Below are 115,343 nucleotides of genomic sequence, written 5' to 3'. Positions count from 1 at the left end.
ACTTTGCTACGGCTGTTCCACGGAACCTGCAACATCCAATCGATATAACCGCGCACTACGGTAGCTTCCGCAGACATCGGCGACATCATTTTCAGTTTTTGCAGCTCAGCTTCGGTTTTTTCACGCGCGTCTTTCGGCATTTTTGCCGCTTCGATTTTGCGTTTCAGCGCTTCGTGTTCATCCGGCGCATCGTCCATTTCGCCCAGTTCTTTCTGAATGGCTTTCATTTGCTCATTCAGATAGTACTCACGCTGGCTCTTTTCCATCTGCTTTTTAACGCGATTACGGATACGTTTCTCAACCTGCAACAGATCGATTTCCGACTCCATCATTGCCATCAGATATTCAAGACGCTCGGTAATGTCGAACATTTCCAATACAGCTTGTTTATCATTTAATTTCAATGGCATATGCGCAGCAATGGTATCCGCCAGACGTGCAGCGTCTTCAATGCTATGCAGAGATGTCAGGACTTCGGGTGGGATTTTTTTATTCAGTTTGATATAGCCTTCAAACTGATTAATCGCCGTGCGCACCAGCACTTCCTGCTCACGCTCATCGATTGCAGGTGATTCTAGGTATTCGGCCTGGGCAGCGAAATGCTCCCCGCTGTCAGACAGAGTAGTAATGCGCACACGCTGTAACCCTTCGACCAGTACTTTGACTGTGCCATCAGGTAATTTCAGCATTTGCAAAATAGAGGCAACGGTGCCAACAGAAAACAGATCGTTGATACCAGGCTCATCCGTCGACGCTTCTTTCTGTGCAACCAACATGATTTTTTTATCATGTTCCATTGCAGCTTCCAGGCACCGAATCGACTTCTCCCGGCCAACAAACAGTGGGATCACCATATGCGGGTAAACCACTACATCGCGCAGAGGCAATACAGGGATTTCTATGCGTTCGGAACGCTCAGGGTTCATAGAGCTCTCTCTTATGTTTAGCTTCCGCCAGATTTCAGGAAATCTCGTGAAACACGGGTGGTCACGAGTTTCACTAAATAGGTTATTGAGTATATGGGGACGAATGTCTTACATTCAACGATAACAATGCGAGGAAAAAGAAATGGGGGATAAAATCCCCCATTATCTTACTAACTGTCTGGATTATTTGGCTAATTATTCGCCAGAAGCTTGCGCTTCAGGCTGGCCGTAAATCAGCAGCGGTGCAGATTGACCGGCGATAACTGATTCATCAACAACCACTTTATCCACACTTTCCAAAGATGGCAGGTCGTACATGGTGTCCAGTAAAGCCGCTTCTACGATAGAACGCAGGCCACGAGCACCGGTTTTACGCGCCATTGCCTTTTTAGCAATCGCCGTCAGAGCTTCATCGCGGAATTCCAGCTCAACGCCTTCCAGATTGAACAACGCCTGATATTGCTTGGTCAGGGCGTTTTTCGGCTCTTTCAGAATCTGAATCAGGGCGTCTTCGCTCAATTCACTCAAGGTAGCAACAACTGGCAGACGACCAATGAACTCAGGAATTAACCCGAACTTGATCAAATCTTCCGGCTCAGCCTGTCTTAGCAATTCACCTTCGGTTGCTTTCTCGGATTTTCCTTTTACCGTTGCGCCAAAACCAATACCGGTACCGGTATTCAGACGCTGCCCGATAACTTTATCCAGACCAGCAAATGCGCCGCCACAGATAAACAGAATCTTCGAGGTATCAACCTGCAGGAACTCCTGCTGCGGATGTTTGCGTCCACCCTGTGGCGGTACGGCAGCAATAGTACCTTCGATCAGTTTCAGCAAGGCTTGCTGTACGCCTTCACCTGATACGTCACGGGTAATTGACGGGTTGTCCGATTTACGAGAAATTTTATCAATTTCATCGATATAGACAATGCCGCGCTGCGCTTTCTGCACATCGTAATCGCATTTCTGCAACAGTTTCTGGATAATGTTTTCGACGTCTTCACCCACGTAACCGGCTTCGGTTAGCGTCGTCGCATCGGCCATAGTGAATGGCACATCCAGGAAACGAGCCAGCGTTTCCGCCAACAGTGTTTTACCGCTACCCGTTGGACCGATTAGCAAAATATTACTTTTGCCCAGCTCAATACCGTTGCTGGTATCACCGTTACGCAGACGTTTGTAATGGTTATAAACCGCAACCGCCAACACTTTTTTCGCTGGTTCCTGCCCGATGACATAATCATCCAGATGGCGACGGATTTCATGCGGTGTTGGCAATAAGCTACGCTCCCGATGCGGGGCGACCTCTTTAATCTCTTCGCGAATAATGTCGTTACACAAATCGACACATTCATCGCAGATATACACTGACGGCCCGGCAATCAGCTTACGCACTTCATGCTGGCTTTTGCCGCAGAAAGAGCAATACAGCAGCTTTCCTGAACCGTCTTTGCGCTTATCTGTCATCAGTAAACCTCTTCTTTAGTATCTGCCGTCACTAACAGCAGGGCGGCAGGGAGACTATTCTCGTTACTTCTGGACGTCACGTCTTCATCAAACGGACTGCCGGCACCCTAGCGTGCTAAAAGACTAAACTTTTCCAATTATAGTCTATCGGCGCACAGAAATACGCTGTTAGTCACGGCGGTTGAATATCTCATCGACTAATCCATATTCTACAGCCTCGGCCGCAGACAGGAAACGGTCACGCTCCGTGTCTCTCTCTATTTCTTCGAGAGGTTTGCCCGTATGTTTCGCCATCAGTTCGTTCATGCGGGATTTCACTTTCAGGATTTCTTTCGCATGAATCTCGATGTCGGTCGCTTGCCCCTGGAATCCGCCCAGCGGCTGGTGAATCATCACCCGCGAGTTTGGCAGGCAGAAACGCTTCCCTTTCGCACCGGCAGTCAGCAAGAATGCGCCCATGGAACATGCCTGGCCCATACAAATGGTGCTGACATCAGGTTTGATGAACTGCATGGTGTCATAGATAGACATACCCGCAGTGATCACCCCGCCCGGTGAGTTAATATAAAGGAAAATATCTTTTTCCGGGTTCTCGGCTTCCAAAAACAGCATTTGTGCCGTAATCAGGTTGGCCATGTGATCTTCAACCTGGCCGGTTAGGAAGATAATGCGCTCTTTCAGCAGACGGGAGAAGATATCGTAAGAACGTTCCCCACGTGAAGTCTGCTCAATCACCATCGGCACCAGAGCCATGTTAGGTGCAAATTGATCTCGTTCGCCACTGTATGACATTACCATCTCCTAATAGAATTTACTTTGGCGCCATTAATAACCGATTCTACTTGAGATAAGCAATGATGACCATGATAAGCAGCGGTCGTCCCAGACATATCCAGCGGTGATAATCAGCCAACGCAAGGAAAGATTGAACATAAAGCCTGTAATAGTAATTGGGGGAAGGATACTGTTTTTCAAGCCCCATACCTTTTATTGTCTCAACGCCCCGTTCTCACCTCACGCGTTTTTTAGACGCTCGCTACGGATTTAATTCAGCACTTTCTTTTATTTTTCTAATATAGCCCAGTTTGACGGGAACCATAGCCGAGAATGTGTTGTTTTTATCGTGTAAATCAAGAAGAAAAAAGCCCGTTGCCAAAGGCGACGGGCTTGAGAAGTCAAAACGCTAAGTCAAAGATACTTAACGTGATGCGCTAAAAAACATTACGCAGCAGTGGTCTGATTCATCAGCTCGCTGAAGGTAGTTGGTTTTTCAGTTACTTTGGCTTTAGCCAGCAGTGTTTCTACCGCTTGTTCTTCCAGAGCAACGTTACGCATGTTGTTCATCAGCTCTTTGTTTTTGCTGTAGAACTCGATAACTTCTTGCGGATCTTCGTAGGCAGAAGCCATTTCTTCGATCAGCGCTTTAACGCGGTCTTCGTCAGCTTTCAGTTCGTGCTGGCTGATCACTTCGCCCAGCAGTAGGCCAACAACAACGCGACGTTTAGCTTGTTCTTCGAACAGTTCACGTGGCAGTTCAGCAGCTTGTTTCTCGTTGCCACCGAAACGCTGTGCAGCTTGGCGACGCAGAACGTCGATTTCACTGTCGATCAGAGCAACTGGAACGTCGATTTCGTTAGCGCTAACTAAACCGTCGATTGCCTGAGTTTTAACACGGTTACGCACTGCGCCTTTCAGCTCGCGTTCCATGTTTTTACGTACTTCAGCGCGCAAACCTTCGATAGAACCATCAGCCACGCCGAAACGTTTGATGAATTCTTCAGTCAGTTCTGGCAGTTCACGCTCTTCAACTTTCTTCAGAACGATAGCGAACTTGGCTGATTTACCTTTCAGGTTTTCAGCGTGGTAATCTTCTGGGAAGTTTACGTCGATAGTGAATTCTTCGCCCGCTTTATGGCCCACAACGCCTTCTTCAAAGCCTGGGATCATGCGGTTCTGGCCCATAGCCAGTACGAAATCAGTTGCTTTGCCACCTTCAAACTCTTCACCGTCGATAGAACCGGTGAAGTCCAGAGTCACGCGATCTTCTGCTGTAGCAGCGCCATCGGTGTCTTTCCAGGTAGCTTGTTGCTTACGCAGGGTATCCAGCATTGCATCCACATCGGCGTCATTAACTTCAACAACCGGTTTCTCTACTTCGATTTTTTCCAGATCTTTCAGTTCAACTTCTGGATAAACTTCGAATTCAACAGAGAAAGTGAAATCTTCGCCTTCTTTGTATTCGCCCGGTGCGTAGCTTGGTGCGCCAGCCGGGTTGATTTTTTCTTTGATGATCGCGTCAACAAAGTTGCGTTGCATCAGGTCGCCCAGAACATCCTGACGAACGGACGCGCCGTAACGCTGTTCAACGATGTTCATCGGCACGTGGCCTTTACGGAAACCGTCAATGCGAACATTTTTAGCAGCTTTCAACAGCTCGCTTTTTACTGCTTTCTCAATGCTATCAGCAGCAACAGTGATAGTTACACGGCGGCCAAGGCCTTGGGTGGTTTCAACAGAAACTTGCATCTTGTTACCTCAAAAAAATCACAGTGCTCGGTCAACTCCAGAAGCCGCTATCAAAACCTTGCCATTGCGGGAATGACATTGGCCCTGAAAACACCCTCTAAGAACCGGGACGGCCGCATTACAGAACCGAGTATCCCAGATGTCAGAAGCGTCCCGAAACCATTCCGGAAAAATAAGACGCGACATTATAGCGGTGCATAGGTTTCGAGTCGAGGAAAGCGAGTGAATGTCAGCGCGCGAAAATTTACGCGGACGTCGATCCCTCGACAAAAACGCTGGCAGCGCTGTGCTAAAAATAGTGTTGTCGCCAGTTAAAAAACAAACGGCCCAAAGGCCGCCTGTGGATTTCGCTATTACTAATACCCTAAATCAGCAGAAAAGTTCCACTGAAATCAGGGAAATACCTTATTTATGCCAAGGTTCCGGCACCGCGGCATGATGGAGAGTCAGGCAAGGTGTCTTGCAGACTCTCCCATTCTTTGACCGTGTAGGTATGTAATGCCAGCGCGTGAACTTCACCGGCTAATTCTTCGGACAATACGCCATAAATGGCACGATGGCGGTTTAAAAAGCGTTCACCGGCAAATTTATCGCTAACAATCACAACTTTAAAGTGGCTCTCGGAGCCAGCGGGCACATTGTGCCGGTAGCTTTCGTTTATCACTTCCAGGTGAACAGGTTCAAATGCCGCCCTGAGTTTTTCTTCTATCTTTTCGCGAATCAGAATCATAAAGATCTCCTTACTGCACCGGCAGAGAACTGCACACCCTCTACAGCAATATTAGTCGGTTTTGGCTGTTTTATAACATTCCTTTGACAATAATTCTCGGTTAAATACGCCTAACGCCGACGAAACGCCCAGAGGTTGAGGATAATCCGATTGTCACGGCAAATGGTTATTTGTATGGTTCCAACATGAAAAACCGTGTTTGTGGCGAATTTGTCACCATTGGGATCTTCCCCCTATCTGCGGCAGTGCTATGATGTCGCAATAATATTGCAGCTATCCCGCTCAGTTTATTAAAAATTCCATAACTCTCGAGAAAGTGAACATGCTAAAGAAAATTCTTTTCCCGCTGCTGGCCGCGTTAATGCTGGCGGGTTGCGCCACCAGCAGTAATACGCTTGAAGTCACGCCGAAAATCGTCTTGCCGCCGCAAGATCCAACCTTGATGGGGATTACCATCAGTATCAACGGTGCCGATCAGCGTCAGGATTCCGCACTGGCCAAAGTCAACCGAGATGGCAAATTGGTGGTATTAACTCCATCTCGCGACCTACGTTTCCTGCTACAGGAAGTGCTGGAAAAACAAATGACTGCCCGTGGCTATATGATTGGTACCGGCGGCCCGGTTGATCTGCAAATCGTAGTTAACCAACTGTTCGCTAACGTGCAAGAAGGCAATCTGCGCTACAACATCACGACCAAGGCTGATATCTCCATCACGGCTCAGGCGCAAAACGGCAACAAACAGGTTAAGAACTACCGTTCTACCTATAACGTCCAGGGGGCATTTACCGCAACCAATGCCAAAATCACCGAAGCGGTGAATACCGTACTCAGTGACGTTATTGCGGATATGGCCCAAGACACCAGCGTTAATAGCTTTATCAAACAAAACGCGCGTTAATCTGTTGTTTGCTTAACTTAGCTCTGCCCTGAATGGGGCAGAGCACGTAGGTTTCTTATGTCCAGTCGCTATTCAAACCTGTTTACACAGCGTAATTCGCTCATTCTTTTATTACTGGGGTTTGCCTCCGGTCTTCCTTTGGCTCTGACGTCCGGCACGTTACAAGCTTGGATGACGGTGGAGCAGGTTGATCTGAAAACCATCGGTATTTTCTCTCTGGTCGGTCAGGCTTACGTCTTCAAGTTCTTGTGGTCCCCATTGATGGACCGCTACACCCCCTCTTTCCTTGGTCGTCGCCGCGGTTGGTTACTGGTGAGCCAGTTATTATTAATAGTGGCTATCATCGCAATGGGCTTTATGGAGCCAGCGAAGCATTTATGGTGGCTGGCAGCTATTGCGGTATTGGTCGCCTTTTGCTCGGCGTCTCAAGACATTGTGTTTGATGCCTATAAGACCGATTTGCTCAGTGCAGAAGAACGAGGAACCGGCGCCGCAGTTTCGGTTTTGGGTTATCGGCTGGCCATGTTGGTTTCCGGCGGTTTGGCGCTATGGATTGCTGACCGTTATCTCGGCTGGCAGTCAACTTATTGGTTAATGGCTGGTTTGATGGTGATTGGGGTGGTTGCTACTCTGATGGCTCCGGAACCGGATGCTCCCGCCGCCGCGCCTAAAACGTTGGAACAGGCAATTGTTGCCCCGCTGCGCGATTTCTTTGGTCGTAATAACGCTTGGCTGATTTTACTGCTGATCGTGCTTTATAAAATGGGCGATGCTTTCGCCGCTAGCCTGAGTACACCGTTTCTGATTCGTGGGCTCGGTTTCAACGCCGGTGACGTCGGTCTGGTCAACAAGACCTTGGGCCTGTTAGCGACGATTATCGGTGCTTTGTACGGCGGCTTGCTTATGCAACGCCTCAGTTTATTCCGCGCCCTGATGATTTTTGGCATCTTGCAGGCGGTTTCCAATCTGGGCTATTGGATTCTGTCGGTGACAGACAAGAATATCTTCACCATGGGGAGCGCTATTTTTCTGGAGAACCTCTGTGGCGGCATGGGTACCGCAGCCTTTGTGGCGCTTTTGATGACGCTGTGCAATAAGTCGTTTTCCGCCACTCAGTTTGCCTTATTGTCCGCACTGTCTGCGGTGGGTCGCGTTTATGTCGGCCCGGTTGCAGGCTGGTTTGTAGAAACTAACGGTTGGTCGATATTTTACCTGTTCTCCATTGTCGCCGCCGTTCCGGGCCTGATATTGCTTTACATCTGCCGTCATACCCTTGAATTTACCCAAAAAACCGATGAATTCATGCCTCGAACCGAATTTAAAAACGGCTATCGCTGGGCCTTACGCTTTTTGACCATCGGTTGTTTATTATTGGTCGCGTGGCTGGTGTTATTAATCAGCAATGCCTGGGGATGGACAGCAGCGCCAGAAGTGGCCGATGTCCTGCTATTACGAGGGATTCAACTCAGCATCGTTGGGATGATGCTCGGTGGCGCGCTGGATTACCTGGCATTACGTCGCGCTCGTTTGACTTAAGACGATACGTTTCCTCACTCGCAGCCGGTATTCTATTACCGGCTTTTTTATACGTAAAAGTTAGTCAAATGGATAAACATGCGATAAAACCACCATCCCGATCACATTATTGAGCAACCAATCAGAAATATTATTCTCAATAATGAGATGCAAATCACCCTCAGGTCTTTAACCTTTTGTGCTGTCAGACTATGATGTGCGCACTTTTTATTAAGGGCATGTGTCCTTTTGTTTCCCCTGACACCTTTCAACAATAATTGAGGCTTTTATGCGTAAAATTCTCGTTGGCGCTATCGCGCTAACTGCGATCACTCTGGCTCCGTCTGCGCAAGCTGAATATCAATGGGGTTTCGGCAATATCAGCATGAACTACCTCGATTGGACGAAGAGCACTACGCATAAATCCGGTGGTTCATCTCATAAAGATGACTTTGCCTATATTGAATTAGAGGGCGGCGCAGGCTTTAGCTGGGGTGAAGTTTACGGCTTCTTCGATTTAGAAAACCCGTTCAACTCCAAAACCGCTCAGCCGGGCGATAACCAACGTTACACCTTTAAAACTACTGGCCGCTACTATTTAGGCGACACCGGTTTTAACCTATATGGCCATGTTTATGGTACCTACTCTCTGCCAGCCGCTGAAGGCAATAATTACAGCAACTTCCACGAAGTGAATACCCTATACGGTATCGGCTATAACACCACCATTGCTGGCGTATGGATGAAGCCTTTCGTTGCGCTGCACTACGTTGACCAAACTTATTACTCAGGCAATAACGGTTATGTTGTTGGTTGGGTTGCTGGCTACGATTTCACCGCTTTCGATGAGAAATTCAGCATTACTAACTGGAACGAGCTGGAATTTAACCGTGCAGAACGCTATGCGGCAGGTAACGGCGGTCGTAACGGGGTGAACGGCGCTATTGCTCTGTGGTGGACACCAATTAAACAATTCACCACGGGTATTCAGTATCGTTATGCTTATAACAAGCTGGGCGAAGATTTTTTACAAGACGGTATCGTTTACTCAATTAAATATAATTTCTAACTAAATGATTCCGGGGAAACCATTTCGGTCACCCCGGAATATATTTTAATTTACCTTTAATACACATATTATTTACATAAAATCGTAAATAAACCCCTCCCAAATCTGTATTTCCCGACAATAAAAACCTGCTTGGCATTGTTTTTCCTTAATATAGTTAGCTTTTAGTTACGCTTGTTAATTAAATCTTGCGCCAACATATTGTTGCAATTAGAAAATTGTCAAAGAGAGCAACATCTGTGACCCCCTTAACATAAAGTGTCAACAAGCCGCTGACACAATCTTAAGCATGTTTACAGTCCTGCAACCTTCCCGTAAAATGCCCGCACACATGAAACGACAATAGAGCCCTTTGTAATTGAGGTCGTTAGATGAGACTTAAGAAATACATTAAAAATATTGGGATGTTGTCTTTATTTGCAGCCACGGTAACACTCGCTGGTTGCGATATGGTATTGATGAACCCTAAAGGCGCAATCGGACTCGAACAAAAAACGCTGATACTCACCGCTATCGGTTTAATGTTGATCGTAGTAGTTCCGGTTATTTTGATGGCGTTTGCCTTTGCGTGGAAGTTCCGTGCTTCCAACAAAAATGCAACCTATACCCCGAACTGGTCCCACTCCAACAAAATTGAGCTTGTTGTATGGGCTGTTCCAATCATTATCATTGCTATTCTGGCAACGATAACCTGGAAAACTTCTCACGAACTTGATCCGTTCAAACCTTTGGTTGTTGAAGGTAAAGAACCGATCACTATTGAAGTGGTTTCTTTGGACTGGAAGTGGCTGTTTATCTATCCAGAACAAGGTATTGCCACCGTCAATGAAATCGCCTTCCCTACTGATGTTCCCGTGAACTTTAAGATCACATCCAACTCAGTGATGAATTCGTTCTTTATTCCTCAGTTAGGCGGACAGATTTACGCGATGGCAGGGATGCAAACCAAACTGCATCTGATTGCCAATGAAGCAGGTAAATACAACGGTATTTCCAGTAGCTTCAGCGGTAAAGGCTTCTCTGGTATGAAATTCACTGCGATCGCTACGCCGACTCAGGGTGATTTCGATCAGTGGGTCGCGCAGGTGAAAAAATCGCCAAACACCCTGAATACTACTGCTGATTTCGATAAATTGGCTGAGCCGAGCGAAAATAACCCGGTTGAGTATTTCTCCAGCGTTAAGCCGGAGCTGTTTAAAGAAACTATTGGCAAATTTATGGGCGATATGAACATGCACAAGAGCGATGACATGCATAAAGGCATGGACATGAGCAAAGGCATGGAAATGGGCGACCACTCTCACGCCGGAGCCGAGGAATAAACGATGTTGGGAAAATTAACACTTGATGCGGTTCCGTTACACGAACCAATCATAATGGTTACCGTTGCTGCAATTATTCTAGGCGGTCTGGCACTAGTTGCCGCCCTGACTTATTTCGGCAAATGGAAATGGTTGTGGAGCGAATGGTTGACCTCCGTTGACCATAAGAAAATCGGTATCATGTATATTCTGGTAGCGATGATCATGCTGTTGCGTGGCTTTGCCGATGCCATCATGATGCGTAGCCAGCAAGCGCTTGCTTCGGCTGGCGAGGCAGGATTCCTGCCACCTCATCACTATGACCAGATATTTACGGCCCACGGTGTCATCATGATCTTCTTCATGGCGATGCCTTTCGTGGTGGGTCTGATGAACATCGTCGTACCATTGCAAATTGGTGCTCGCGACGTTGCCTTCCCGTTCCTGAACTCACTGAGCTTCTGGTTCTTCGTCGTCGGGGTGGTGTTGATCAACATCTCTCTGGGGGTCGGTGAATTTGCTCAGACTGGCTGGTTGGCGTATCCGCCACTGTCAGGCATTGAGTACAATCCGGGCGTTGGCGTCGATTACTGGATATGGAGTCTACAGATTTCAGGTCTGGGTACCTTGCTGACCGGTGTTAACTTCTTCGCGACTATTCTTAAGATGCGTGCTCCGGGCATGTCCATGATGAAGATGCCTGTCTTCACTTGGGCCGCTTTCTGTACCAACATCTTGATTATCGTTTCTTTCCCGATTTTGACCGTAACCGTTGCGTTACTGACTCTTGATCGTTACATGGGCACCCATTTCTTTACCAATGATATGGGCGGCAACATGATGATGTACATCAACCTGATTTGGGCCTGGGGCCATCCGGAAGTGTATATCTTGGTTCTGCCGGTATTCGGAGTGTTCTCCGAAGTCACGGCAACCTTCTCGAAGAAACGTCTGTTCGGTTATACCTCATTAGTTTGGGCAACCATTGCCATTACCGTTCTGTCGTTTATCGTTTGGCTGCACCACTTCTTTACCATGGGTTCAGGTGCCAACGTAAACGCCTTCTTCGGTATTGCTACCATGATTATCTCCATCCCTACCGGGGTGAAAATCTTCAACTGGCTGTTCACCATGTATCAAGGCCGTATCCAGTTCAACTCTGCGATGCTGTGGACCGTTGGCTTTATCATCACCTTCTCCATCGGTGGGATGACCGGCGTTCTGTTAGCCGTACCGGGTGCGAACTTCGTACTGCATAACAGTCTGTTCTTGATTGCTCACTTCCATAACGTGATCATCGGCGGCGTAGTCTTTGGTTGCTTCGCAGGTCTGACTTACTGGTTCCCGAAATCTTTCGGCTTCACGCTGAATGAAACCTGGGGAAAACGTGCGTTCTGGTTCTGGATTATCGGTTTCTTCGTAGCCTTTATGCCGCTGTACGTTCTGGGCTTTATGGGCATGACCCGTCGTTTAAGCCAGGATATTAACCCTGAATTCCACCCGATGTTGATGGTGGCAGCAGGCGGTGCGGTACTGATTGCCTGCGGTATTCTGTGTCAGGTTATTCAGGTCTTCGTCAGTGTGCGTGACCGTGAACAGAACCGCGATCTGACCGGTGACCCGTGGGATGCCCGTACGCTGGAATGGTCTACCTCTTCCCCACCTCCGTTCTATAACTTCGCCGTAGTGCCTGAAGTTGTTGACCGCGATGAGTTCTGGGACATGAAAGAGAAAGGCGAAGCTTACAAGCGTCCGGCTAAATATGAAGAGATCCACATGCCGAAGAATACCGGCGCGGGTGTCATCATTGCAGCTTTCAGTCTGATCTTTGGCTTCGCCATGGTCTGGCACATCTGGTGGATGGCTATCGCTGGCTTCGTTGGCATGATCGTCACTTGGATTGTGAAAAGCTTCGACGAAGATGTGGATTACTATGTGCCGGCAGAAGAAGTTGAGCGCATTGAAAATCTTCACCATGAACAAATCAGAAAAGCAGGCGTGAATCATGTCAACTGAAACTCTGACTAACCACAACGTAGCCCATGCAGAGCATGGGCACCACGATGCGGGAGCCACCAAGGTCTTTGGCTTCTGGGTCTACCTGATGAGCGACTGTATTCTGTTTGCGACGTTGTTCGCAACCTATGCAGTGTTGGTAAACGGGACCGCTGGCGGTCCTACAGGTAAGGACATTTTTGACCTGAACTTCGTTTTGGTCGAAACCTTCCTGCTCCTGTTTAGTAGTATTACCTATGGCATGGCCATGCTGGGTATGAACAAAGGCAACAAAAATCAGGTTAATCTCTGGTTGGGTATGACCTTCCTGTTCGGCCTAGGCTTCGTGGCGATGGAAATCTATGAATTCCATCACCTGATCGCTGAAGGCTACGGCCCGGATCGCAGTGCGTTCCTGTCTAGCTTCTTTGCGTTGGTTGCCACTCACGGTATTCACGTAACAACTGGTTTGGTTTGGATCATCATTATGATGATTCAGGTAGCGAAACGCGGCCTGAACCCTACCAACCAAACGCGCCTGATGTGTCTGAGTCTGTTCTGGCACTTCTTGGACGTGGTGTGGATCTGCGTATTCACCGTTGTTTATCTGTTAGGAGCCATGTAAATGAGTCATTCAACTACTGGTCACGGTGGAGCAAGCCACGGTAGCCTGAAGTCCTATATTATCGGCTTCGTTCTGTCAGTCATTCTGACTGTCATCCCATTTGTCATGGTTATGCAGGGCACTGCTTCTCATACCATGATTCTGGCAACGGTTGTTACCCTTGCCGTAGTGCAGATTATCGTACACCTGGTGTACTTCCTGCATATGAATGGTAAGTCAGAAGAGCGCTGGAACTTGGTGGCGTTCCTGTTCACCGTAATGATTATCGCGATCGTTGTTGTGGGCTCGCTGTGGATTATGTACAACCTCAACATCAATATGATGGTTGACTAAAGAGCTGCATGTGATGATTAAGCAATACCTGCAAGTAACTAAACCAGGAATTATTTTCGGCAATTTAATTTCTGTCGTTGGGGGATTCCTCCTCGCCTCTAAAGGCGATATTGATTACCCCCTTTTTCTCGCCACGCTGATCGGTGTTTCGTTAGTTGTTGCCTCCGGGTGTGTATTTAACAACTATATCGACCGTGATATCGACTGCATCATGGAGAGAACGAAGAACCGGGCCTTGGTAAAAGGCCTTATCGAACCGAAGATAACCTTGATTTATGCATCGGTACTGGGTATTGCGGGCATGCTGTTGCTTTATGTGGCGGCCAATGCGTTAGCAATGGCACTGGCCGTCATAGGTTTCATTATCTATGTCGGGGTTTATAGCCTCTACATGAAGCGTAAGTCGGTATACGGCACGTTGATCGGCAGCTTGTCCGGTGCCGCTCCGCCAGTTATCGGCTACTGTGCGGTGACGGGTCAGTTTGATACAGGCGCATTGATCCTGCTGTTGATCTTCAGCATCTGGCAGATGCCGCATTCCTACGCGATCGCCATATTCCGCTTTAAAGATTACCAAGCGGCAAATATTCCGGTATTGCCGGTTATAAAAGGGATATCGGTCACCAAAAACCATATCACCCTGTATATTCTGGCATTTATGGTAGCAACACTGATGCTGACTCTCAGCGGTTACGCCGGATATAAATATCTGGTGGTCGCCGCGGCGGTCAGCGTCTGGTGGTTGGGAATGGCTCTACGTGGCTACAAAGCAACGAATGATAGCGTATGGGCGAGAAAACTCTTCGTATTCTCAATCATTGCGATTACGTCATTGAGCGTAATGATGTCTGTAGACTTCAACGTTCCATCATCTGCTGCATTACTGACTTACGTCGGGTAAGCACACCGAAAGTTCTATGAAGCGGCCTCGCTGGTTTCCAGCCGGTCGCTTCATCTTTTCTACCCTATCCTGTTTTATCCATACCTGATTTTGCCGCCAGACTGTATAGTCCTCTCGTTTTGAATACACCTATCAACCGTCTGATAAACGTTACTTTTCCGGAAGATACTCACTCTGGCTGTAATATATTCTAAACATCAATAGATTTACCGGTTGGCATTAAGATCATTACAATAGTGCAATAAGTTTTTTTGAGGTGGTAATGAACGATAACAAAATGACTCCGTTAGAGCTCCGGGCAACCTGGGGGCTGGGAACGGTTTTTTCACTGCGCATGCTCGGGATGTTCATGGTGCTGCCGGTGATCACCACCTATGGCATGGCTTTGGCCGGAGCCAGTGAAGCACTGATCGGTATTGCTATCGGTATCTACGGTCTGGCTCAGGCAATATTCCAGATTCCTTTCGGATTAATATCCGACCGTATTGGCCGTAAGCCTTTGATTATCGGCGGGTTACTGATTTTTGCGCTGGGTAGCGTGATTGCTGCCATGAGCGATTCTATTTGGGGCATTATCCTCGGCAGGGCATTACAAGGTTCTGGTGCTATTGCCGCCGCAGTGATGGCATTGCTTTCGGATCTGACACGCGAACAAAATCGAACTAAAGCCATGGCATTTATTGGCGTTAGCTTCGGTATTACTTTCGCTATTGCGATGGTCCTTGGCCCAATCGTCACCCACGCTTATGGCCTGAATGCACTATTTTGGGGCATAGCGATCCTGGCGTTACTCGGCATCGTTATCACGCTGGCAGTCGTGCCTTCCGCGGATACCCATGTATTAAATCGCGAATCCAGCATAGTAAAAGGCAGCGTCAATAAAGTATTGAAAAACAGCCGGTTACTAAAACTTAATTTCGGCATTATGTGCCTGCATATTCTGTTGATGTCGAGCTTTGTCGCCCTGCCTCAGGCCATGGCCAAAGCGGGCTTACTACCCGAACAGCATTGGAAGGTTTATCTGGTGACAATGCTGGTTTCCTTCGCTGCGGTAGTACCATTTATTATTTACGCCGAAGTCAAACGCCGGATGAAACAAGTCTTTATGGGCTGCGTGGCCGTGTTGCTGATTGCCGAAATAGTGATGTGGGCATCCGGTGAACACCTTTGGGGCATTATCGCTGGCGTGCAACTCTTCTTTATTGCCTTCAATGTCATGGAGGCAATTTTGCCTTCGTTGATTAGCAAAGAGTCTCCCGCTGGCTATAAAGGTACGGCGATGGGAATTTACTCCACCAGCCAGTTTATCGGCGTAGCCATCGGCGGCAGTTTGGGCGGTTGGTTATTCGGGCTGGACGGCGCGGGAATGGTATTTATCGCCGGTGCAGTCATTGCTTTGGTCTGGTTTGCCGTGAGCACAACGATGCAGGAACCGCCTTATGTCAGCAGCTTACGCATCACGCTGTCCGAATTAGCGGCTAAAGATTCGGCGTTGGAACATAAAATTAAAGCGCAGCCGGGCGTGACCGAAGCGATAGTCGTAGCAGCAGAACGCAGCGCTTATGTGAAAGTAGATACCAAGAAAACGAATCGAAATCAGTTAGAACAACTGGTTAACGCTGTGTAAGAAGCATCAACGATGGGATGAGGAACAAAGCCTCAAATGGGCATTTGTTCCTCTTTATCAGCGGTCTTTATCACTGTTATCCGCTATCAGGCTTTGAGCTTAGTCACGGAAGTTATTGAACTGGAACGGTTGCCCCAAATCTGCACCACGAACCAATGCCATTACGCTTTGCAGATCGTCACGCGCTTTACCGGTTACACGGACTTGTTCACCCTGAATCTGCGCCTGCACTTTCAGCTTGCTGTCTTTGATCAACTTAACCAGCTTCTTGGCCTGCACACTTTCAATGCCCTGCTTCAGTTTGGCATCCACACTATAGGTTTTGCCGCTGCGATCCATTTCTTCCGGAATCTCCAGCGCCGCACCTTCGATGCCACGTTTGCTCAACTGCGCACGTAAAATATCGAGCAGTTGCTCCACCTGAAAATCAGATTCGCTGGCAACTTTAATACTTTCATTTTTTTCATTTAACTCAAAACTAGCTGGGACGTTACGAAAATCCCAACGGTTTGCCAGATCGCGGGTGGCGTTTTCAACTGCGTTACGCACTTCCTGCATATCAATTTCAGAAACGATGTCGAAAGATGGCATATTCCCTCCTCCTTATAAGATGATTGGCAAGCATAATAACCGCTTTATCGTCGTAGACAAAATCAAGCCGCTGGCTGTTCGCATTTTCGCCGTAGAACACAGCTAACCCAGCGTTTAATGTAGAAAAAGTCTATAATCCAAGCATAACACTTATAAATATTTAGCGCGTTTTCCGTTTACACCAGGGAGAGAGTTATGAAGATTACGGTTCTTGGTTGCGGTGCGCTCGGGCAGCTTTGGTTATCGGCTCTGTATCAACAAGGCCATGATGTTCAGGGTTGGCTACGAGTGCCTCAACCCTATTGTTCGGTGAATGTCATCAGCCTTGAAGGTGACGAATTCAATCAAAATCTGCCAACCAACGATCCGCAACATTTAGCAGAAAGCGAGTTACTGCTGGTATGTTTGAAAGCCTGGCAAGTTTCCAGCGCGGTAAGCACCCTACTGCCTAAACTCAATCCAGATTGCACGGTTTTGCTCTTGCATAACGGAATGGGTACGCAGGAAGAGTTACCGAGCGCGGTAAATACTTTCCTGCACGGCGTAACAACTCATGCAGCGCGACATGATGGCAACACTATTATCCACGTTGCCAGCGGCATTACTCATATTGGCCCTGCGATTACCCCCAGCAAAGATGTCAGTTATCTGGCGGATATACTGCACCACGCCCTGCCGGACGTCGCATGGCACAATGATATTTCATCCGCCTGCTGGCATAAGTTGGCGGTTAACTGCGTTATCAATCCTCTTACTGGTCTGTATGAGTGCCGAAACGGTGACCTACAGCGTTATCCCGAGTTGGTAACCCGATTATGCGCAGAAATTGCCGATGTGATGGAAATGGAAGGTTTTCATACTTCCACTGAAAGCCTGCTTTATTATGTGCAGGAGGTGATTCAACGTACGGCTGATAACGTCTCTTCCATGCTTCAGGATTTACGAGCCCAGAGACATACTGAGATCGACTATATCACCGGCTATTTACTCCGTCGGGCGCGCAATCACGGCATGACGTTGCCGGAGAATTCACGCCTGTACGATTCGATTAAACGAAAGGAAAATGTGTATGAGCGTATCGGCGCTGGTTTGCCTAGCACCTGGGAGTGAAGAAACCGAAGCGGTGACCACCATTGATGTGCTGGTACGCGGCGGCTTTGAAGTGACGACGGCAAGCGTAGCCGGTGGCGGAGAGTTAGTGATTACTTGCTCTCGCGGTGTAAAACTGGTGGCAGATGCGCGTCTAGTCGATGTGGTTGATCAACAATTTGACGTAGTGGTATTACCCGGCGGAATAAAAGGGGCAGAATGTTTCCGTGATAGTCCGCTGCTGGTCGAAAAAGTACGCCAAACTCATAATGAAGGCCATCTGGTCGCGGCCATTTGTGCGGCACCGGCTCTGGTTTTAGAACACCATAACCTATTCCCCATCGGGAATATGACCGGTTATCCCGGCCTAAAAGATAAAATCTCACCGAATAAATGGATGGATCAGCGGGTGGTCTACGATAGTAGGGTCAATCTGGTTACGAGCCAAGGGCCGGCAACCTCTATCGACTTTGCTTTAAAAATTATCTTCTTATTATTGGGAAGGGAAAAAGCTGAGGAAGTCGCCCGCCAGCTTATTCTGCCGCCGGGCATCTTTAATTACCGTCACTGATTCATATCGCAGCCGTTCGACTCTGAACGGCTGTTTCAACCCTAAGATTAAGCTAATGCTTCTTTATCTAAACGTACCTGCTGTTCTTTGCGTTCCCGCTCCAATTCCAGCACGCCGCGATGGGACAGATAGCAGAAAATAATGCAGCAAATAATCCCCCCCATCAGCAAGTAGAACCCGCCGTGCCAACCCACTCTATCGACCATTACGCCAAACAGGCTGGTACCCAGACTTGCACCAAGGATATAGCTCATAAAGCCGCGTAAGCCCACCGCGGACCCGACAGCGAAGCTCGGTACGATTTCCATAGTCTGCACTGAAGCCAGGAACTGAGGTACATAAATCAGACAACCGACGATAGCCGCAAAGAAAGTCACCATCAGTAGCGAATCACACTGCCAGTAACCGATCAGGCAGATAAAGATCATCACCATACAAATCATCGCCAACGGCATTCTGCGGCCGCGGAAGAATTTATCCGATAACCAACCAGCCAATAACGTAGAAGGGATTGCCGCCCATTCAAAGAACAGGAAAGCCACGCTCATTTCGCCCTTGGTGAAGTGTTTTTCAGTCAACAGATAAATCGGTAGCCAACTGATCATACCGAAACGCACCATATAAACGAAAACATCGACAAAAGACACGTACCAGGCATGTTTATTTTTCAGTACATAAGTACAGAAAATCTGGAATGCGGACATATTTTCCGGTGCTTTCTGCCCAGCTTTAACTGGCTCAATCACCAGATCTTCCGGCATAATTTCCTGCAACGGAGGTAAGCCCTCACTAACCGGAGAACCTTTGCCCAACAGCAATACCAATGACCCTAAAATCACCGCAATAATGGCAGGCACGATATAGCTAGCGGTTTGCCAGTGCTCACTGCCTAAAATTGCGAATGCGCCGCCGACGATAGGTGCGACCACCCCGCCGCCTACGTTATGGGAAATATTCCAGATAGCCCCCACCCGACCACGCTCACGACGCGGGAACCAGTTGGCGATAGTAATAAAGGAAGGCCCTACGCCCATTCCCTGGAAGAAACCGTTAAAGATGACTAATACGGCAAACAGCCAAAATGCACCGCTAAATCCCAATCCTACATTGACCAAGGCGCACAGTAGCAAACCCATTGCCATATAGACTTTGGGATTGGCCTTATCTGCCAGACTACTCATGATGCCTTTACTGATACCGTAGGCAATTAACATACAGCTACTTAACATGCCAATTTCCGTGGCGCTTAAGTGCAATTGTTCTTTTAAATAAGGTGTAGAAAGCGTGAAGTTATTCCGCACAATATAGTAGGAAAGGTAACCAATAAATATACTGAACAACGCCTGAACCCGATAACGATTATATGTAGCCATTACTTTATCGTCGGGAACTTTATGGGTTGCTATCTTGGGTTTCATAAATGAGAGCATAGTTCACCTTAAAAATTTATTATTAAATTGTTATTTAGAAAAATGGATTTCCCTGGCGTTGAAGCCAATAAATCTGTTATCGCAGACATTGTCTGAATAAAATAAAGTGTCTGATGCCACAAAGCGGTTGATAAGCCCAGCGCCACTGCGTCATTATGTTTCGCAGTCAGCATGCAGCGGCTAACAAATTGATGCAACCAAAGGGATATGTTTCAAAATTGACACAACAACCCCAAAATTATGAGTCAAAATTAACTCATTTTTGCCTGTCTTTATTTTTACGCGATAAAAAAGACAAAAATGGGACAAATCGGAACAATCCGGGCATCGCTATAAATATATTTATTTGTTATTTATTTGATATTAATCACACATTAACCGGGGCGAATAAATAGATGCAAAGTTTACGCAACATTCTCTTGAACCTAATTATTGCCCTAAGTTTAGCTCCCGTGAGTTACGCCAATGAATTGGTTATAGCCACCACGTTCTCCCCCGAAGCTACCGCGCATATCATTGCGCAATGGCATAAACAACCGCAGGCAGTTTCTATTCGAACGCTAAATCGCACCAGTTCCTCCCTAGAGCGTTTACTGGCTACGCCAATGGGGGAAAATATCGATTTAGTGCTTACCTCATCCCCGATGTTGATGCAGCATTTGCAGGATCACCAGCGTTTGGCTACCTTGCCTGCGCTAGCAATACATAATCAGCAACGGGTTCCAGAATCTATCCGCAACTCCACGGCGGCGGTGGCTATTTCTGGTTATGGCATTCTGGCAAATAGCGCGCGCTTAAAAGAAAAGCATTTACCCACGCCGGTCACCTGGGACGGGTTAAAAGACGCCCGTTATCAGGGGATGATTTTAATGAGCAGCCCTTCTCGCTCCGACACTAACCATTTGATGATAGAAACATTGCTACAACAACGGGGCTGGGAGCAAGGCTGGGAAACCCTGCTGGAAATTTCCGGTAATCTAGCCACCATTTCTTCCCGCAGTTTTGGCGTTTCCAATAAAATCAAAACCGGACTCGGCCTCGCCGGCCCCATTATCGATAATTACGCCACTCTGTTGCTAAAAGACCCACAGCTAAGTTTCAGTTACTTTCCTGAAAGCGGCGCTTCACCGACTTTTATCGCCATGACGAAAGGCAGCTTGCGCCAAACCGATGCCGCCCGTTTCATCAATTTTCTACTCAGTGACAGCGGGCAAAAAGCACTATCAGATACTGATACCGGCAAGTATCCAGTATCTCCGTTACCCGTTGACGATCCACGCGCCAAACAGCAACAGCGCTTATTACAGCAAACGCCGCTGGATTATCGCCAGATCCTGCAACGCCAGAAGCTGGTGCAGCAATTGTTTGATACCGCAATCACTTTCCGCTTGCACCAGTTGCAGGATGCGTGGAAAGCCTTGCACAGCGCCGAAGCTCGTCTAAAACGCCCTCTTCCGGAAATTCGGGCATTGCTAACCGCCGTACCTGTCTCCGCGCAACAGGCGGTGGATATGGATTATCTGCAACGCTTTAACCAAGGGCCGGATAACGCAACGGAGTCAGAGCTGATGATTTGGCAACAGTTCTTCCAAAAACAGCAGCATTTGGCGATCCAACAGTTGGAATCGCTAAAATGAACCCGCTTTTCTATCGCATCACTATCAGCTCTATTTTGCGCTGGGCATTTGCCTTTGGTGCAATACTGACGCTGTTTGTCAGCGCCGTCAGTTTGTATTCATGGCACGCCCAAAGCAGCCAGATTCGCTATGCGCTGGATGATTACTTTCCTAAAATTCAGGCGTCCTTTCAGTTGGAGGAAAATCTGAATGCGCTCATTCAGGAGTTGAATGAATTCCAGCACGCCCCCAATACAACGGCGCGTATTCAAATGCGCGATCAGATTGCTCATCGGCTGGATACCATTGAAATGGCCAGCCGACGCCTGACGCCGGACAATCAGCGCCAGTTGGCAACGACGTTGACCCGAAGCCGTGAACTGCTTTCTCGATTGGATAGTGCGCTATACAGTAACTTCCTCGCCAGAGAAAAGATCACCGAGATCGCGGCACGGATTAACTGGCTTCACGATGATTTCAATACCGAGCTAACATCACTGTCTCAGGATATCAGCTGGCAACAAGGCTCGCTCATCGATCAATTAACGCAGAAAACCGGTCTGGAAAAAAATCACCAACTGCAAAGTACGCTGCGCAATGTTCAGGATGAATTACAGCTGGTTTACGCCCTTGCACACATTGAAACTCAGGTGGTTGACGATCTTCGCGAACAACTGGCCAATCCGAATATTGATAGCCTGAATAATCACATTCGTTACCTGAGCTACCTGAAGCAAACTGCGGAATCCAACATGCAATCGTTGGCAAAGCATCCCAGCACCATCACTCTGCGCCAAACTATCGATGAATTGCTCAATTTAGGTACGGCTGAACAAAAAATGCCGGCTATTTTGCAAGAACGGGCAACGGCGCTGGCATTACTGGAGGAAACCGTGAATGCGAAAGAGCAAACCCTCACTCGCTTTCGCAGTCAGATTGAAAACCAGTTGGGCAACAGCCACCAGCAGTTACAAACCTTCAATCAACGCCTTGGCGATATTATGGGCATCAGCGGTCTGCTGATTATTGTCGCAACCCTTCTGGCTCTGCTGTTTGCCTTCACGCTCAATCATTTCTATATTCGCTCACGCTTGATCAAACGCTTTACCCTGTTAAATCAATCGGTAGCACGTTTAGGCTGCGGCGAACTGGATACGACTATTCCGGTCTACGGGGGGGATGAGCTGGGGCGAATTGCTGGATTACTACGCCGCACCATCGGCCAGATTAATCAGCAAAAAAATCAACTTAAACAAGAGATTGATGAAAGACGGCTCATTGAGAGGGATTTACGTACTGCGCAAGATGAACTGATTCAGGCGGCTAAATTGGCGGTAGTCGGGCAGACTATGACGACCCTTGCTCACGAGGTAAATCAGCCTCTCAATGCCCTGTCGCTGTATTTATTCAGTAGTGAAAAAGCGCTTAAAAACAGCGATAACGGCATGCTGGAGGCCAATCTGGACAAAATGCGCGGTTTGGTTCTGCGTATTGTGAATATTATTAAGCAGCTACGACAATTCTCCCGTCGCAGTGATGCGCATCAACAGTTACATCCTATCGATCTACGAGCCAATCTGGATGCGGCTTGGGATCTTTTGTCCTTGCGTCATCGTCCACTCAAGGCGCAGCTTATCCAGCCAGAAAGTTTCCCTTTAGTATACAGCGACGATATTCGTATTCAGCAAGTGTTGGTCAACTTATTGACCAACGCGCTAGAAGCCACCGCTCAGCATCCGCCAATCATTGAGGTTTCTTTTGAACAACAGGCAGAAAATCTATTGCTGACTCTGCGAGATAACGGTCAGGGCTGGCCGCTAGCACTGGCGGATCGATTGCTCAAACCTTTTACAACCAGCAAAGAAGTGGGGCTGGGTATCGGCCTATCGATTAGCCAGTCCATTATGGAGCAGTGCGGAGGAGAGCTGCGGTTGGCGTCAACATTAGACCACCACGGAATGGTGATATTGCAATTCAGGAGTCTGGGCCATGTTAACTAATGAACAGCAAATTTTACTGATTGATGACGATATTGATGTGCTGGATGCTTATTGCCAGATACTGACGCAAGAAGGTTATCAGGTAGCGGCATACAGCTCACCCCAAGCAGCAGCGGAACTAATTACCACTGATTGGCAAGGCATGGTCATCAGCGATGTTTGTATGCCAAACCTTTCCGGCATGGCTCTGCTGGAAATTCTGCTCGCCAAAGATCGTCATCTGCCGATATTGCTGATCTCCGGGCACGGAGATGTTCCCATGGCGGTGGAGGCGGTGAAAAAAGGTGCCTATAACTTTCTGGAAAAACCAGTCAATCCGGAAAAATTGCTGCAATGCGTTCAGCAGGCGCTGGCAGACAGACAGGCTCTGATTGCTCGTCGTCACTGGCAGCGGGAGCAGCTTAGTGAACATCTGCTGGGTAACAGCGGTTGGGTTCGGCAACTAAGAGAACGCCTGCAAATGCTGGCAGATATTGACGTGCCGGTATTCTTCTACGGAGAGCTGGGAACCGGCCGCTCTCTGGCGGCACGCTATCTACATCAACTGAGCCAACGCCGCAATCATCCGTTGATCATCATCGATCCTACTAGCGATGAGCATCTCGACCTCAATAGCTACATCAATCAGGTACAGAACGGTACATTGGTGGTAAAAAACATTGAGCGACTCGCCAGCCAGCAACAGCGCGCTCTGGCGCAACTGCAAAATCCTGAAGAATGTCATTTCCGTTTAATTGCTTTGAGCAACGCCTTACCCGCGCAGTTGGCCGCCCAGCAATTGCTGGTTCCCGAACTCTACTATCGATTTTCACTTAGCCATATTGAGTGTTTACCGCTGGCAAAGCGCCCTGGCGATATTGAAGTATTATTCCGCCATTATCTGGAAAATGCCTGTAAACGTCTGAATCGCCAGCAGCCACTGCTGAGTGAGGCTTTCGTAAAAAGTTTGTGTCGCCGACCGTGGCCGGGAAATATTCGTGAGTTATTAAACGCAGCGGAATTATTTGCCGTTGGCGTGATGCCATTGACCGAAAATAGCATGGAAAGGGTAACTGAAACTGACTGTGGCCCGTTGGATGAACGAATTGAACAGTATGAGCTAAAGATAATTAATGAGGCGCTAAATATCCATCAGGGAAGAATTAACGACGTAGCGGAGTATTTGCAAGTACCGCGCAAAAAACTCTATCTACGAATGAAGAAATACGGCATCGATAAAAAAGACTATCGTTATTAGCTTTCGGAAATGACAAAGGGCGCATTAGCGCCCTTTCGGAATAAGATACGTCTCGGTTATGGACGATAAACTTTAACGTTGTTGTAGCCCTGTTCACGCAGATACAGCGCCTGCAAACGGCTCATCACGCCACGCTCACAGTACAGCAAATAGGTTTTGCTCTGATCCAGATCGCCAAACTGAGTGCTCAGCTTATAGAAAGGCAAGGTACGTACTTCTACCGGTGCCAGAACCAACGGCTTCTCTTCCTGCTCATCCGGAGCGCGAATATCCAGCACCACATCGGTATCAGCCAGTTCAGCTACGGTTTCTACTTCAGCCACCTGCTCGCGGCTTTGCTCGGCGATAGTGCGGATATCCACGTTTTTCGCTTCGCTCACTACGCGATCGAGGATTGAGAAATCAAAGTGCGACTCTTCTTCCTCAATTTTGGCTTTTACCGCTTTAACCGTTGGGCTTTTAGAAATCACACCACAGTATTCCGGCATGGTTTTGGCAAAGTCTTCGGTACCGATCGCGCGTGCCAGATTGATAATATGTTCTTTATCATGGGAAATCAGCGGACGCAGAATCAGCGTGTCAGATGCGTTATCGATCAACCGCAGGTTGGTCAACGTCTGGCTGGAAACCTGCCCTAGCGCTTCACCGGTTACCAACGCCTGCACACCATAACGCTCTGCGACCTGAGAAGCCGCTCGCACCATCATGCGTTTCAGCACTACGCCCATCTGACCGTCTTCGACTTTCTCTAGGATTTCCCCAACCACCGGTTCAAAATCGATCGCAACAAAACGAACTTTGTGAGAGCTACCGAAGCGGTTCCACAGGTAATGAGCCACCTGTTTTACACCAATTTCATGAGCTGAACCGCCAAGATTGAAGAAGCAGTAATGTACCCGACAACCCCGGCGCATCAACATATAGCTGGAAACGCCGGAATCAAAACCGCCAGAAATCAGTGATAAGACATCTTCTTGCGTACCAATAGGGAAACCGCCCAAGCCTTCGTGACGAGCTTTGATCAGCACCAGTTTATCTTGGTCGATTTCCAGATTGACCGTGACCTGAGGCGCGGTCAGTTTCACTTTCGCCGTCTCAATATGCTGGTTCAGACCGCCGCCGACGTAGCGCTCTGCTTCGCCGGAACTGAACTCATGCTTACCACGACGTTTTACCCGCACGCAGAAGGTCTTACCCACCAGCGTGTCACGATACGCTTCCAGCGTTTGCTCGAAAATATCGTGCAGATCGGTGTAACTACGGTCTTCCACTTCCAGGATATGGTGAATACCGGGAATTCGGGTTAGCGCGTCACAGATCGCGGGACCAAGATTTTCATCTTTGGTACGCACTTCAATATGATCCCAGTGACGAACCACCGCCAGCGAGTCATCAAGGTGTTTCAACACGTTGCGAATATTGGTAGTAAGAATCTTAATGAAGCGCAAACGCACAGTTTGACTCTTGATGGTGATTTCTGGGAACAATTTAATGATAAACTTCATGGCGGTCTTTAGTTGTCTAGTATGATGAGTGAATTAGGTTGCTATCGAATGAACAATACTGTTGAGTCGAAATGACCGGACGACGCAGCGGTAAATAGCGAGTCACTGAGTAAATGGACGATGTTATCGTTAAGGCTAACTCCGGGCTGTTTGCCTTACCAATAATATTCAAGGGGCGGAGTATATCACCATATAGTGGATCTCTGCTTAATAAAACCCGAAGCAAACGCCACGATTTGCTCGGCATAATTCGTTACAATAGCCCAAAACCGGGAGTGGCCCACCGGCCCCATGACGCCAACTTAACGTTGAAAATAAAATATGCCTAGAAAAGTCGCATCACCAGAAGCTACGGATAAGCCAGAGGCTACCGTAAAGAGTAGCGCCAGTTTCGAGACTTCACTCAGCGAGCTGGAGCAAATTGTGACCCGCCTGGAGTCAGGTGAATTGCCGTTGGAAGATGCGCTTAACGAATTCGAACGCGGCATACAGTTGGCTCGTCAAGGCCAGCAAACGCTGTTGCAGGCAGAACAGCGGGTTCAGATTTTGCTCAGTGATGACGCCGATGCGCCACTGACGCCTTTTACGCCGGATACCGAATAAACATGTCCCATCAGAACGATATGAACCAACCCGTTGTTTTTACAGAGCAACTGGCGCTTTATCAACAACGAGCCAATGATGCATTACTGAGTTTTATTGCACCGCTGCCGTTTAGCGACAGCGAACTAGTGCAGGCCATGCGTTACGGCGCGTTGTTGGGCGGTAAACGACTGCGCCCTTATCTGGTGTACGCCACCGGTCAGATGTTCGGTTTGTCGCTCTCAACGCTGGATGCGCCAGCGGCAGCAGTAGAATGTATACACGCCTATTCTTTGATACACGACGATTTGCCGGCGATGGACAATGACGATCTGCGCCGTGGTCAGCCGACTTGTCATATCAAATTTGGCGAAGCCAGCGCTATTTTAGCTGGCGATGCCCTGCAAACACTGGCGTTTAGCATTTTAGCCGATGCGTCAATGCCGGACGTCGCCGTGCAGGATCGCGTCAGCATGCTGTCCGAACTGGCAAAATCCAGCGGCGTAGCCGGAATGTGTGGCGGACAGGCATTAGATCTGGCAGCGGAAGAACGCCATATTTCACTGGCGGAGCTGGAGCAAATTCATCGCCATAAAACCGGCGCGCTGATCCGTACCGCGGTGCGCATGGGCGCATTGGCCGCGGGAAAACCCGGCCATCAGGCTTTGGAACAGCTAGACCGCTACGCCAATGCCATTGGCCTCGCCTTCCAAGTACAGGACGATATTTTAGACGTTATCGGTGATACCGCGACAATAGGCAAACGCCAGGGTTCAGACCAACAGTTAGGCAAAAGCACTTATCCGGCTCTGCTGGGGTTGGAAGCGGCCCAAACCAAAGCCAGAGATCTTTATCTCGATGCGCTGGCGGCGTTGGACGTTTTGGCTGAACAGTCGTATGACACCGCATCACTGCGGGCGCTAGCCAGTTTTATAATTGAACGCGATAATTAGAAACAATTAATCCAGTAGGCGTTACTCGTGCAGAATAATAATCTGCCGCCAGCGCACCGGTGTTCAGACGATTTCTGATCCCGGCACTGCCCAGCCGGGAATGGCAATGCAGCAGCCTACGTAAACACCTCTGATATGAGCATCGAATGAGTCTTGATATAGCCAAATACCCGACACTGGCACTTGCGGAGAACCCCGAGGAACTGCGTTTACTGCCAAAAGAAAGTCTGCCCAAGCTATGCGATGAGCTGCGACAGTATTTACTCGACTCTGTTAGCCGTTCTAGCGGCCACTTTGCGTCAGGGTTGGGAACGGTTGAACTGACCGTGGCCTTGCACTATGTCTATAACACGCCGTTCGACCATCTGGTGTGGGACGTCGGCCATCAGGCGTATCCTCATAAAATTCTTACCGGTCGCCGCGATCGTATTGCCACCATTCGTCAAAAAGATGGTTTACATCCTTTCCCTTGGCGTGATGAAAGCGAATATGACGTGTTATCCGTCGGGCATTCATCCACATCGATCAGCGCCGGTTTAGGTATGGCCGTGGCCGCCGAACGTGAGGGCAAAGGCCGGCGTACCGTCTGTGTGATTGGTGATGGCGCTATCACTGCAGGTATGGCATTTGAAGCCATGAACCATGCCGGTGATATCAATCCAGATATGCTGGTCGTGCTCAACGACAATGAGATGTCGATCTCTGAAAACGTCGGCGCGCTGAACAATCATTTAGCCCAATTATTATCCGGAAAACTGTATTCCACGCTGCGTGAAGGAGGCAAAAGAGCCTTCTCCGGCCTGCCGCCTATTAAAGAACTACTCAAACGTACTGAAGAACACCTGAAAGGTATGGTGGTTCCGGGCACCCTGTTTGAAGAGCTCGGCTTTAATTATATCGGCCCAGTTGATGGTCACGACGTACAAGCTTTAACTCAAACGCTGAAAAATATGCGCAGCCTCAAAGGGCCACAACTGCTGCATATTATGACCAAAAAGGGCAAAGGCTACGCACCCGCGGAAAAAGATCCCATCGGCTGGCATGCGGTACCTAAGTTCGATCCTGCGCTAGGTACTTTGCCAAAAAGTAAAAGCGATCTACCCACCTATTCGAAAATATTCGGCGATTGGCTGTGTGAAACGGCTGAAAAAGACAGCCAACTGATGGCCGTGACCCCCGCGATGCGCGAAGGCTCAGGGATGGTGCGGTTCTCCCGTGAATACCCGCAACAGTACTTCGATGTGGCTATAGCGGAACAGCACGCAGTGACTTTCGCTGCCGGTCTGGCGATTGGTGGTTATAAACCGGTTGTAGCGATCTACTCGACTTTCTTACAGCGAGCTTACGATCAGCTGATTCACGATGTGGCTATTCCCAATCTGCCGGTACTATTCGCGATCGATCGCGGCGGTATCGTCGGCGCTGATGGACAAACCCATCAGGGCGCTTTCGATCTATCATTTATGCGCTGCATTCCTAATATGGTCATCATGGCGCCAAGCAATGAAAATGAATGCCGCCAGATGTTATTTACCGGCTACCACTACGACGGTCCGGCGGCGGTACGCTACCCTCGCGGGAACGGCACTGGCGCAATGTTAGAGCCATTACAGGCTCTTCCTATCGGCAAAGGTATTATGCGTCGTCAGGGGGGAAAAGTAGCCATTCTGAGCTTCGGTACATTACTTTCTGAAGCACAGCAGGTGGCCGAAAATCTGAATGCTACATTAGTGGATATGCGCTTTATTAAGCCGTTAGATGAAGAACTGGTATTAGACATGGCAGCCCGCCACGATTTACTGGTTACGCTGGAAGAGAATGCCATCATGGGTGGCGCTGGCAGCGGTATTAACGAGCTGTTAATGGCAAAACGCCAGCAAGTTTCAGTACTCAATATCGGTTTACCCGATCGCTTTATTCCGCAAGGTGAGCAGGACGAAATGCGCGCCGAATTTGGTTTAAGCGCGGCGGGTATTCAGAAGAAAATTGAAGATTGGTTAGCTTAATCGGCCATTACCCATAATGGGGGCTGATATCACGCAAAAGGGCACAGCTGAAAAGCTATGCCCTTTTTTATTTAGCGCATTCTCACCAGATAAACCTAATCCCAACCACGGCAAGAAAGCTAAACTTTTTAGTGGCCTGCCATGCTACGAATTGCTCTGGTATTAGCCGAACAGCGCCACAGGCCATTGATGCCCAATAAAATAAATCACTGCCGCCGCACCCACGCCAGCAATGATATCGTCGACCATAATACCCATACCACCATGAACATTTCGATCAAACCAACGGATTGGCCAAGGTTTCCAGATATCCAGAATACGGAAAACGACAAACCCCGCCAGCACCCACTGCCAATCATTCACCGGTAATGCCATCAGCGTGATCCACATCCCGACAAACTCATCCCAAACGATACTGCCGTGATCGTGAACTTTCATATCTTTAGCGGCTCGATGACAAATATACACACCGATGCAAATGCTAAACATCACGACCAGAGAGTAAAGCTGCCAAGGCAGTTGGATCAACAGCAACCACAATGGAATGGCAGCGATTGACCCCACCGTGCCCGGTGCCCACGGCGATAAACCGCTACCAAAGCCGGTCGCCAGCAGATGCCAGGGATTGGTTAATCGCAGACGTTTCTTCGCCTCATCCATGGTTAGCCTTGGCTGGTAAAGTGATCGAAACCGCGCAAACCGACATCAACGGGTTTGCCATCGCTAAAGAACTTCACTCCTTCGGATAAAGGAGCTATCTGACCAATACAAGTATAGCCCGCTCCGGCGTGGCTGAGCGCCACATCTAACGCCCCACGATTGATTTCAGGGACGGTAAAGCACAGTTCGTAATCTTCACCGCCGCTGAGTGCCCAAATCTGCGCTTGCTCAGGATCAACCTGATTTTTCATCGCATCCGAATAAGGTAAGGCGTCCAGCTCGATACGCGCGCCGCAGTTGCTGGCTTTCAAAATATGCTGTAGATCGGAAACCAAGCCATCGGAAATATCGATGGCTGAATTAGCCAAATCCCGCAATGCTTGCCCTTGCAAAACCCGTGGCTGTGGCCGCAGATGACGATTGATCAGTTCAGCCCGATCTTTCGCATCTTCAACTCGCAGCTGATTTTGCAGAATGGCTAAGCCAGCCGCGCTATCACCCAAGGTGCCACTGACATAAATCCAGTCGCCAATTCTGGCTCCGGATCGGGTCAATGCCCTACCCGCAGGAATAAGCCCATGTATAGTCAGCGTCATACTTAACGGCCCACTGGTGGTATCACCGCCGATAAGCTGCATGCCATAGTAATTGAGTTGGTCAAACAGACTGTCACTGAATGCCTGTAGCCAGGATTCGTTCACATCAGGAAGGGTAAGTGCTAAAGAAAGCCAGGCTGGATCCGCGCCCATCGCGGCCAAATCACTGAGGTTTACCGCTAAAGCTTTGTAGCCCAAGTCTGCCGGGTCAATATCCGGTAAGAAATGGACGCCTGACACTAAGGTGTCTGTGCTAACCGCTAACAGTTGTCGTTCACCTACTGTTAGTAGCGCACAGTCATCGCCAATGCCCAACTCCACGTCCCGGCGGTTACTCCTGAACCGGTCAAAGTAGCGAGCAATGAGGTCAAATTCGCCACATGCCATAATACAATTCCAGAAAGGTTAGCCGATATATAAATTAAGGCCGGAAACCGGCCTTAATTTATATCGTTGATGTAATGCGATTACTTTCGTTTACGCACGACTGGAGCAACTTTGTCCAGCACGCCGTTAACGAATTTATGGCTATCTTCAGCGCCGAAAATTTTGGCCAGTTCGATCGCTTCATTGATTGCCACTTTATAAGGGACATCATCACGTTTGCTCAGTTCAAAAATTGCAAGACGCAGAATCGCTTTTTCAACCTGACCTAATTCTTCGAGTTGGCGTGACAGATACGGCGCCATTGCAGCATCCAGCGCAGTTACATTAACCGCAACGCCGGACAGCAACTCGCGAAAATAGGAGATGTCTACATCTTTGACATCCTGCTCCGACAGGAACTGTAATTCAACATCAGCGATGTCGTTTTTAGACAACTGCCATGAGTAGATCGCTTGAACAGCGCACTCACGAGCGCGGCGACGAGCAGCAGGTTTCACAGAATTCCCCTTAACTTAACTAAATTCAGCCTTTAATAGCTTTGATTACATTAATCATTTCAAGTGCGGTCAGGGCAGCTTCTGCACCCTTATTACCCGCTTTAGTACCAGCGCGCTCAATAGCCTGCTCAATGCTCTCAGTGGTTAAAACACCGAAAGCCACAGGGATATCGCTGTTCATGGCAACGCTTGCCAAGCCAGAACTTGCTTCACCAGCAACAAACTCAAAGTGCGCAGTGCCCCCACGGATCACAGTACCCAGAGCGATAACCGCGTCATAACGATTGGTTTTTGCCAACACATTAACAGTCAACGGCAACTCATAGGCACCCGGTACCCAAACAACGGTAATGTTGTCGTCGGAGACCTGACCAATGCGCTTCAGGGCATCAATTGCACCTTCCAGCAGACTGTCATTGATAAAGTTGTTAAAACGCGCAATCGCAATCGCCACGCGGGCAGTAGGAGTAGCAACAACACCTTCGATAACGTTCATAGCTTTCCTCAATATCGGTTCATACCCCGCAGGGGGGCGGATTCTATCATATTCTTTCGCTGCCTGCGCCTGCGCATTTGTAAAACGCCCGACAAGACGGCCACCGGCAGGGAAATCTCCTGCCATAAATTGGGATTAATACTTCGGTTTTAAGCGTAACCGTAAATCAGGGCCTATCTGCCGTACTTCACTAAAGCTGAATTCGGGGGCTTGGGAAAGTCGCTCCATTCCGGGTAAATGGCATAAACCGCGGGCGCTATCACCGAGTAATTTAGGCGCGACATAGAGGATCAGTTCATCGACCAAGCCAGCCTGCAATAATGCACCGGCCAGCTGTGGCCCGGCTTCCACCCATACTGAGTTAATTTGGCGTTTACCAAGCTGCATCATCAGCAAGACCAAGTCGATGCCGTTACCGTGACGCGGGAGCAATACCTGTTCGACGCTATCCGGCCACGACTGCTGATCGGCCTTGACTCTTGCCAGCCAGCAGTTGCCCTCCTGCTGCACTACCTGATGAGTTGGAGCAACACGATTCTGGCTATCCAAAATAATACGAGTTGGCTGTCGTAGCGCCGATTGCGGGTAAACTCGTTGGGTTTCTGTATCCAGCTCTGACCAACGTACGGTCAATGAAGGATCGTCAGCCAGCACCGTAGCGCTGGTGCTAAGAATCGCCGAACTTTGGGCTCGAAAACGCTGAACGTCTTGTCTGGCCTGTGGCGAAGTAATCCACTGGCTTTCCCCAGATGCCATAGCGGTTTTACCGTCCAGCGATGCGCCCATTTTCAACTGAACATAAGGAAGTCCGGTACGCATGCGCTTCAGGAAACCGAGGTTAACCGCCTCGGCTTCGACCAGCATCACCCCATCCACGACTTCGATACCAGCCTGCTTGAGTCTATACAGTCCGCGCCCTGCGACCTGAGGATTCGGATCTTGCATCGCGGTAACAACCCGCCGAATCCCCGCAGCAATTAGCGCATCAGCACAGGGCGGTGTGCGCCCGTGATGGCTGCAAGGTTCTAGCGTAACATAAGCGGTAGCCCCTTTAGCTGCGTCTCCTGCCATGCGTAACGCATGTACTTCCGCATGAGGCTCACCGGCACGTAAATGGTAGCCTTCTCCGACGATCTGACCATCCCGAACGATCACACAGCCAACGTTAGGGTTTGGCGAAGTCGTAAATCGCCCTAAACGCGCCAGTTCAAAAGCTCGGGCCATATAAATCTGGTCGGAATGCATGCTAATCCTTAAATTCTACGGAAAGAACACTCACTCTGAAAGAATCAGTCCTGCAATCTGGCAATTTCTTCGCCAAACTCACGAATATCTTCAAAGCTACGATAAACCGATGCGAAGCGGATATAGGCGACTTTATCCAGTTTTTTCAACGCTTCCATGACCAGATTACCCACCATTTTGGTTGGCACTTCCCGTTCGCCAGTGGCGCGCAGCTGGGATTTAATATGGCTAATGGCCATTTCAACGTCATCCGAGCTAACGGGGCGTTTTTCCAACGCTTTCAGCATCCCGCGTCGCAGCTTATCTTCGTTGAAAGGTTCGCGAACATCATCACTTTTGATCACGCGAGGCAAGACCAACTCAGCGACCTCAAAAGTGGTAAAGCGCTCATTACAGTCCAGACACTGGCGGCGACGGCGAACCTGTGAGCCATCCCCCACCAGACGGGAGTCAATCACTTTGGTATCAACGGCGGCACAAAATGGGCAATGCATAGCAGTTCCTGATAATTGTCCCCAAATTTGCCTACAGTTTACCGCGAAGTGCGACGACAACAAAGGCTCAAGCCCATTTGTTGCGTAGCGTTGCTCAGTTATTGGTGAAATTATGTGTAAGAGCTCGACCTAGCAATGACTTTCCCATTTATCGGGGCTAAGCTAGATGGAAGATATGCTGAAAAGGAAATCATTATGATGACAACCAGTTATCCTCGAATTTGTTTATTGGCCACGGTGATAATGCTGGCCGGTTGTGCGCAGGATCCAGAGATTCCCGCGCTGAAAAATCAGGTTGGCCAGCTAAGCCAAAAACTGCAAACCTTGACCAATCAAGCATTAGCCGCAGAGCAGCAGAACACACTGAACCGCCGCTCGCTTAACGGCGTTTACCTACTGCCTGCCGCCAATACGCCTGCCGTGTTGAACAGCAGCGTTGGCAAACTTGGGGTTTCACTGACCGATATCTCCAGTGAAGCGAATGGCTCTCAGGCATTGCTGCATATCCGTAGCCTGACGGACAAACCGCTCCCAGCGATGAGTGCCAACGTTGAGTGGGGACAATTGGATCCAACGACAGGCCAGCCATTAACTGCGGACGTTTTGTCACAGCCCGTTGCTATTCGTGCTTCTCTGTTGCCAAAAACCGAGCACACCATTGAGTTGCGTCTGAGCGGTCTCACACCGGAACAGCTGGGGTTTATCCGTTTTCATCAGGTGGTTAACACCGCTGATGCCGAAAGGGACGCCGTAAGCGAATCTTTACTTCCTGCCCAATAAATGTTTCTAGCTACTAAAACGCCAGTGCTCAGACCCACCCCCACTCAGCTTCAATCTGGCCAGCCTCACCAATTCCGGATGCAAGAAATGAGCGCTACCGTCTTTAGCTAGCTGCATTGTGCTGCGGTTTAAAAGCAAAAAGCCCCGATATTTTGGACTGTCGTCCACAATTCGGGGCTTTTTATTACGCCTGAGTTAACCCAAAAATTAACTCTAACGCCTTGGTTAAGGAAGAATAGAAGGCTGGTCAGCCCCTTCTTTCTCAACTTTCTGCTGTAGCATATGCTCGCGTTTCATACCTAATTTCAGCGCCAATGCAGAGGCGACATAAATGGATGAAACTGTACCGATAGATACACCGATCAACATGGTCAGCGAGAAGCCTTGCAGCATCGCACCACCGAAGATGAACAGCATTAATACCACCATCAGGGTAGTTGCCGAGGTCATAATGGTACGGCTCAACGTCTGGGTCAGGGACACGTTCATGATTTCGTAAGGCGTTCCGCGACGAATCTTACGGAAGTTCTCACGAATACGGTCCGATACCACGATGCTATCATTCAGTGAGTAACCAATAACCGACATCAATGAAGCGATGATGGTCAGATCAATCTCTATCTGGAACAACGACAGAATCCCCATGGTGATGACCACGTCATGAGCCAGAGCGATAACCGCCCCCAGCGCCAGTCGCCATTCAAAACGGAAGCCGACGTAAACCAGAATAGACAGCAAAGCCACCAGAAGCGCCATCCCACCAGCCTGAGCTAAATCACTGCCCACGCTGGGTCCGACGAATTCGATACGTTTTACCGTTGCATTCTTATCAACAGATTCATTGATAACCGAAATAACACGATTACCTAATTCCTGACCCGCAGTACCAGTCGCTGGCGGCATACGCACCATCACATCACGGGTACTACCAAAGTTCTGCAGAATTGGCGACTCAAAGCCCGCTTTTTCCAAAGTGTCACGCATTTGGTCAAGATCTGCTGGTTTTTCCAGGTTGATTTCAATCACCGTACCACCGGTGAAATCCAATCCCCAGTTAAACCCCTTAACAGAAATAACCGCAATGGAGGCCACTAACAGCAACAACGAAATGCCAAAGGCCACGTTGTCCCAGCGCATAAAGTCATAGACTTTACGGCCATAGTTCAGTTGCTCAACAGTATAATCCTGTGCCACAACGTACTCCTTAAATAGACAGCTTGTTAACGCGCTTGCCGCCGTAAAGCAGGTTGACGATGGCACGAGTACCCACTATTGCGGTGAACATTGACGTAATAACGCCGATTGCTGTCGTAATAGCAAAGCCTTTAATCGAACCGGTACCCACAGCATACAAAATAATCGCTGTAATCAACGTCGTGACGTTCGCATCGATGATACTGGAGAAAGCACCTTTGTACCCTTCGTGTATCGCCTGCTGAATCGACCGCCCGTTTTTAAACTCTTCTTTAATACGCTCGTTAATCAGTACGTTAGCATCAACCGCAACGGCAAGGGTTAACACGATCCCGGCAATCCCCGGCATGGTTAATGTCGCCCCCGGTAGCAGAGACATCACACCGACGATTAACACTAGGTTGGCTAGCAGCGCAGTACTGGCAATCACACCAAATTTACGGTAGTAAACCACCATGAACAGGATAGATACCGCCAGACCCCACAGGCAAGCTTCCAGCCCCTGAGCAATGTTTTGTGAACCCAACGTTGGGCCGATAGTACGCTCTTCCACAATCTGGATTGGCGCAATCAAGGCACCGGCACGCAGCAACAGAGACAGTTGGCGCGCTTCGTTCGGGTTATCAATACCGGTAATACGGAAGCTGTTACCTAGGCGAGACTGAATGGTCGCGACGTTGATAACTTCTTCTTGTTTAACCAGAATGGCGCGACCGTTGGCATCTTTCTTACCGCTGTCTTTATATTCCACAAACAAAGTTGCCATCGGCTTGCCGATGTTGTCTTTGGTGAAATTGGACATGGTAGAACCACCAGCGCTATCCAGTGAAATATTCACCTGAGCCTGATTGTATTCGTCGGTACTGGAAGTAGAGTCAGTGATATGGTCGCCGGTCAGGATAACGCGTTTGTACAATACAACCGGGCGTCCTTCACGGGTATTTTTCACTTCTGAATCACCCGGCACACGGCCAGAGGCGGCAACAGAACCATCAACGTTGGTATTAACCAGACGGAATTCCAGCGTTGCCGTGGCACCAAGAATCTCTTTGGCACGGGCAGTATCCTGAATCCCCGGCAATTCAACCACAATACGATCGGCCCCCTGACGCTGAACCAATGGCTCAGCTACACCTAATTGGTTAACACGGTTACGCAGAATCGTAATGTTTTGCTGAACAGCATATTCCCGAGCTTCGCGCAGGCGGTCGTCACTCATCACGGCTTTTAATGTATTGCTGCCGTTAGAGTTAATGACTAAATCACGGTGACGGGAAGAAAGATAGTTAATGGCTTCATCGCGGGCTTTGTCGTCGCGGAAACGTACTTCAACGCCGTAATTATCGAGTTTACGCACCGCAGCGTAAGGAATACCTTTTTCACGCAAATCGCTGCGCAGGGTATCCATTGTCTGCTCTTGCAGCTTACCTAACGCCGTGTCCATATCCACTTCCATCAGGAAGTGCACACCGCCACGCAGGTCAAGGCCCAGCTTCATCGGCTCAGCGCCCAGTCTGGCAAGCCAGCTCGGTGTTGCCGGTGCTAAGTTCAGCGCAATCACGTATTTGTCGCCCAGCGCTGTCATTAATGCCTCACGGGCACGCAGCTGAACATCAGGATCTTTAAAGCGAGCCAGAATTGCACCGTTTTCCAGGGCAATAGACTTGCTCGCTATGTTGTCTTTTTCCAAGACAGTACGGACTTGGTCCAGCGTTGTTTCACTGGCGGCGATGCCTCGCGCGCCAGTGATTTGAACAGCCGGATCCTCACCATAAAGGTTGGGAAGCGCATACAGTAGACCGACGAGAATCACGACGATCAGCATGACATACTTCCACAAAGGATAACGGTTCAACACGGTAGTTCCCTTAGGGAAAATCGAAAATTACAGAGCCTTCATTGTACCTTTCGGCAAAACGGCAGCCACGAAGTCACGCTTGATCATTACTTCAGTGGTGTCATTCAGTGCGATAACGATATAACCAGTTTCCGCAACTTTAGTAACACGACCGATCAAACCGCCAGTGGTCAAAACTTCATCACCCTTACCGATAGAGTCCATCAGTTTTTTATGTTCTTTCGAACGTTTTTGCTGTGGGCGCAGGATCATGAAGTAGAAGATCAGACCAAAAACCACCAGCATAATTACTAGGGAGTACGGGCTTCCTTGAGCCGGAGCCCCTGCAGATGCGACAGCATCAGAAATGAAAAGACTCATTAAAATTCCCTCATTGTTATCAATATCAGTAGTGTGACATCAGTGTGTTAAAATTAGTAACCGCAAAATCCTAACCGTTCAATCTATAATTACAAGTTAATAATTTCTAAATCAAACGTTTAATGGTGGAACAGGTTTCCCGATCCGACCATAGAAATCTTCAACGAAGCTCTCTAATTTACCGTCTTCAATAGCCTGACGTAAACCCGCCATCAAGCGTTGATAATAACGCAGATTATGAATGGTATTGAGTCTGGCACCCAGTATTTCGTTGCAACGATCCAGATGATGCAAGTAGGCGCGACTATAATTGCGACATGTGTAGCAATCACATTCGGCATCCAGCGTCGATGTATCATCTTTATGCTTGGCGTTACGAATTTTCACCACGCCATCGGTAACAAACAGGTGTCCGTTACGGGCATTTCGCGTTGGCATCACGCAGTCAAACATATCAATACCGCGACGCACACCCTCAACCAAATCTTCCGGCTTGCCGACGCCCATTAAATAGCGTGGTTTATCCGCTGGAATCTGTGGGCAAACGTGCTCAAGAATCCGGTGCATATCTTCTTTTGGCTCACCTACCGCCAGGCCGCCCACAGCGTAACCATCAAAGCCGATATCTACCAGTCCTTTTACCGATACATCGCGTAAATCTTCGTAAACGCCGCCCTGGATAATACCAAATAAGGCATTTTTATTATTCAGCTCATCAAAGCGTTGACGACTACGGGCTGCCCAGCGCAATGACATTTCCATTGAACGCTTGGCATAATCCCAATCGGCTGGATAAGGCGTACATTCGTCAAAAATCATGACGATGTCTGAACCTAAATCGTATTGAATTTCCATCGATTTTTCTGGGCTAAGGAACACAGAATCGCCGTTGATCGGGTTTTTGAAATGCACCCCTTCTTCTTTGATTTTCCGCATTGCACCCAGGCTGAACACCTGGAAACCGCCAGAGTCGGTCAAAATCGGCCCGTGCCATTGCATAAAATCATGCAAATCGCCGTGCAGCTTCATGATTTCCTGCCCAGGACGAAGCCACAGGTGGAAAGTATTGCCCAGCAGGATTTGCGCGCCAGTTTCTTTCACTTCTTCCGGCGTCATGCCTTTAACGGTGCCGTAGGTGCCCACTGGCATAAAAGCCGGGGTTTCCACTACGCCGCGTTCAAAGACCAAACGGCCACGACGAGCACGCCCATCGGTTTTTTGTAATTCGTACTTCACAGAACCTCCAGCATCAGATAAACAGTCTGATGTTGCTATTGCCTGACCACACAAGGTGTGTGGCCTGTAAATTACTGGTTAACCGTCTCTTGCGGTGCCAGTGGGTTACGGCTGATAAACATCGCATCGCCGTAACTAAAGAATCGGTATTGCTCTGCCACGGCCTGTCGATAAGCATTCATGGTGTTTTTATATCCTGCAAATGCAGAAACCAGCATGATGAGCGTGGATTCAGGTAAATGGAAGTTAGTGACCAACGCATCCACAACCTGATACTGATATCCCGGATAAATAAAGATGCGAGTATCACCGAAGAAAGGTGCAATCAAGCCATTTTCACAGGCTTTGGCTGCACTTTCCAGAGAGCGAACCGAAGTCGTTCCCACCGCGACCACTCTTTTACCCCGTGCTTTACATGCCAATACCGCGTCCACAACCTCTTGCGGAACTTCGGCATATTCGGAATGCATTATATGTTCTTCGATACTTTCAACTCGCACTGGCTGGAAGGTCCCCGCGCCAACGTGCAAAGTGACGAAGGCCATTTCGATGCCTTTTTCTCGCAGCGCAGCCAGCAGAGGCTCGTCGAAATGCAGCCCTGCGGTCGGTGCAGCCACCGCGCCCGGACGCTCACTGTATACGGTTTGATACAATTCGCGATCGGCATCTTCATCAGGGCGATCTATATAAGGAGGCAATGGCATATGGCCAATCGCATTCAAAATGCTGAAAACGTCCTGTTCTTCATCAAAACGCAGCTCGAACAGCGTATCGTGGCGCGCCAGCATGGTGGCACGGATACTTTCATCGTCACCCAGCAGCAACTCAGCGCCCGGCTTCGGCGCTTTTGACGCCCTAACGTGCGCCAGTACTCGATGATCGTCCAACACTCGCTCGACCAACACTTCCAGCTTGCCGCCGCTGGCCTTACGACCAAACAGGCGCGCCGGTATCACGCGGGTATTGTTGAAAACCAGCAGGTCGCCCGCTTCCAGCTTATCCAGCAAATCGGTAAAAATGCCGTGGGTTAATTCCCCACTCGGGCCATCCAACGATAGCAAACGACAGCCACTACGCTGGGGCTGTGGATAATGAGCAATCAGCGACTCTGGTAGCTCAAAAGAAAAATCGGCAACACGCATGGTTTTCCACTTTAGACGACAAAAACAAGCGGCCTAGTCTAGAGCCGACAAGGGTTGGCTGCAAGAATTAAGCAAGATAACCTGCTATTTGGATTATACTCTGCGGATGAATTTTCTAGCTCACCTTCATTTAGCCAGTTTGTCCGACAGCTCGCTACTGGGCAATCTGATGGCCGACTTCGTTCGCGGCAACCCACAGCATGATTATAGCCAAGAGGTTGTGGCTGGCATCATGATGCATCGCCGTGTCGATGTGATGACTGACACGCTACCGCAGGTTAAGCAGGCGCGAGTCTACTTTAGCCCCGATTTTCGCCGGGTTGCGCCAATCACGCTGGATGTTCTGTGGGATCATTTTCTGGCACGTCACTGGGATGAATTGGTTCCCGACATCCCTCTGCCAGAGTTTATTTTGCAGGCTCAGCAGCAAATCATTCCGCAGCTCCCGCATACGCCTGAACGTTTCCAGAATCTGAACGCCTATCTGTGGCCCGAACGTTGGCTGGAACGCTATGCCGAGCTGCCTTTTATCGCGAATGTGTTACAAGGCATGGCGCATCGCCGCCCTAAACTATCGGCACTGGCTGGCTCGTTTTACGATATTGAGCAACATTATCAACCGCTGGAGCAAGTATTCTGGCAGTTCTACCCACAAATGATGCACAAAGCGCAGCATAAACAGATTTAACCTATCGATGAGTCTGGTGTGGCTTATTTGATTTAAGTCACTTGCTCTTTATGTCAAAGTGGGTATCTTAACAAGACAAAAGATATAAAATTAAGTTATTGATAGACAAAAACTATCACAGCGATTGGTATATAGACCTTTATTGATTGTGTCTAACTCCCTATGCTGTGAAGAATGTTTTATCCCAACTCGTTAATCCATCCCTATTAACAGGAGTAATTTATGGTTCTGGTAACTCGTCAAGCCCCTGACTTTACTGCGGCTGCTGTACTTGGTAACGGCGAAATCGTTGAAAACTTCAACCTGAAAAAACACCTGAACGGCAAACCAGCCGTCCTGTTCTTCTGGCCAATGGACTTTACTTTCGTTTGCCCTTCAGAGCTGATTGCTTTCGATCACCGTTACGAAGAATTCCAGAAACGCGGCGTTGAAGTTGTTGGTGTTTCTTTTGACTCAGAATTCGTTCACAACGCATGGCGTAAAACCCCTATCGAAAATGGCGGCATCGGCGAAGTTAAATACGCGATGGTTGCTGATATCAAACGTGAAATCCAAAAAGCCTACGGTATCGAGCATCCAGATGCTGGCGTAGCGCTGCGCGGTTCATTCCTGATCGACAAAAACGGCGTTGTTCGTCACCAAGTAGTTAACGACCTGCCGCTGGGCCGTAACATCGACGAAATGATCCGTATGGTTGATGCGCTGCAATTCCACGAAGAACACGGTGATGTTTGCCCTGCACAGTGGGAAAAAGGCCAAGAAGGTATGGGTGCGTCTCCAGACGGCGTAGCAAAATACCTGTCTAAAAACGCTTCTAAGCTGTAATTAAGCCGAAGTAAAATTGGGTTAGACCTGATTAATCGAATAATCTCAACCAGTCAGTTCACGCTGACTGGTTTTTTTACGCCCGTACCTTTCCCTGTACCGTCTCTCTCTCCTTTTCTTGTTACCGCTCCTTTTTAGTGCAACGTGATCCCATCGACATTTTTTCTACGTCATTTTATTTGTCCCCCTCTCCGAGCTGCAAAACGGTTCGCGCCGAACTAATCTGTAACTTGTTAGTTAATAAACAAATCATTTGTTGTTAAATAAATAATTGGCGTGATGTTTGCAACAAAGGGTGTTGTGAATACTCGGCAATACCAGGGACTTAACCTTTAGATATGTCAGGGATTTATTAAAAATACCTCATTACAGGAGTCAGTATGCTTTTAAAAAAATGGACGATACCTTTGACTGTCGTAGCCTTGTTAGTTAGCGGTAACTTACACGCAGCCTCTATGCCAGCAGTGGAAGCTAAAAATGGCATGGTTGTTTCCTCTCAGCATCTCGCTTCTCAGGTTGGCGTTGATATTCTGAAAATGGGCGGTAATGCAGTCGATTCGGCAGTGGCCGTGGGCTACGCTCAGGCGGTAGTGAATCCTTGTTGTGGGAATATCGGCGGCGGCGGCTTTATGACCATTCATTTAGCCGATGGTACAGACACCTTTATCAACTTCCGTGAAATGGCTCCAGCCGCCGCCAGCGCCGATATGTATCTGGATAAAGACGGTAAAGTGACTAAAGATGCCAGTCTGTACGGCTATCTGGCCTCCGGCGTTCCAGGAACCGTATTGGGCATGGACAGCGCACAGAAGAAATACGGTAAATTAACGCGTAAGCAAGTGATGGAACCGGCGATTCGTCTGGCGCGTGAAGGTTTTATCCTGACGCGTGCTGATACTGACATTCTCGATACCACTACCAAGCGTTTTCGTGAAGATCCTGAGTCCGCTCGTATTTTCCTGCGTAAAGACGGTTCGCCCTTTGAACCAGGAGATCGACTGGTTCAAACCGATTTAGCCAATACGTTGGAAGCTATCGCAGAAAAAGGCCCTGACGCTTTCTACCAGGGGAAAATTCCGCAGGCAGTGGAAGAAGCATCGAAAAAAGGCGGTGGCATTCTGACCGCGGCAGATTTTGCCAACTATAAAATTACCGAAACCGCGCCTGTTACCTGTAGCTATCGTGGCTATAAATTTGTTTCTGCCCCGCCTCCTAGCTCTGGCGGCGTAACCCTGTGCGAAACGCTGAATATTCTCGAAGGTTACGATGTGAAAAGCATGGGCTTTAACTCAGCGGCCTATATTCATACGCTGACAGAAGCCATGCGCCACGCCTACATGGACCGCAACACCTTCCTCGGCGATCCTGAATTTGTTAAAAATCCTATCGATCGCCTGCTCAGTAAAAGCTACGCCGATGAGATTCGTAAACAAATCGTGCAGGGAAAAGCCACGCCGTCAGAAAATGTTCAGCCCGGTAAACAACCTCACGAAAAACCGGAAACCACTCACTATTCGATAGTCGATCATGAAGGTAACGCCGTTTCAACCACTTACACCGTGAACGGCCGCTTTGGCGCAGTCGTCATCGCACCGGGTACCGGTTTCTTCCTCAATGATGAAATGGATGACTTTACCGTCAAAGTCGGCGAACAAAACCTGTATGGACTGGTTCAGGGAGCGACCAACGCCATTGCCCCCGGTAAGCGCCCACTATCATCTATGAGCCCGACGTTAGTGACTAAAGACGGTAAGACCTATATGGTTCTGGGTTCACCCGGCGGTTCGCGTATCATTACTATCACACTACAAACTGCGCTAAATATTATCGATCACGGTATGGCTCCGCAGGAAGCGGTTGATGCGCCACGCATTCATCACCAATGGTTACCGGATGAGGTGTATTACGAGCAACGCGGTGTGTCTGCCGACAGCCTGAAAATCCTGAAGGAAATGGGCTATAAAATGGTTGAACAAAGCCCGTGGGGAGCCGCCGAGTTGATTCTGGTGGGCTTACCGAACGTAGAGGGCGTGTCGCCAGCTAATTCAGGTAATGACTCTGCGGTTTCAGGCAAAGTTCGGGAAGGTTATCTCTACGGTGCCAACGACGTTCGGCGTCCGGCAGGTGCGGCCATAGGTTATTGATAAGTTATACTTATTTATCTCCCTAGATTTAGATAATGAAATAAAGGCTCACACCTGAACGACTGTTTGATAAAACACCCCATCCGTTATGGATGGGGTTAATGGTTACCAAGGCAATGCGTGCCCCCGATAATCGATAAAAGCATGACCGCCCTTACCTGCTAACTTCTCAACCTGATCCACCACGCCACGCACGCTAGTGCTAATGGTTAAAGGTGCAGCATCACCGCCCATATCGGTTTTTACCCAGCCCGGATGGAATGACAATACCGTTAATGAGTTATCCGCCGTTTCTGCCACTAAATGACGAGTCATCATATTGAGCGCTGCTTTACTGGCTGAATACAAAGGCTTATGTCCGCTCTCATTGCTAGTAATACTACCGAGCTGCGAGGACATAAACGCCAATACGCTGTTATGTGGCTTACGATAAGGCAATAAATGCTCGGCAATACGGATAGGAGAAACGGTATTAGTTTGGAATAAGGCCAGAATTTCTTCCGGTGTCGCCTTAAGAGCAGATTCATGCTCTGGGCCTGCTACACCCGCGTTCACAAAAATCAGATCAAATTGATGCCCTGCAATCTGCGGCAAAAATGCCTCAATGCTGGCCGGCTGATTAATATCCAATACTAGCCAGCGAGTGTGATTGGCACCGGTTTCTTTGGCGTGCTGACGCGTCGTGGCAGTCACCGACCAGCCGCGCTGGTTAAGTTCATCCACCAGACCTAAGCCCAGCCCACGAGATGCCCCTATAATTAATGCCGTTTTTTTAGTTACGCTCATTTCTCATCCTTTTCCACTCGTATTGCCGCATTGACGCTTAATGATTAGCAGCGGGAATATTCACCATAGGACAAAAACGGCAAGGAAAGAAGTGGAGAAATCAGTCACTGTAATTCAATTATTTTGAATCCACGGCGTTTTTCACCGTGGATTATGGGCTTCTGTTTAATAGCAAACTCATAGCGTCAGTACTTACCCACTCCGCGCCACAGGGTGAAACTTTCCCCAACCAATTGCAGATTTACATTCTCCGCGTTCAGGATGAGTTGGCTATCACCTTCCTCACGCCGCCAGTTTTCTACATTTAGCAACGGCGATTCCGGTAAACAAATTTCAGCACCCTGACCGCGTTGCAACGCGACCAATATTCGCTCCTGCCGATAAGTGCGCACAAACACCAGCGAATCACCACTGGCGAACACTACCTGACAGCCACCGCGCCGTAGCGCTACACTTTCTCGCCGCAGGGCAATCATGCGTTTACTCAATTCAAGCAGTTGCCGATCCCACTGACTTTCATCCCACGGGAAGGTTTTACGGCAGAAAGGATCGTTTTCACCGTCTAATCCCACTTCATCGCCGTAATACAGGCAAGGCACACCGATCCAGCTAAACAACCAGCCTAAGGCCATTTTCATGCGGCATTTATTACCTTTCAGCAAAGTAATAAACCGTGCGGTATCATGGCTATCCAATTGATTAAATAAGCGTAGCTGGCAGCTATGGGATAAACCGGCGCGGTAGCCGTCCATCCATTGAACGCACTCGGCCGCATCCAGCGTTATCGGGTGAGCCGCAACGTCGACTCCGGCCAAAAATGCCCGAACCGGTAACGCAAAGCCCATATAATTCATCGCCGAATCTTCAACGCCTGCCTGTAGCCAGTTACGCGCATCACCAAAATGCTCACCCAAAATATAGGCCTGCGGATTTTCTTGTTTAGCCGCCTGATAAATTCCCGCTAAATGACGCAAGTTCCCCTTGGCTCCCCCCTGCTCTCCAAGCATATGAACCACATCCAGCCGCCAGCCATCGATGCTGTACGGCGGGCGTAACCAATGACGCACTACGCTATCATCAGCCTGGTAAATTTGATTAACCACGCCATCAGCGGCGAAATTCAGCTTCGGCAGACTACGGTTGCCTTTCCAGTCCAACGCCTGCCCGTCGGGATAGAAGTTAAACCAGTCGCGATAAACCGATGCGACATCGTGGCAGGCGCCGCCAGTTCCCTGTTGATGCCGGTCAAACCAGATATGGGAATCACCGGTGTGATTAAAAACACCGTCCAGTACCAGCTTGATGCCTACGCTACGGGTTTTTTCCCGTAATTGCAGAAAGGCCTCATTACCACCTAAATAGGGATCGACCTGATAATAATCTTGCGTGTCGTATTTATGTACGCTGGGGGCGGTAAAAATGGGGTTCAGATACAGCGCCGTCACCCCTAAATTTTGCAGGTAAGGCAATTTTTGGCAAATACCGGCTAAATCTCCGCCGTAAAACGTGGAAGAAGCATGGATATCCTCCAAAGGCTCATCCCACTCTCGCCGTACCACCGGACAACCGGCCGCATGGTGGAAATAGCTACCGTTCTGCACGCAATGGCTGCCCTGACTGCTGGCAAAACGATCGGGAAATATTTGATAAAAAATTTGATCGGTAACCCAATCCGGCCCCGCGTCAGGTACCTCAATGGCAAACTGCGCCAGCTGAGCCGGAGGCACGACCGAAAAACCCAGCGGGCTAAACCATTGCTGGCGATCGGCCCAGAGTAATTTAAAACAATAGCGACGAGTCGGCTGCCCTTCACGCAGTGGCAAAGTCCCACGATAACGGCGAAAACCATCGTGATCGCGACCTTTCATTGTCAGCAGCCACTCTTCATTATCCGGCTCACAGCGCAGAAAAACCTGCTCCGGTAAGTCATCACCCTGTAACCATAAACTGATGTGTAATGCCTCATTACGCAAATGTATGTAAGGGGGGACCGGTAAATGCCAACCACTTAGCATATAACTCTCCACTTTTAAGCATAATTATCGCGCAATCTGGCCCTGTAGTGCCTATAGCATCGATAAAGTGACCCAATATCTCAATATGCCAACGATGCCATGTTGCTGATGCAATCCCCTCATCTGTCAGCGTAAATATCAGGGAGGAGCCGGGGGGATGAGGAAGCAGAAACAAGCTTTATCTCAGGTATACTGCCCGCTGATGACAAAATAAATAACAGGGAGAACACCGTGGGCGTAACGGATTATCTGGATAAAATTATTGATTGGGCCAATAAGCGCTCAGATATTACCGCACTGATTCTGACCGGTTCGCTGGCGCGTGAGGATCGGATGATCGACGAGCTTTCAGATATCGATATTGAAATCATTGCCGAACGACCACAGGATCTACTGAAAAATAGCGACTGGATCGGCGAGATCGGAGACATCCTTACCTGTCTCCCGCTCGATCCCGATGAAAATCAGGCGTGGGCAACCCGGCTGGTGTTCTATCGCGATGGAACTAAGGTGGATTTTACCCTCGCAGATAGCACGCGGCTGCAAACCATGATCGATGCCTCAACGCTGGATTCGCTATACGAGCGAGGTTATCGGACTTTACTGGATAAAAATGGCGTTGCTTCTCAGTTACCTGCCGCCAGCGGAATAAGCCAGCAACCCTCCTTGCCCACTCAAAAACAGTTTCAGGCCAGCGTCGAAGAATTCTGGTTTGAAGCCGCTCATATTCCTAAATATCTGTACCGTGGGGAGTTATGGACAGTCAAACTACGCGACTGGACCATGAAGGAGCTATTACTACAGATGATGGAATGGCAAGCACTGGCAACATCAACATCGGGCGTAGATACCTGGCATCAAGGTAGCCATATGCCGCAGTGGCTGGCACCACACATATGGCAAGAGCTGCACCAGACCTTTGGTCAATTTGATGCGGACAGCGCCCGCCGAGCCTTTTACGCCAGTATTCAGCTTTATAGCCAGCTGGCGCATAAAGTAGCGGAATCACTCAGCTTAAAGTATCCACAGCAGGTCGAAGATGGGGTTTTATCTCTTTGTAAAAAAATCGAAAAACTGCCGCAAATTAACCGAACTCACTAAAATGTCACCCATAAAAAAACCGGGTTATTAGCCCGGTTTTTTTATGGGATGTATTCAATCGGCGAACTTTATTTAGACACGGCTACCGACGCCGCCTGTTTTTTTTGATAACGCACTTTCAAATAGTAGCCCGCCAACAGCAAGGCCACCCATATCAGGCCGACATACAGCGAAATGCGCGTCGTTGGGAAATAACCAATCAGGCCGATAATAAACAGCAGGAAAATAATCCCAGCGACCGAGGTAAACACCCCGCCCCGCAGAGGGAAATCCAATGCTTTAACCTGATCTTTCGTCAATGAACGGCGGAAAGCGATTTGGGAACACAGAATCATGATCCATACCCAAACGGTCGCGAATGTCGCAAGTGATGCAATCACCAAGAAGACATTTTCTGGCATGATGTAGTTAAGATAAACGGCAATCAGCATCGCCCCCATCATCACCAACACCGTCACCCAAGGCACACCGCGCTTAGAAATCGCACCGAAGACTTTAGGCGCATGGCCTTGTTCAGCCATACCGTTCAGCATACGACCTACGCCGAATACATCGCTGTTAATTGCCGATAAAGACGCAGTGATAACCACAAAATTCAGGATACCTGCAGCAATAGTAATCCCCAAATGCTGGAACGTCAGTACAAATGGGCTACCGTGAGTGCCGACCTGATTCCACGGATAAATCGACATAATCACAAACAGGGTGCCCACATAGAACACCAGAATTCGCCACGGCACTGAATTAATCGCTTTAGGAATCGATTTTTTCGGATCTTCTGCTTCACCGGCGGTAATACCGATGATTTCAATACCGCCGTAGGCAAACATGACCAACTGCAACGACAGCATCATGCCGACAAAACCGTTACTGAAGAAGCCGCCATTCGTCCACAGGTTATGAATTCCCGTCGGTTGACCGCCGTTGCCAATCCCCCAGACAATAATGCCGATACCGGCCAGAATCATGATGATGATGGTGGCAACTTTGAAGAAGGAGAACCAGAATTCCAGCTCGCCAAAGACTTTCACGCTCATCATATTGATCGCGCCGATAATCAATACCACGCTCAGCACCCAGATCCAATGAGGCACGTCTGGGAACCAGACGCCCATATAGATACCAAAGGCAGTAACGTCGGCGATAGCGACAATCAAAATCTCAAAGCAGTATGTCCAACCGGTAATATAGCCGGCCATCGGCCCCAGATAATCCTGCGCATAACGGGAGAATGAGCTGGCCTGTGGGTTATTCACCGACATCTCACCCAGCGCGCGCATGATGATAAAGGCGACGATGCCGCCAATCAGATAAGCCAGCAACACGCTTGGACCCGCCATTTTGATGGCGTCTGCCGAGCCGTAAAACAGGCCAGTACCAATTGCTGAACCCAGGGCCATAAAACGGATATGGCGAGTAGTCAGCCCGCGTTTTAGCTTATTTTTGACTGGTAATTCCATAACAATATCCCGTCTTCTTTCAGCAAAAAGCCACGAGCAAAGGCGCGTGGCTAAAGATACTCTCTTCTGTGGCAATTACTGTTTGGCAGTAACTCGTTGACGTCCACAAATGCGATCGTAGACCGCGACCACCACCAGAATCAACAAGGAAGGCGGCAACCACGACAGGCCTTGATCCGCCAACGGTAACTGTTCAGTCCATGCAGGCAGGACAGGCGCAAAGGTCGACGCCTTGATTCCACCCAAAATACCGAATAACAGGCTGACCAACATAGTTGGCGCCACTATCCGGCTGGCATTACGCCACCAACGCAGAGTGAAGCTCAGAATCACCAGCACAATACACGGAGGATAAATCGCCGTCATTACCGGAATGGAAATTTGAATCAAATGGCTCAGCCCCAGATTGGATACCAACATGGAGAAAATGCCCAGAATGAATACCAGCGCACGGTAAGACAGCGGCAAATATTGGCTAAAGAATTCGGCTAAAGCACAGGTCAGGCCAACCGCAGTGACCATACAAGCGATGAAGATTAGCGCCGCCAGGAACATACTGCCCAAACCGCCGAAAGTATGCTGCACGTAGGCATGCAGAATCACCGCGCCGTTTTGCGCATCCGGTACCAACGTACCGCTGCTGCCCCCCAGCTTGAACAGGCTCAAGTAAACCAGCGTCAGGCCCACACCGGCGATTAAGCCCGCCCAAATGGTGTAGCGAGTCAGCAAACCGGAAGAAACCACACCGCGAGAACGTGCAGCATTAACGATAACAATACCAAATACCATTGCTCCCAGCGTATCCATGGTTAGATAACCATTAACGAAACCGGAAGAGAAAGGCACTTGCTGATAGATTTCGGTTGCAGGAATCTGCGGGCCTGCAGGCCACAGAACCGCAGCAACGCCCAAAATAGCCAATGCGGCAATTTTCAGCGGAGCCAGAATATGCCCAACGGTGTCTAGCAGGCGGCCTGGGTAAAGTGAAATACCAATAACCAACGCGAAATAGATCAAGCTATAGATAAACAACGGCAATGGACCATCGCCAGTCAGCGGAGCAATACCAATTTCGAAAGAAACGGTCGCAGTACGCGGGGTAGCAAACAACGGGCCAACGGCCAGATAACAGACGGTCGCCAAAACCAGGCCCGCAGTACGCCCAATTGGCGAACTCAGCGCATCAATACCGCCGCCAACGCGCGCCAATGCAATAACGGTGATGACCGGCAGACCCACGGCAGTGATCAGGAAGCCAAGTGCAGCAATCCAAACGTGCTCGCCTGACTGAAGGCCGACCATAGGCGGGAAAATGATGTTGCCCGCGCCGACGAATAAGGCAAAGGTCATAAAACCTAATGCCAGTATGTCTTTAGATGATAAACGATGACTCATAGTGGTTGTCGTGTTGCCTAGTTAAAAGGACCAAAAAGGAAAACCCAGGGTTGTTGTCTTTCCGGCTCGATCGAAAACGCTATAACGCTTCACAGAGAGCGCTAATTTCCGACTAATCGGTTTCGATGATTTGCAGTGTTTTTGAAGTTATATGCAGATGGAATAAACCAACAACGGGGGCTAAGTAGAACGTTTATAGCGGAGAAAGGCAAGTCTGGATCGGAAAAGCAGAGTCATCAACCAGATAATTCTTCAATACTAGTTGAACATGTCGGTTATTGAGAAATACACGCCATATGATTTGTATCATTTTTAATCAATTATTAGCATTGGGCGGCCTTCACCGCCCAAAAACTCACCAAACGTCGTTAGCAATATCGACTACCAGCTTGAGTTTTTTCCACTGATCCTGCTCCGTCAGACTATTGCCTTCTTCCGTCGAAGCGAAACCACACTGAGGGCTAAGGCAGAGTTGTTCAATATCGACAAATTTGGCCGCCTCGGCGATACGTTCTTTCACCGCTTGCGGTTGTTCCAAGGTGCCATTTTTCGAGGTAATCAGCCCCAGAACCACCTGTTGCTGTCCCGGTTTGATAAAGCGCAGAGGGCCGAAACCGCCGGCACGCTCCGTGTCATATTCAAGGAAAAAGGCATCGACGTTAACTTCACCAAACAAAATTTTCGCTACTGGCTCATAACCGCCTTCTGAAATCCAAGTCGAGCGGAAATTACCGCGGCACACATGTAAGCCAATGGTCAGGTCCGCCGGCTTGCCTGCCAGTGCCTTATTGAGCACCTGAGCATAAATCTGTGCTAACTGCTCTGGATCTTCACCACGCTCCCGGATCTGACGCTTTTGATCGTCCGAACACAGATAGGCCCACACAGTATCGTCCAGCTGTAAATAACGGCAGCCCGCATCATAAAAGCCCTGAATAGCATCCCGATAGGTCTGTGCTAAATCGTCAAAGTACGCACTCAGATCGGGATAAACCCGCTTATCGATAGCGTTACGACCACCGCGAAAATGCAGCACGCTCGGGCTGGGGATAGTCATTTTAGCCACGGAATTTCCGGCAATACTTTGCAGAAAACGAAAATCCTCCACCATTGGATGGGATCTAAAGCCCAGTTTGCCAACCACTTTGATACTGCGAGCGCGCGTCTGAACACCGTTAAACTGAATGCCCTGCTCGACATCGTAACCTTCAACACCTTCCAAACCTTCGAAGAAATCGAAATGCCACCAAGCCCGACGAAATTCGCCGTCGGTCACCAATTGCAACCCTACCTCCTGCTGCTTTGCCACAATGTGCCTGATTTCGTTATCTTCAATTTCGCGTAACTGGCTAGCGCTAATATCACCGTTCAGGTGCTGCTGGCGCGCCTGTTTCAAAGCGGCAGGGCGCAGCAAACTGCCGACAACATCGGCGCGAAAAGCAGGGGGAGTTCTTGGCATAACAGGCTCCAGACCTTATACCGCCGACTAAAACCGCCACGGCACAAAAAATTTACCGAATGGATAGTTTCTTTGAGTTACAAATAGACATCCAGACGTCCAAATGAATTAACTGGAGAGTCTCATCTCACTGATTTTGATTCAATAGAGGAATTTTCACTGCATATGAAATAAATTCACATACAACTAAGTTAGTGGGTAAACCCCAGCGCTGAACGGGCCTTTTTCAAGCTTTCTGGCGACAAGGGTAGATAGCCGTCACGGCTCACCAGTTCTTGCCCTTCCGGAGATAGAATTCGCTGCAAGAACGCCGCCGTTAGCGGTTCCAGAGGTTTATCCGGCGCTTTATTGACATAGATATAAAGGTAGCGGGACAAGGGATAGCGGTCATTTCGAACATTTTCGGCGGTTGGCATGACGTAATCCTGCCCGGATACCGACAAGGGCAATAATCTGACACCGCTGGCGCGAAAACCAATGCTGGCATAACCGATACTGTTCAGCGAGGTTGCGACAGCCTGAACCACCGAAGCTGAACCAGGTAATTCGTTGACCTGGCTGCGAAAATCACCGCCGCACAAAGCACGTTGTTTGAAATAACCGTAGGTGCCGGAAGCTGAGTTGCGACTATAACGCTGGAGAGAACGCTCGGCCCACGGCCCTTTCAGCCCAAGATCAGCCCAAAAATTTACTGGCTTATTATCACCGCACAATTGATTCTGCGAATAAATGGCGTCCAGCTGTAACAAACTCAGCCCCGCCAGCGGATTATCCTGATGTACCAAAACCACCAGCGCATCCACCGCCACTGGCACGGCTAAAGGAGGGTATCCATAGCGCTGAACAAAAGCGGCAATCTCGGCGGCTTTCATCGGACGGCTCATCGGGCCAAGCTGTGCTGCGCCAGCGGCCAGAGCCGTCGGTGCGGTTGACGAGCCGGCGGCCTGAATTTGCAGATTAATACTCGGATACTGATGATTGAAATCTTCCGCCCACAGAGACATCAGATTCGCCAGCGTATCAGAGCCTACGCTGGAAAGGTTACCGGAAAGCATCCCAACCGGTGCCTGAGCAAAAACCGGTGTGCTGACCCATAACATTGCGCTCAGTAACGCCGTTTTGCTCCATTTCATCATCAGAATATCGTCCGTCAAGCCTAGGTTTTGACCGCATTCTCAGCTAAAACCGTAGGAACAATCAATCGCTTCGGTATGGTAAAGACAAAACGCGTCCCCAAACCGATTTCACTCATTACCTCTAAACGCGCATCGTGGTGACTCAGCGCATGTTTAACAATCGCCAGCCCAAGCCCACTTCCACCGGTTTGCCGCGAACGGGCTTTATCTACCCGATAGAAACGCTCAGTAAGACGAGGAACGTGCTCCAGCCCAATACCCGGTCCGTTATCACTGACCTGAAACTGAGCGCCCTGTGGCGTCAATTGCCAGCACACTTCGATTTTTGTACCGGCTGGCGTGTGATTGACCGCGTTATACACCAAATTAGATACGGCACTGCGCAACTGGTCTTCATTACCAAACACTTTAAGCTGTTCATTCACGCGGAAAGTAATCTCATGGCGACCGCTGCTTAACGCCTGAACCTCATGCTGCAAGAGCTTCAGCATCAGTGGAATATCCACTCGCTCATTCATATCCACATTAGGTGCTGCTTCGATTTTTGATAACGTCAATAATTGCTTCACCAAACCGTCCATCCGTTTGGTCTGCTCTTGCATGGTATTCAAGGCCTTATTGCGCAATGCCGGGTCCAGTTCCTGATCGTGCATCATTTCCAGATAGCCTTGCAGTACAGTTAACGGCGTCCGTAATTCATGGCTAACGTTGGCAAAGAAATTTCGCCGCGCGCCTTCCAGTTGACGCATCTGCGTGACATCTCGCGCCACCATCAGTAATTGTCCTTCCGAATAAGGCATAACGCGAAACTCAACGTAATGGCCATTATTTAGCTGCACGGTCAATGGGCGGCTGAATTCCTGCTGTTGCAGATAATAGGTAAACTCCGGGTAACGCAGCAGGTTAAGAATGTGCTGACCGTTATCTTCCGGCCAACGAAAGCCCAGTAAATTTTGAGCTAACCCATTACACCAAAAGATATTTCCCTCTACGGTCGTCATGACCACCGCATCGGGTAATGATTCAGCGCCGCTGCGGAAACGCTTGATCAACAGCGCCAGCTCACGCCGCCGCCGCCGATTACGCAGTTGCATCTGATAAAGACCATAAAACAACGGCTCCCAGCTCCAGCGTCCGGCCGGCGGCGTCATGCTTCGGTCTAACCATAGCCAATGAGAAAGTTTAAGCTGATTATAAAAATTCCAGATCAGCGCTGCCAATACTGAAACCAGTAATAGCCAGGGGAGATAACCAATGAAAAGCCCGAGTAATAGCGCGGGCAGACAAAAAAGTGCCAGCTCAATAGCCAGCCTTTTCCATGATAAGCGTTCTAGCACGACACATTCTCCGGCACTACAGACTCAATAGCGCGTTGAGAAACGGTATCCGGTGCCCCGGACGGTTTGCACCATTTTGTCATGCCCTTCGGATTCAAGCGCCTTGCGTAAACGGCGGATATGGACATCAACAGTGCGGTCTTCCACATAAACGTTAGTGCCCCAAACATAATTTAGCAACTGCTCGCGGCTGTAAACCCGCTCTGGGTGAGTCATAAAGAAATGCAGTAATTTAAACTCGGTTGGCCCCATGTCTAACGCTTTTTCGTTAGCCATGACCCGATGAGAAGAAGGATCGAGACTTAACCCTTGCATTTCAATCACTTCCTCCACAGCCATCGGTGAAATTCGGCGCATCACCGCTTTAATTCTAGCAACAAGCTCTTTGGGAGAAAACGGCTTGGTAATGTAATCGTCGGCTCCCACTTCCAGCCCACGAACCCGATCCTCTTCTTCACCACGGGCGGTCAGCATCATCACCGGAATATCCCGGGTCATGGCTTCACGTTTCATATGCTTAATAAACTGAATCCCAGAGCCGCCTGGCAACATCCAGTCTAGCAGTACCAAATCAGGGAAAGGCTCAGACAAACGCGTAACCGCGCTGTCATAATCTTCGGCTTCTAACGGTTGGTAGCCGTTTTGCTCCAACACAAAACACACCATCTCGCGAATCGGCGCTTCGTCTTCCACCACCAGTATGCGTCTTGCCATCGTCAATCCTGCCAATATGTTAGCGGTTGCTATTTGATTTCAGCGCCATTATGCGTCAGTTTTATGACAGTTTTATGAAAAAAACCATCCCTTTGCAGCCAATAAGCATAGCGGTTAACCGAAAGGGTGTTGCAAGGTTATTTCAGCAACTTTGCGAAGCCGTTCTGGGATTTCAACCAATCCCCCTTTTTAACCGCGACATCCCCTTCTCAACGTTTATAATCAGCCCCATTGTTAACCTGCCCTCGCGGGAGTTTTATGCGCATTATTCATACCTCAGACTGGCATTTAGGTCAGTATTTCTTCACCAAGAGCCGGGCGGCGGAGCATCAGGCCTTTTTACGCTGGCTTATCCAAAAAGTTGAAGAACATCAGGTTGATGCGCTAATTGTTGCCGGCGATATCTTCGACACAGGTTCGCCACCAAGCTACGCCCGTGAGTTATATAACCGCTTTGTGGTCGATCTTCAGCCTACGGGCTGTCAGTTAGTGGTTCTTGGCGGCAACCATGATTCTGTCGCAACGTTAAATGAGTCACGCGAACTGCTGGCCTATCTCAATACCAAAGTGATTGCCCACGCTAGCAGCGATCTGGAGCAACAGGTTTTCGTTCTAAACGATCGTGAAGATCAGCCCGGAGCCATTCTGTGTGCGATCCCTTTTCTACGCCCAAGAGATCTGATTGCCAGTCAAGCAGGAGAGTCCGGATCGCAAAAACAATTAGCACTACAAGAAGCCATTGCAGCACATTATCAGCAGCTTTATAACATGGCCATCAGCCTGCGCGAACGGCTAGCATTACCCTTGCCCATTATCGCCACGGGTCACCTAACTACCGTAGGCGTCAGCACCTCCGACTCAGTTAGAGACATTTATATCGGCACGCTTGACGCCTTCCCTGCTCAGGCTTTCCCACCCGCTGATTATATTGCTCTGGGCCATATCCACCGCGCTCAGCAGGTAGCAAAGTCAGAACATATTCGCTATAGCGGCTCCCCGATTCCTCTCAGTTTTGATGAACTGAATAAAGAGAAAAGCGTATTTTTGGTGGAATTCTCTGGGCAAAGCCTTGCCGGGGTCGAAACTCTGGCTGTCCCACAGTGGCAACCGATGCAATTAATCAAAGGGGATTTACGGCAGATAGAGCAACAGCTCACTGCTTTTAGCCAGCTTCCCGGTCCGCCGGTATGGCTGGATATTGAAGTGGCCACCCAAGACTATCTCAGCGATATTCAGCGACGCATTCAGGCATTAACGGAGAATCTCCCGGTTGAAGTGGTACTCCTGCGCCGCAGTAAAGAGCAGCGCCAAAGCAGTATTCATCAGCAAGAGAAAGAAACGTTGAATGAGCTAAGCGTTAGCGACGTCTTCGAACGTCGCCTCGCGTTAGAAACGGAGCTAACAGAACAACGACAGCAGAAAATGCGAGAAATGTTTCAACAAGTTGTCGATGAAGTCACGCTGAATGCCGATGCAAGAGAAGAATAAGTATGAAAATTTTAAGCCTGCGCCTAAAAAACATTAACTCATTACAAGGCGAGTGGAAGATTGATTTTACCGCCGAGCCTTTTGCCAGTAACGGTCTTTTCGCCATTACTGGCTCAACCGGCGCGGGAAAAACAACGTTACTCGACGCGATCTGCCTAGCGCTGTACCACCAAACACCACGGATAAAAGTCTCACCCAGCCAAAATGAGCTAATGACACGCCACACCGCTGAGTCACTGGCGGAAGTGGAATTTGAGGTAAAAGGTGTCAGCTATCGCGCATTCTGGAGCCAGCGACGAGCCAAAAACTCTCCTGAAGGCAATCTGCAAGCCCCTAAAGTTGAGTTAGCCCTATGCGCGGACGGTAAAATACTGGCGGATAAAGTCGGTGATAAATTGTCACTTATCGCCTCGATTACCGGGCTGGATTTCGGCCGTTTCACTAAATCCATGATGCTATCTCAGGGGCAATTTGCCGCCTTTTTGAACGCCGATGCTAACGATCGCGCCGAGCTGCTGGAAGAATTAACCGGCACAGAAATTTACGGTCGCTTATCCGAGCAGGTCTTTGAAAAGCATAAACAGGCTAAAGCCGAACTGGATGCCTTATATTTACGAGCCAATGGCATTGAACTGCTGAATGAAGAACAGCGGCAGGATTTACAACAACAGTTAGACACACTGCATCAGCAGGAACAACAGTTCAGCGTCGAATTACTTAACCTGCAAAATCAGGTCGCCTGGATTACGACTTTGCGCCAGTTGCAACATAATGTGCAGCAATTCGCTCAACAACATCTGCAGCTAGAAGAAGAGTATCAACAGGCACAGCCCGATCTCCAACGTTTGGCGCGCAGTGAACCCGCAGAAAAACTGCGCCCATTGCAACAAGAACGGAATCGCTGCCAGCAAGATTTGCGGCAAGCGCTGCAACATATCGCGACCTTAAAACAGCAGCAACAGCAACAACAGCTGCGGCTCTCGCCGCTGACGCTAGCCTTGGAACAGGCCACCAGCGCCCGGCTACAGCATGTTGAACGGCAGCGCGAGCTGGAAACCCTGATTGAACAGCATATCATTCCGTTAGACAACCATATTGCCGAACAACGGAAAACCTTGTCGCAACTCGATGAGGAGAAACTTCAACAGCAGAATAAAACGCAGAAAAGCCAGCAACAGCTTGAACAAGATGAACGCCTGCTAGTGGAAACACATCAGGGGCTGCAACAGCTAGCTGACTACGTTCAGCAAAATACTCATCATCAACATTGGGAAAAGCATCTGCCGCTATGGAAAGAACAGTTCCGTCAACAGCGCAGCCAACGTCAACAACTCGCTGATAATCAGCAAGTTTTACAACAACAAGCGACACATATCGTTGAGTTGCAACAGAAACTCGCCGTACTCAGAGCTCAGTGCGAACAGCAGCAGGCAACATTGGCGCAAGCCACAATTCAGGCTGAAGCCAGCAAACAACGGCTGGAGGCGCTGGAAAAACAGCACCCTCAGGCACAATTGCGTCAACGGTTTGCTGAACTTAGCGAGCAAAGAAATACCCGCCAGAGGCTCGCTGCCTTATCACCTCTGGCTTTACAGCTACAGGCCCAACACCAGAAAAACCAACAATATCTGCTTGATCAAAACCAGAAACTGTCACAACTCGAGCAGCAGTTGGTAGAAAAAAGACAGCAATACGCCCAACAAAAACAGCACCTTGCTGATTTGGAAACGCTATGGGATCGCGAAAAACAGATTGTGACATTGGCAGCAGAAAGAGCCCAATTGCAGTCAGGAGAAGCCTGCCCACTGTGCGGCTCCCTTGAACACCCGGCTATAGCTGAATATCAAGCAGTAAAACCGTCCGAAACTGCGATTCGCGTGGAGACATTACGCGCACAGGTTGATGAGCTGTCTAAGACGGGCAGCGGATTAAAAGCCGAAAAAGAAAATCTGCAGCAGCAAAAATCACGTCTGGAACAAGAATTACTACAAAGTGGTCAGCAGTTAGCTGAACACCAGCAAAACTGGCTGGCGTTGACCGCGCGGTTAGCTCTGAATTTCACGCTGGATGAACCGACGCAGTTAACTGCGTGGCTAGATCAACAGGAGCAGGAAGAGCAAAAATGTCAGCAGAAACTGTCCGAATTTGAGCAACTCAACCAACAATATCAGCAGGCAAAAGACACATTGGTTCAAGCCGAGCAGAATCAGCAGAAGAACCTGAATGAAGTCGGCCTGCAACAACAACGCCTGCAAAACATTCAGCAAGCTCAGCTGCAGTTACAGCAGACCGACCAGCGTCAGCAGGACGAATATCGACTACAGCAACAGGATTTCCTCAATACATTAATCAAGCTCGATCTACAGCAGCCTGAGCCGGAGCAGCAAACTGAGTGGCTAGATCTACGGGAATATGAATGGCAGCGCTGGCAGCAGAACCAGCAGCTTCAGCAACAGCTGGTATTACAACAAAAAACGCTGGAAACGCGGATAGAAAGCGAGCGCCAGCACCAAAAAGAGTACCACGACCAATTATTGAATCTAGAGCAAAAGCTCAGTCAGGCACACCGTGCGTTACAGCAATATATTCAACAACGCCACAGACTATTTGGCGATAAGGTTGTTGCAGACGAACGGCAAAAACTGCGAGCAGAACAACAGCAAGTCGAGCTAGCGCAACAGGCCGCCGCCGAAGCACTGCAACAGTTGCAGTCTCAGTTGAGTCGATTAGGCGGTGAATTAGCTCAACTGGAACAGCAGTTGAAGCAATATCAGCAGAAGGCCAGCCAAACTCAGGCCGAATTCCAACAGGCTCTTGCCGCGAGCGTGTTTGATACTGAAGTCACGTTTGCCGCAGCTTTATTAGATGAAAGCCAGCGCCACTCTTTACTCCAGTTGCAACAGCAGTTGAATGAACGCTTGCAGCGAGCACAGATCCGCCTACAACAAGCGAATGACAATCTAAACCAACACATGAAACACTGCCCGTTGGGTATCGACCCACACAGCGATTTATGCGAGCGGCAAGGAATCACAGAGCAGATGGCTCTGCAGCTAAAAGCTAACACCCTGCGTCAAGGGGAACTGCGTAATCAGTTAGAGAGCGATACACATCGACGAGCCAGCCAATCAGCCCTGTTCGAGCAGATAAAACATAACCAGCAACAATACGACGACTGGAGTTACCTCAATCAACTTATCGGTTCAAAGGAAGGCGATAAATTCCGTAAGTTTGCTCAGGGTTTGACTCTCGATCATCTGGTTTATCTGGCTAACAACCAGCTTAACCGGCTGCATGGCCGCTATTTACTCCAACGGAAAAGCAATGATGCACTGGAGTTACTGGTCGTAGACACCTGGCAGGCCGATGCCGTTCGGGATACCCGCACGCTTTCAGGAGGTGAAAGTTTCCTGGTCAGCCTGTCTCTGGCATTAGCCCTTTCCGATCTGGTCAGCCATAAAACCAGTATTGATTCGCTGTTCCTTGATGAGGGCTTTGGTACTTTGGATGCCGAAACGCTGGATACCGCGCTAGATGCTCTCGACAGCCTGAATGCAACGGGCAAAACCATCGGTGTGATCAGCCACGTCGAGGCAATGAAAGAACGCATCCCGGTGCAAATTAAAGTTAAGAAAATTAATGGATTAGGTATTAGTAGGCTTGATAATACTTTTGCAGTTAATTAAAGGCAGTGTTATGGAAAGATGAAGCAAGAAGCAGCCGAAATCCAAGCTCAGACCGTAAGATTACTACAGATCAACGAGTGAATGCCTAGTGAACTTTGAATCTGGAGTCTGTGGCATTAAGCATTAAGCATTAAGCATTAAGCATTAAGCATTAAGCATTAAGCATTAAGCATTAAGCATTAGGCATTAGGCATTAGGCATTAGGCATTAGGCATTAGGCATTAGGTATTAGGTATTAGGTAAATTAGCACCGTTTACTATTAATCTAATGCCGCTTTCGCCAGCCAATAGCCGCTTATTACAGGTAGAGAAAGGCGGCTATTCCTATTCTCTAATACATAATGAAACTAAGCGCCGCGTAGAGATTTAGCATGTATTCGGTATGAACATAGCCATAGATAAACAAGGGCAACGGACGAAGCGATTAGCCGCCAAACTGCCCTAATAAGATTCCTGATATGCCTGTAGTCACCCGAAAGAGCAATGATCAGGCAATCACACTATTGCTGCGGCCACAGCCATGCGGCACCACGCACGCCGCTGGAGTCACCGTGTATCGCCTTGCGAATCGGCGTTTCACACTCCCCACCGAAGACCCACGGACGTATCAAATCAGGCAATGTACAATACAAACGATCGACGTTACTCATCCCGCCGCCCAATACAATCACATCCGGATCGAACAGGTTAATCACGTGAGCCAGTGATTTCGCGAATCGTTGCTCATAACGTTGCATCGCCTGCTCGGCAATCACATCGCCTTGTTCCACAAGAGTAATAATTTCATAACCTTTCAATGGCTTGCCGCTTAAACGAAAATAATCCATAGCAAAGCCCGTTCCTGACACAAAGGTTTCGATACAGCCCTTCTTACCGCAATAGCAGGGAACCTCTAATTGATAACGCCGTTCCTCCTCATCCTGCCACGGCAACGGATTATGCCCCCATTCACCGGCGATACCGTTTCCACCAGAATGAACACGCCCGCCAATAGCGATACCCGAACCACAGCCGGTACCAATAATTGCCGCAAAGACCAAATGTTTCCCTGCTCCGGCACCGTCTGTTGCTTCGGAAACAGCCAGACAGTTAGCATCATTAGCCAGTCTGACTGGGCGGGCAAGCAAATCAGATAAATCGCGATCCAACGCCTGCCCATTCAACCATACCGAATTGGCATTTTTTACTTTCCCACTAAAGGGGGACAAAGTGCCCGGAATACCTACCCCAACGCTTCCTTTCTCGCCAGTCGCTTCCTCCGCATCCGTAACCAAACTGGCAATAGCCGATAGCGTTTGATGATAGTCATGACGAGGCGTTTCAATCCGCTTACGAAAAAGCTCTCGTCCATCATTCGCCAATGCAATGACTTCTATTTTAGTACCACCCAAATCTATACCAATGCGCATTGCGCCTCACCTCATTGAGCTGATGACTTTATTTTTAGCGAAATTTTTTGCGTCATTCCGCAAACTCAGACGTGCCAATTATTAGCTATTGCATACTAGTTTGGACAATCATTATGCATCTCACAATCTTTGCATTTATCTATTTGACGCTACCGACAATTTAAATAATTCATCACCCTCAGCAAGCGATGAGTTGCAGTGCTTTTTCACGCAACATTTCGATTCAGACCCAAATTCATCACGCTATTTTGCTAGGGACTGCGGCTTCAATTCGTTATCATGCCGCCCTGCGTTTGATTAACACGCGTGCTTTTAGCGCGCCCGAGCTAGGGATAACACTATGCTGTGGTTTAAAAATTTAATGGTTTACCGTTTGAGCCGGGAAGTTTCACTGTCTGCGGACGAAATGGAAAAACAGTTAAGCGCCCTGTCTTTCACCCCGTGCGGCAGCCAAGATATGGCAAAGACCGGTTGGGTGCCTCCGATGGGCTCTCACAGCGATGCTTTAACCCATACAGTTAATGGGCAAATCATTATTTGTGCGCGTAAAGAAGAAAAAATCCTGCCTTCACCGGTGATTAAGCAAGAGCTACAGGCCAAAATCGAGCGTCTGGAAGGTGAGCAGCACCGCAAACTGAAGAAAACGGAAAAAGACTCGTTAAAAGACGAAGTTCTGCATAGCCTGTTACCGCGCGCTTTCAGCCGTTTTAACCAAACATTCCTATGGATTGATACGGTTAACGATTTGATTATGGTCGATGCGGCCAGTGCCAAACGCGCCGAAGACACGCTGGCGTTGCTGCGTAAAAGCCTAGGCTCACTGCCTGTCGTGCCTTTGACTTTAGAAAACCCTATCGAACTGACATTGACCGAATGGGTTCGCTCCGGTGAATTACCTGCCGGTTTCGCGTTGATGGACGAAGCAGAACTGAAGGCTATTCTGGAAGAAGGCGGCATTATCCGCTGCAAGAAACAGGCTTTAGTCAGCGATGAAATTGCAGTACATATCGAAGCGGGTAAATTAGTCACCAAATTGGCACTGGACTGGCAAGAACGCGTGCAACTGGTACTGTCTGATGACGGTTCACTCAAACGTCTGAAATTCTCAGACGCACTTCGCGAACAAAATGATGATATCGATAGGGATGATTTCGCCCAGCGTTTCGACGCCGATTTTATTCTGATGACCAGCGAACTGGCAGCATTGATCAAAAACCTGATTGAAGCTCTGGGTGGCGAAGCACAACGCTAAGTTTGCCGCGCATTTGAAGACGTTGCCCCCTCTGGCATGGAGAGGGCAATATTTTGATTAGCTTAGGTATTTGCACAGATAAGCAGAGGCTTCTGCAACTTGCAGATTAAATTCGCTCTGTCCAGGAATGTAAAAAGTTTCTCCCGGCATAAACACCTGCCAGTCAGGAGAACCAGGGATCAAAACTTTCAATGCCCCAGTAATTACCGTCATTTCCTCGGGTTGGGCGGTACTGAAAGTATATTCCCCTTCTTCCATTACCCCAACGCTCGCGCGCCCAATGCTGCTACTGTCATAACCGATGGACTTCACTTTCCCGGTAAAATATTCATTAAATTTCAGCATAGTTTGGCACCCGCATCCTAATCATTGATGAGATTTCATATTAGGGTCACAGCATTCATTCTGTCACTGATTATTACGACAAAATGCGATCGCAGGCCAATTCATAGGGGTGGTTGCTGATAAAGCGAACAATAGAGGTAAAAAAACCGGGGCAATCGGCCCCGGTGATGATAACAACAGAAGAATTATCTAATCACAGCGTTACATAATCAGTTCAGCAGCCAGCTTCGCCACCAGCACGTTCGATAACAGAACCGGTATTCCGAGCCGACGTTGTAAAAAATCCCGATGTTTTTGGTGATAGCCAATGCAATCCAGCACAATAACCTGCGCCCCCTGCTGCAGCAGCGTTTGCGCAGCTTGCTCAAGTGTCGGCTCATCGGCCAGATAAGGGCTGGCGACGGCGAAACAGGGAGGTGAAGCCAGCATTCCCCACTTGGCGGCCTGCTGTTCAATTTGGTCTAAGAGTGGCACTACGATCCCGACCTGATGATCGCTGACAATCGCAGCGATCAACGGTGGAATGATGCGATCCGGCTCCAGCAACAATGCTTCGCGGGTTTTCAAATGATGAAACTGCCCGGTACATAACAGTAAAATAATGCGGCATCCCTGAACTTCAAGCTGCTCAATTTTCTGCTGTAAACCTCGTTCAACTTTATTTGCATCCAAAGAAACCTGAGTGCCATCGCTCAAACGCGAAACCAGCACATGGTCGCCGCGCTCAATTGGCTGATATTGTTCCTCCACCTGCTTCCAATCCAGCCCATCCAGCAGGCCAATATGCATAACCTTATCCGACGGTAGGTATTGGGATAACAGCGGCATAATATCGCTGCGCGGTGCCTGGCCTATGGTTAATGTTGCCAATGACGCATTCATAGGACGACTTCGCCATGTTCGGGCTGGCGCTGTTGTAGATGTATCAAAGGGCCATAAAGTGCAATAAGCCGTGCATATTCTGATTCGTCATAAAACTGACAGGTTCCGCGGCCAAACTCTTTCGCTACTTCTACGGCAAATTTTACTGCGAGCGCGATATCTGTCTCATGGCTGGCACCGGTTCCACAGCCGGGAACTACCGACTGAGTACAAATGGCGACGCCAACCACCGGCGATGAAGTAGCCGTTGAGGGCTGCAAAATACTGTTCAGGTGATGCACGCCATTACCATAAGGAGTGATATCAGGAATAGTAATAGGGAATGTAACGGCATGGCTTCCACTGGTCATCTCCATAATACGCAGCAAATCTTCGGCGACGCGCAGGATATAACCTTGCTTAACCGTAGGTGATAACGCATAGCCTTTATGATTGATGATGCGATTACCTTTAGTGGTATCAATTGATAAAATTGCATCCGCTTCCAGCATCACCTCGTTATTATTCATGGTGATGTCATCAATAGGGGAATCCATAAAATCGACGGGATCGTGTGGCCGAGTTGGCGCATTGGGGCAAATATGAGTGGTAATCACCACATCACCGGCCAAAATATCGCCTTTACTACGCATTTCCGCCAGTTTCAGCGCGCTGGAAATTGCTGCAATGGCGCCGTCAGCATCAGAAACCACACCAATGCGTACAGGTCGCGCACCAATACCGCCCAAACGACCAATGATGCCCAGCGTCGGTGCCGTGCCGCCCAAAGTTTTACCCGCACTTCCCACAATTTCTATTCGTACAAAATCCGTGCTGCCTTTTGGCCCCGTGGCACGGACCGTGCTGGCCTTAACTCCTGAATAATCAACAAACAGTTCCACGATATCCTGACCAGAAACATGGGCACTATCAATCAATTCAAAAACGCGTAATGTTTGTTGCAAGCTCATCAGGAATATCCTTCATCATTAGGTCTCAGTAGGCAGCGGCATAGCTATTTGCCCTTACTGGATAAAATGGAGCTAAAGAAGCTGTACAATGCGTCGCCAGCAATAAAACCTGCCGCCATAATTTGCATTGGTGTACGCCCCTTTTCGCCCCAACATTGAGTAATCAAAATGCGTAAAGCAATTCCTAGTACCACGGCCCAGCCGGCTAGCGCGTTATTGATCAGTAATCCCGTCGCCAACAGTATCCCAAGTTGACGTTTTGGGCCGCCAATCAGCTGAATAATTGCGCCTGGAATAGCCCAAATCATCAGGCTAAACGCGATGCCCGACTGCGCACCGGCCTCAATGGTTTTGGCATAAACACGCGCCACCGGCGGAACTAAATCCTGTGTGAAATACCCCATATGAGTGAACCACACCACTGGAATCGCGATAACAAAAGCAATCAGCGCCGCAAATAACTGGATTTTTCGCCCTATCAGCTCCTGCTTCAGATCTTTACCGTATCCGCGCAGAATAAATCCGGCTTTCAGATCAAAGCCCATATCAGCAAAAGCAGGCCCAGTTGCCGCAGTAAAACCGGTTAAGATGCATAATGCCAACGGCGGAAAGCCGATCAAAATACCGACGATCAGTGTGATTAAAGCAACGGCAAAAGCCGGGAACCAACCGGAGTGCATCGCTGCAATGCCAACGATCAGTTCGTGAATAAAAGCGGCAAAAGCGGCATAAAAAATAAAACCAATCAACATGCCGGTAGACATATCGCTGTACAACCCACCAGCCAGCGCCAGCAAGGTTGCAATCACGACATAGCCCACGGCACCAATACCGAGAGCTTTACGAACCTCCGTTGCCGGTTGGGTATGGTTCGTTTTATCCGATACTTTATTGCTACGAATCACCTGAATGACCTGAATCAGAGCCACTAATCCGGCTCCGACCATCACGCCGTGGGGAATATAATTGGCATTAATATCAAATCCGGTAAGGGGTTCAATGTAGGCACGAATCAATAATCCCACGCCAAACATACTCAATGCCCAAATATTACCGATAAAGGCGGTGCCAAAGGCGGCCATCGGAATTTTGAACATGGCCCCGACGACGCCAATTCCTACGCCTGCGACCAACAGCCAGGCATGACGGCCCCCTTTGTCACCGGCTTTAATCGCTTCTGCGGCTGCAACGCCCGGCGGCCAAGCATTTTCTGCTGGGAAAATTTTGGTATCGAATAATCGATAGAGTAAATAGGCATCCAGTAACATCGCGGCGGCGACGCCACAAAACATCGGTAAAATTAGCTCTGGTTGCCCCATAACATAAGGAACAGCAATAGGCATCAGCAGGCTATTTGCAGCGCCAAAGGTTGCCGACGAAATAACGGTTTGTGCCAGATTTTGTGTATGAATGGATCGATAGCGTTGAAAAAACTTTAGAGGGATCCGAGCCAATAACATGGCAAATAACGCACCAATGATTGAAGTATTGGGTGTCACCCCTAAAGTTGTAATCAACTGGACGCCAATAATTGCGCCAATAATAGAAAGAAATATCATCACAACCAGCGTGCCAATATCCCTTAGTTGATTCCCTGATGTCTGCTGCATTTTTTCTCCCTGAGTTTCGCTGGTGTTAGCGCTAGCTATCAAATAACACGATAATATTAGTTCCCTGGTGAGGCGCTAATTTGGTTATCTATTAATGGCCAAACTCCTATCAATGGAGTTTATTTGGCTCACAGGTCTTCCCATGGAGAAATAAAGAAAATAAAAAACATTATTTAAAATAAAACTTTAATTTATAAGTCTTAGCAAGCTATAGATTATTATTTTTTAACCAGTAATCATCATTTAATTTTTCAGCTAATAATCTGGTTGTAGAAATTAAGGCTTCAACATATTCACTGGGATAAAACGGGGGTTCATCCGGACTCGGAAAAGACAAACATAGCCCAATCGTTTCACTGCGATGCTTATTGCTGATGTTGGTCGCGATTGAGCTAACGCCTTGTAAAGTCTCATTACGAGCAAAAGTCCAGCCAACCTGGCGTGCCGTTGCCAGCTTATCTAATAATGCCGCCAGATTCTGCGGAGCATTGGCAGAGCGTGGTTTATAAGAGCCAAAATGTTCACGAACCTCATCGTCACTCTGGCGAGCCAAAATAGCCCTACCCACTGAGGTTTCCGCGGCAGGTGAGCGCGTACCAACCGGCGTAACCACCGGTAAAAACTGCTGCCCCTGAAACATTCGCAAAACCATAATCTCCTGCCCATCCAGCGCAGAGATATAACCGGTGCAGCGCGTTATTTGACTCAATTTAATCATCATTGAAGCAGCCATATCGACTAAAGGCGTAGAAAGATATTGGCTGGATATTGATAATAATAAGCGACCAATATGATACAGCCGCGTATCCGGATCTCGCTCTAATAAACCTTCCGATTCCATTGTCATTAATAAACGTGACGTCGTACTTTTTGGCAATCCTAATTGGTTAATAACATCGCTAAATGAAATCCCCGGATGAGCATGCATGACGTTTTGTTTGGCAAATAACTTTAGTACTGCCGAAGCATTTTCTAATGTGCTCATTTTAAATGAGTTCCAATATATGAAACTAAGTTCCCGATTGAATGAAATAAAACTAGAAGCCTTCTATCACATCGTCAAGTTTTTTATTTAATTTAAATTAAAATAATTAGCTAATGCACATATTTTATAATGAAACATTGAAGTTTTTATCGAAGAAAAACGAAAAAGAACAAGTTTAACGCTCATTAATTACGGAGTGGCAGGATAAAACGCTGATAACCGCAAAGATATAATTACTCAAAATTATGAAAATAATGCTCTGATATTTAATTACCTGTAGAAACTAAATAACGCCTTCCCCACAATATCTTTGCTGAAAATATAGGCTTTACTGAAAATATTGACTAAAACACCGTTCACGATTTTAGTACAACCGAAGGTCAGGCGTATCAGTCAAAGATTACGTAAGATATAAACGGCCAATGAAGCTTCAAATACGATGATTGAAATCGACCAGAAAGCCGGCATGAAATTACTGTGTTGACGAAGATAAAGCTTGATATGTCTCATCAGTCTCGCCTTAATTGGCATCCGATGCAGGTAAACAGAGGATTTACGCTGAAATTATTACGTGGGATATAATTGTACTCCTGCTATACAACCCAGACAATAATGACGAGAAAAGTCACGGCAAAAACATGCCACTCACCTGACTAACGGCTCTTGTGATGAAACACCGTTGATAGAAATGAAAAACGGCGATAAATCGCCGCGTTAACTCAAATTTTCACCTGTAGCCAATTATTTCACCGTAGCATCAGCCAATAATTCCAGAATTTGTTGTACCACTGACCGTGGGTCCTGACTGGCATCAAGGACATAATGGGCAACCTCTTGATACATCGCCTCCCGAACAGCCAGTACATCCTGTATTTCTTCAGCAATAGGTTTACCCGTCAAACTTGGCCGCTGCGCGTCTTCAGGCTCCTCGGCTAATCTCTCGGCCAAAATATCCGCTGGCGCACGCAGGTAAATCACTATCCCTTGACGATGCATAAAGGCCCGATTCTCTGCCGCGAGTACCGCGCCGCCTCCGGTAGCCACCACAGTTTTAGGTGCAGTAACTTCCTGTAATGCCAAACTTTCCCGCAGCCTGAACCCTTTCCAACCCTCTTTGGCGACCACTTCTGCCACCGTGAGCTGGCTGCCTTGCTGCATAAATAAATCTGTGTCGATAAATTGATATCCCAACGCCTGCGCCAACGCTTTCCCTACCGTTGTTTTACCCGCACCGCGTGCACCTACCATAAAGATAGTTCGAGTCATTGCCTGATCGTCCTTTTGCATCAAATTCTCTGGATAAGGTTTATGCATTAAAAAACCGGTCACCACCATGGACCGGTCCCATAGAAAGTAAACATTTGCTGGCTTATCGACAGCCAAAGCAAATAATACCTGTAATTAGTAGTAGTGCAAACTTTACGAAATCGTAAATTATACGATACACCTTATTTTCAAGTACTCCTCAATAACCTGAGGGGCATTTGTATCAAAAATCTACGCTCGCCCTCAACACCAACTGCCGCGGCTCGCCTATCGCCACGCGATAACTGTTACCACTGGAAGGATAGTAGGTCGTATCGAACAGATTTTTCACATTAAGTTGCCATTTCACGCGGTAATTCTGAATTGGCAAGGTATAAGCGATAAAGGCATCTGCCACGGTATAGTCGCCCAGAGTAAAACTGTTTGCTGCATCTCCCGCACGCTTTCCAACATAACGCACACCTGCGCCAAGCCGTAAGTCGTCCCCACCATACAGTCCGGTAGAACCCATTTCTTTGGTAAGGAACAAGGAAGCGCTGTTGCGTGCCACGTTCGCCATCTGATTGCCTTTATTTTTCGGATCTTCCGTCACCCGTGCATCGGTGTAGGCATAGGTCGCAACGGCGCTGACGCTATCGGTCAACTGCCCCGCCACATCCAGCTCTACGCCCTGCGAGCGTACGCGACCTGCGGTTCGGGTCACAGTTTCAGTGCCGATAAGCTCATTCACCATGACATTACGTTTGGCAATATCAAACAATGCCAGAGTTCCGGTCACTCCGTTGGCCATTTCGACCTTGCTTCCCACTTCCCAGGATTGCCCCTGCTCCGGCGGCAATTCACCGATTTGGGTCGCAATAGATGAGTTGGGTTTGAAGGATTCGCTATAACTACCGTACAAAGACACTTCTGGCGTCAACTTGTACACCACGCCGGTGCGTGGGATCAATTTGCTATCTGAACTCTGCGTATTGATGATAAACGGGCGCCCTTTGCCAGCAAAAACGTCAAAACTGTCATAACGCAGCCCGGCTAACAAAATCCATTTATCACCTAATTCAATAGAATCCTGCGCAAACCAGCCGTAACTTTTAAGATTTTCACGCTGATCGCTGTCTTTGGCACTCACCAGCGTTGAAGGCTGCATCAAACCGTAAATCGGATCATAAATATTAAAATCGGCGTTTTTCTTACCGCGAATCATATCGCCACGATAGGTGCGGTTATCTTCATAATCAAATCCGACCAAGACTTGATGCCCTACGCTTCCCCAAGTCAAATCTCCGTTCAAGGTTGCCTGCACCGCTTGTGCACGGCTCACTGCACTGGCGGTGGCGTCAGCCTGGCGGGTTAGTGCACCGGTATTTTCATTCAGAGACAGTGCCCGAGCCTGATTATCGCTATAACGATTACGGTTATAAGCATAGGTCAGAGAGCCTTTCCAGCTGTCATTCAGCTCCTGATCTATCTGTAGCGTAATGTTGTCCTGATCGCCGCGCGTAGCGTTGAAAGGTTCGTCGAAACGACGTTTACGTGGCGTATCGACCGGTTTGCCGGTGCGTGAATCAATAATGGTGCCGCGATCGAAAGGCGTGAGGTATTCCATATGTTCGTAGGCCAAACGCACGGTTGTCGTTTCGCCATACCACATCAGTGAAGGGGCGATAACCGTTTGACGATTACGACCAAAGTTACGCCAATAATCGGTTTCATCGTGATCGACAATCATACGGTAAGCAAAGCCGGATTGCCCCAGCGGGCCGGTCACATCTAACTGACCGCCGCCACCGTTAAAACTGCTGCCCCAACCTTCTACATGAGTACGCTGCACCAGCCGCGGTTTCTTAGTGATAACGTTAATAACGCCGCCCGGCTCACCCATTCCGTACAGCATTGAGGCTGGCCCTTTCAACACTTCTACCCGCTCGGTAGTCGGCGTGAAATTACGCGCCTGAGCCGAACGAACGCCATCCCGTAAAATCGATCCGTCGCGATTATCGCCAAAGCCGCGTTTCATCAGCGCATCCTGCGTCCCGCCCAACGTATTGGACTGCGTGATACCGCTGACGTTATATAACGCTTCATCAATACTTCTCACCGCCTGATCGCGCAATACCTGCGGAGCAACCACATTGACCGCCTGCGGTACATTTAACAAGTTGGTTGAGGTTCGCGTTCCGGTCGTTGATGTGGTGGGCTGATAGCTATCGGAATCTTCTTCGCTAAGCTGGCCAATCACTACCATTTTGTTGTTTTCACTGTGCGGCACAGTTTCAGCTTGAGCGGCTGGCATCGCTACCAGCAAAGGCAGACTAAGCCAATGCAAGCGACGAATATCACTGATTATCATTGTTGAAGTTACTCCAATAAGTCCCTGAAAAAGTTAACGGCAAAAATTGTTCATATAATTGTTGGAATGTTTTTTGTGGGTCGATATCGGCAAAAAGATCGGGGTAAAACGCTTTGGCAAACATCTCCACCGCCACAACGTGGTAAGGGCTAAGATAAAAGTTGTGCCACATGCTGTAAGCCCGGTGCTGCTGAACAGCATTCAAGTGAGAAATGATGGGCTGCCCAGCCATTAACTGCTGAAAACTGTGCTGAGCCTGGCTGGCGCTCACCATCGGTCCTAATTGCAGGCTAGAAAGACGCTTACCCGTTGGGCCAGCCATACCGGTAGCAATATAAACGTCTGGGTTGGCCATCAGAATGGTTTCAGGATTCAGCTCGCCGTAGACCGTTTTAATTCGCGAGCGAGCAATATTGTCCCCGCCGGCGAAATCAATCAAATCGCCGAGGCTACCGCGGGAAGCGGTAGTACAGCAGCTTTCTCTACGCCCCAAATGCAACTGAAGCATCACCGTGGGCTTCGGCCCCTGATGTTGTGCCAGCCGTTGTTGGATAACCTGCATATGTTGCTGATAAAAATTGATGAACTGCTCTGCTCTCGCTTGGCGGTTCAGTAACTCCCCCAATAATCGGATGCTAGGAACCGTGTTATTTAGCATATCGACACGTAAATCGACGTACACCACTGGGATACCGGCCTTGGATAATCCGCTAAGCATGACTTCTTCATCGGCATCATTTTTGGCAAAGCGCGGCAACACCACCACGTCGGGATGAAGCTCTATGATTTTCTCGACGTTTATCTGGCGGATATTCCCTTGCGCGATCATGGGTACTTTTTCAATATCAGGGAATTTCTCAACGTATTGCTGCCAACTTTGAGCATCGTAATAGGCTAAATCCCCCGGCCAGCCGATAATTCGCTGAGCCGGATTGCCCTCTTCAAGTAACGCTAAGGTATAGAGCATTCGGCTCTCGCCTAAAATTATGCGCTGGGGATTCTCAGGTACCGCAACCTGACGCCCCATAATATCCTTGAGGTTTTTTGCCTGAGCGTTAAATGACATTAATAACAGGCAGGTTATTAATATTCTTGAAATTATTCCCATGATGCTTCACTAAAAACAAATAATCGCGCATGATAATGGTTATCACTTGCATTTTCAATTTATTTGAAATCAATAAAACACAAAAAGAGGAATGCCCGGTGAAGCATTCCTCTAAACTATTTTATGTTTCTGTTTGACCATTAATCTGTATTCCATACTGCTCCCTTTGATTAACAAAGTTCACGAGGCTGGCAGATATAAACTAAGGCGGGAGGGAAATTTCTGACTACGCGGATTTTCTTCCAGGTAAAATAGCGAGATAACAAAGGCTCGGACAAATGGCTATATTGAAACAGTATCAATGCCCCATTGCGTTGCCGTAATCTTTGTTGAGTTTGCTGCAATATTTTCATGCTGATTTTGGTTGGTATAGACAGTAAAGGCAGGCAACAGAAAATGGCGTCGTAATGTAAATCCAACAGCTCTGCCGAACGCGCCGCAACCTGTAAACGCGGATCGTCAATTTTATTCAATTCATCAATAAAGTGAGATTGGATCTCATAGGCCTGTAGCCTCGCATCCTTTTCCATTCGCGATAAAATCCGCCGAGTCAAAACACCATCCGCAGCCCCTAATTCCGCGATTGTCATCGCCGGTATCCACTCAACCTGATTCAGCATGGTTTGGCACAGCCAAGGAGATGAAGGCGCCAAAGTGCCAACAGTACGCGGTGAGGCAATGAACCGCTGAATATATGAGAACTGACTTTTAAAATTACGTCGCACGGTGTTTAACATAGCCTGTCCCATTAAGTCCGGATAGACCACAATAACACCTTAAAAACCGGAATATCTCTTTAAGATTGTTCTAAGAGTCGGTTATTTTTTTCGTAACAAAAATAGCCTATTACCGCCATACAAAGCGTTTTTTTTCCTAGCCGAAATATCATTCGGTTAATTTTGGATAATCAAAATCGGCAAATAAAAAGGGTCCCGATTGGAAGCTACAGCCTGCTAAAGCTATAACTTTCAATCGGAACCCTTACGCCCTCAGCGAAATTTAAGAGATATTATAAGTGCTAAGAATTTATTGATTAGCGATAAATTTCAGCGCTGGCCGTATAGTTACTTGAATCACCGGGGGAACTGATGCCAATGACACGATAATGGCTGGCGCCGTCAGCAACGGCCTTGGCGTTTAATGCGGCCTCAACGTCGCTTGGTGAGCCGCTAATGCCGGATACGGAAACTACGCCCATTGCCTGCAATTGGCTCGCCTGTTCGCGATTGACTTCTTGGGCAGCCAGGCTTGAAAAAGAAGCGGTAGCGATAATCGCTGCGGTAATAACGGTTAATAGTTTCATTTTTAGCTCCAACTTTCTGATTATTCTCAGTGCTCAGTGAGATTAATTATGCGCGAAATAATGAAAGCGGACGTAATGCTGAGTAAAGAAGCTCAATCATTGTGGGGAAACTAAGGAGGAATTGATTTAAGTTATTTCGCCAAAGGAATGGCTGAAAATGCTAGTAATATAGACAACTTTGCCCTCTAATAAAACAACCTTTAGAGTTGGCTTAAACCAAAGGATAAACAGCTTCAACGAATGATTTTATATATGAACAGAAATGCAATTGGCGATCTTGCCACCCTTACCAAACATCACGAATAGAGGGAAAAAAATGGTGCTGTTAAGAGAGTTGGCTTCAGAAGAACTGGATGCCTATCGAAATTTCTTTATTGGGGAGTACGCTGAAGACCTTAGTGCTAATTGCGGCTACAGTCAGGATAAAGCACGACATCAAGCTCAACTATCCTTCGTTCAATCACTACCAGACGGTATTAATACGGTAGGGAATAAAATTTACCGGATTGAAAATAACTATCGTTTAGTGGGTTATCTTTGGTACGGATTAAATGACGGCGGCACTTCGGTTTATATTAAGGATTTTTGCATATTGTCTGAATTTCAGCAGCAAGGATTCGGAAAAGCCAGCCTGCAAGCTTTAGAAGCAGAACTCATCACACAGGGAATTTTTGAAATTAAGCTACGGGTAGCGGCAGATAACCCACGAGCCAAAAAACTGTATGAACAATTCGAATTCACCGTTACCGGATTCAATATGGCTAAAACACTAGATAAGCCATAGCTTGGTGTTCGCCTTGGCAACGGCTTAGCATAAAATAATTGATCTTTACTGCGAAGCAAAGACGCCAGTAGCTTTGAAGCTATTTTTGCAATACCTATCAACTGACTCGATACAGTCTGAACACTGCGGGTGATCAGGCCATGACTGATTTCATGCAGGTAAGTTTAACTGCATGAATAGGATGGTCGTTATTCACCATCCAAATTCTGTAATTGATTTCGATAAGATTTTACTTTTTGGCGCTTCTTAAACCAAATGGTAAATGACACTACAAAAATACCGCCAGCCAGCGTCAAAACACCCATTTCTTGCTGATAAAACAGCATGATAATAAAATAAACAGCAGAAATAATTGCAACCCACTTCGCCGTATGACCAACAGAGTTTTTTTCATTAGTCAGACGGCGGATATGCTCTTCCTCGCTAATTCCCATCATTTGTCCCCTCTGTGAGTGAACTTATAATATTGGGCCAGACGTATGATAATACAACATAATTTTCTGTTTTAATTTTCATCGCTCAGGAAGAATCTGATTGACCTTTTCCAATCAAAAGAATTTGAGAGAAAGCACCTTCAGTGATCGCCGCTAGATTCCATCCTGAAATTTTCTGGCCTTGAGGCTTTGCTGCTTTTCCAGCTCAAAGATCGCTCGCTGCAACCCCTTTTCCTGCATTGGAGACAACTTGGGGAATTTAAAACTCAGGCGCTGCATAGTGACGGTTTCGCCTTTGTTGCTAATAACTTTTTTATCTACTGCACGTATAAATTGCAGGTCCAGATCAAAAGATCCAAACTCACCGAGATCCAACGAAGAGCTGCGAAGGATCTCACACCCTTCCAACGGCAACTCACTGTCTTTATTGGCAAACATACCTACACCGCCCAAAGAGATATCCGTGAGTGTATGCTTAAAAGCGGTGCCATTAGGAAACTTGCCAGTACAATAAAAAGGTGGCCATTGAGGGATGTTGATTCGAAAATATTCGCGTCGTTGAATAAAGTACAAAGAATCGGGAATCGGGCTGCTAAACGCGGGTAAACCGAGATAGGTTATCTCTGTTTGTGTGGTGCAGGAGAATTCAATTTTGGCGCCAGTAGGTTCGGCAATAAAAGTTAGCTGTTCGGAATCCCGTGCCAACAGATTTTCACGTTCAACGCTGCCAAAATCAAAAATGAATTGATTAGCATCTGGATGAACATCCAGAATGCGGCTGATAAATTGCCCGCGGGAATGTGTCACCATAATAGCGGTATTATTTTTTTTCAGATCCCGCAAAATTGCGCAAATAGCTAATCGATTCGTTTTAACATACTGTTCTTTCGATATCTCACTCACCTGCCGATCCCCGCCAAGAATTTTTTGATTTAATTACCCTAGAGAACACCGGAAAGAGTATAACCGTCAATTAAATTATCGGCAGAATTTAGGAAACATTTATTTACTTTTATTCGATATGGCACAAATTTCTGCAATTGGCGGTAAACGAGAACGGGCACCTAAATAAGTGCCCGCTTGATACTATTTCATTTTTCAATCCGTTAGCTACGAATTAAATCATCGCCATAACCTATCCACTTATAGGTGGTCAGAGCTTCTAGCCCCATTGGCCCTCGGGCATGCAATTTCTGCGTACTGACGGCAACCTCAGCCCCTAAACCAAACTGCCCGCCGTCGGTGAAGCGAGTGCTGGCATTAACGTAAACGGCTGAGGAATCCACTTCCCGGACAAAATGCTCTGCACTGCTGATCAAACGGGTAAGAATGGCGTCTGAATGGCTGGTTCCGTGTTGGCGAATATGCTCAATCGCGGCGTCAATATCCGCCACCACGTGTACATTCAGATCCAGAGCAAGCCACTCATCGTCATAATTCGCCTCTTCTACCGGAACGACCTTCGCAGGCCCGGCCAGCAAATACGGCATCGCTTGCTCGCTAGCATGCAAAGTGACGCCCGCACTTTCCATTTTGCTGCTTAACGCGGCTAAAAAGGCAGCGGCGATATCCTGATGAACTAACAGCGTTTCCAATGAGTTACAGGCGCTAGGACGTTGCGCCTTCGCATTCTCAATCACCGTCAGTGCTTTGGCAAAATCAACGTCGGCATCCACAAAGGTATGGCAGACCCCAATACCTCCGGTGATCACCGGAATAGTAGATTGCTCACGACACAATTTATGCAGGCCAGCGCCGCCTCGCGGAATCAACATATCGACATAACGATCTAAACGCAGTAAAGCATTCACCAGTTCACGATCCGGGCTTTCAATCGCCTGTACCGCCGCCGCTGGTAAACCGCTATATTCCAACGCTCGCTGAATCACTTTAACCATCGCCTGATTGGTATGATGCGTTTCCTTACCACCGCGCAGAATCACCGCATTGCCGGTTTTCAGGCACAGGCTGGCAACATCGATAGTAACGTTAGGACGAGCTTCATAAATCACGCCAATTACGCCTAATGGCACCCGGCGGCGCTCTAGCTTCAGGCCGCTATCCAGCAACCGGCCATCCATAATCTGCCCTACCGGATCGCTCAGGCGGCAAACATCGCGCACATCGTTAGCGATCGCAGCTAAACGCACAGGCGTAAGCAGCAAGCGATCGAGCAAAGCGTCGCTCATTCCGCTGGCGCGTGCTGCAGCCATATCTTGCTCATTTGCCTGAAGGATTTCGTCGCTTTCCGTTTCCAGCAGCGCCGCCATTGCCATCAGGGCTTTATTCTTTTGCGCAGTGCTTAATACGCCCAATTGCCAAGAGGCCTGTTTAGCCGCTTTTCCCATCTCTTCCAGCATGCTAGCTCCTTAGCTGATAATCATAAACTGATGATCATATCGTCACGATGAACGGCGACCGGGCCGTATTCATATCCAAGTATCTCACTGATTTGCTGAGAATGATGTCCCGCCAACATACGCAATGCGTCGCTGTTATAACGTGAGACACCGTGAGCCAGATCGCGGCCGCTCAGGTTACGAATGCGGATCACTTCCCCGCGGGAGAAGTCCCCTTTCACGCTACGGATACCTTTCGGCAATAGCGAGCTGCCCCGCTCCATAATTGCGGCTACCGCGCCATCGTCCACGGTAATTTCACCGGCTGGCGGTGCGCCAAAGATCCAGCGTTTACGGTTTTCCAGCGGCGTTTCTAACGCATGGAAACGCGTGCCCACCGGCGTGCCGTCAATCACATTACGGATAACATCAGATTGAGCACCCGCGGCAATAATCACGTCGATGCCCGCTCGGCACGCAACGTCTGCGGCCTGTAGCTTGGTCGCCATACCGCCGGTTCCCAAACCTGAAACGCTATCACCGGCGATTTCACGCAACGCGTCATCAATACCATGAACGTCCCGAATCAACTCTGCGGCAGGGTTATTACGCGGATCGGCGGTATATAACCCAGCCTGATCGGTCAGCAGCAATAATTTATCCGCACCGGCCAGAATCGCCGCCAGCGCCGAGAGATTGTCGTTATCGCCTACTTTGATTTCAGCCGTGGCGACGGCGTCGTTTTCATTGATAACCGGAACAATACGGTTATCCAGCAAAGCATTCATGGTATCGCGGGCGTTTAAGAACCGTTCGCGATCTTCCAGATCGGCGCGAGTCAGCAACATCTGCCCGACGTGGATGCCATAAATGGAGAACAGCTGCTCCCATAGCTGAATCAGACGGCTCTGGCCGACCGCAGCCAGCAATTGCTTCGATGCAATGGTCGCCGGCAATTCAGGATAACCCAAGTGTTCACGCCCGGCGGCAATCGCGCCGGAAGTAACGATAACAATGCGATGACCTTTTGCGTGTTGCTGGGCGCACTGGCGCACCAGTTCAACAATATGGGCACGATTAAGACGGCGAGAGCCGCCGGTCAGTACGCTGGTGCCCAATTTCACAACCAAAGTCTGGCTGCCATTCATAATTTTTCTGCCATTGGGATCAAATAAAAAGGAATGATACAGCAGACTTTGTAGCAGGAGACAGGCGTTATGCCAACAGGCATAACGCGAAATCACCGCTTTATTGAGCAGAAAGGGGGTTATGCAGAGAGTTTGATGGGCTGTTCGCCGAAATCCTTTGCCGGTTCTAGTGTCAGTTCCATCGTCGTCAGCATTTCATGGAGGCGTTTATGGAAACTACGCAACGTAGTTTCCAATTTTTCCTGAACCTCAGGATCTTTGATTTTTTGTTCTTTCCAACTTCCCTCGGTATTAAACAAGCCGAGTTGGTATACATAAGTAAAACGGCTGTCTTTCGACTCCAGCTCTATCCACCACCCCCAGAATTCACGCTTTTCGGGAGCAAGTTTCACATTGACGCACACGGCTAGACAATCAAAGAAAAAGCGGTCGTTCTGGCACTGCCCTTCACGTAGATATGGCCCTAAAGCTGCAAAACGTTTCATCAGTTTGCTTTTAGGGTGAGCGCTGGATATCGTCATGCTTCAATCTCCTTAAGTAGACGCTCACCTTTTTAGCAAACTGTTAAATTTTAGCAACTAATTAACGCATTTTATCTTTTAGCCAATCGCAAGTTTGCAACAGAGCTCTATGAAAACTGTCATACAGCGGTGTTGAAGGGATGCTTAACAGCTTGCCGTCAACGGAAGAGGAGACAATCAGTTTCGCATCTTCTTTCGGACTAAAAGGATCGTTATCCCAATATCCGGCCAGCATTGGCGTATGACAACGCCGTCCCAACAACCCTTGGGTTTTGAGAGAGAAACGGTTCAGCTCAGTCTTTAACGTATCATCAGATGCATCCGCCATACCTAACCGGCTGGCCAGCACATCCATATACATATCCGGCACCCGACTTTGGCTGTGACTGTCGCAAAGTAGGTGATGGACGATAGGGCCTACGCAGGCCACACCGCGTAAACGCTGTGGCTCCAAATAGCCCAAACGTACCGCGACATTGGCACCGAAACGGAAACCAAATAGCGAAACACGCTGATGATCAACCCAAGGAATCGTCGGCAACGCCTGCAGCACCTGTTGATGCAAATAGCTGGTGTCCTGCGTGAGTTTCCAGCGGGAAGATGAGCCGACGGAAGGCATGTCGATAGTCAACATCGCGATACCCGCCGGGGCAAGATAATCACGGAAGAGACGATGGTAATCGCTCTGCAACATATCTAGGCCGCCACACATCAGCACCGTTGGGAAAGGCGCATTGCCCATTGTCGGCATATGCAGAAAGCCAGTCAGCGTTCCGCCATCCTGAATTGAGAAGCTCAGCTCTTTTAAAGTGAAAGGCAGATGCTTTGCCGCTTCTTCATAGGCCCGATTAGACAAAATTTCCGCCTGCTCGGCCAATTCATCACCACGTAGATGAGGATAACCGGCGATGCTGTACATGTTGGCGGCATTCAGCCAATACTGCCCAGCGGCCAGAGGATCGGTTTCTTCCATGGCTTTTTGCTGCCACATCATGCCTTGGTGAGACCACTCGTAAATCCAGTTGCCGTTGCGGTAACCCACCACGGTATCCAGTAATTCATTATCACTGTGTTCCGCATTAGACATCGCAATCCGCGCCAGCACCTCTTCGATTTCCAGAGGGTCCACTCCGCGCCAGGTCCACATCAAGCGATTGATCATACGATACCAATGACAGGTAGTATCGCCGTCCAATGCAGAGTGAATATTCATGGTTTGGTTGCAATGAGCATGCCTGACCAAAGTCGAGGTCTCAGGATGCTTGAACTTGGGTTTAAATAGGATTTCAGAAAGGTTGGCTTGTGCCATGGTTACAATAGCCTCCATAAGCCGAGATCCCGCCTTGGTTTAGGCTAGGGAATATGGGGTTAGTGTACTCATACCGAGGGAGAAATGAAACGTCCGACAGCGTCGGACGTTTAAAGCTGTGTAAATTATTTGCCGCCTAGCGGTTCCACGAAGGTCACAGCCATATCCCACGGCTGCTCAATCCATGTATCCTGCGGAATATCAACCACATAGTCGTCAACCAGAGGACAACCAGCCGGTTTAGCGAAAATAGTCACAAAGTGTGCTTTCGGATACATTTCACGAATGGCTTTCGCCGTACCGCCGGTATCAACCAGATCGTCAATCACAATGAAGCCTTCGCCATCGCCTTCGGCGCGTTTCAGCACGGTCAGCTCACGCTGGTTATTGTGGTCATAGCTGGAGATGCACACAGTATCAACATGACGAATGCCCAATTCGCGCGCCAGAATTGCGCCAGGAACCAATCCACCGCGGCTGACCGCGATGATGCCTTTCCACTGTTCTGCAGGAAGTAAACGCTGTGCCAGCTTACGGGCTTGCATTTGCAACATATCCCAAGTTACGACGTATTTTTCGCTCATAAAATGTAGTCCCAGCCGTATTAAAGTGGCTTGTCATGTATCGAAGGGGAAAAAAGGTTGCGCGAGATTATAGTGAGGCAACAACATAAAAACCAGCAATTATCCCGGTAATTCCACGAATCGAATGCGGTATTTGTGCGGCCAAACGCGCGCAACGCAAATGAAAGTGATATTCTCGATAAATCGCGCCATAGCAATGGCGGTTAGTCCTTAACCCTAAAACCTACAGTATCTCAGACACCTCCGCATTAATCTGGTGTCTGTATGAGCATGCTGTTAAAGGAGACTTACAGTGTCTGAACTGTCTAAACTTTCGCCTCAGCCGTTGTGGGATATTTTCGCTAAAATTTGTTCAATCCCTCATCCTTCTTATCACGAAGAAGAATTGGCGCAATACATTGTTGCTTGGGCAAAAGAAAAAGGTTTACACGCCGAACGCGATCAAGTGGGTAACATCCTGTTGCGCAAACCGGCGACCAAAGGCATGGAAAACCGTAAACCTGTGGCGCTGCAAGCCCACTTGGATATGGTGCCGCAAAAGAACAACGACACTGTTCACGATTTCACTAAAGACCCGATTCAACCTTATATCGACGGCGAATGGGTAAAAGCTCGTGGCACCACGCTGGGCGCAGATAACGGCATTGGTATGGCTTCCGCGCTGGCGGTACTGTCTGACGACAGCGTAGAACATGGCCCGCTGGAAGTTCTGCTGACCATGACCGAAGAAGCCGGTATGGACGGTGCTTTTGGCCTGCAGCCAAACTGGCTGAAAGCTGACATTTTGATTAATACCGATTCCGAACAGGAAGGCGAAATCTACATGGGTTGCGCTGGCGGTATTGATTTCATCACCACTTTGCCGTTGCAGCGTGAGGCGGTTCCTGCTGGCTATCAAACGCTGAAACTGACCGTCAAAGGTCTGAAAGGCGGTCATTCCGGTGCAGATATTCATTTAGGTTTGGGTAATGCCAACAAGCTGCTGGCTCGTTTCCTATTTGAACATGAAGCGAAGCTCGGCCTGCGGGTTCTGGATCTGAACGGCGGTACGCTGCGCAACGCGATTCCACGCGAAGGTTCCGCTATATTGGCGGTTGCAGCCGATAAAGTGGACCATTTGAAAACCCTGAGCCAGGACTATTTAGATATCCTGAAAAATGAGCTCTCTGCGGTAGAAAAAAATCTCACCGTGGTGCTGGAACCCGTCAGCAGCGAAGCGAAAGCTTTAACCGCCGATACCCAACACCGTCTGCTGGCATTGCTGAATGCGACGCCAAACGGCGTAATCCGTATGAGTGATGAAGTGAAAGGCGTGGTTGAAACCTCACTAAACGTGGGCGTCGTGACGATGGAAGAAGATAAGGCCGAAATTATGTGCCTGATTCGTTCCCTGATCGACAGCGGCAAAGACTATGTTGTTAGTATGCTAACCGCCGTTGGCCAACTGGCTGGCGCGCAGACTACGCCTAAAGGCGGCTATCCTGGCTGGCAGCCTGACGCAAACTCTCCGGTTATGCATTTAGTTCGTGAAACCTATGAGAGACTGTTTAACAAAACGCCAAATATCATGGTAATCCACGCGGGTCTGGAATGTGGTTTGTTCAAAAAACCTTACCCAGAAATGGATATGGTTTCCATCGGCCCAACTATGACTGGCCCACATTCTCCGGATGAACAAGTTCATATCGAGAGCGTTGGCCAATACTGGCAATTGCTGACCGCATTACTGAAAGCGATTCCAAAACGCGCTTAATCAAGCACCGCACTATTATTACGAATGGCGCGACCTAACTATGGTAGCGCCGTTTTTTATGGCAAATTCGCTGCTAAAAAACTCAGAGTCTGAGATCTATTCAGCGCTATTCCCAATTCAGCAATAATTGCCGTTCAATCTGCGGATCCAGCAAGCTGACATGCAATCCCACCAATCGCACGCCTCTGTCCGCCCGTCGTTCATCCCAAACTTGCTTTGCGATACGCAATAAATCCACCTTGTTCAATTCTGGCCAGACGTGTTCCTGAGTCGTTTGCTGAAAATCCTGAAATTTAAGCTTTACGCCCTGACGAGCAATTTGCAAATCCGGCCTGACCTTAGCCAAACGGGTTTCCAGTTCGGGGAAAAGTTTTTCAATAATCTCAACACATTCTTCCCAGTGATGAATATCCTGCGCCAGCGTCCTTTCTACGCCAACGGATTTACGCAACCTATCGGGAGAAATTCCTCGCTCATCAATACCATGGCAGCGTTCCCATAACACCCTCCCAAATTTACCAAAGGTTTTCAGTAAATCAGCCAAAGGATAATTTTGGACATCAACACAATGAGTTAACCCCAATTCCTGTAGGCGCTTAGCCGTTACTTTTCCCACGCCCGGAATTTTACTAAGAGGCAAAGTTTGTAGAAAAGGTTGAACTTGATCCGGTGTGATCACGTATTGTCCGTTGGGTTTATTCAAATCTGAAGCGATCTTGGCTAAGAATTTGATCGGGGCAATTCCAGCGGATGCCGTTAATCCTAATTCCTCATGGATTGACTGGCGGATCTGTTGAGCAATTAAGGTTGCTGAACCGCTAAAAACCTGACATTCGGAGACATCCAGATATGCTTCATCCAGCGATAATGGCTCGATAAGCGAGGTGTAACGGGCAAATATTTCACGAAGATGTAAAGAAGCTTCTTTATACGCCGCCATACGCCCCGGAATCACTTTTAAATGCGGGCAAAGCTTCAATGCCATCGCAGTGGACATCGCACTATGAACACCGTAACGTCTAGCAGGATAATTGGCCGTGCTGATAACACCACGACGATCTGCGCTGCCGCCAATAGCCAAAGGAATATCGCGTAGACTGGGGTCATCCCGCATCTCCACGGCTGCAAAAAAGCAGTCCATATCAACATGGATAATCTTACGCACTCTCACTCCCATTGGCAACAAACAACTGTATAAGTATACAGTAAAAAATACTACAATCAAGATTATCCTAATTTAAATGCCGCTAAATATTTATAAATTCCAGATCGAATACTGTTATTTACATTTATGCAATTCTTTCATTTATTTTTAATGAAAAAGTACTACATTCGATAAAGTCGTAGAGTAATAGTTTATTTATAAAGTAAAACATATATAGAGAGAAATTCAATTTACATGGATTATACGGGATATACATTATGCGGAATTATATTATGGCAAGTATCTTAATCTTATTTTCATTACAAGTTATGTCACCTGCTTCAGCTAATGAACCGCCGAAAATAGTGGCGCACCGGGCTGGTACCGGAGACGCACCAGAAAATACACTCCCTGCAATTAAAAAATCGTTGGAAAATGGAGCTGATGCTATTTGGATTACCCTACAGTTAACAAAAGATAATGTGCCGGTACTTTATCGACCTTTGGATTTAAAAGAACTGACTAACGTTTCAGGAAAAGTCAGAGACTATACGAACAAACAGCTATCAACAGTTAATGCTGCTAAATTTTATAATGAAAAAAATAAAACTGCATTTTCAGCCAGTATTCCAACGTTAGAAGAGGTTCTGAAGTTAAAATATGTGCTAAAAGATTATCCTAACGTCATATTCTATCTAGATATTAAATCACCTGATGCCGAAAATCTGGCACAGCCTTTTGCTCAGGCTCTACAAAAAGTGCTGAAGGAAACCAACAGTTTTGAACGTACCCGGGTTTATTCGACCGACAAAATGTATCTGAACGCGATAGACCAGATAAATAAGGATGCGAGAAGAAAAGAGCAAATTCAACGTTTTGAAAGTCGAGATGAAACTCGTGATGCTCTAGTCGATATAACCTTAGGCCATCAATGTAAGCTGTCGGTAGACCAAAAGGAGCGCTGGTACGGATTAGAGATGAAACGAAATGTTGAGTTAGTCGTTGTGGAAAAGTTCACTCTTGGTGAGGGGCGTTCTCACTCAAACACCGTATTAACATGGGATAAAGACGCTATTGATTGTTTCCGTTCCAAAGGGAAGGCCTATATTATTTTCTTTGGTATCAATTCAGCGCAGGATTATGAAAAAGCAAAAGAGCTAGGTGCAGATGCCGTGATGGTTAACTCACCGAAGGAATTTAAAAAAATAGTGAATGAAAAAAAGTAATTGATTAAATACATCCTTGTAGACAAAAAGGCCCGGCAGTTAATCAGCCGGGCCTTTTATGTTATAGGATACGAAACTGATCCAGTTTCTTCTGCCGAGCCGCTTCTTTTTCCATTCGTTTTTTACGGGAATCACAAGGCTCAGGACAGTCGCAGACTTTCTCCATCCCCAGTGTAGCAATACCGCCGCAGCTCCCCTGTAAGGTTTTGCGCTTCACTACATAGCCAATCGACATTCCGCCGATAACCAGCAGGAAGAAGACGAAAGACGCGAGAAAAACTGTCAGCATAACTCCTCCTAAGATCGATTTTGCAGGTAGGGTTCGAAGGCTTCCGAATAGCGTTCTTCAAAACCCTTATCCGTTTTAACGATCATAAATACCGGTATACCAAGTAAATTGGCCAGCGCCAGCCCTTTTTCCGGCCCCAACACATCCAGCCCGGTAGACAAACCATCAGCGGTCATACAGCTAGGATTCAGTACGGTAATGGAAACCAATCTATGGTTGATCGGCCGCCCCGTCGCGGGATCAATGGTATGAGAATAGCGTACGCCATTTTCTTCAAAATAGTTACGATAATCACCAGAGGTTGCCAGCGACATTCTCCCCGGTTCAATAATTTCCTGCGCACTTTGATCGACACCGGCACCCGGTTTTTCGATCGCTATACGCCAAGGCTTATTTTCGCCATTATTTCCACGGGTGCGAACTTCTCCGCCAATATCAACCATGAAATTTTTGATATTCTGCGATTGCAGATATTCCGCAACCACATCAACACCGTAGCCTTTGGCAATTGAAGAAAGGTCGACGTACAGCTCTGGCACTCGCTTAATTAATGCGTTGCCCTCAACGGCGAGCTTATCTATTCCCACCCAGCCACGACGTTTCTCTAACTCTTCGGCAGAAGGCACTTTATCAGGGCGTCCTTCAGGGCCAAAACCCCATAAGTTAACCAATGGCCCGACGGTGACATCCAGCGCACCGTCGGTTAACCGATTAATACGAATTGCTTCCTGCACCACTTTGGCCGTAGCAACGGACACCGGGAAAGGCTTATTAATTTCCCGGCTCTGATTAAAACGGCTTAATTCAGAATTTGGCCGATAAGTCGACATCTGGTCATTCACCACTTCCAGTATCCTATCGACTTCTTTTTGCAGTTGTTCCGGAGAAGATCGGGACGTATCACTCACATATTTTATTGAGTAATAGGTACCCATGGTTTTACCGGTGAGATTCACCTGCTCAGGGCCGCACCCCGCCAGCAACAGCACTCCCATCAGGAGTGCCAGCCAAAGTGTTATTTTCTTATGCACAATAATCCTATTATTGTTAAACGCCCGTCAGGTATGACATCAGCCGCCGAAGTCATCAAGCATAATATTGTCGTCCTCAACGCCAAGATCCTTCAGCATTTTGATCACTGCGGCGTTCATCATTGGCGGACCACACATATAGAACTCACAGTCTTCCGGCGCAGGATGGTTTTTCAGATAGTTTTCCAGCAACACATTGTGAATGAAGCCAGTGTATCCCGTCCAATTGTCTTCAGGCTGAGGATCGGACAAAGCAACGTGCCAGGTAAAGTTTTCATTCTCTTCCTGCAGTTGGTTGAAATCCTCTTCATAAAACATTTCACGTTTAGATCGAGCGCCGTACCAAAAGCTGATTTTACGCTTAGAATGCAAACGCTTGAGCTGATCGAAAATATGCGAGCGCATCGGTGCCATGCCGGCACCACCGCCAATAAACACCATTTCCGCATCAGTATCTTTCGCAAAGAATTCACCGAATGGACCGGAAATAACCACTTTATCACCCGGCTTCAACGACCAGATATACGAAGACATGATGCCCGGAGGCGCGTCCGGCATATTCGGCGGCGGCGTTGCAATACGCACGTTCAGCATAATAATGCCATGCTCTTCCGGATAGTTCGCCATGGAATAGGCGCGCACCGTTGGCTCGGTCACTACGGATTCAAAACGGAACAGATTAAACTTATCCCAATCGCCGCGATATTCTTCCGGCACGTCAAAATCAGCATATTTGACGGTATGAGGCTCAGCTTCAATCTGAATAAAGCCGCCCGCGCGGAAGGGAACGACATCCCCATCAGGAATTTTAAGTTTCAGTTCTTTAATGAACGTCGCTTTGTTGTCATTTGAAATGACTTCGCAGGTCCATTTTTTCACGCCGAATATTTCTTCCGGCAAATCAATTTTCAAGTCTTGCTTCACGCTAACCTGACAGGCCAGACGGCAACCTTCTTTAGCTTCACGCTTAGAGATATGAGAAAGCTCGGTCGGTAAAATATCACCACCGCCTTCTTTAATCGTCACTCGACACTGCCCGCACGAACCGCCGCCGCCACAAGCGGAGGAGACAAAAATGCCGTGGCCAGAAAGCACATTCAGCAATTTATCACCGGCCGGTGCGGTAAAGCTTTTTTCCATATCACCGTTGATTTCAACCTGAATATCACCGGTATTCACCAACTTGGATTTGGCGAAAAGAATCATCACCGTCAACGCTAGCACGATGAGGGTGAACATAACTACGCCTAGAATTATTTCCATGAGTTCTTCCTGCCTTTATAGATGCACACCGGAGAAGGACATAAAGCCCAGTGCCATCAGCCCGGTGGTGACAAAGGTAATTCCCAGCCCCTTCAAGCCACCCGGAACATCGGCGTATTTCATTTTTTCCCGAATACCCGCCAGCGCCACAATAGCCAGCATCCAGCCAATTCCCGAACCAATACCGTACACAATGGATTCCGAGAAGTTGTAATCACGCTGCGCCATAAAGGACACGCCGCCAAAGATGGCACAGTTCACGGTGATCAACGGCAGGAAGATGCCTAACGCGTTATAAAGCGCGGGGAAGTAGCGATCGAGAATCATCTCCAGCACCTGCACAATCGCCGCAATCACGCCGATAAAAGTGATGAAGTTAAGGAAACTCAGATCAACACCTTCCACCAGCGCGCCATCGCGCAACACCAAGTTATAAACCAGGTTGTTGGCAGGAACGGCAATACCCAGCACTACGGTTACGGCAATGCCCAGACCGAAGGCGGTGGACACTTTTTTAGAAACCGCCAGGAAAGTACACATCCCCAGGAAGAAGGCTAACGCCATGTTCTCTACAAACACCGCGCGGACAAACAGACTGATGTAATGTTCCACCGTCAATTACTCCTTTTCAATCTGCGCAGGTTTCAGGGTACGTAAGCCCCAAATCAGCATGCCAATGATAAAGAACGCACTAGGCGCTAACAGGAACAATCCGTTCGGCTGATACCAGCCGCCGTTTTGTACCGTTTCCAGCACGGTGACGCCGAACAGTTTGCCAGAGCCAATCAGCTCACGAACAAAGCCCACTAGCACCAGAATCACGCCGTAGCCCAAGCCGTTGCCGATACCATCCATAAAGCTCTCGATTGGCGGCGACTTCATGGCGTAGGCTTCCGCACGCCCCATGACGATACAGTTGGTGATAATCAAACCCACAAATACCGAAAGCTGCTTCGAAATCTCATAGGCGTAGGCACGCAATATCTGATCCACCACAATCACCAGAGAGGCGATGATCACCATCTGCACGATGATGCGCACGCTGTTAGGGATATGGTTACGGATCAGCGAGATAAAGAAGCTGGAAAATGCCGTTACCAGCGTTACCGCCAGTGTCATTACCAGTGCGGTTTCCAGTTTGGTGGTTACCGCCAGCGCCGAGCAGACCCCAAGGATTTGCAATGCAATCGGGTTGTTGTCAAATAACGGACCGAATAAAACCCGCTTAATCTCTTTGCTATCAGCCATTTTTTAACGCTCCTTCGCGCACTTTTTTCAGGAACGGGCCAAAGCCGTTTTCACCCAACCAAAAATCAAAGGTGTTCTGTACCCCGTTGGAGGTCAGCGTTGCACCGGACAAACCGTCAATGGCGTAAGGATCGTTCGCATCCGCGCGCCCTTTCACTACGCGAATAGCCGGCTCCCCTTGTTCATTAAACAAACGCTTACCAACCCATTGGCTACGCCAGATTGGGTTTTCAACTTCACCACCCAGCCCAGGGGTTTCACCCTGATCGTAATAGCTGATGCCACGTACAGTTTTGCCGTCGTTATCTATCGCGACGAAGGCGTACATCATCGACCACAAACCGGAGCCGTAAACCGGCAGCACAATTTTACTGGTCTGCCCCTGCTCATTACGCACCAGATAGATTTCCACCAGATTAGCCCGACGTTTAATGCCAGCTTTATCTTGCGCAGCGGTCAGAGCAATACTTTGGCTATCATCACGTAAAGCCTGAGAACGGTCGAAGCTGGTCGGATCGGTTTTAACGAAATCACCGCTTTGCAAATCCAGTAAACGCGGTTCAATACGAGCGGAAAACTCTTGTTTTACCTGCTCTGCGTCCATGTTGGGCTGGAGTAAACCGGCCACGTCCAGAATGTTGCGTTGCTTATCCAGCAAACGCTGTTCCTGCTGTTTAGATTTCAAGCCAACGGCTGCGCCCGATACCACTACGGAGCACACCAGACACAGCAAGATCACTACCATCAGCGTCTTGCCGATAGTATCGTTATTTCTTGGTTTATCACTCGCCACGAGCTTTCCTCCGCTTGATGTTGGCCTGTACAACCACATAGTCGAACAGTGGCGCAAACAGGTTGGCGAACAGAATCGCCAGCATCATTCCCTCCGGATAAGCCGGATTCACCACTCGGATTAAGACACACATCACGCCGATCAGGCCGCCGTACCACCACTTACCTTTATTGGTGAAGGAAGCCGATACCGGATCGGTAGCCATAAAGATCATACCGAAAGCAAAGCCACCCAATACCAAATGCCAGTACCAAGGCATAGCAAACAGCGGGTTAGTGGTAGAACCAATCCAGTTAAACAAGAAGGCCGTAGCAATCATGCCGATCATCACGCCAGCAACAATGCGCCAGGACGCCACGCGGCCAAACATAATGATGGCACCGCCGATCAGAATCATCAGGGTGGAGACTTCACCAATAGAGCCTGGAATGTTGCCCATAAAAGCATCCATCCAGCTGATTGGTTGGCCGGTTACCACGTTCATCAGACTGTGGCTGCCGTTAACACTCCACTGGGACAACGGCGTTGCGCCAGAGAATCCGTCGGCCGCGTTCCAGACCAGATCGCCGGAGATCTGTGCCGGATAAGCGAAGAACAGGAACGCTCGCCCAGCCAGTGCCGGGTTCAGGAAGTTACGTCCAGTACCGCCAAAAATTTCCTTACCAATAACTACGCCAAATGAGATTCCCAGTGCCGCCTGCCAGAGGGGCAAAGTTGGCGGAACGATCAGGGAAAACAGAATGGAAGTGACGAAGAAACCTTCGTTGATTTCATGGCGGCGAATAATGGCGAACAGAACTTCCCAGAAGCCCCCAACCAAGAACACCACCGCATAAATCGGCACAAAGTAGACCGCACCCAGCGTCATCATGCTAATCCAACCGGCATCCGGTGCCAGCGAGGCGCCAAGCATCTCCGCTAGTCGATAATGCCAGTCGGCGGCAATCACCTGTTGCAGCTCCGCGCCGCTATACAGGTGGTTTAACGCAGGAATCGCCTGCTGACCAACGTTGTACATCCCCCAGAACATCGCCGGGAATACCGCTAGCCATACCAGAATCATCATCCGTTTCAGGTCGATAGCGTCACGCACGTGGGAGGCACCCGGCGTCACTTTACCCTGAGTGTAGAAAATACTGGCTGTAGCTTCGTATAGCGGATAATACTTTTCCAGCTTTCCACCGGATTCGAAGTGGTGCTCTATTTTCTCAAAAAAACTTTTCAGGCCCATGAGTTATCCTTCCTGCTCAATCTTGGTCAAAATGTCGCGCAGTACCGGACCGTATTCATATTTACCGGGGCAGACAAAAGTACACAGCGCCAAATCTTCTTCATCCAGCTCCAAAGCCCCCAACGCCTGTGCGCTGTCGGTATCGCCGGCTAACAGATCGCGCAGCAAATGTGTCGCCAGAATATCCAGCGGCATTACTCGCTCGTAGTTGCCAATTGGCACCATAGAACGTTCGCCACCGTTCAATCCGGTAGAAAAAGCAAAGCGCTTGCGCTTGAAGAAATGACCGAGAGTGGTACGGGTAATGGAGAATTTATCTTTACCCGGCATAATCCAGCCGAACAGTTCCTTGTCTCGCCCTTCCAACACGACGGAAACCTGCTGATGGAAACGACCAAGATAGCCGTGTGTCGCAGAGGCCGCGGTTCCGCTCAGTACCGAACCGGAGATAATACGGTTATCCCCTGCTTTCAGTTTACCGGCGGTCAGTTCGGTCAAGCTGGCGCCTAAACGCGTGCGCAGCAGGCCAGGCTCTTTCACCTGCGGCCCCGCCAGCGCAATCACTCTATCAGTGTAAAGCTCACCTTCAACAAACAGTTTGCCAATGGCGATCACATCCTGGTAACCGATGTGCCAGACGGTTTTCGTCATACTGACCGGTTCGAGGAAGTGAATGTGGGTACCCACCAACCCAGCAGGATGCGGACCGGAAAATTCGTTATAGGTTATTTGCCCGTTATTTTGACCGCGAATGATTTCCCCAGCGCCGTGACAAACGTGTACTTTACCTTCGGTTAAGCGCGTCAGTACGCTCAAGCCGTGGTTAAAGGCATCCATTTGCGTGGCAATAATGACCTGAGGATCGGCAGCCAGCGGCTGGGTATCTATCGCCGTGACAAAGATAGCGCGTGGCTGTGTGCCCGGCTGCGGAGTTTTACTGAATGGACGAGTGCGTAGAGCAGTCCACAGACCTGAGGCCAGCAAATTTTGCTGAACCTGCTCCGCGCTAAGCTGGTTGAGCTCGGCGACGTCGTAACGATCGAAGGAAACGCTGTCGTCTCCCTCTATTTCAATCACGACAGATTGCAGCACGCGCCGTTCACCGCGATTAATCGCAGAAATCTTGCCTGCTGCTGGAGCGGTGAAAAACACGCCGGGGTTCTTTTTATCTTCAAAAAGCGCCTGGCCTTTTTTGACCTTCTCCCCTTCTTGCACCAACATTGAAGGACGCATGCCCACATACTCTTCACCGAGCAGTGCAACATGATGAATAACTGGACCTTCCTGTATGACCTGAGCCGGAGCCCCGGCTATAGGTAGGTCGAGTCCTTTTTTTATTTTAATCATAAGGTTTGCACGATTCTGTCAGGTGTATCAAATGCTGTACGTCATCCAGAGGAGCACAGCAACGCGATGATTAGATATTTTTAACAGTTCAGTTAATAGACGAGGCATTAACCGGCAGCGCAATAAGCGTGCATTTTACTTGCAGGCATTTACTGATTTAAATAACAGTATTAATCTCTGCTAATGTGACAGCGTTGGAAGATACAAAAATTGCGTTTCATTGCTCAACAAAACAACTCAATATCTTTAACACCAATATGCCTTCAGTAGCCGAGGATTTTAGCATTTTAGCCTGTTGCTGTCTGATAAAAGCAGTGACCTGGCTCAAGCAAACGACATTATATTGATCAAGAATCGCCTCTGCACTCGATAAAAACGTAAGGTTAATTCGTTTTTACCGATTACAGTTTCTTTTTTATACAAATCTATTATTGATAAAAATATTCTGACTGATAATCTGCAAACCTATACTAACAAAAGCAGTGGCTCACCGATCGGCAGATACGATCGGTTCCCAGTAAGAGAAGTAGGAATAATTAATGGGCAAAATCGCTCTGTTACTTGCGATGATAATTTGTTTGCCTGCGGTATCCTTAAACAGCTCAGCCAGTGAGCCTGTTGCGGTTACCAATGCGCTTAAACAGCAATTACTCGGTTCTCCGGTCTATATCCAAATATTTAAAGAAGAGCGAACGCTGGAATTATATGCCCGTTTACAGGGCGAATATCAATTGGTACGAAGTTATCAGATCTGTAATTTTTCTGGCGGTCTTGGTCCCAAACGCCGCGAGGGAGATTTTAAAAGCCCGGAGGGGTTTTACAGCATAGATACGCGTCATTTAAAACCCGACAGTAAGTTTTATCGGGCGATCAATATCGGCTTCCCAAATGATTTTGATAAGTCTCAGGGGTACTCGGGAAAATATCTGATGATCCACGGCGATTGTAAATCCATTGGCTGTTATGCCATGACCGACAATTACATGGATGAGATATTTAACTACGTGCAAACTGCATTTATGAATGGTCAAAGCAAAGTGGATATTAGTATTTATCCATTCCGCATGACCGAGCAAAATATGCAGCGCCACCGTAACTCGTCAGATATTAACTTCTGGCGTCAATTACAGCCTGGTTATGCCTACTTTGCAAAAAATCGCATACCGCCTTTGGTCGGTGTCATTAACGGACAATATGTGATTAATCGCCCGTTAATGTCCAGTGCGCCAGCCTCAGAGTACGCGCTCACCAAAACAGAATAGAGCAAACTCGCCTGGCGCTATTTTGTGCCAGGTTTCATTGCCGGTTAACGGCTGAGTGGCAATGACGCTGACCACATCATTGGGTGTGGTTTGCTGCTGAAAATCTATTTCCACATCCTGATCCAGCAAAGTAGCTTTACCGAAAGGTGCCCGACGCGTAATCCAATAAAGATTGGTTGAGCAATAGGCCATCACAAAACGCCCATCCGATAACAGCATATTAAATACGCCCTTGGCGCGCAGTTGCTCAGACAATGTCGCAATAAAGCGAAATACCGCAGGCCAGTTACCCGGAGTGCGCGGATACCGCTGGGCTAATTGATTCAACAACCAGCAAAACGCATATTCGCTGTCAGTCTGGCCGATAGGGCGGAAAGTGCCGGTATCCAACTGACGATACCCTTTCAATTGTCCATTATGCGCATAGGTCCAATTGCGCCCCCACATTTCCCGAGTAAAAGGATGGGTATTTTCCAACGCCACTTCGCCACGGTTTGCCTGACGAATATGGGAAATTACCGCGCAAGACTTGATCGGATAATCCTGAACTAGGCGGGCTATCGGTGAATTAAAACTGGGCTGCGGGTCTTTAAAGGTACGGCAACCGTGACCTTCATAAAAAGTTATACCCCAACCGTCTTTATGCGGCCCAGTGCCCCCTCCGCGCTGAACCAGCCCGGTAAAACTGAAACAGATATCAGTGGGCACATTCGCGCTCATCCCGAGCAATTCGCACATCACCAACCTCCTCTACTGCCTTTGCAGTAGCAATAAAAAAGCCAAAACCAATCAGGGCAAAGAAACTGGAGGTAAAGCGTGCGATTAGGAGGCCATGATAGCCTCCGGTGCAGAACGGTGAACAACCTAGGGCGCAGGAAACTCCACGGCGACCTCAGGTTAATCCATACCAGCCAGTCATCAGGCCTTAACCATCTCTTTTTCAATCAGCTGAATCAAGATATGAATCGCTTTGATATGTATTTCCTGAATACGATCGGCGTAACCGAAATGAGGCACCCGAATTTCGATATCCGCAGTACCCGCCATTTTACCGCCGTCTTTGCCAGTCAGGGTGATCACTTTCATCCCTTTGGCTCTTGCAGCTTCGATAGCCTTAATGATGTTGCCAGAATTTCCTGAAGTGGAAATACCAAGTAAAACATCACCTTCACGGCCGACGGCTTCCACATAGCGGGAGAAAACATAGTCGTAACCAAAATCATTACTGACGCAAGACATATGGCTGACATCAGAAATGGCGATCGCCGGATAGCCAGGACGGTTTTCACGATAGCGGCCAGTTAATTCTTCGGCAAAATGCATAGCATCGCAATGGGAGCCGCCGTTACCGCAGGAAAGCACTTTCCCACCGGCTTTAAATGAGTCAGCCAGCAAGATAGCTGCCCGCTGAATGGCGTCGATATTGGCATCATCATTCAGGAAATTAGCCAAAGTATCAGCCGCTTCATTAAGTTCACTTCGAATTAAATCGTGGTACATGGGAGCCTCTTTATGTGTCCTGTGGCATCAATAATCTTCCGCAGGCAGTGTACCGGATAGCGCAAACTGCGAGAAGCGCCGTGATGAACTGTTGCAATGGCTTTTGACCTTAAATGCTACGAATTTGTGAACCAAGTTGTAATTGATATGTAATGGCATTGATAAAAACAATGAGATGAACTAAAACCAATACATCACTCAACAGGTCAGACCTCCTACAACTCAGGAGCTTCATTATGATGGTTCTTAGCATTGTTGCCTTGCTGGTTCTTATTGGTGTGTTGTTCTATCACCGGGTGAACCTACACCTCAGTAGTCTGCTTCTTCTGGTATACACCGCCGCCTTGGGGGCGCTGCAAGTATGGTCATTTTGGGCGTTGCTCCCATTGGTGATTGTGTTGTTGCCACTGAACTTAACGCCGCTGCGCCGCTCTCTGTTCTCAGCTCCTGCACTGCGTACCTTCCGTAAAATCATGCCAGCCATGTCACGCACCGAAAAAGAAGCGATCGATGCGGGGACGACCTGGTGGGAAGGTGATTTATTCCAAGGCAAGCCAGACTGGAAAAAACTACATAACTATCCAAAACCACAGCTAACCGCTGAAGAACAAGCCTTTATTGATGGTCCAGTGGAAGAAGCCTGTCGTTTAGCGAATGATTTTCAGATTACGCATGAACTGGCTGATTTGCCGCCGGAACTGTGGGCCTATCTGAAAGAACACCGCTTCTTCGCCATGATTATTAAGAAAGAATACGGCGGACTGGAATTCTCCGCTTATGCTCAAGCGCGCGTATTGCAGAAATTGTCCGGTGTTTCCGGCATTCTGGCCATTACTGTGGGCGTTCCTAACTCCCTCGGCCCCGGCGAACTGCTGCAACATTACGGCACTACCGAACAAAAAGATCATTATCTGCCAAGATTGGCGCGCGGTGAGGAAATTCCTTGCTTCGCACTGACCAGCCCGGAAGCGGGTTCCGACGCCGGTGCAATTCCGGATACCGGTACCGTTTGTATGGGTGAATGGCAAGGTCAGCAAGTGTTGGGCATGCGCCTGACTTGGAACAAACGCTATATCACGCTGGCACCGATCGCGACCGTACTGGGCCTAGCATTTAAACTGTCCGATCCAGAGCATTTACTCGGTGAAACCGTAGATTTGGGCATTACCTGCGCCCTGATCCCAACGAACACTCCTGGGGTAGAAATCGGTCACCGTCACTTCCCGCTGAACGTGCCATTCCAGAATGGCCCCACTCGCGGTAACGACATCTTTGTGCCGATCGATTACATCATTGGCGGGCCAAAAATGGCCGGTCAGGGCTGGCGTATGCTGGTTGAATGTCTGTCCGTCGGACGTGGTATTACCCTGCCATCTAATGCGACCGGTAGCCTGAAAAGTGTGGCAATGGGTATTGGCGCTTATGCCTATATTCGTCGTCAGTTCAAGATCTCCATCGGTAAAATGGAAGGGATCGAAGAACCTTTGGCGCGAATCGCTGGCAACGCCTATGTTATGGACGCCGCTGCCACCTTAATCACCAGCGGTATTATGCTGGGTGAAAAACCGGCGGTACTGTCCGCTATAGTGAAATATCACTGTACCCACAGGGGTCAGCGCGCAGTCATGGATGCGATGGATATTGCCGGTGGTAAAGGTATCTGTCTGGGTGAATCCAACTTCGTCGCCCGTTCTTATCAAGGCGCGCCAATTGGTATCACCGTTGAAGGTGCCAACATTCTGACGCGTAGCATGATTATCTTCGGTCAGGGGGCTATTCGTTGCCATCCATACGTTTTGGCAGAAATGGCCGCAGCGCAAAGTAACGATGTTAACGCTTTTGATAGCGCCTTGTTTGGTCACCTTGGCCACGTAGGTAGCAATAAAGTTCGTAGCTTCTGGCTGGGTCTGACCAACGGTCGTACCAGTCATGCTCCGGTAAGCGACAGCACTCGTCGCTACTATCAGCAGCTTAATCGCTTAAGTGCCAACCTGGCGCTGATGTCCGATGTTTCCATGGGCGTTCTGGGCGGCAGCCTGAAGCGTCGCGAGCGTATCTCTGCCCGTTTAGGGGATATTCTGAGCCAAATGTATCTGGCTACCGCAACGCTGAAACGTTATGAAGATGAAGGCCGTCAGAAAGAAGATTTACCGCTGGTTCATTGGGGCGTGCAGGATGCGCTGTATCAGGCAGAACAAGCACTGGATGACTTACTGCGCAACTTCCCGAATCGCTTTATTGCTGGCGTGATGCGTATTGGAATCTTCCCGTTTGGCTGCGTACATCGTGCACCGTCAGATCGCTTGGATCACCAATTGGCTCAATTGCTGCAGGTACCTTCAGCAACCCGTTCACGTATTGGGCGCGGTCAGTACCTGACACCGAGTGAATTTAACCCGGTCGGCCTGCTGGAAGCCGCACTGCAAGACGTTATCGCCGCAGAGCCAATCCACAAACGCCTGAGTAAAGGAGCCGGTAAGAATCTGCCGTTCACCCGTTTGGATCACTTAGCCAAACGCGCACTGGCTGAAGGGAAAATCAGCGAGGAAGAAGCTAACATACTGATTAAGGCTGAAGCTAGCCGCCTGCGCTCGATTAACGTAGATGAATTTGAACCGGAGGCGCTGGCTACCCAGTCCCCGGTAAAGCAGCCAGATCGGCCACGTCAAACGGAAGCGGCGTAACTGATAACAATCATTGATGATTCATGTGTCTAATACAAAGTCCCGGTCTAATGCCGGGACTTTTTTTATCCCTGATTCTTGATAACGAATTAGCGTTGAACCTGAAAATGGCGAACAACCAAGCGCTCAATTATCCGTTTTGACGAATACGGGCAATTAATTCACCCACATTATCAATGTGCGCCGCGGCCAGTATTAACGTCCGCCCCAAACTCAGAGCCTGACGCTGACAGGCTAAACGCATCCCCTCATCTTCAATACTGTCTAAATCCGCTACGTGTGCCAGCCCGATGGTACGTCTGATCAATTCGGTTCCACAGTACCCCACGGCATCATTCCACACCTGCTGAAGGAAATACTCGGCATAACCAGCGGTTTTCAACGATTGATCCTGGGTTTTCTCTGCGCATAGGGTTAGAAAACGCGTGGCAAAAGCCTGCCAGATTTCACGAATGTCATCCAAACGCTGTTCACGCCCTGCCGCCGCATCCCTCGGCCCGGTCAGCCCCGGCAAACCGCAGTAATTTAGCAGCACATTTCCTAAAGCTGTGCCGATATCAAAGCCAATCGGGCCATAAAAACCGAATTCTGCGTCGATGGCTTTCAATTTACCTTCCGTCACAAAAATCGAGCCACTATGGATATCACCGTGCAGCAAAGCTTCCGCCTTGCTCAAAAACCGATGTTTAAGGGAAGCTACCGCCAGTTTCAGCCCGTTATCATGACGCAATGCCAGCACCTCCGGCAGTAACGCGGCGTCAAAATTATTGCGTTCATGATCGTGATAAGGATCGGTAAAGAACAGATCTTCAGTGATCTGGCACAGCTCGGGATTGGTATAGCGGATCACCGCCGCCTTTTTACTTTGTGCCGACTGATAAAAATCTGAGGTGTGGAATAAAGTCTGCCCCAGATATTCACCCAACTGGCTGGCCGCCTGCGGATAATAGCGGCCTTTCACCAATTCCTGCCGCCAGATGTGATGGTCGGAAAGATCCTCCAGTACCATCACCGCCAACTCCGTGTCATGGTGCAGTATTTTAACCGTGTGTTCAGGGCAGAACTGACTGTGAGTTAGCAGGGTTTCCGCTTCGATACGCGCTCGGTCCAAGGTCAAAGGCCAGGATTCACCCACGCAACGAACGTAAGGCAATGCCTGTTTCACCACCACTCGGCTTCGCCCCGTTTCATCACGGATCTTAAAAACCAGATTCAGATTGCCGTCGCCAATCTCATCCGCCGAAACCAACGTGTGCGGTTCAGCAATCTGACCATATTGACGCGCATATGCAACGGCATCAGCAGCAGTAAACGTATGATAACCTGACATCTCCCACCCCTTTTCAATTCTCTGATCGCCCACGGCGCATTAATCATTTAGGCGTAAAAACATATAGACGTCTATACATCCGTAAAACATGTTGGCAGAATAAGAACTCAGATGCAATAACGCAACATGGATTTAACTGACGATGCAGACGCTTAACACCACCAGCCTGAAAATACGCGATAACCAGCTTTGGATTCTCGATCAGCAAGCCCTGCCTCAACGCCAAATCTGGCGTTTAGCTGACGACGTAGAATCTCTGGTCGAACATATTCTGACGTTACGCGTACGCGGTGCGCCGCTGATTGGTCTCTCTGCCAGTCTGTTACTGGCACTGCTGGCGGAGCGTGGTTTATCTCAGGTGCAGTTGGAGCAAGCGCTAATCACGCTAAGGGAATCACGGCCGACGGCAGTTAACCTGATGAATAATCTGGCACGAATGCAGCAAGCGTTACTGCGACCAGACTGGGTAAATTCTATGATGGAAGAGGCGCTACGTTTGGTCGACGAGGATCGGATTCTGTGCGATAGCATTGCTAATCACGGCGCAGCACTGGTTAAATCCGGTAGCAGAATTCTTACCCATTGTAATACCGGCGGCTTAGCCACTGCGGGCGTGGGAACGGCAATCGGCGTAATATTACGCGCTCATCAGCAGGGAAAAATAGATAACGTTTGGGTCGATGAAACCCGGCCATTACTACAAGGTGGACGTTTAACCGCATGGGAATTGGGCGAGTTGGGTATTCCCTACCGGTTAATTTGTGATTCCATGGCTGCGAGCTTAATGGCTCAAGGCCAAGTAGACGCTATTTGGGTCGGCGCAGATCGTATTGCCGCTAACGGTGACGTAGCGAATAAAATCGGCACTTATAGCTTGGCGGTACTGGCGCATTATCACCATATTCCGTTTTATGTTGCGGCCCCTCACACCACCGTGGATTCACAGTGTCCAAACGGAGCCGCTATCCCCATCGAACAGCGCACAGCCAGCGAAGTCACCGGCGTATCCGGCAGCTTTGGCGAATGTCACTGGGCACCGCAAGACGCCCAGGTGTATAACCCGGCGTTCGACGTCACGGCATCAACCCTCATCAGCGGTTGGGTTCTGGATAGCGGCGTAATCACGCCACAACAGGTTCAAGCCGGATTTTTCCAGCCTAAATAATGAGAATTCAGGTGGCCTTACTGAGCCGCCTGATAATTAGCATTAATCTAAACGAGGATAAGCATCAGCTATTTTATCGCCGGTAAAATGCGCCACCCAGCCTTCCGGGTTATCAAATACCCGAATAGCGGTGAAATTCGGTGCCGATCCCATATCAAACCAATGACGTGTATCCGCCGGAACGGAAATTAAATCGTTTTTTTCGCAGAGAATCTGGAAGATTTCCCCCTCTAAATGCAGACAAAACAGCCCCGCACCTTCAACAAAGAAACGCACTTCGTCTTCGCCGTGAGTATGTTCGGATAAAAACTTTTGTCGCAGAGTTTCTCGCTGAGCGTTATCTGGGCGCATACTGATGACATCCCAGCTTTGATAGCCTTTTTCTGCCACCAGCCGGTCTATTTCATGTTGATACGCCGCAATTACGGCTTTCGGAGCCGGATTTCCCCCCAACGCCCGATCTGCACGCCAGCGCTCAAAACGTACGCCAATACTCGCCAATTGCTTCTGAATAGCCGTTGCATCGGTGCTTTGCCAGATAGGCTCTTCCGGCTGCTCATCGCTGAAAATAGTCAAGGCACTCATGATGCAAACTCCCCTAAAACGATCTGATCGAAACGGTTAACCTGCCGATGTTGGCTTTCTGCATCCGGCAAATCGCGAATCAGCTGGCAAGTCTGCCAGCCGGCCTGATGAGCTGCGTCCAGTTCCTGACGAATATCGGATAAAAACAAGATATCTTGCGGTGCAACGGCCAAGCGCTCAGTCATATTCTGATAAGCGGAGACTTCACGCTTTGCGCCAACGCGGGTATCAAAATAACCGCTGAATAACGGCTGTAAATCCCCCGCCTCACTATAGCCAAACAGCAATTTTTGCGCCTCAACCGACCCCGAGGAATAAACATATAGCTTCACCCCTTGATGCTGCCAATGAGCAAGCTGCGGAGCCACGTCCGGGTAAAGATGACCGCGAAAATCTCCACTTTGATAACCAGTACGCCAGATCATGCCTTGCAAAGCTTTCAACGCGGTAGACTTACGATCCTCATCCATAAAACCGAATAGGGCGCTAATAAGAGTTTCTATATCCGCATCCAACTGACCAATTTCACGGCGTAAATCTACCAGCAGAACAGTGACGTCATCTTCGCTGGCGTGCTGACGCAAAAAATCCGCTAATCGGGCGCGAGCGTAAGGAAAAAGTACCTGATGCACAAAGCGAATATCGCTGGTCGTACCTTCAATATCGGTAACAATAGCCTGAATCATTTGACCTCCAGCAGGCGACGTTGTAATTCGCACTGGAACAGGAATTCCAATCCTTCCAGATGACGGCGCGCTTCAGCCACGGAGTTCCCCCAGCAATAAAGCCCGTGACCTCGTACCAGAAAACCGTAGCGTAACGACGCCAAACCTGCGCGGGCTGCCACTCGTTCAGCCAATGCACTAATATCCTGATCGTTATCAAAAATAGGAATAACTACGGTATCCAAATGGGATTTCTGACCCGACAGGGATTTCTGCATTTCATAACCCTGTAAAACCAATCCATCACTTTTTTCCACGCGAGAAAGTACCGTGGCGTTCACAGAATGAGTGTGTAAAACCGCAGTAACATCAGGATATAACCGATACAGTAAAGTATGCAGCCCGGTTTCCGCTGAAGGCGTACGCCCGCTGGGCACATGATTGGTGGCAATATCTACGCTCAGGAAATCTTCCGCCGTGAGGCTACCTTTATCTTTGCCAGATTCACTGACCAGCGCATATTCGCTGCCGGCACGCAGTGACATATTACCGCCAGTCGCCGGACACCAGCCTTTGCCGCCAATCCAGTGGCAGGCCGAAAGTAACGCCTCAAGTTGTGTCTGTTCTGCCATTCCCCTACCTCTGCAATAGTTATTTTCGCCGTGCATCAGAGGAATATTTCACGCTTAGCACCCGATGAACTGACATTAACACAAAAAATCATTTAGCCGTTTAAACATCTAAGCGTCTTGATTGCCAAATCTTAACATCGTGTTATATTGACAGCAACATCAGCGCCAGGAGTTTCAGCCCAGAATGAGCACCTTATCATTGATTCCAGACAGTAAATTGCCTTCCCAAAGCACCACCATCTTTACGCAAATGAGTGCGCTGGCGCACCAGCATCAGGCAATCAACCTGTCTCAGGGATTCCCCGATTTTGATGGACCAGAATATCTTAAACAGCGTCTGGCTTATCATGTTAACCAGGGAGCGAATCAATATGCGCCAATGACTGGCGTTGTGGCGCTGCGAGAAGCCATTGCAGATAAAACCGCAGCCGTGTATGGCTGGCGTCCTAATGCTGATAGTGAAGTAACGGTGACCACCGGTGCCAGCGAAGCCCTGTTTGCTGCCATTACCGCTCTCGTGCGCCCCGGTGATGAAGTTATCTGCTTTGATCCCAGCTACGACAGCTATGCGCCAGCCATTAAACTGGCGGGTGGCGAAGTCAAACGCATCGCGCTACGGCCGCCGGAATTCAATACTAACTGGGCTGAATTCTCCGATTTGCTGACCGAACGCACGCGGTTAGTGATCGTCAACACTCCGCACAATCCGTCAGCGACCCTATGGCGAGCGGCTGATTTTGAGCAATTATGGCAAGCCATTGCCGATCACAATATTTATGTCATTAGCGATGAAGTATATGAACATATTTGTTTCGCCGCTGAAGGCCACGCTAGCGTACTGGCTCACCCTCAATTACGCCAACGGGCCGTTGCCGTATCTTCATTCGGTAAAACCTTTCACATGACCGGTTGGAAAGTCGGTTATTGCATAGCGCCTGCCGCCATTAGCGCGGAAGTGCGTAAAATCCACCAATACCTGACCTTTTCCGTTTGTACACCAATTCAATTGGCTCTAGCCGATATGCTGAACGCAGAGCCTGAGCACTGGCAGCAACTGTCCGATTTTTATCGTGCTCGTCGGGATCACTTCGTACAGGCGCTGGCCGCCAGCCGCCTCAAAATATTACCCAGTGAAGGAACCTACTTCCTGCTGGTCGATTACAGCGCCGTTTCCGATCTAAATGACGTAGATTTTTGCCTGTGGCTAACGGAAAAAATCGGCGTTGCGGCAATTCCATTGTCAGTATTCTGCGAGGCTCCTTTCCCTCATAAACTGATTCGACTGTGCTTCGCTAAGCAGGAAGCCACGTTGGACGCCGCAGCGGAGCGCCTATGTCAACTTTAAAACTGACTCTACTACAACAACCGTTAGTCTGGCTGGATGCCGAAGCGAATTTACGCCATTTTGCGAAGCTGCTCGAAGATATCCACCAGCGAGATGTCATTATTCTGCCGGAGATGTTTGTCAGCGGCTTCGCCATGAACGCCGCCGAGTTCGCGCTACCGGAGGCGGAAATCCTCGATTGGCTTCGCCATTGGGCTGTGAAAACCAACGCATTACTCAGTGGTAGCGTAGCGCTGCAAACGCCAGAAGGCGCGGTAAACCGCTTTCTGCTGGTGGAACCCGGCGGAAAAGTACATTTTTATGATAAGCGCCATCTGTTTCGCATTGCCGGCGAACACCATCATTATCAGGCTGGAAAACTACGTAAAGTGGTGGAATGGCGTGGCTGGCGTATTTTGCCGCAGATCTGTTACGACCTGCGCTTCCCTGTCTGGTCGCGTAACCAGCAAGACTATGATTTAGCTATTTATATTGCCAACTGGCCGGCAGCGCGAGCCGAACATTGGCAAAGCCTATTGCCTGCCAGAGCCATTGAGAATCAGGTATTTGTCGCAGGATGTAATCGGGTAGGTAAAGATGATAACGGCCATATTTATCAAGGAGATAGCGTAATTATCGGTCCCCTGGGTGAGGTCCTGGCTAGCGCGCCATTGCATGCAAGTGTCAGACTGGACGCCGATCTCTCTTTGGAAGCGCTAACCGACTATCGCGAGCGTTTTCCCATCTGGCGCGATGCCGATGATTTTCTGCTGCACCACTAATTATCGAGTCGACATAGCCACGCAAAAAATAGCGACGTTAAACGCGTCTCTCACGGCGCGTTTTTTATTAGCTTAATCGTTGGAATAGACAGAAAACAGTGGTTGGAATGACGAAAACGACGAAGCCCTGAGTTATTGCTAACTCAGGGCTTCTGAATGTTGGCGGTGCGGACGGGACTCGAACCCGCGACCCCCGGCGTGACAGGCCGGTATTCTAACCGACTGAACTACCGCACCGCGCTGTTGTTCCGGTTAAGAACGGGTTGAATATTACGGTCACCCCGCTATTTCGTCAACACTTTTTCCTGAAAAATAAACCGGTTGAACAGATTTTCACCCAAAAGATGAATTATCCCACATTGACTGCCGTTTCATCTTCAGCAGAAGCCCGCCACAGGCAGCTTCCGCCCTTCTTTTGAACCAAATCCAAACGCTGGTTATGAGCTTCCAATTCTTCATCACTGGCATAAATAATTTTCAGCCCGCTGGCCGGGCGGACGATGCGTTGAATATCATCGGTAGAATCGGATTGATTCTGATCCCCTTCCATTGAGAAAGACAGCGAGGTTTGCCCGCCGGTCATCGCCAAATAGACTTCAGCCAAAATCTCGGCATCGAGCAATGCGCCGTGCAGCGTTCGCTTAGTATTGTCTATCAGATAACGGTCACATAACGCATCGAGGTTGTTCCTCTTACCGGGGAACAGACGGCGCGCTAATAACAGACTATCGGTTATGGTACAGAAGGTATCCGTATTCGGAATTCCCTGCTGAAGCATTCGAAATTCATAGTCCATAAAGCCGATATCGAACGCCGCGTTATGAATAACCAGCTCGGCTCCGCGAATAAACTCGAGGAATTCCGAGGCGATATCGGCAAAAGTTGGCTTATCTGCGAGAAACTCATCGCTAATACCGTGGACACCGTAAGCTTCTGGATCAACCAGACGATCCGGTTTGACATAGACGTGGAAATTCCGTCCGGTTAACCGACGGTTGATCACTTCGACGGCACCGATTTCAATAATACGGTGGCCTTCATAGTGAACGCCCAGCTTATTCATACCGGTGGTTTCAGTATCGAGAACTATCTGTCTGGTAGGTGTTGGGATCATATTGCAGTGCTCATAGCGCTCGTTTATGTCAGACTTAAGGTTTAAAACTCATTAGGAAGAGTCTACCAGAGATGACCAAACAGGTAGAAATTTTCACCGACGGATCTTGCCTAGGCAATCCGGGTCCCGGTGGTTATGGCGCGATTTTGCGTTACAAACAGCACGAAAAGACTTTCAGTGAAGGCTATCGTCTCACGACCAATAACCGTATGGAATTGATGGCAGCCATCGTTGCTTTAGAAGCATTGACGTCACCCTGTGAAGTTACGCTCAGTACCGACAGTCAATATGTGCGTCAGGGCATAACTCAGTGGATTCATAACTGGAAAAAACGCGGCTGGAAAACGGCCGATCGTAAGCCGGTCCGCAATGTGGATTTGTGGAAACGGTTGGACGCGGCGATTTCGGACCATAAAGTGCAGTGGGAGTGGGTTAAAGGCCACGCAGGGCACCCGGAAAACGAACGTTGTGACGTATTGGCGCGCGATGCAGCCAACGCTCCAACTCAGGAAGATACCGGCTATAACCCAGACTAATTCCGAGTTTTAAGGGCGATTACGGTAACTTTTCGTTGCGCCCACGGATCGGCTTAACCAGGGTTTTCTCGCTCCCATTTTCATGGGGTTGAACGTCAGTGGAATCATACGTTTTCTGGCCACAATCAGACCGATACACCCTAATGCATGTAGATGGGTGCTGATAAAGCGCCCGCCTTGTTTATGCCACGGCAGTACGTGGAAACTGGATTCATGCATCACTTCATAGTTCAGCAGGCTGAGCCAATCCAGTAAACGCATTTGCGTAAACATTCTGCTCGCGTAAGGTTGGCGTCGACGTATCACTGGCAGTAACTTCCCAACCCCAAGTAAACTTAACGGATTGAACGTGCTGATCACCAGCCAACCATCGTCGATCAACACGCGATCCGCCTCGCGTAAAATTCGATGAGGATCGGTTGAATAAGCCAGCGTATGAGATAACAGACAGACGTCCACCGATTTTTCAGCAAAAGGAAGCTGGTAAGGACTGGCCAGCACCTGCATATTGCTGCCCTTATCCCCAACATTAACCTGATGGGAAACAGCGCAGCTTTCACTGGCAATCTCCGCACTGAGTTGCCCAATTTTAAGCAGATGAAAACCGAAAAACTTTGGCCACCATGGCTGTAGCTGTTGCTCGATAGCTGCCCGATAATACTCTCCCCAAGGTAACTCGGCCCAGGAAGCTGGGGCATGAATCTTTTGGCGTGTTTGAGCTGGTTTCATGTTTTATTATCTTCTATCAAGCTGTTGCCAACGAGAGGTATCCGATGAATCTTATCAGCATTCCTGCATTTCAAGACAATTACATTTGGCTATTGGTTAACCAACAGCAACGCTGCCTGATTGTCGATCCGGGAGAAGCCGCGCCGGTACTGAGCAAGCTAAAAGAAAAAGGCTGGATTCCCGAAGGAATTCTATTGACTCACCACCATCACGATCACGTTGGCGGAGTGACCGAAATACGCCAGAATTTCCCCAACATTCCGGTTTACGGCCCGCAGGAAACGGCACAAAAAGGGGCTACGATTATCGTAAAAGAAGGCGATAGCCTGTCTTTGTGCGGACAAATTTTCAGCGTAATTGCCGTTCCCGGACACACCCTTGGCCATATCGCATACTACAGCGCACCTTATCTTTTCTGCGGGGATACGTTATTTTCTGGCGGCTGCGGACGGCTGTTAGAAGGCTCGCCCCAACAAATGTACGCATCAATTCAACGACTCGCACAGTTGCCCGATGAGACCTTAATTTGCAGCGCGCATGAATATACTCTTTCGAATCTTAACTTTGCCCGTTCAGTTTTACCACAAGATCGAGATATTGAAACATATCAACAACAAATCAAGCAATTAAGAGCAAAAAACCACTCAAGCCTACCCTCAGAATTGCAATTAGAGCGTAAAATTAATGTTTTTTTACGCTGTGATGACATTGATTTACAAAGGAATTTAGGTGTGGATACTCCGCCTAATGACAACTCCCTGATTTTTGCTGAATTACGTGCCCGTAAAGATAGCTTCTGAAGCTTTTAGTTGTGTTATTTGTCGAAGCAAAGTATGATTGCTCGTCTTTTAAGCAACTAACATTGACACACACATGAAGACCAAAGCGATATTTCTCGCCTCAGTCTTGCTTGTAGGGTGCCAAACGTCCAGGCAGGACGTGCAGGTTCCCGAGCAGCATGCACAGAGTTTGTCTTCGGCAGGTCAAGAAAGTGAAGCAGGAAAGTACACGGATAGTGCCCGAGAGGGCTCCGCGCGATGGCTGGAAAGTGATACCGGCGTCGCGCAGAACGATCTGTGGAACTTCATTAGCGACGAGCTGAAGATGAAGGTTCAGGATAATGCCCTGATCCGTGAACAAAAACGAAAGTATTTAAAAAATAAGAGCTATCTCCACGATGTAACATTACGGGCAGAGCCGTACATGTACCTGATAGTCGAGCAGATTAAGCAACGTAAGATGCCGATGGAGCTGGTACTGCTACCCATAGTGGAGAGCGCTTTTGACCCACACGCGACTTCCTCCGCCAACGCCGCAGGGCTATGGCAGATAGTCCCGAGTACCGGTCGAAATTATGGATTAAAGCAAAACCAATGGTATGACGGCCGTCGCGATGTGGTTGCCTCTACCAAGGCAGCGCTTGATATGATGGAACGCCTGAACAAAATGTTTAACGGTGACTGGTTATTAACCATCGCCGCGTATAACAGTGGTGAAGGCCGAGTCATGCAAGCGGTGAAAGCCAATAAAGCTAAGGGTAAACCGACCAATTTCTGGGCATTGTCGCTTCCGCGTGAAACGTCAATTTATGTCCCTAAAATGCTGGCCTTGAGTGACATTATCAAGAACAGCAAGAAATACGGTATCAAGTTACCTGAAACCAACGAAAACCGTGCGTTAGCGCGAGTAGACGTCGGTCAGCAGATAGAGCTAACTCAGGCGGCTGAGATGGCAGGAATGTCGCTGACTAAGCTGAAAGCTTATAATTCAGGGTATAAGCGCAATGTAACGGCACCTAACGGTCCTCATTACATTATGTTGCCGAAAACCCATGCAGAGCAGTTTAAAGACTCACTGGCTGAAACTGATATTGTTGTGTCCAAATCCACTCAGGTGGCTAATAACACAAAAACGTCAGCATCAGGTTCGCAGTATAAAGTTCGCCCTGGCGACACTTTATCTACGATAGCCAAGCGATTGAATATCAAGACCAGCGATTTGCAGAGTTGGAACAACTTACGTACCTCGAGTACCTTAAAAGTTGGGCAAACCCTGCAACTGGCAAGCAATACGGCCAGCAAAAGCATCACCTATCAGGTTCGTAAAGGTGATTCTTTTGCCAGTATTGCCAAGCGTCACGGTGTAAACACCAACGATGTGATGCGATGGAATTCGGTAGTCAGCAAGGCTAACAGTTTGCAACCTGGTTTAAAATTGACCCTGTATGTCAACGGTCAAAAAGCACCAGATGCATAATGCATTAAGGTTATAACAGCTAAAGAGCACCCTTCGGGGTGCTTTTTTTATGTCTACAATTTGTCATTAATGAGGGTTGTCGCAAGCGGATTAAGATTTGAATTCAACCAGTAAGGGATTGTGATCGGAGGCTCTGGTCACCAGCACTTCGGCATCAGCAACTTTTAATTCGCGGTAAAAAACATAGTCCAACGGTCGGCCAAAGGCTCGGCTACGATTATCGGCCTGAAACTCGACCTCCTGTAAACTCAGGGTTCTGGCGAATTTCAATAATGCTCTGATTCGCTGACGGCTCCAGGCATTAAAATCACCGGCCAGAATCACCGGGCCACGATGCATTGCGATTTGTTCACCAATAGGTTCCAACTGCTTGCTGTAAACGTCTACGCCCAAGCTAAAATTCACAGCGTGAATATTGGCAACCATCAGCAATCGACCATCATGAATGGGATAAACCGTTACCAATGCTGATTTAGCCAAGCGTAGCAGGGGTTCACGCTCTCGTAGTGGGCAGCAGTATACTGGGTGAGCGGCGGCAAGCGTCATTACGCCAGAGGGATGCTGAGGCAGCGCAAAGGCAGGCACCTGATCGGCTGCCTGAAAATTAGACGTCGCAAATCTCACCAGTTCAGGGGTGGTTTGTGCTTCTTGCAACAGCATCAGTTGAGCATCGCTGCCAAAACCTCTCAGCACAGAGAGCCAATCAGGTCGCTGCTGCTTAAAGATATTCCATACCATAATCCGCAGACGCTCAGAAGTTGGTAATGGAACGCCCGGAGGTAGCCCCTGCCCTAGCTGACTGGCAGAGCCCGGAAAGATTTGCTCGGCTGGTTGCCCTGCTACATAGCGCATGGCATAGGTTTTTTTCGGCACGCTCTTGCCCATTCCCGTTAAAAACAAACTGGCCGGATGGACCAGCCTGTAATTGAGTATTATACGCTCAGATATTCTTCAGCCAGACATTTCTTTTGCTGGCTATCAACACGTCCGATTGAGGAATACTGTCTGATAGCGCGAACGGACTCAAGTCCGAATAGGCAACGACGATGATTTACATCATAAAAGAACCCGCATTTCGCGGGTTTAGAGCACGTATCGATTATTTGAATAACATGTTTCGGGCAATAGCTTCAGCTTCCCATTAGTGCTATCCGCTTTGATGATAAATCAGCGGGCTATCGCTCGGCGAAAATGCCGTTTATCCAACTCACCGCTAACCATAATCAGCGCTAACGCTCCAATCACTATCACACCGCCAATCCATGGGGTTTGAGCTAATTCCCATTGGGAAACGATCTGCCCACCGATGAGCGATCCCAAGGCGATCCCCACGTTAAAAGCGGCAATATTCAGCCCTGAAGCAACATCCACTGCATGTGGCGTGTATTCCTCAGCTTTCTGCACCACATATACCTGCAAGCCCGGCACGTTACCAAATGCAAAGATTCCCATAGCCATTAAAGTCATTAGAGCGGCAATGCTGTGGTTCGCCGTAAACTGAAAAATAAACAGTAGCGCAGCCAACGCAGCGAAAATAAAGCTAAGTGCCGGTACCGCACCGTAACGATCCGCTAATTTACCACCCCAAACATTCCCAATCGCGACTGAAACTCCGTATGCCAGCAAGATCCAGCTCACCGCTGACGCAGAGAAACCGGCCAATTCTTGCATTATCGGTGCCAGGAAGGTGAACATAGTGAAGACACCGCCGTACCCCAGCGCAGTAATGGCATAAATCAGTAATAAACGCGGATGAGTTAATACCTGTAACTGCTGCTTTAAACCGGCGCTAGCTTTATTGGGAATATGACTGGGAATCAAAATAGCGCTGGCAACGATCGCCACCACACCAATCAATGAGACAGCTAAAAAGGTTTCACGCCAGCCAAAATGCTGCCCGATAAAGGTGCCTAGAGGCACACCTGTGACTAAGGCTACCGTCAACCCGCCAAACATAATGGCAATCGCCGATGCGGCTTTCTCTTTCGGCGCCAGACCGGTTGCGATGGTAGAACCGATTGAGAAAAACACGCCGTGAGCCAGCCCGGTCAGCAGACGAGCCACGACTAACGATTCATAACCCGGTGCCTGCCATGCCAGAAAATTGCCTAGCGTAAAGAGTATCATCAGGCCAATCAGCAAGGTTTTCCGTGGAATACGCCCTGTTAATGCGGTCAATATTGGTGCGCCAATTGCTACACCCAGCGCGTAAATAGAAACCAGTAAACCGGCTGAGGGTACCGAAACATTTAACTGTTCAGCAATCGTGGGCACGAGTCCAACAATCACAAATTCGGTGGTACCAATAGCAAAAGCGCTAATGGTCAATGCGAGTAAGGCTAAAGGCATCGTTGACTCCAGATAAAATAAGTATCGACTTGATAGGCCGCATTATGAGCTTCTCTCTGGATGACAAAAATGATAGAAATATCAAAATATTTTTGCTTGATTAGCAACAATGAAAGCTAACTCCGTGGTCAGCAGAGCGGTTAAAAAGCTAGAAACCAAGCTGGGCGTAACATTGCTGAATCGTATAACACGACAAATCAGCCGAACGCAGGAAGGCGAACATTACTTTAGACGCACGCAGGCGATTTTGCGTGAAATGGCATTGGCGGAAAATGAACTGCTCGATAACCCGCTGAATCCAAGAGGGCTATTACGCATTGATGCCTCTACTCCGGTAATCTTGCATATGCTAGCACCGTCGGTGGCTAGCTTCAGAGTGCGCTATCCGTTAATGACACTCTCACTGGTTTCCTCAGAGACATTTATCAATCTGATCGAACGTAAAGTCGATATCGCCATTCGCGTAGGCACATTACAGGATTCAACTTTGCGCACCAGAAAGCTGATGAATAGTTACCGCCATATTGTGGCTTCCCCTGCTTATCTGCAGCGCTACGGCACTCCCCGTGCTTCGGTTGAACGACGCTTCGGTCAACAACAGCCTACTCAGCCCATTGAGTGGCTGACGGACAACGGCTTAGCCTAGAGATCGCATGAAACCCGGCGGTTCGCCCGGTTGCTGGGGCTGGAGCCAAAAAGCACGGCAGTACGTAGCCCTGAGATCAACGTCATCGCAGAGCGCTTCGTGAAGACGATGAAGCGCGGCTATATCAGCGTGATGGCCAGGCCCGATGCGTATACCGCAGTGCAGAATCTGGCTATGGCGTTCGAGCACTATAACGAATGGCATCCGCACAGTGCGTTAGGTTACCGTTCACCGCGGGAATATCTGCGGCGTCGGCAAATCTAAAATAAGGCCGGCGATGTGTCTGGAATTATAGGGGTAAATCTGGTAAGAATTATCAAACCGCTCTCAAATTTACATAGGGAAATACTTTTTATAAATACAAAATTAGGAGTGGCTTAATATGATGAATAACCGCAGTTTTCTCCTGCTAAGAGGCCATAGCCCGTACCCCGCTGTTTTGGCTTTTCTACTGACGATGATATTTACTTCTACGGCCTATGCTGATGGTGATTGCCGCGCCATATGGCATAACCCCCCAAGCACAAACATGAGTCCTATTACTGTACCCAATAATGCACCAATTGGGACATTGCTGGGTTCAGGAAGCTATGAGTACTCTGCTAAATTACTGGAAAATGAAGGTTTTCATGTGATTGGGGATTTCGTCCTCCAACCATATAATAGAATGGGGGAAACCGGCCTCACTTATGATGGATCGAGGGTCTACAAAACCTCTTGGGATGGTGTAGGCATTGCTTTTAGAACGGACGGAAAGCCGGGTCTACTAGATGCCAATGGACCCCGTGAAACACCGATATACTACATTCTTTCCACCAAGGTAGAGTATTTTTTGGTGAAATATGGGGAAATCAAATCTGGAGTCATGCCTGCATTTGTACCTTATCACGTCGATTATGTCTGTCTTCGCGCCAGTGTGGGGCGGCACCTAGGGCATGTCAATTTTCCATCGGTAGCAATTAACGTCAATGGCTGTAACCTGACCACACCGTCAGTTCTAGTCCCCATGGGCACCGTCAATAGTTACATGTTTAAAGGAATCGGAAGCTATGCCAAAGAGATACCTTTTACTATTGAACTAAACTGCGATGTCAATACCAAAGTCGACCTCATCATTGGAGATCGCGAGTACATCAATAATGCTCTGCCACTGAGTGGTGGGTCTAATGGTGAAAGAGTCGCTACAGGATTAGGAATCCAAATATTGAGGAATAACATGCCATTCCCCTTAGGAACAGCAATTAACGTACTGGATACAACTAGCATTGGAAACGTTGAAATTCCTCTGACCGCCCGTTATTACCAGATTGGAGAACATATCACGCCCGGAGCAGCAAACGGCGTGGCTAGTTTTACTATGAGTTACCGATAATAAAAGGTTTTTATCATCACATGCGAAGTCCGCGTTTGAGCTATGCTGCCATCGCGGATAGCTTCCTGCCATTCTGATCGTCTATAGCGCAACCGGGATACCAACTGGAAAATTTATCCTGAAGTTCGTTATTCAGGACTGCTGTCCGTGTCTGTAACATATAATGCGCGCCTTTTCTGCTTCACTGCATTTGCTGCTTTTTGGCCATTCGTCTGGCGATTACTTTATTGATCGTTGATTCCACAAACGCCATTGAAACCAGCTCCCCGTACCGGTGCATTTCACCGTAGTTTGAGATCTGTAATGGTCTAATCATTCCGGACACTTTGTTAGAGATATAATGAGCAACACTAACAAGGTGAGAATGCGAAAAAAATCATTTACTCATGAGTTTAAACAAGAGTGCGTCAATCTGGTTCTTCAGCATAAGTATCCGGTGACCCAAGCTGCTGAAACAATGAATATTGGCCTTTCAACCTTACAACACTGGCTACGGCAGTATCGCGGAGAGATCCGCGGAAACACACCGATAGCCAGTGCTATAACACCGGAACAACGGCGAATACAAGAACTTGAAAAGCAGGTACGGCAGTTGCAGAGCGACAATGACCTGTTAAAAAAGGTTTCGGCCTTCTTCGCCATGGAAATGAACAACGACAAAAAGTCGCGGTGAAACTGAAGAAGGTCGGTGCAAATATCCAACAGGTATGCCGCTGTTTATCGCTCACGCGCAGCGTGTTTTATGCCCGTAGTCGTCGGCTAATGATCAAGCCCGATGTTCTGATGTTGCACGCGGCGGCTAAGCATGTTCATGCTGAAATGGATGCCACATATGGCAGCCGGGCATGTGCATCGAGTTACGGGAACAAGGTTTTAACGTGGGCAGATACCGCGTTCGGCAGCTAATGAAAAACTTATTACTGGAGGCTAAACGCCCCGGACGTGATCGTTATCCACGCGGCGGAAAACCCGCTGTCGTTGCCGCTAATCTATTGAATCTGCAGTGTAATCCAGAGACATTGAATACCTGGTGGTCAGGTGACATTACCTATCTGCGTTCCGCTCAGGGCTGGTTATATCTGGCTATCATGATGGACTTATGTTCAAGAAAAATAGTGAGTTGGGCCTTCTCAGACAAGCCGGACAGCGACTTGACCGTCCGGGCCTTAAGGCTGGCCGTAAATAAACGCCGACCCACAGGGTCTGTGGTGTTCCATAGCGATCAAGGGGTGCAATATACCCGCGCGCAGTTCCAATCCTGCCAGCAGGAGTTGGATGTTACAGGTAGCATGAGCCGAAAAGGTAACTGCCAGGATAATGCTGTTACGGAAAGGTTTTTCCGCAGCCTGAAAGCTGAGAGGGTTAACTATCGTCGTTATGAAACCCGAAGTCAGGGTATCGCTGATGTTATCGATTATATCGACAGTTTTTATCATCTGAAAAGGCGGCATTATCGGCTGAGAAATATATCGCCGGATGAATATGAACGCCGACTACAGCAATGTGCCTAAATCCGTGTCCGGTTTTAGTTGACCGTTACACGTTAGCCAAGTGATTCAAGGCTTAGGAAATGACCGAACTACGGCAATCAACTGTAAGCTAAGTGATTGGCTATAAAGTGTTGAGTATCGATTAGATGAATTTAAAAAATAAGAATATAAGTATCAATGATTGGAATTTACCGCTCTACCTATCTTATCTGAGAGAAAAGTTATAAATATTAGAATGCAAAAAACCCTGAATCAAAGATTCAGGGTTATGCAATAAGTGGCGGAACGGACGGGGCTCGAACCCGCGACCCCCTGCGTGACAGGCAGGTATTCTAACCAACTG

Annotated in this window: 103 protein-coding genes, 1 tRNA gene and 2 pseudogenes (1 of these 106 running past the window's edge); 40 read left to right on the top strand and 66 right to left on the bottom strand. The window is 48.6% G+C overall.

The window, feature by feature from the left end:
- From lon to bolA, 5 genes are all read right to left on the bottom strand, one after another.
- Positions 1-926, bottom strand: the 5' end (the start) of a protein-coding gene (gene lon, locus AD970_RS10570) for an endopeptidase La (RefSeq protein WP_049598546.1). Its footprint begins 1,429 nt before the window's first position; the window shows 926 of its 2,355 coding nt (coding positions 1-926); it begins with the start codon at positions 924-926; its stop codon lies beyond the left edge, outside the window.
- Positions 927-1,121: 195 nt separating this feature from the next.
- The gene (clpX, locus tag AD970_RS10565; protein WP_049598544.1) at positions 1,122-2,393 is read right to left on the bottom strand and encodes an ATP-dependent protease ATP-binding subunit ClpX; all 1,272 of its coding nucleotides are present in this window, start codon (positions 2,391-2,393) and stop codon (positions 1,122-1,124) included.
- A gap of 168 nt (positions 2,394-2,561) precedes the next feature.
- Positions 2,562-3,185: an ATP-dependent Clp endopeptidase proteolytic subunit ClpP gene (gene clpP, locus AD970_RS10560; RefSeq protein WP_049598543.1), complete on the bottom strand. Its 624-nt coding sequence runs from the start codon at positions 3,183-3,185 to the stop codon at positions 2,562-2,564.
- A 429-nt stretch (positions 3,186-3,614) separates the two neighbouring features.
- Positions 3,615-4,919, bottom strand: coding sequence for a trigger factor (tig, locus tag AD970_RS10555; protein ID WP_049598542.1), 1,305 nt, complete (start codon positions 4,917-4,919; stop codon positions 3,615-3,617).
- A gap of 409 nt (positions 4,920-5,328) precedes the next feature.
- Positions 5,329-5,649, bottom strand: coding sequence for a transcriptional regulator BolA (bolA, locus tag AD970_RS10550; protein WP_120806381.1), 321 nt, complete (start codon positions 5,647-5,649; stop codon positions 5,329-5,331).
- A 322-nt stretch (positions 5,650-5,971) separates the two neighbouring features.
- Here bolA and AD970_RS10545 point away from each other — a divergent pair, with 322 nt between their 5' ends.
- The 9 genes from AD970_RS10545 to AD970_RS10505 all read left to right on the top strand — a co-directional run bounded on the left by AD970_RS10545 (position 5,972) and on the right by AD970_RS10505 (position 15,916).
- Complete coding sequence (locus AD970_RS10545; RefSeq protein WP_049598541.1) at positions 5,972-6,550, top strand: lipoprotein; 579 nt, start codon at positions 5,972-5,974, stop codon at positions 6,548-6,550.
- 57 nt (positions 6,551-6,607) lie between these two features.
- Positions 6,608-8,086: a muropeptide MFS transporter AmpG gene (ampG, locus tag AD970_RS10540; protein ID WP_049598540.1), complete on the top strand. Its 1,479-nt coding sequence runs from the start codon at positions 6,608-6,610 to the stop codon at positions 8,084-8,086.
- Between the two features lie 268 nt (positions 8,087-8,354).
- The gene (locus tag AD970_RS10535) at positions 8,355-9,134 is read left to right on the top strand and encodes a nucleoside-specific channel-forming Tsx family protein (RefSeq protein ID WP_049598539.1); all 780 of its coding nucleotides are present in this window, start codon (positions 8,355-8,357) and stop codon (positions 9,132-9,134) included.
- A gap of 371 nt (positions 9,135-9,505) precedes the next feature.
- Entirely contained in the window at positions 9,506-10,456 is a 951-nt protein-coding gene (gene cyoA / locus AD970_RS10530) for a cytochrome o ubiquinol oxidase subunit II (RefSeq protein ID WP_049598537.1), read from the top strand.
- A 3-nt stretch (positions 10,457-10,459) separates the two neighbouring features.
- On the top strand, positions 10,460-12,451 hold the full coding sequence (cyoB, locus tag AD970_RS10525) for a cytochrome o ubiquinol oxidase subunit I (RefSeq protein ID WP_049598536.1): 1,992 nt from the start codon (positions 10,460-10,462) through the stop codon (positions 12,449-12,451).
- Positions 12,441-13,055 carry a cytochrome o ubiquinol oxidase subunit III gene (locus AD970_RS10520; protein WP_049598534.1) on the top strand — a complete coding sequence of 205 codons (615 nt, stop codon included), beginning with the start codon at positions 12,441-12,443 and terminating at the stop codon, positions 13,053-13,055. Before cyoB ends, AD970_RS10520 begins: the two co-directional genes overlap by 11 nt.
- The gene (locus AD970_RS10515; RefSeq protein ID WP_049598532.1) at positions 13,056-13,388 is read left to right on the top strand and encodes a cytochrome o ubiquinol oxidase subunit IV; all 333 of its coding nucleotides are present in this window, start codon (positions 13,056-13,058) and stop codon (positions 13,386-13,388) included. It begins immediately after the preceding gene.
- A 13-nt stretch (positions 13,389-13,401) separates the two neighbouring features.
- On the top strand, positions 13,402-14,289 hold the full coding sequence (gene cyoE / locus AD970_RS10510; protein WP_049598530.1) for a heme o synthase: 888 nt from the start codon (positions 13,402-13,404) through the stop codon (positions 14,287-14,289).
- A gap of 262 nt (positions 14,290-14,551) precedes the next feature.
- Complete coding sequence (locus AD970_RS10505; protein ID WP_049598528.1) at positions 14,552-15,916, top strand: MFS transporter; 1,365 nt, start codon at positions 14,552-14,554, stop codon at positions 15,914-15,916.
- Between the two features lie 99 nt (positions 15,917-16,015).
- Here AD970_RS10505 and AD970_RS10500 read toward each other — a convergent pair whose 3' ends face one another.
- Positions 16,016-16,507 carry a YajQ family cyclic di-GMP-binding protein gene (locus AD970_RS10500; protein WP_049598527.1) on the bottom strand — a complete coding sequence of 164 codons (492 nt, stop codon included), beginning with the start codon at positions 16,505-16,507 and terminating at the stop codon, positions 16,016-16,018.
- A 195-nt stretch (positions 16,508-16,702) separates the two neighbouring features.
- On the opposite strand from AD970_RS10500, the gene panE reads away from it, so the two are divergent.
- Positions 16,703-17,617: a 2-dehydropantoate 2-reductase gene (gene panE, locus AD970_RS10495; protein WP_049598525.1), complete on the top strand. Its 915-nt coding sequence runs from the start codon at positions 16,703-16,705 to the stop codon at positions 17,615-17,617.
- Positions 17,577-18,167, top strand: coding sequence for a protein deglycase YajL (gene yajL / locus AD970_RS10490; protein WP_049598524.1), 591 nt, complete (start codon positions 17,577-17,579; stop codon positions 18,165-18,167). The genes panE and yajL overlap by 41 nt, the downstream gene beginning before the upstream one ends.
- Before the next feature lie 47 nt (positions 18,168-18,214).
- Here the strand turns inward: yajL and pgtP are convergent, their stop codons facing one another.
- Positions 18,215-19,597, bottom strand: coding sequence for a phosphoglycerate transporter PgtP (pgtP, locus tag AD970_RS10485; protein ID WP_049598522.1), 1,383 nt, complete (start codon positions 19,595-19,597; stop codon positions 18,215-18,217).
- Positions 19,598-19,992: 395 nt separating this feature from the next.
- Between pgtP and AD970_RS10480 the strand changes: the two genes are divergently transcribed.
- The 3 genes from AD970_RS10480 to pgtA are packed head-to-tail and all read left to right on the top strand — an operon-like array spanning position 19,993 to position 24,450.
- Positions 19,993-21,234: an ABC transporter substrate-binding protein gene (locus tag AD970_RS10480; RefSeq protein ID WP_072080635.1), complete on the top strand. Its 1,242-nt coding sequence runs from the start codon at positions 19,993-19,995 to the stop codon at positions 21,232-21,234.
- Positions 21,231-23,213 (top strand): two-component system sensor histidine kinase PgtB, encoded by a 1,983-nt coding sequence (gene pgtB / locus AD970_RS10475; protein WP_049598520.1) that lies wholly within the window; start codon positions 21,231-21,233, stop codon positions 23,211-23,213. Before AD970_RS10480 ends, pgtB begins: the two co-directional genes overlap by 4 nt.
- A complete protein-coding gene (gene pgtA, locus AD970_RS10470) occupies positions 23,203-24,450 on the top strand; it encodes a two-component system response regulator PgtA (RefSeq protein WP_049598519.1) in 1,248 nt (415 codons plus the stop codon). Before pgtB ends, pgtA begins: the two co-directional genes overlap by 11 nt.
- Before the next feature lie 56 nt (positions 24,451-24,506).
- Here pgtA and thiI read toward each other — a convergent pair whose 3' ends face one another.
- Positions 24,507-25,955 (bottom strand): tRNA uracil 4-sulfurtransferase ThiI, encoded by a 1,449-nt coding sequence (gene thiI / locus AD970_RS10465; protein ID WP_049598517.1) that lies wholly within the window; start codon positions 25,953-25,955, stop codon positions 24,507-24,509.
- 321 nt (positions 25,956-26,276) lie between these two features.
- Here thiI and xseB point away from each other — a divergent pair, with 321 nt between their 5' ends.
- The 3 genes from xseB to dxs all read left to right on the top strand — a co-directional run bounded on the left by xseB (position 26,277) and on the right by dxs (position 29,496).
- Complete coding sequence (gene xseB / locus AD970_RS10460; RefSeq protein ID WP_049598515.1) at positions 26,277-26,558, top strand: exodeoxyribonuclease VII small subunit; 282 nt, start codon at positions 26,277-26,279, stop codon at positions 26,556-26,558.
- Between the two features lie 2 nt (positions 26,559-26,560).
- Positions 26,561-27,490, top strand: a complete 930-nt coding sequence (gene ispA / locus AD970_RS10455; RefSeq protein WP_049598512.1) for a (2E,6E)-farnesyl diphosphate synthase — start codon at positions 26,561-26,563, stop codon at positions 27,488-27,490.
- 146 nt (positions 27,491-27,636) lie between these two features.
- Complete coding sequence (gene dxs, locus AD970_RS10450; RefSeq protein WP_049598510.1) at positions 27,637-29,496, top strand: 1-deoxy-D-xylulose-5-phosphate synthase; 1,860 nt, start codon at positions 27,637-27,639, stop codon at positions 29,494-29,496.
- A 162-nt stretch (positions 29,497-29,658) separates the two neighbouring features.
- Here the strand turns inward: dxs and pgpA are convergent, their stop codons facing one another.
- The 6 genes from pgpA to nrdR form a co-directional block, all read right to left on the bottom strand.
- Positions 29,659-30,156, bottom strand: coding sequence for a phosphatidylglycerophosphatase A (pgpA, locus tag AD970_RS10445; RefSeq protein WP_049598508.1), 498 nt, complete (start codon positions 30,154-30,156; stop codon positions 29,659-29,661).
- Between the two features lie 2 nt (positions 30,157-30,158).
- Positions 30,159-31,139: a thiamine-phosphate kinase gene (gene thiL / locus AD970_RS10440; protein ID WP_049598506.1), complete on the bottom strand. Its 981-nt coding sequence runs from the start codon at positions 31,137-31,139 to the stop codon at positions 30,159-30,161.
- Between the two features lie 80 nt (positions 31,140-31,219).
- Complete coding sequence (gene nusB / locus AD970_RS10435) at positions 31,220-31,636, bottom strand: transcription antitermination factor NusB (RefSeq protein WP_049598505.1); 417 nt, start codon at positions 31,634-31,636, stop codon at positions 31,220-31,222.
- A 25-nt stretch (positions 31,637-31,661) separates the two neighbouring features.
- A complete protein-coding gene (ribH, locus tag AD970_RS10430; RefSeq protein WP_049598503.1) occupies positions 31,662-32,132 on the bottom strand; it encodes a 6,7-dimethyl-8-ribityllumazine synthase in 471 nt (156 codons plus the stop codon).
- 135 nt (positions 32,133-32,267) lie between these two features.
- Positions 32,268-33,377, bottom strand: a complete 1,110-nt coding sequence (gene ribD / locus AD970_RS10425; RefSeq protein WP_049598501.1) for a bifunctional diaminohydroxyphosphoribosylaminopyrimidine deaminase/5-amino-6-(5-phosphoribosylamino)uracil reductase RibD — start codon at positions 33,375-33,377, stop codon at positions 32,268-32,270.
- A 44-nt stretch (positions 33,378-33,421) separates the two neighbouring features.
- Entirely contained in the window at positions 33,422-33,871 is a 450-nt protein-coding gene (nrdR, locus tag AD970_RS10420) for a transcriptional regulator NrdR (protein WP_049598500.1), read from the bottom strand.
- Positions 33,872-34,069: 198 nt separating this feature from the next.
- Here nrdR and AD970_RS10415 point away from each other — a divergent pair, with 198 nt between their 5' ends.
- Positions 34,070-34,651 carry a SadB/YajI family lipoprotein gene (locus tag AD970_RS10415; protein WP_049598707.1) on the top strand — a complete coding sequence of 194 codons (582 nt, stop codon included), beginning with the start codon at positions 34,070-34,072 and terminating at the stop codon, positions 34,649-34,651.
- A gap of 225 nt (positions 34,652-34,876) precedes the next feature.
- Here the strand turns inward: AD970_RS10415 and secF are convergent, their stop codons facing one another.
- The 5 genes from secF to queA form a co-directional block, all read right to left on the bottom strand.
- Complete coding sequence (secF, locus tag AD970_RS10410) at positions 34,877-35,845, bottom strand: protein translocase subunit SecF (RefSeq protein WP_049598498.1); 969 nt, start codon at positions 35,843-35,845, stop codon at positions 34,877-34,879.
- Positions 35,846-35,855: 10 nt separating this feature from the next.
- On the bottom strand, positions 35,856-37,703 hold the full coding sequence (gene secD / locus AD970_RS10405) for a protein translocase subunit SecD (RefSeq protein ID WP_072080634.1): 1,848 nt from the start codon (positions 37,701-37,703) through the stop codon (positions 35,856-35,858).
- A gap of 27 nt (positions 37,704-37,730) precedes the next feature.
- The gene (gene yajC, locus AD970_RS10400; RefSeq protein ID WP_042527720.1) at positions 37,731-38,063 is read right to left on the bottom strand and encodes a preprotein translocase subunit YajC; all 333 of its coding nucleotides are present in this window, start codon (positions 38,061-38,063) and stop codon (positions 37,731-37,733) included.
- A gap of 111 nt (positions 38,064-38,174) precedes the next feature.
- On the bottom strand, positions 38,175-39,299 hold the full coding sequence (gene tgt / locus AD970_RS10395) for a tRNA guanosine(34) transglycosylase Tgt (RefSeq protein ID WP_049598493.1): 1,125 nt from the start codon (positions 39,297-39,299) through the stop codon (positions 38,175-38,177).
- 71 nt (positions 39,300-39,370) lie between these two features.
- Complete coding sequence (gene queA / locus AD970_RS10390; protein WP_049598492.1) at positions 39,371-40,441, bottom strand: tRNA preQ1(34) S-adenosylmethionine ribosyltransferase-isomerase QueA; 1,071 nt, start codon at positions 40,439-40,441, stop codon at positions 39,371-39,373.
- A gap of 106 nt (positions 40,442-40,547) precedes the next feature.
- Between queA and AD970_RS10385 the strand changes: the two genes are divergently transcribed.
- From AD970_RS10385 to ggt, 3 genes are all read left to right on the top strand, one after another.
- Positions 40,548-41,129: an ACP phosphodiesterase gene (locus tag AD970_RS10385; RefSeq protein ID WP_049598491.1), complete on the top strand. Its 582-nt coding sequence runs from the start codon at positions 40,548-40,550 to the stop codon at positions 41,127-41,129.
- Between the two features lie 222 nt (positions 41,130-41,351).
- Positions 41,352-41,954 carry a peroxiredoxin C gene (locus AD970_RS10380; RefSeq protein WP_049598489.1) on the top strand — a complete coding sequence of 201 codons (603 nt, stop codon included), beginning with the start codon at positions 41,352-41,354 and terminating at the stop codon, positions 41,952-41,954.
- Positions 41,955-42,334: 380 nt separating this feature from the next.
- Positions 42,335-44,098, top strand: a complete 1,764-nt coding sequence (ggt, locus tag AD970_RS10375) for a gamma-glutamyltransferase (protein ID WP_049598487.1) — start codon at positions 42,335-42,337, stop codon at positions 44,096-44,098.
- Positions 44,099-44,203: 105 nt separating this feature from the next.
- On the opposite strand, the gene AD970_RS10370 is transcribed toward ggt, so the two are convergent.
- On the bottom strand, positions 44,204-44,884 hold the full coding sequence (locus tag AD970_RS10370; RefSeq protein ID WP_049598485.1) for an SDR family oxidoreductase: 681 nt from the start codon (positions 44,882-44,884) through the stop codon (positions 44,204-44,206).
- 185 nt (positions 44,885-45,069) lie between these two features.
- The gene (gene malZ, locus AD970_RS10365) at positions 45,070-46,899 is read right to left on the bottom strand and encodes a maltodextrin glucosidase (protein ID WP_049598484.1); all 1,830 of its coding nucleotides are present in this window, start codon (positions 46,897-46,899) and stop codon (positions 45,070-45,072) included.
- Between the two features lie 231 nt (positions 46,900-47,130).
- Here malZ and AD970_RS10360 point away from each other — a divergent pair, with 231 nt between their 5' ends.
- Positions 47,131-48,000, top strand: coding sequence for an aminoglycoside 6-adenylyltransferase (locus AD970_RS10360; protein ID WP_053215271.1), 870 nt, complete (start codon positions 47,131-47,133; stop codon positions 47,998-48,000).
- Positions 48,001-48,068: 68 nt separating this feature from the next.
- Here AD970_RS10360 and proY read toward each other — a convergent pair whose 3' ends face one another.
- The 6 genes from proY to phoB all read right to left on the bottom strand — a co-directional run bounded on the left by proY (position 48,069) and on the right by phoB (position 55,501).
- Positions 48,069-49,460 carry a proline-specific permease ProY gene (gene proY, locus AD970_RS10355; RefSeq protein ID WP_049598481.1) on the bottom strand — a complete coding sequence of 464 codons (1,392 nt, stop codon included), beginning with the start codon at positions 49,458-49,460 and terminating at the stop codon, positions 48,069-48,071.
- A 75-nt stretch (positions 49,461-49,535) separates the two neighbouring features.
- Entirely contained in the window at positions 49,536-50,855 is a 1,320-nt protein-coding gene (gene brnQ / locus AD970_RS10350; RefSeq protein ID WP_049598479.1) for a branched-chain amino acid transport system II carrier protein, read from the bottom strand.
- Positions 50,856-51,210: 355 nt separating this feature from the next.
- Positions 51,211-52,314, bottom strand: a complete 1,104-nt coding sequence (locus AD970_RS10345) for a cobalamin-independent methionine synthase II family protein (RefSeq protein ID WP_049598478.1) — start codon at positions 52,312-52,314, stop codon at positions 51,211-51,213.
- 191 nt (positions 52,315-52,505) lie between these two features.
- Positions 52,506-53,447, bottom strand: coding sequence for a PstS family phosphate ABC transporter substrate-binding protein (locus AD970_RS10340; RefSeq protein ID WP_049598705.1), 942 nt, complete (start codon positions 53,445-53,447; stop codon positions 52,506-52,508).
- Positions 53,448-53,470: 23 nt separating this feature from the next.
- Positions 53,471-54,787, bottom strand: a complete 1,317-nt coding sequence (phoR, locus tag AD970_RS10335) for a phosphate regulon sensor histidine kinase PhoR (protein ID WP_049598477.1) — start codon at positions 54,785-54,787, stop codon at positions 53,471-53,473.
- Positions 54,788-54,811: 24 nt separating this feature from the next.
- Positions 54,812-55,501, bottom strand: a complete 690-nt coding sequence (phoB, locus tag AD970_RS10330; protein ID WP_049598476.1) for a phosphate response regulator transcription factor PhoB — start codon at positions 55,499-55,501, stop codon at positions 54,812-54,814.
- Between the two features lie 258 nt (positions 55,502-55,759).
- Between phoB and sbcD the strand changes: the two genes are divergently transcribed.
- Together sbcD and AD970_RS10320 are read left to right on the top strand one after the other, a co-directional pair.
- Positions 55,760-56,989 (top strand): exonuclease subunit SbcD, encoded by a 1,230-nt coding sequence (sbcD, locus tag AD970_RS10325; RefSeq protein ID WP_049598475.1) that lies wholly within the window; start codon positions 55,760-55,762, stop codon positions 56,987-56,989.
- Between the two features lie 2 nt (positions 56,990-56,991).
- Complete coding sequence (locus AD970_RS10320; protein WP_049598474.1) at positions 56,992-60,675, top strand: SbcC/MukB-like Walker B domain-containing protein; 3,684 nt, start codon at positions 56,992-56,994, stop codon at positions 60,673-60,675.
- A gap of 500 nt (positions 60,676-61,175) precedes the next feature.
- Here the strand turns inward: AD970_RS10320 and mak are convergent, their stop codons facing one another.
- Positions 61,176-62,084, bottom strand: coding sequence for a fructokinase (gene mak / locus AD970_RS10315; RefSeq protein ID WP_049598471.1), 909 nt, complete (start codon positions 62,082-62,084; stop codon positions 61,176-61,178).
- A gap of 340 nt (positions 62,085-62,424) precedes the next feature.
- Between mak and rdgC the strand changes: the two genes are divergently transcribed.
- On the top strand, positions 62,425-63,336 hold the full coding sequence (gene rdgC, locus AD970_RS10310; protein ID WP_049598470.1) for a recombination-associated protein RdgC: 912 nt from the start codon (positions 62,425-62,427) through the stop codon (positions 63,334-63,336).
- 57 nt (positions 63,337-63,393) lie between these two features.
- On the opposite strand, the gene ppnP is transcribed toward rdgC, so the two are convergent.
- The 10 genes from ppnP to AD970_RS10260 all read right to left on the bottom strand — a co-directional run bounded on the left by ppnP (position 63,394) and on the right by AD970_RS10260 (position 74,135).
- Positions 63,394-63,681, bottom strand: coding sequence for a pyrimidine/purine nucleoside phosphorylase (gene ppnP, locus AD970_RS10305; RefSeq protein WP_049598469.1), 288 nt, complete (start codon positions 63,679-63,681; stop codon positions 63,394-63,396).
- Between the two features lie 201 nt (positions 63,682-63,882).
- The gene (locus tag AD970_RS10300; protein ID WP_049598467.1) at positions 63,883-64,563 is read right to left on the bottom strand and encodes an AroM family protein; all 681 of its coding nucleotides are present in this window, start codon (positions 64,561-64,563) and stop codon (positions 63,883-63,885) included.
- Positions 64,560-65,513, bottom strand: coding sequence for a DUF1177 domain-containing protein (locus tag AD970_RS10295; protein ID WP_049598465.1), 954 nt, complete (start codon positions 65,511-65,513; stop codon positions 64,560-64,562). Before AD970_RS10295 ends, AD970_RS10300 begins: the two co-directional genes overlap by 4 nt.
- Positions 65,514-65,557: 44 nt before the next feature.
- Positions 65,558-67,123: an OPT/YSL family transporter gene (locus AD970_RS10290; protein WP_049598463.1), complete on the bottom strand. Its 1,566-nt coding sequence runs from the start codon at positions 67,121-67,123 to the stop codon at positions 65,558-65,560.
- Between the two features lie 208 nt (positions 67,124-67,331).
- The gene (locus tag AD970_RS10285; protein WP_049598462.1) at positions 67,332-68,108 is read right to left on the bottom strand and encodes an IclR family transcriptional regulator; all 777 of its coding nucleotides are present in this window, start codon (positions 68,106-68,108) and stop codon (positions 67,332-67,334) included.
- A 741-nt stretch (positions 68,109-68,849) separates the two neighbouring features.
- Positions 68,850-69,374, bottom strand: a complete 525-nt coding sequence (gene aroL / locus AD970_RS10280) for a shikimate kinase AroL (protein ID WP_049598703.1) — start codon at positions 69,372-69,374, stop codon at positions 68,850-68,852.
- Positions 69,375-69,597: 223 nt separating this feature from the next.
- The gene (locus AD970_RS10275) at positions 69,598-71,724 is read right to left on the bottom strand and encodes a TonB-dependent siderophore receptor (RefSeq protein ID WP_084728149.1); all 2,127 of its coding nucleotides are present in this window, start codon (positions 71,722-71,724) and stop codon (positions 69,598-69,600) included.
- Positions 71,711-72,832 carry an ABC transporter substrate-binding protein gene (locus AD970_RS10270; RefSeq protein WP_049598461.1) on the bottom strand — a complete coding sequence of 374 codons (1,122 nt, stop codon included), beginning with the start codon at positions 72,830-72,832 and terminating at the stop codon, positions 71,711-71,713. Before AD970_RS10270 ends, AD970_RS10275 begins: the two co-directional genes overlap by 14 nt.
- Positions 72,833-73,002: 170 nt before the next feature.
- Positions 73,003-73,569, bottom strand: coding sequence for a class I SAM-dependent methyltransferase (locus tag AD970_RS10265; RefSeq protein ID WP_049598700.1), 567 nt, complete (start codon positions 73,567-73,569; stop codon positions 73,003-73,005).
- Between the two features lie 296 nt (positions 73,570-73,865).
- Positions 73,866-74,135 (bottom strand): YdgH/BhsA/McbA family protein, encoded by a 270-nt coding sequence (locus tag AD970_RS10260; RefSeq protein WP_049598459.1) that lies wholly within the window; start codon positions 74,133-74,135, stop codon positions 73,866-73,868.
- A gap of 316 nt (positions 74,136-74,451) precedes the next feature.
- On the opposite strand from AD970_RS10260, the gene AD970_RS10255 reads away from it, so the two are divergent.
- Positions 74,452-74,919 (top strand): GNAT family N-acetyltransferase, encoded by a 468-nt coding sequence (locus AD970_RS10255; RefSeq protein ID WP_049598457.1) that lies wholly within the window; start codon positions 74,452-74,454, stop codon positions 74,917-74,919.
- 188 nt (positions 74,920-75,107) lie between these two features.
- Here AD970_RS10255 and AD970_RS10250 read toward each other — a convergent pair whose 3' ends face one another.
- The 7 genes from AD970_RS10250 to gpt form a co-directional block, all read right to left on the bottom strand.
- The gene (locus AD970_RS10250; protein ID WP_049598456.1) at positions 75,108-75,353 is read right to left on the bottom strand and encodes a hypothetical protein; all 246 of its coding nucleotides are present in this window, start codon (positions 75,351-75,353) and stop codon (positions 75,108-75,110) included.
- Positions 75,354-75,506: 153 nt separating this feature from the next.
- The gene (locus tag AD970_RS10245; RefSeq protein WP_049598454.1) at positions 75,507-76,256 is read right to left on the bottom strand and encodes a flagellar brake protein; all 750 of its coding nucleotides are present in this window, start codon (positions 76,254-76,256) and stop codon (positions 75,507-75,509) included.
- 203 nt (positions 76,257-76,459) lie between these two features.
- A complete protein-coding gene (gene proA, locus AD970_RS10240) occupies positions 76,460-77,713 on the bottom strand; it encodes a glutamate-5-semialdehyde dehydrogenase (RefSeq protein WP_049598452.1) in 1,254 nt (417 codons plus the stop codon).
- 20 nt (positions 77,714-77,733) lie between these two features.
- Positions 77,734-78,840 (bottom strand): glutamate 5-kinase, encoded by a 1,107-nt coding sequence (gene proB / locus AD970_RS10235; protein ID WP_049598451.1) that lies wholly within the window; start codon positions 78,838-78,840, stop codon positions 77,734-77,736.
- 119 nt (positions 78,841-78,959) lie between these two features.
- Positions 78,960-79,361: a sigma factor-binding protein Crl gene (crl, locus tag AD970_RS10230; protein ID WP_049598450.1), complete on the bottom strand. Its 402-nt coding sequence runs from the start codon at positions 79,359-79,361 to the stop codon at positions 78,960-78,962.
- Positions 79,362-79,422: 61 nt separating this feature from the next.
- A complete protein-coding gene (frsA, locus tag AD970_RS10225) occupies positions 79,423-80,670 on the bottom strand; it encodes an esterase FrsA (RefSeq protein WP_049598698.1) in 1,248 nt (415 codons plus the stop codon).
- A gap of 125 nt (positions 80,671-80,795) precedes the next feature.
- Positions 80,796-81,254, bottom strand: coding sequence for a xanthine phosphoribosyltransferase (gpt, locus tag AD970_RS10220; protein WP_049598449.1), 459 nt, complete (start codon positions 81,252-81,254; stop codon positions 80,796-80,798).
- Positions 81,255-81,546: 292 nt separating this feature from the next.
- On the opposite strand from gpt, the gene pepD reads away from it, so the two are divergent.
- A complete protein-coding gene (gene pepD / locus AD970_RS10215; protein ID WP_049598447.1) occupies positions 81,547-83,007 on the top strand; it encodes a beta-Ala-His dipeptidase in 1,461 nt (486 codons plus the stop codon).
- A gap of 106 nt (positions 83,008-83,113) precedes the next feature.
- Here pepD and dinB read toward each other — a convergent pair whose 3' ends face one another.
- Positions 83,114-84,172 carry a DNA polymerase IV gene (gene dinB, locus AD970_RS10210; protein ID WP_049598446.1) on the bottom strand — a complete coding sequence of 353 codons (1,059 nt, stop codon included), beginning with the start codon at positions 84,170-84,172 and terminating at the stop codon, positions 83,114-83,116.
- A gap of 257 nt (positions 84,173-84,429) precedes the next feature.
- On the opposite strand from dinB, the gene AD970_RS10205 reads away from it, so the two are divergent.
- The gene (locus tag AD970_RS10205; protein WP_049598444.1) at positions 84,430-85,377 is read left to right on the top strand and encodes a glycerophosphodiester phosphodiesterase family protein; all 948 of its coding nucleotides are present in this window, start codon (positions 84,430-84,432) and stop codon (positions 85,375-85,377) included.
- Positions 85,378-85,438: 61 nt separating this feature from the next.
- Here AD970_RS10205 and nqrM read toward each other — a convergent pair whose 3' ends face one another.
- Genes nqrM through AD970_RS10165 form a run of 8 tightly spaced genes read right to left on the bottom strand, consistent with a single transcriptional unit; the run spans position 85,439 to position 92,579 of the window.
- A complete protein-coding gene (nqrM, locus tag AD970_RS10200) occupies positions 85,439-85,666 on the bottom strand; it encodes a (Na+)-NQR maturation NqrM (protein ID WP_049598442.1) in 228 nt (75 codons plus the stop codon).
- A gap of 8 nt (positions 85,667-85,674) precedes the next feature.
- Complete coding sequence (locus AD970_RS10195) at positions 85,675-86,697, bottom strand: FAD:protein FMN transferase (protein WP_049598440.1); 1,023 nt, start codon at positions 86,695-86,697, stop codon at positions 85,675-85,677.
- Between the two features lie 39 nt (positions 86,698-86,736).
- Positions 86,737-87,960 (bottom strand): NADH:ubiquinone reductase (Na(+)-transporting) subunit F, encoded by a 1,224-nt coding sequence (gene nqrF / locus AD970_RS10190; RefSeq protein ID WP_049598438.1) that lies wholly within the window; start codon positions 87,958-87,960, stop codon positions 86,737-86,739.
- Positions 87,961-87,975: 15 nt separating this feature from the next.
- Positions 87,976-88,572, bottom strand: coding sequence for an NADH:ubiquinone reductase (Na(+)-transporting) subunit E (gene nqrE / locus AD970_RS10185; protein ID WP_049598436.1), 597 nt, complete (start codon positions 88,570-88,572; stop codon positions 87,976-87,978).
- 6 nt (positions 88,573-88,578) lie between these two features.
- Positions 88,579-89,208 (bottom strand): NADH:ubiquinone reductase (Na(+)-transporting) subunit D, encoded by a 630-nt coding sequence (locus tag AD970_RS10180; protein WP_049598434.1) that lies wholly within the window; start codon positions 89,206-89,208, stop codon positions 88,579-88,581.
- Positions 89,201-90,001 (bottom strand): Na(+)-translocating NADH-quinone reductase subunit C, encoded by an 801-nt coding sequence (locus AD970_RS10175; RefSeq protein ID WP_049598433.1) that lies wholly within the window; start codon positions 89,999-90,001, stop codon positions 89,201-89,203. Before AD970_RS10175 ends, AD970_RS10180 begins: the two co-directional genes overlap by 8 nt.
- Positions 89,991-91,232: an NADH:ubiquinone reductase (Na(+)-transporting) subunit B gene (locus tag AD970_RS10170; protein ID WP_049598432.1), complete on the bottom strand. Its 1,242-nt coding sequence runs from the start codon at positions 91,230-91,232 to the stop codon at positions 89,991-89,993. Before AD970_RS10170 ends, AD970_RS10175 begins: the two co-directional genes overlap by 11 nt.
- A 3-nt stretch (positions 91,233-91,235) precedes the next feature.
- A complete protein-coding gene (locus AD970_RS10165; protein WP_049598431.1) occupies positions 91,236-92,579 on the bottom strand; it encodes a Na(+)-translocating NADH-quinone reductase subunit A in 1,344 nt (447 codons plus the stop codon).
- Positions 92,580-93,118: 539 nt separating this feature from the next.
- Between AD970_RS10165 and dpaA the strand changes: the two genes are divergently transcribed.
- Positions 93,119-93,841, top strand: coding sequence for a peptidoglycan meso-diaminopimelic acid protein amidase (gene dpaA / locus AD970_RS10160; protein ID WP_049598430.1), 723 nt, complete (start codon positions 93,119-93,121; stop codon positions 93,839-93,841).
- On the opposite strand, the gene AD970_RS10155 is transcribed toward dpaA, so the two are convergent.
- On the bottom strand, positions 93,812-94,579 hold the full coding sequence (locus tag AD970_RS10155) for a class II glutamine amidotransferase (RefSeq protein WP_049598429.1): 768 nt from the start codon (positions 94,577-94,579) through the stop codon (positions 93,812-93,814). The two genes, dpaA and AD970_RS10155, sit on opposite strands and share 30 nt — an antisense overlap.
- Positions 94,580-94,759: 180 nt before the next feature.
- Positions 94,760-95,341, bottom strand: a complete 582-nt coding sequence (gene lpcA / locus AD970_RS10150) for a D-sedoheptulose 7-phosphate isomerase (protein ID WP_049598428.1) — start codon at positions 95,339-95,341, stop codon at positions 94,760-94,762.
- A 236-nt stretch (positions 95,342-95,577) separates the two neighbouring features.
- Between lpcA and fadE the strand changes: the two genes are divergently transcribed.
- The gene (gene fadE / locus AD970_RS10145) at positions 95,578-98,025 is read left to right on the top strand and encodes an acyl-CoA dehydrogenase FadE (RefSeq protein ID WP_049598427.1); all 2,448 of its coding nucleotides are present in this window, start codon (positions 95,578-95,580) and stop codon (positions 98,023-98,025) included.
- A 130-nt stretch (positions 98,026-98,155) separates the two neighbouring features.
- Here the strand turns inward: fadE and mtnK are convergent, their stop codons facing one another.
- Complete coding sequence (gene mtnK, locus AD970_RS10140) at positions 98,156-99,355, bottom strand: S-methyl-5-thioribose kinase (RefSeq protein ID WP_049598426.1); 1,200 nt, start codon at positions 99,353-99,355, stop codon at positions 98,156-98,158.
- Between the two features lie 142 nt (positions 99,356-99,497).
- Between mtnK and mtnA the strand changes: the two genes are divergently transcribed.
- Positions 99,498-100,520 carry an S-methyl-5-thioribose-1-phosphate isomerase gene (gene mtnA / locus AD970_RS10135; RefSeq protein ID WP_049598425.1) on the top strand — a complete coding sequence of 341 codons (1,023 nt, stop codon included), beginning with the start codon at positions 99,498-99,500 and terminating at the stop codon, positions 100,518-100,520.
- A 42-nt stretch (positions 100,521-100,562) separates the two neighbouring features.
- Here mtnA and AD970_RS10130 read toward each other — a convergent pair whose 3' ends face one another.
- Genes AD970_RS10130 through AD970_RS10120 form a run of 3 tightly spaced genes read right to left on the bottom strand, consistent with a single transcriptional unit; the run spans position 100,563 to position 102,402 of the window.
- Entirely contained in the window at positions 100,563-101,105 is a 543-nt protein-coding gene (locus AD970_RS10130) for a 1,2-dihydroxy-3-keto-5-methylthiopentene dioxygenase (RefSeq protein WP_049598424.1), read from the bottom strand.
- Positions 101,102-101,791 (bottom strand): acireductone synthase, encoded by a 690-nt coding sequence (gene mtnC / locus AD970_RS10125; protein WP_049598423.1) that lies wholly within the window; start codon positions 101,789-101,791, stop codon positions 101,102-101,104. The genes AD970_RS10130 and mtnC overlap by 4 nt, the downstream gene beginning before the upstream one ends.
- Positions 101,788-102,402: a methylthioribulose 1-phosphate dehydratase gene (locus tag AD970_RS10120; protein ID WP_049598421.1), complete on the bottom strand. Its 615-nt coding sequence runs from the start codon at positions 102,400-102,402 to the stop codon at positions 101,788-101,790. The genes mtnC and AD970_RS10120 overlap by 4 nt, the downstream gene beginning before the upstream one ends.
- 184 nt (positions 102,403-102,586) lie before the next feature.
- Here AD970_RS10120 and AD970_RS10115 point away from each other — a divergent pair, with 184 nt between their 5' ends.
- Both AD970_RS10115 and AD970_RS10110 read left to right on the top strand, forming a co-directional pair.
- Positions 102,587-103,747, top strand: coding sequence for a pyridoxal phosphate-dependent aminotransferase (locus AD970_RS10115; RefSeq protein WP_049598420.1), 1,161 nt, complete (start codon positions 102,587-102,589; stop codon positions 103,745-103,747).
- A complete protein-coding gene (locus tag AD970_RS10110) occupies positions 103,735-104,508 on the top strand; it encodes an amidohydrolase (RefSeq protein WP_049598419.1) in 774 nt (257 codons plus the stop codon). Before AD970_RS10115 ends, AD970_RS10110 begins: the two co-directional genes overlap by 13 nt.
- A gap of 160 nt (positions 104,509-104,668) precedes the next feature.
- Here AD970_RS10110 and AD970_RS10105 read toward each other — a convergent pair.
- A tRNA-Asp gene (locus AD970_RS10105) sits at positions 104,669-104,745 on the bottom strand.
- A 112-nt stretch (positions 104,746-104,857) separates the two neighbouring features.
- Complete coding sequence (gene dnaQ, locus AD970_RS10100; RefSeq protein ID WP_049598418.1) at positions 104,858-105,622, bottom strand: DNA polymerase III subunit epsilon; 765 nt, start codon at positions 105,620-105,622, stop codon at positions 104,858-104,860.
- Positions 105,623-105,693: 71 nt separating this feature from the next.
- Between dnaQ and rnhA the strand changes: the two genes are divergently transcribed.
- Complete coding sequence (gene rnhA / locus AD970_RS10095; RefSeq protein ID WP_049598416.1) at positions 105,694-106,158, top strand: ribonuclease HI; 465 nt, start codon at positions 105,694-105,696, stop codon at positions 106,156-106,158.
- A 9-nt stretch (positions 106,159-106,167) separates the two neighbouring features.
- On the opposite strand, the gene AD970_RS10090 is transcribed toward rnhA, so the two are convergent.
- Entirely contained in the window at positions 106,168-106,887 is a 720-nt protein-coding gene (locus AD970_RS10090; protein ID WP_049598414.1) for a class I SAM-dependent methyltransferase, read from the bottom strand.
- Positions 106,888-106,931: 44 nt separating this feature from the next.
- On the opposite strand from AD970_RS10090, the gene gloB reads away from it, so the two are divergent.
- Positions 106,932-107,687, top strand: coding sequence for a hydroxyacylglutathione hydrolase (gene gloB / locus AD970_RS10085; RefSeq protein ID WP_049598413.1), 756 nt, complete (start codon positions 106,932-106,934; stop codon positions 107,685-107,687).
- Positions 107,688-107,760: 73 nt separating this feature from the next.
- Complete coding sequence (gene mltD, locus AD970_RS10080; protein ID WP_049598411.1) at positions 107,761-109,143, top strand: murein transglycosylase D; 1,383 nt, start codon at positions 107,761-107,763, stop codon at positions 109,141-109,143.
- 90 nt (positions 109,144-109,233) lie between these two features.
- On the opposite strand, the gene AD970_RS10075 is transcribed toward mltD, so the two are convergent.
- Both AD970_RS10075 and AD970_RS10070 read right to left on the bottom strand, forming a co-directional pair.
- Positions 109,234-110,028, bottom strand: a complete 795-nt coding sequence (locus AD970_RS10075; RefSeq protein ID WP_209429073.1) for an endonuclease/exonuclease/phosphatase family protein — start codon at positions 110,026-110,028, stop codon at positions 109,234-109,236.
- A gap of 282 nt (positions 110,029-110,310) precedes the next feature.
- Positions 110,311-111,492 carry an MFS transporter gene (locus tag AD970_RS10070; RefSeq protein ID WP_049598410.1) on the bottom strand — a complete coding sequence of 394 codons (1,182 nt, stop codon included), beginning with the start codon at positions 111,490-111,492 and terminating at the stop codon, positions 110,311-110,313.
- Positions 111,493-111,604: 112 nt separating this feature from the next.
- Between AD970_RS10070 and AD970_RS20560 the strand changes: the two are divergent.
- A pseudogene (locus AD970_RS20560) lies at positions 111,605-112,402 on the top strand (integrase core domain-containing protein); the annotation flags it as partial.
- A gap of 118 nt (positions 112,403-112,520) precedes the next feature.
- Entirely contained in the window at positions 112,521-113,510 is a 990-nt protein-coding gene (locus AD970_RS10055; RefSeq protein WP_049598408.1) for a fimbrial protein, read from the top strand.
- A 40-nt stretch (positions 113,511-113,550) separates the two neighbouring features.
- Here the strand turns inward: AD970_RS10055 and AD970_RS10050 are convergent.
- Positions 113,551-113,814: pseudogene (locus AD970_RS10050) on the bottom strand (ISKra4 family transposase); the annotation flags it as partial.
- Between the two features lie 60 nt (positions 113,815-113,874).
- Here AD970_RS10050 and AD970_RS10045 point away from each other — a divergent pair.
- Positions 113,875-114,183: an IS3 family transposase gene (locus AD970_RS10045; protein ID WP_049598692.1), complete on the top strand. Its 309-nt coding sequence runs from the start codon at positions 113,875-113,877 to the stop codon at positions 114,181-114,183.
- Positions 114,184-114,355: 172 nt separating this feature from the next.
- Positions 114,356-115,021: an IS3 family transposase gene (locus AD970_RS10040; RefSeq protein ID WP_157045506.1), complete on the top strand. Its 666-nt coding sequence runs from the start codon at positions 114,356-114,358 to the stop codon at positions 115,019-115,021.
- The last annotated feature ends 322 nt before the right edge of the window (positions 115,022-115,343 follow it).

The sequence above is a fragment of the Yersinia nurmii genome, assembly GCF_001112925.1.
Taxonomy (GTDB): Bacteria; Pseudomonadota; Gammaproteobacteria; order Enterobacterales; family Enterobacteriaceae; genus Yersinia; species Yersinia nurmii.
The sequence above is the reverse complement of the archived record's forward strand: the minus strand, read 5'-3'. Positions and strand labels throughout refer to the sequence as shown.

Excerpts from the sequence above, each read along its gene's own strand:
- clpX (WP_049598544.1), bottom strand. The coding sequence starts at position 2,393 with ATGACAGATAAGCGCAAAGACGGTTCAGGAAAGCTGCTGTATTGCTCT.
- clpP (WP_049598543.1), bottom strand. The coding sequence starts at position 3,185 with ATGTCATACAGTGGCGAACGAGATCAATTTGCACCTAACATGGCTCTG.
- tig (WP_049598542.1), bottom strand. The coding sequence starts at position 4,919 with ATGCAAGTTTCTGTTGAAACCACCCAAGGCCTTGGCCGCCGTGTAACT.
- bolA (WP_120806381.1), bottom strand. The coding sequence starts at position 5,649 with ATGATTCTGATTCGCGAAAAGATAGAAGAAAAACTCAGGGCGGCATTT.
- AD970_RS10545 (WP_049598541.1), top strand. The coding sequence starts at position 5,972 with ATGCTAAAGAAAATTCTTTTCCCGCTGCTGGCCGCGTTAATGCTGGCG.
- ampG (WP_049598540.1), top strand. The coding sequence starts at position 6,608 with ATGTCCAGTCGCTATTCAAACCTGTTTACACAGCGTAATTCGCTCATT.
- AD970_RS10535 (WP_049598539.1), top strand. The coding sequence starts at position 8,355 with ATGCGTAAAATTCTCGTTGGCGCTATCGCGCTAACTGCGATCACTCTG.
- cyoA (WP_049598537.1), top strand. The coding sequence starts at position 9,506 with ATGAGACTTAAGAAATACATTAAAAATATTGGGATGTTGTCTTTATTT.
- cyoB (WP_049598536.1), top strand. The coding sequence starts at position 10,460 with ATGTTGGGAAAATTAACACTTGATGCGGTTCCGTTACACGAACCAATC.
- AD970_RS10520 (WP_049598534.1), top strand. The coding sequence starts at position 12,441 with ATGTCAACTGAAACTCTGACTAACCACAACGTAGCCCATGCAGAGCAT.
- AD970_RS10515 (WP_049598532.1), top strand. The coding sequence starts at position 13,056 with ATGAGTCATTCAACTACTGGTCACGGTGGAGCAAGCCACGGTAGCCTG.
- cyoE (WP_049598530.1), top strand. The coding sequence starts at position 13,402 with ATGATTAAGCAATACCTGCAAGTAACTAAACCAGGAATTATTTTCGGC.
- AD970_RS10505 (WP_049598528.1), top strand. The coding sequence starts at position 14,552 with ATGAACGATAACAAAATGACTCCGTTAGAGCTCCGGGCAACCTGGGGG.
- AD970_RS10500 (WP_049598527.1), bottom strand. The coding sequence starts at position 16,507 with ATGCCATCTTTCGACATCGTTTCTGAAATTGATATGCAGGAAGTGCGT.
- panE (WP_049598525.1), top strand. The coding sequence starts at position 16,703 with ATGAAGATTACGGTTCTTGGTTGCGGTGCGCTCGGGCAGCTTTGGTTA.
- yajL (WP_049598524.1), top strand. The coding sequence starts at position 17,577 with ATGAGCGTATCGGCGCTGGTTTGCCTAGCACCTGGGAGTGAAGAAACC.
- pgtP (WP_049598522.1), bottom strand. The coding sequence starts at position 19,597 with ATGCTCTCATTTATGAAACCCAAGATAGCAACCCATAAAGTTCCCGAC.
- AD970_RS10480 (WP_072080635.1), top strand. The coding sequence starts at position 19,993 with ATGCAAAGTTTACGCAACATTCTCTTGAACCTAATTATTGCCCTAAGT.
- pgtB (WP_049598520.1), top strand. The coding sequence starts at position 21,231 with ATGAACCCGCTTTTCTATCGCATCACTATCAGCTCTATTTTGCGCTGG.
- pgtA (WP_049598519.1), top strand. The coding sequence starts at position 23,203 with ATGTTAACTAATGAACAGCAAATTTTACTGATTGATGACGATATTGAT.
- thiI (WP_049598517.1), bottom strand. The coding sequence starts at position 25,955 with ATGAAGTTTATCATTAAATTGTTCCCAGAAATCACCATCAAGAGTCAA.
- xseB (WP_049598515.1), top strand. The coding sequence starts at position 26,277 with ATGCCTAGAAAAGTCGCATCACCAGAAGCTACGGATAAGCCAGAGGCT.
- ispA (WP_049598512.1), top strand. The coding sequence starts at position 26,561 with ATGTCCCATCAGAACGATATGAACCAACCCGTTGTTTTTACAGAGCAA.
- dxs (WP_049598510.1), top strand. The coding sequence starts at position 27,637 with ATGAGTCTTGATATAGCCAAATACCCGACACTGGCACTTGCGGAGAAC.
- pgpA (WP_049598508.1), bottom strand. The coding sequence starts at position 30,156 with ATGGATGAGGCGAAGAAACGTCTGCGATTAACCAATCCCTGGCATCTG.
- thiL (WP_049598506.1), bottom strand. The coding sequence starts at position 31,139 with ATGGCATGTGGCGAATTTGACCTCATTGCTCGCTACTTTGACCGGTTC.
- ribH (WP_049598503.1), bottom strand. The coding sequence starts at position 32,132 with ATGAACGTTATCGAAGGTGTTGTTGCTACTCCTACTGCCCGCGTGGCG.
- ribD (WP_049598501.1), bottom strand. The coding sequence starts at position 33,377 with ATGCATTCCGACCAGATTTATATGGCCCGAGCTTTTGAACTGGCGCGT.
- nrdR (WP_049598500.1), bottom strand. The coding sequence starts at position 33,871 with ATGCATTGCCCATTTTGTGCCGCCGTTGATACCAAAGTGATTGACTCC.
- AD970_RS10415 (WP_049598707.1), top strand. The coding sequence starts at position 34,070 with ATGACAACCAGTTATCCTCGAATTTGTTTATTGGCCACGGTGATAATG.
- yajC (WP_042527720.1), bottom strand. The coding sequence starts at position 38,063 with ATGAGTCTTTTCATTTCTGATGCTGTCGCATCTGCAGGGGCTCCGGCT.
- queA (WP_049598492.1), bottom strand. The coding sequence starts at position 40,441 with ATGCGTGTTGCCGATTTTTCTTTTGAGCTACCAGAGTCGCTGATTGCT.
- AD970_RS10385 (WP_049598491.1), top strand. The coding sequence starts at position 40,548 with ATGAATTTTCTAGCTCACCTTCATTTAGCCAGTTTGTCCGACAGCTCG.
- AD970_RS10380 (WP_049598489.1), top strand. The coding sequence starts at position 41,352 with ATGGTTCTGGTAACTCGTCAAGCCCCTGACTTTACTGCGGCTGCTGTA.
- ggt (WP_049598487.1), top strand. The coding sequence starts at position 42,335 with ATGCTTTTAAAAAAATGGACGATACCTTTGACTGTCGTAGCCTTGTTA.
- AD970_RS10370 (WP_049598485.1), bottom strand. The coding sequence starts at position 44,884 with ATGAGCGTAACTAAAAAAACGGCATTAATTATAGGGGCATCTCGTGGG.
- malZ (WP_049598484.1), bottom strand. The coding sequence starts at position 46,899 with ATGCTAAGTGGTTGGCATTTACCGGTCCCCCCTTACATACATTTGCGT.
- proY (WP_049598481.1), bottom strand. The coding sequence starts at position 49,460 with ATGGAATTACCAGTCAAAAATAAGCTAAAACGCGGGCTGACTACTCGC.
- brnQ (WP_049598479.1), bottom strand. The coding sequence starts at position 50,855 with ATGAGTCATCGTTTATCATCTAAAGACATACTGGCATTAGGTTTTATG.
- AD970_RS10345 (WP_049598478.1), bottom strand. The coding sequence starts at position 52,314 with ATGCCAAGAACTCCCCCTGCTTTTCGCGCCGATGTTGTCGGCAGTTTG.
- AD970_RS10340 (WP_049598705.1), bottom strand. The coding sequence starts at position 53,447 with ATGAAATGGAGCAAAACGGCGTTACTGAGCGCAATGTTATGGGTCAGC.
- phoB (WP_049598476.1), bottom strand. The coding sequence starts at position 55,501 with ATGGCAAGACGCATACTGGTGGTGGAAGACGAAGCGCCGATTCGCGAG.
- sbcD (WP_049598475.1), top strand. The coding sequence starts at position 55,760 with ATGCGCATTATTCATACCTCAGACTGGCATTTAGGTCAGTATTTCTTC.
- AD970_RS10320 (WP_049598474.1), top strand. The coding sequence starts at position 56,992 with ATGAAAATTTTAAGCCTGCGCCTAAAAAACATTAACTCATTACAAGGC.
- mak (WP_049598471.1), bottom strand. The coding sequence starts at position 62,084 with ATGCGCATTGGTATAGATTTGGGTGGTACTAAAATAGAAGTCATTGCA.
- rdgC (WP_049598470.1), top strand. The coding sequence starts at position 62,425 with ATGCTGTGGTTTAAAAATTTAATGGTTTACCGTTTGAGCCGGGAAGTT.
- ppnP (WP_049598469.1), bottom strand. The coding sequence starts at position 63,681 with ATGCTGAAATTTAATGAATATTTTACCGGGAAAGTGAAGTCCATCGGT.
- AD970_RS10300 (WP_049598467.1), bottom strand. The coding sequence starts at position 64,563 with ATGAATGCGTCATTGGCAACATTAACCATAGGCCAGGCACCGCGCAGC.
- AD970_RS10295 (WP_049598465.1), bottom strand. The coding sequence starts at position 65,513 with ATGAGCTTGCAACAAACATTACGCGTTTTTGAATTGATTGATAGTGCC.
- AD970_RS10290 (WP_049598463.1), bottom strand. The coding sequence starts at position 67,123 with ATGCAGCAGACATCAGGGAATCAACTAAGGGATATTGGCACGCTGGTT.
- AD970_RS10285 (WP_049598462.1), bottom strand. The coding sequence starts at position 68,108 with ATGAGCACATTAGAAAATGCTTCGGCAGTACTAAAGTTATTTGCCAAA.
- aroL (WP_049598703.1), bottom strand. The coding sequence starts at position 69,374 with ATGACTCGAACTATCTTTATGGTAGGTGCACGCGGTGCGGGTAAAACA.
- AD970_RS10275 (WP_084728149.1), bottom strand. The coding sequence starts at position 71,724 with ATGATAATCAGTGATATTCGTCGCTTGCATTGGCTTAGTCTGCCTTTG.
- AD970_RS10270 (WP_049598461.1), bottom strand. The coding sequence starts at position 72,832 with ATGGGAATAATTTCAAGAATATTAATAACCTGCCTGTTATTAATGTCA.
- AD970_RS10265 (WP_049598700.1), bottom strand. The coding sequence starts at position 73,569 with ATGTTAAACACCGTGCGACGTAATTTTAAAAGTCAGTTCTCATATATT.
- AD970_RS10260 (WP_049598459.1), bottom strand. The coding sequence starts at position 74,135 with ATGAAACTATTAACCGTTATTACCGCAGCGATTATCGCTACCGCTTCT.
- AD970_RS10255 (WP_049598457.1), top strand. The coding sequence starts at position 74,452 with ATGGTGCTGTTAAGAGAGTTGGCTTCAGAAGAACTGGATGCCTATCGA.
- AD970_RS10250 (WP_049598456.1), bottom strand. The coding sequence starts at position 75,353 with ATGGGAATTAGCGAGGAAGAGCATATCCGCCGTCTGACTAATGAAAAA.
- proA (WP_049598452.1), bottom strand. The coding sequence starts at position 77,713 with ATGCTGGAAGAGATGGGAAAAGCGGCTAAACAGGCCTCTTGGCAATTG.
- proB (WP_049598451.1), bottom strand. The coding sequence starts at position 78,840 with ATGAATGGCAGCCAGACTTTGGTTGTGAAATTGGGCACCAGCGTACTG.
- crl (WP_049598450.1), bottom strand. The coding sequence starts at position 79,361 with ATGACGATATCCAGCGCTCACCCTAAAAGCAAACTGATGAAACGTTTT.
- frsA (WP_049598698.1), bottom strand. The coding sequence starts at position 80,670 with ATGGCACAAGCCAACCTTTCTGAAATCCTATTTAAACCCAAGTTCAAG.
- gpt (WP_049598449.1), bottom strand. The coding sequence starts at position 81,254 with ATGAGCGAAAAATACGTCGTAACTTGGGATATGTTGCAAATGCAAGCC.
- AD970_RS10205 (WP_049598444.1), top strand. The coding sequence starts at position 84,430 with ATGCGGAATTATATTATGGCAAGTATCTTAATCTTATTTTCATTACAA.
- nqrM (WP_049598442.1), bottom strand. The coding sequence starts at position 85,666 with ATGCTGACAGTTTTTCTCGCGTCTTTCGTCTTCTTCCTGCTGGTTATC.
- nqrF (WP_049598438.1), bottom strand. The coding sequence starts at position 87,960 with ATGGAAATAATTCTAGGCGTAGTTATGTTCACCCTCATCGTGCTAGCG.
- AD970_RS10180 (WP_049598434.1), bottom strand. The coding sequence starts at position 89,208 with ATGGCTGATAGCAAAGAGATTAAGCGGGTTTTATTCGGTCCGTTATTT.
- AD970_RS10170 (WP_049598432.1), bottom strand. The coding sequence starts at position 91,232 with ATGGGCCTGAAAAGTTTTTTTGAGAAAATAGAGCACCACTTCGAATCC.
- AD970_RS10165 (WP_049598431.1), bottom strand. The coding sequence starts at position 92,579 with ATGATTAAAATAAAAAAAGGACTCGACCTACCTATAGCCGGGGCTCCG.
- dpaA (WP_049598430.1), top strand. The coding sequence starts at position 93,119 with ATGGGCAAAATCGCTCTGTTACTTGCGATGATAATTTGTTTGCCTGCG.
- AD970_RS10155 (WP_049598429.1), bottom strand. The coding sequence starts at position 94,579 with ATGTGCGAATTGCTCGGGATGAGCGCGAATGTGCCCACTGATATCTGT.
- lpcA (WP_049598428.1), bottom strand. The coding sequence starts at position 95,341 with ATGTACCACGATTTAATTCGAAGTGAACTTAATGAAGCGGCTGATACT.
- fadE (WP_049598427.1), top strand. The coding sequence starts at position 95,578 with ATGATGGTTCTTAGCATTGTTGCCTTGCTGGTTCTTATTGGTGTGTTG.
- mtnK (WP_049598426.1), bottom strand. The coding sequence starts at position 99,355 with ATGTCAGGTTATCATACGTTTACTGCTGCTGATGCCGTTGCATATGCG.
- mtnA (WP_049598425.1), top strand. The coding sequence starts at position 99,498 with ATGCAGACGCTTAACACCACCAGCCTGAAAATACGCGATAACCAGCTT.
- AD970_RS10130 (WP_049598424.1), bottom strand. The coding sequence starts at position 101,105 with ATGAGTGCCTTGACTATTTTCAGCGATGAGCAGCCGGAAGAGCCTATC.
- mtnC (WP_049598423.1), bottom strand. The coding sequence starts at position 101,791 with ATGATTCAGGCTATTGTTACCGATATTGAAGGTACGACCAGCGATATT.
- AD970_RS10120 (WP_049598421.1), bottom strand. The coding sequence starts at position 102,402 with ATGGCAGAACAGACACAACTTGAGGCGTTACTTTCGGCCTGCCACTGG.
- AD970_RS10115 (WP_049598420.1), top strand. The coding sequence starts at position 102,587 with ATGAGCACCTTATCATTGATTCCAGACAGTAAATTGCCTTCCCAAAGC.
- AD970_RS10110 (WP_049598419.1), top strand. The coding sequence starts at position 103,735 with ATGTCAACTTTAAAACTGACTCTACTACAACAACCGTTAGTCTGGCTG.
- dnaQ (WP_049598418.1), bottom strand. The coding sequence starts at position 105,622 with ATGATCCCAACACCTACCAGACAGATAGTTCTCGATACTGAAACCACC.
- rnhA (WP_049598416.1), top strand. The coding sequence starts at position 105,694 with ATGACCAAACAGGTAGAAATTTTCACCGACGGATCTTGCCTAGGCAAT.
- AD970_RS10090 (WP_049598414.1), bottom strand. The coding sequence starts at position 106,887 with ATGAAACCAGCTCAAACACGCCAAAAGATTCATGCCCCAGCTTCCTGG.
- gloB (WP_049598413.1), top strand. The coding sequence starts at position 106,932 with ATGAATCTTATCAGCATTCCTGCATTTCAAGACAATTACATTTGGCTA.
- mltD (WP_049598411.1), top strand. The coding sequence starts at position 107,761 with ATGAAGACCAAAGCGATATTTCTCGCCTCAGTCTTGCTTGTAGGGTGC.
- AD970_RS10075 (WP_209429073.1), bottom strand. The coding sequence starts at position 110,028 with ATGGGCAAGAGCGTGCCGAAAAAAACCTATGCCATGCGCTATGTAGCA.
- AD970_RS10070 (WP_049598410.1), bottom strand. The coding sequence starts at position 111,492 with ATGCCTTTAGCCTTACTCGCATTGACCATTAGCGCTTTTGCTATTGGT.
- AD970_RS10055 (WP_049598408.1), top strand. The coding sequence starts at position 112,521 with ATGATGAATAACCGCAGTTTTCTCCTGCTAAGAGGCCATAGCCCGTAC.
- AD970_RS10045 (WP_049598692.1), top strand. The coding sequence starts at position 113,875 with ATGCGAAAAAAATCATTTACTCATGAGTTTAAACAAGAGTGCGTCAAT.
- AD970_RS10040 (WP_157045506.1), top strand. The coding sequence starts at position 114,356 with ATGTGCATCGAGTTACGGGAACAAGGTTTTAACGTGGGCAGATACCGC.